Below are 115,343 nucleotides of genomic sequence, written 5' to 3' on the forward strand. Positions count from 1 at the left end.
ATAATTTGATTTACTCTACCTCGACCCCACTTCCTGGTAATGCGACTTTTAGCAACGAAAGCCGTGTATTCAGCTGGACTCCTGTAACAGGTGAAGCAGGAGAATATGATGTGACATTCTATGTAAGTGATGGTGAAGATACAGTCTCTGAAAAAGTAGTTATCACCGTAACTGAGACATCATCCACCACCAGTACTACCTCCTCCAGTTCCGGTGGTGGCGGAGGAGGTGGAGGTGGAGCTCTGACCTCCGGTGAAGAATTCGATAACATAGATTTCAAGGATTATACTTTGAAGTCTGTTGCGAGAGATGTTGAAACGACATTCTCCTTCTACAGGGAGAATAACAGTATAGTTTCCCTGAGCTTTACCTCAGACCTCAATGGTGGACAGGTCAAAGCAGTTATCGAAGTCCTGAAGGATACCTCCTCTCAGGTAAAGTCTGATGCACCCGGTGATGTTTACCAGAACATGAATATCTACATCGATTCGAACCTCGGAGATGATGTTATAGGTGACCGTGTGATCAATTTCAAGGTGGACAAGATATGGATAGAAGAGAACAATATCGATGTATCTTTCATCACACTTTGCAGATACAACAGTGGTAAATGGGATACACTTTCAACGGAAGCAACGGGAGAAGATGAGAAGTACTATTACTTCACTGCTGTGACCCCCGGATTCTCTTCATTTGCAATATCAAGTGTGGTCCCATCTACAGTTACCAAAGAGGTCACTGCCGAGGAAATAGTAGCTACACCTGTGGATATAGAACCATTGAAATCCACAGAAGAAGATGTACCACTGGAATCAGGAGCAAATCTTCCACAGAAGGAGAGTTCATCATTCCCATACATGATGGTCATTGGACTTATCGGTGTAATGGCGATTGGAGTAGTTGGTTACAGGAATAGGGATTACTACGAAAAGGTGAAGCTCCAGATTGGAAATCCGGATGGTAAGCGCTACAGGCGTATGAAGAAATAATAGCTATTTATTGATGGCAGCGGACCTGGGAAATGTCTGCTGCCAGATCAATTTGCACATCACCATTATTTATTATCAATGTTCTATATGTTTATTAGTATATTCAAATAGCTTTATCTTGATCAAGGCTAAATTAGAATCGACTATGGAGGAGATTCTATCTTTGATAGCATACGAAATACGTCTTCCCATTCAAATGGCAACGGGAAAGTAGATGGTACATCAAAAATTGGGCATTTCTCACTAAGAGTTCTGCTTATTCTCATTCTTTTCATATTCTTGCAATCAACGGCATTCGCGGCAGTAGCTGATTATCCAGTTCTGGATGTGATAGGTGACCGCTTTGTCGATGAGAATAGTTTACTCAGCTTCACATTATCTGCAGATGATTCTGAGAATGATACTCTTACATTCACCTGTCCTGATATTGATTCAATTGCGGGTGCAACACTCGATCCTTCTTCCGGTCTTTTTGAATGGACTCCCACTTATGAACAGGCTGATGAATATCTTGTTCAGTTCGTGGTTTCCGATGGTTCTAACATTGATTCTGAATACATAACGATTACAGTGAAAAACACAAATCGTGCACCTGTTTTTTCAGTCATTCCAGATTCATCAACAAATGAGAATGAAGAGATTCAATTAACACTTGATACAACTGACGAGGATTCGGACATTCTCGCCTTTTCAAAGGATGTTTCATTTGGAACCCTTGATGGCAATGTTTTCACATGGACACCTGATTATGATGATCAGGGAGAGCATGAGATTGTTTTCAGTGTGACTGACGGTTCATCTACAGTGACCCAGAGTGCTTTGATCAATGTTTCCAATGTGAACAGGGGTACGATACTGTATTCCATAAGTGATGTTTCAGTTCCTGAAAATACACCTGTTACAATTCAGTTGAATGGTTTTGATGCTGATGGAGACGAGCTTGGCTATTCTTCAAGTAGTTTACCTTCTGGATCAACATTTGATTCGGATACTGGTTTGTTCCAATGGTCAAATCCAACTTCTGGAACTTATGATTTGACTTTTCGCGTTACAGATAGTTATGCTTCAGATACAAAATATCCACAAATCGTAGTTGGTGCTACTTCTGAACATCCTCCAAACCTGAATTCTATAGATTCTAAATCAATCAATGAGGGTTCAGAAGTATCATTTGATATTACAGCATTAGATGATGATAATGACAAGATTGATATTTCACTTGTATCTCCACCTTCAGGTTCATATTTAATAGGTAGTGGTTCTTCAGTTTCATTTGTATGGATTCCTGGTTATGAGCAGGCTGGCAGCTATAAAGTAGAATTCAAGGTTTCAGAAACCAACACAAAATACAGATTTGCTACATATCAGGTAGTTGACATCATAGTTAATGATGTGAACCGTGCTCCTGTAATCAATACTGTGGCAGATTACATCGTTGCTGAAAATGATATTCTTTATGTTGATCTGAGTGCAACTGATCTTGATGGTGACACACTCACTTATTCAACAGATAGCAGCCTTGGCATTGTACGCGGTAACACTTTCATATGTACACCGGATTACAATGATGAAGGTGTGTACGATGTGCTGTACACTGTATCAGATGGAAGTCTGAAAAATAGTGCCACAGCAACTATCACAGTTACTGATTCGAATATGCCTCCAAAGATCAATTCCATAAGTCCTATGGAGGTTGCAATAAACAATACACTGGATTTCTCTCTTTCAGTATCCGATGAGGATGTAAGTGATACATTCTCTTATAAGGCACTGGACCTGCCTTCGAATGCATCATTTGACGAGTCATCAGGTTCATTTGAATGGACTCCCTCCAGTGATGACATCGGTGATTATTCAGTTAGTTTCTATGTAAGCGACAGTTCTCATGAGGACTATGAGACCGTTTCAATAACTGTCACTGAGACTTCATCTTCCTCATCCAGCACGACTTCCAGCTCAAGCAGTGGTGGTGGAGGGGGCGGTGGTTCCATGACTACTGGTGAACCTTACAAGAACGTTGCCTTCAAGGACTATGTATTGAGACCGGTCATCAGGGATACTGAAACAGTGTTCTCATTCAATAAGGATGAGAATAGTATAACTTCGATAAGTTTCACATCCATGCGCAATGCAGGTCAGATAAAAGCAATGGTAGAGATGTTAAAAGGAACCTCATCTCTGGTTGATGGTGAGGCACCAGGGACGGTTTACAGGAACCTTAACATATGGGTTGGGGACTCGAAGTTCTCTTCCGACACTCTTTCTGACATTATCATCAAATTCAAGATCGAAAGCTCCTGGTTCGATCCTGATGACCACGACCCGGAACTGATAGAGTTGTACAGGTATCATGATGGTTCATGGAACCCATTGGAAACCTCTCTTACAGGCGAGGATGATGAATACTTCTATTATGAAGCAGAAACATCAGGATTCTCATCATTTGCTATCCTCGTTCCTCCCGAGATCAAGGAGATATCGATGGCAGAAGAGGATTCAACTATCGACGGGACAATGATGTCTCTGGATGATGAGATGCCTGAGGGTGAAAGCGTTCAGCCTGCTTCACAGGATAGTAAAAGGTCCATTTTACTGCTCTTTGTGATAGCTATCATCGGCTCATTCGTATTTCTGGGATATAGATACAGATTCTACTATGATGAGCTATACAAGCAGATCGCCAATCCGGACGGTAAGCGTTACAGACGCATTAAAAGGTAACATGCTATAGTTTATACGTGATATCTTTTTTACGATAGGATAATTTTCATATTTGGGCTCAACATCCCTTACTTTTATCTATCATCGAACTGTATTGATAATAAGGGAAAATTTACAGGGAGAAATACATGCTGGAAAGAATGTTCAGTCCTAATTCAGTAGCGGTTATCGGTGCTTCCAGAAAAGAGGGTAAAGTAGGAAGGGCCGTACTTGAGAATCTCATGCAGAACAGTGAGCTCATCATTATACCAATAAATCCGGGTGCAGATGAGATACTGGGTCTGCCTTGCTATCACAACATAATGGATGTTCCGGATGATAAAAAGCCTGAAATGGCAGTTATCGTGGTTCCGGCAAAGTTCGTACCTCAGGCTATAGATGAATGCGGGCAGGCAGGTGTGAGCAATGTGATAGTGATCTCCGCCGGCTTCAAAGAGGCTGGCGTGGAGGGTGCACGTCTTGAACGTGAATGTATCTCCCTTTGTGAACAGTACGGCATCGATATGATCGGTCCTAACTGTCTTGGTATCATTGACACCGCATCAGGTATCAATGCATCATTTGCAGCCAACATGGCCTACGAGGGCAATATAGCAATGATGTCACAGTCCGGTGCAATATGCACGGTAACACTTGACTGGGCAGAGAGGATCGGTGTGGGTTTCTCGAAGTTCATAAGTCTGGGTAACAAAGCCGTCCTTGCGGAGAACGATTTCCTGAGAATGTTCGAAGAGGATGATACAACTGCTGTCATAGCAGCCTATCTTGAAGGGGTCAAGGACGGGCCTGAGTTCATAAAGATAGCACAACGTGTTTCCCGGTCAAAACCTATCATAATCGTAAAATCGGGGCGTACTTCCGTTGGTTCCAGGGCGGTATCATCTCATACCGGTACACTTGCAGGTTCGGATGCTGCCTACAACGCAGGTTTTAAGCAGGGAGGTGTCATCAGAGCTGATTCCCTTGAGGAAATGCTCGACTACAGCCGTGCTTTCTCTGTCTGTCCTTTGCCTGAGGGCAGGAATATCGCTATCGTAACAAATGCAGGTGGTCTTGGTATCCTGACAGCAGATGCGTGTTCCAATGCCGGACTCTCCATAGCCTCATTTGAAGAATCCACAGTTGAGCGTTTGAGGGAGAAATTACCTCCGGCAGCAAATTTCTATGACCCGGTGGACGTTCTCGGGGATGCCGGTGCGGACCTGTACGAGCATGCCCTTGATGTTGTCCTTGAGGATATCAATGTCAATGGTATCATTGTCCTTGTCTCGCCCCAGTCCATGACAGACGTTCCTGGAATCGCTGAAACTGTGGCAAAGAAGATACAGCAGTCGAAGAAACCCATACTCTGTAACTTTGCAGGTGGCAGCAGGATAGCTGCAGGCGAGGGAGTACTCAACAGCTATGGCATACCCAATTACTCCTCATCCGAAAGGGCAGTTGCAAGTATGAATGCCCTTTGTAACTATTTCACGATAAAGAACCGCAAACAGGAAGATCCTGAAAAACTGAAATGCAATAAGGAAGCTGCCCGTTCCTTCATAGATTCCGCCTCTGCTGGAAAAAGGAGGACGCATGGCCTTGAGTCACTTGATATACTCAAAGCATATGATATCCCGGTGGTGGATTCAAGGATCGCAAAGACACTTCCTGAAGCGATAAAGGCAGCAGAGGATATGGGATATCCTGTTGTCATGAAGATCCTGTCACCTGATATATCCCACAAGACAGATGTGGGTGGTATCCGTCTGAACCTTAAACATGCGGATGATGTTGAACGTGCCTATAATTCCATGATGTCCGATGTGAGACACTACATGCCCGATGCTGCGGTCACAGGTGTACAGCTCCAGAAGATGGTAAGCGGAGGAAAGGAGGTCATCATCGGAATGGACAGGGACCCGCAGTTCGGTCCGTTGCTCATGTTCGGTCTTGGAGGAACGTATGTTGAGTTCCTGAAGGACGTATCATTTGCTGTAGCTCCCATCAGTGCTTCAGAGGCAAGACATATGGTCTCATCGATCAAGACCTATCCACTTATCGCAGGTGTAAGAGGAGAGGCGGCATCGGATATTGATTCTATAATACAGACATTGCTGAAGGTATCACAACTTGTCACGGATTTCCCGGAGATACTGGAATTCGAGATCAATCCCTTAATGGTCATGCCTGAGGGTCAGGGTTGTGTTGCAATGGATATCAGGTTCACGCTGGATAGTTAAATGAGGATAAGGAGAGGATAGTATGGCTTCAATATTGATCAGTTCATCAGAAGAGTACTCTGGTAAGAGTTCTATTTGTATGGGTCTGGGGAAGATATTCCAGGAAAGTGGTCTGAAAGTGGGCTACATGAAACCGGTGGGAAATCTCCTCATAGATGTACATGGTTCACTTACGGATGAGGATTCTGAAGGTATCAGGAAATTACTTGGTATAGGAGATCCGGCAAAGTATATAACACCGATCCATCTCACTGACAGTCTCATAGACGATGCCCTCAAGGGTGTGGAAAAGGACCTTGATAAGAGGCTCACAGAGGCATATTCAGTGGTGTCTGAGGATAAGGATGTCCTCCTCATAGAAGGCACCGGAGGAATCGGTGGCGGTTCGATGTATGGTCTTTCTGACCCCGAGATCGCTGCAAAGCTTGACACTAAGATGCTCCTTGTTACACGTTTCGATTCAATTTCTGCAGTTGACAGGATACTGTGTGATATCCGTATCATTGGCAACGATGACATGCTCACAGGCCTGATACTCAATGAGGTTCCGTTGAGCATGGCTGACAGGGTGAACGATATAGTTGTTCCTTTCCTTGAGAAGAAGGGAATAAAGGTATTCGGCATAATACATGAGGATGACACTCTGCGTTCGGTATTTATCTCGGAGATCGTTGATGATCTTCATGCAGAGGTCCTTGTGGCACCTGACAAACTGGACCAGCTTGTAGAGCATTATCTTGTCGGTGCCATGGAGGTAGGCTCTGCGATAAAATACTTCAGACGCCAGCCTAACAGTGCAGTTATCACTGGTGGTGACAGGGCAGATCTCCAGATGGCTGCTATCGAATCACGTGTGAAATGCCTTATTCTCACTGGTAATATGCGTCCAAGCGGAGCTGTCCTTGCAAGTGCAGAGGAGGCAGGGATCCCTGTTATACTCGTTCGCGGAGATACCATGAACACCATTGAAAGGATGGAGAACCTGATCGGCCATGCTCACATAAAACAACAGGTCAAGCTTGACAGGGTGGTGGAGCTTCTGCGGAACCATCTCGATATACCTGCGATCGCAGAGAGCATTGGTATAGAATTGAAGGTATGATTCGGGTATAGAATAAAAAAATAATAGGAGGAGTTATCCTCTCCTTCCTTCTGATCATTTATCCGGACTTATGGCTGTGATTCCAGTTCTCTGGTCCTCTCTTTTAACATGTCGACCACAGCAGGGTCCTGCAGTGTGGTCACATCCCCGGGATCCTTATTGTTGGCAATAGCTTTGAGAACCCTTCTCATGATCTTGCCACTTCTGGTCTTTGGGAGATCATCAGAGAATATTATTTGTTTTGGACGTGCAAAGGGTCCAATGTTCTTCACAGCATATTGGTTGAGTTCTTTTTTGAGTTCCTCATTTTCCTCTTCACCCAGCTTTAGTGTGACATAGCAGTAGATGACCTCTCCCTTGAGTTCATCCTTCTTTCCTACTACGCCGGCTTCGGCAACAGATGGATGTGATACCATGATGCTCTCGAACTCTGCACTTCCGATACGATGTCCTGCAACTTTGATGACATCGTCAACACGACCTATGATCCAGAAATAACCATCATCATCCCTTTTTGCACCATCGCCTGCGAAATATGTCTTTTTATCCCATTTGCTCCAGTATGTTTCGATGAAACGTTCCTCGTTTCCAAATACTGTACGGACCATGCTTGGCCAGGGTTCCAGTATGGCCAGGACCCCATCTTCCCCCGGTGCAGTCTCGTTCCCGTTATCATCCAGAACGGCTGCTGTTATTCCGGGAAATGCCATTGTCGCACTTCCTGGTTTTGTGGTTGTGACTCCCGGAAGCGGTGATATCATTATCATACCGGTTTCGGTCTGCCACCATGTATCGACTATGGGGCATCTTCCCATTCCGATGTTCTTATGATACCATTTCCATGCTTCCGGATTGATTGGTTCACCTACCGAACCGAGGAGCCTGAGTGATGAGATATCATGCATCTGAGTCCACGATGTTCCCCATTTCATGAATGTCCTGATGGCTGTAGGTGCGGTGTAAAGTATCGTGACCTTGTGTCTTTCGATAATGTCCCAGTACCTGTCCTTGTCAGGATAATCAGGAGCACCTTCGTAGGTGAGAAGTGTGGCACCATTGGAAAGTGGTCCGTAGACGATGTATGAGTGTCCGGTTATCCACCCGGCATCCGCTGTACACCAGTAGATGTCATCTTCCTTAAGGTCGAATACGAACTTTGACGTGGTATGAGTGGCCACCATATAACCGCCGGTTGTGTGGACTATACCCTTTGGTGTACCTGTAGTGCCGCTGGTATACATCAGGAACAGCATATCCTCTGAGTCCATTATCTCCGGTTCACAAGAGGTAGCAGCGTCTTTCATGACATCGTGCCACCAGACATCTCTCCCCTCTTTCATGGAAATATCACTACCACTGTTCTTAACAACGATGACCCTTTCCAGAAGATCAATGGAGCTGATCCCCTCATCTACCTTGTTCTTCTGCTCAACGACCTTTCCCCTGCGTGAGTAACCGTCACAGGTTATAAGGAGTCGACTGTTGGCGTTATCGATGCGTGTGGCAAGGGAATCACCGGAGAATGCTGCAAACACTACACTATGTGGTGCTCCTATGCGGGCACATGCAAGCATTGCTATGATGACCTCAGGTATCATTGGAAGATATATGGTAACGATCTCCCCTTTTCTGACCCCGGAATCCTTCAGGACATTCGCAAGTTTACAGACCTCATCCAGCAGTTCCTGATAGGTATATTTGCGAATCTCTCCATTCTCCCCTTCCCACAGCAGGGCTATCTTGTCTGCACGCTTCTCAAGGTTTACGTCAAGACAGTTGTAACATGCATTGAGCTTACCACCGAGGAACCATTTCGAGTGAGGAGGTTCCCATTCCAGTACTTTGTCCCATTGTTTGTACCAGTGAATATTGTTCGCATTCTGCTCCCAGAATCCTTCAGGGTCTTCTTCAGCTTTCCTGTAGATATCAGGGTCATTGGCGACAGCATTTTCTGAGAACTTTTCCGATGGTTCGAATCCATCAATATCTTTTCGAGCTCCTGTTCTTTCTCCCATAGTAGCACCCGCATGAACGAAAAGGTCACTGTTATAGAATTGTATCAATTTGTTTATATCGTTTGTTATGCATCCCGGCTGCGACAGAGGAGACAGTTAACCGGTAATTAAGAGGAGAATAAAAAAGAAAGTATCAGGGATACTATATCTATACCCTGATCATCGGTAAAAATGGATTACTTATTTTTTCATCATTTCAAGGACATCACAGACCTTGTTGATGGTGTCAACTGCGGTCTTCATGCCTTCCTCATCCTCTGCAGCAGGCTTCTTGAGAATACCGCCGAAGTGTCCGCCATCTCCTACGATTATCATGCCGTGGATATGCATCCATTCGTGTATGGTCTGGATGGTCTTCTCCTGGCCGCCGTTCCTTGAACCTCCGATGGCCATTGCTGCACCGAGCTTGTTGCTGAGCTTGAATCCCTGTCTTCTGTGAACGACACTCCTGTCGCAAAGGGCTTTAAGCTGTGCTGTCATTGTTCCGAAGTACACTGGTGAGGATACTACGATCGCATCAGCCTCTACGAGTTTGTCATATACTGGCTGCATGTCGTCGTCGATAACACATGGTTCACCTTTTGCACAAACCCCGCAGGCAGTACATGGTGCTATCTTTGATGATGAGAGGAACACAGCATCGGTCTCAAAACCTCTTTTTTCTGCTATGTCCAGCAGTTCCTTTATCAATGTATCATTGTTCTGTCCGGGTTTAGGACTTCCTGATATTCCGAGTATCTTCATATGATCACCAGTCTGGAATTGTAAGCAAGGGATATTAGTTTTTGGCTTCGGCTGCCTTATGGAAAAGGTATAATAAGATTAGTTCATTATGACAAAAAATTAAACTACCTATATCATCTATATTTATATAGCATTTATATATTGATCAATGGTCATTCAGGTTAAAGAAGCGGTGATGGAATTTTGACTACCAGGGACTATCTTACTATTGATGATTTTGATATTGACGGAAAAACCATACTTGTGCGAGTGGACCTTAACACTCCAATGGACCCGGACGGAAACATTCTCGACGACATGAGAATAAAGAGTCACATACCTACTATCAAGGACCTTGATGATGCAAAGGTCGTACTTCTAGCACACCAGAGCAGGGCAGGAAAGAACGATTTTACCACAATGAAGCCCCATTCACAACGTATGTCCCAGTATCTTGGTAAGGACGTGAAGTACATTGATGATATATTCGGTACATATGCACGTAATTCAATTGCTTCCATGGAGAAAGGGGACGTTATCCTGCTTGAGAATGTCAGGTTCTACTCCGAGGAAAGTATAAAAAGACCTGCTTCCGATCATGCAGGTACTCACATGGTCCGTAAGCTGTCTCCGCTGATAGACATCTTTCTGAATGATGCATTTGCGGTCTCTCACAGAAGCCATCTTTCCATCATGGGCTTCACCGAGACACTCCCTACCGGAGCAGGCAGGGTAATGCAGAAAGAGATAACCTCTCTTGACAGGGGTATAAAGGGTGGTGAAAGACCATGCATCTTCGTTCTTGGTGGTGCAAAGGTGGATGACTCCCTCAAGGTCGCAGAGAACGTTCTGATAAACGGTGGTGCTGACAGGGTGCTGGTTACCGGTGTTGTTGCGAATGTCATGCTTGCGGCATCTGGTGTCGACATCGGAAAGGCGAATCTCGATTTCATAGAGTCACAGGGTTATACGGACCAGATCGAGAGAGGAAAACAGGTTCTTGAGAAGTTCAACGGTAAGATCGGTCTTCCTATCGATGTTGCTTTCAATGACGGTGGTAAAAGGGTTGATGGAAAGGTCAGTGAACTCCCCGGTGATAACCTTCCTATAAATGACATCGGACTTGAGACCATTGTAGCTTTTTCTGAAGAGATCAAGAATGCAAAGACCGTTGTCCTTAATGGTCCTGCAGGACTTTCTGAGGTCGATGCTTTTGCACTTGGTACGCATGAGATCATCAAGGCAGCCGTGGATTCAGAGTATTCGATAGCTGGCGGTGGACACATATCTGCTGAGGTAAGGAACCTTGGTTATGAGGACAAGTTCTCTCATTTGAGTACCGGTGGCGGTGCCTGTATCGATTATCTTGCAGGTGTGAAGCTTCCCGGTATAGAGGCCCTGAAGACCGCAGCAACACGATACAGACTTAACGGATAAGAGACTAACTTCCTGTAAGGAATAACAGGAGTTTAGTCTATGAGCGAAGGGGTAAAACTACTTTCACATACCGAAGGTCAGGCTGCTGTTCAGCTTGCAAGGGATGCCATTGAGACGTATCTGAGAACCGGTGAGATGCTGGATGGGTCAGAGATCCAGTTGCCTCCCATATTCAATGAGGTCCGCGGGGTCTTCGTGACACTGACAAAGGATGGAGACCTCAGGGGTTGCATCGGCCATCCATATGCCGATTCCCATCTGAGGAACGCAATAGCTGATTCTGCTCTTTCCGCAGCTTTGAGGGATCCGAGGTTCCCACCGGTGGACATCAAAGAGATCAATGATATAACAGTAGAGGTCACCATACTGACCAGACCGGAACTTATGGATGTTCCTCCAAAGAAGCTACCTACGTCCATCAAGATAGGAAGACATGGCCTGATAGTCAAGAGCGGTTACAGGCAGGGTCTGCTTCTGCCACAGGTTGCACCGGAGAATGACTTTGATGAGATCGAGTTCCTGAACCATACATGTATGAAGGCAGGGTTGCCCTGTGATGCATGGGCTCAGGGTGCAGAGGTCTATGCCTTTGAAGGACAGATATTCTCCGAGAAAGAGCCGAATGGTGAGGTCGTTGAAAAGGATTTCAACGACAGGGAATGTTCAGGTGAGTGAAGCACTCAATTCCTTTTTTGTTTATTTATTTCTCATCGGTCATGATATTGTCAGAGGTAGTTCTCAAGCACTTTGAGGATACTCTCTATATCCCTTTCAAGTGCTTCAATTGACATTTCCATCATGAGATTGATGATACCCTCGTCACCGAATGTCCTGAAATCGGTCTTCAGTCCGAGGACCGGAATTCCCTTTGCATAAGCATATCCCATCTCCCATGCGGTTCCTGAATCCACGTCACTGCCACCATCCAGTACCGCCAGTACTATGTCGGACCCGTCAACACCACGAACATCGTTCTCAAAGATGTTTCTCTGCCTGTCCTCCAGTCGACTGGACTCAGTGTCGGCACCATCCTCCTGTGGCAGGAATACCGAAAAGCCCATTTCCACCAACCTGTCCCTGAGCATTACGTTAAAGTCCCTTTCTGCCTGTGAAAAAAGAGGGCCTGCCAAGTAGATCTGTTTTTTTCCGTCCATTATTATTCCATCCCTTGAATTAAGAGAGATGTATATTGTCAGTCTGGTTAATAATAGTGTTGTAAGCGGGGTGAAAATAATTCAAAAAAAGTTTTGAGAAACAATATGTCAGGAACCTTATCTGGGATTGATCGGTATCTCAAAGGTAAAATTGCTACCCTTTCCAGGTTCACTCTTCACTGTTATGTTTCCACCATGAAGCTCTATGAATTTCTTTGTAAGAGCAAGTCCGATCCCGGTACCGCTATATTTGCGTGCAAAGGACCCATCTATCTGCACGAAGGGTTTGAAAATGCTTTCGATCTTATCTTTTTCGATACCGATCCCTGTATCAATGACGGATACCTGTAGTTTATCTCCAACATTCTTTGTTTCAATGACAACGGACCCTCCATGATCCGTGAATTTGAGGGCATTGTCAAGAAGATTATGCATTATCTGGGTCAGTTTATACTCATCAGCATAGAATACATCAATGGAATCTTTTCTCTTAAAGGACAATTTGATATCCCTGCTGGAAGCCCTCTTTGACATCAACATCATAGTCTCGCTGACAAAATCCCCGGTTGAGAGGCACTTGAAGGATATATTTTCCAGGTCGTCAATCTCGTACTTAGAGAGGTCCAGTAGTCGGTTGATCAGATCCAATAGGTTCTTACCACTGTTGTTTATGTACCTTACGTAGTTCTTTTGTGATTCACTCAAACCTTCCGAAGACTGGTAGAGCAATACGTCTGAGAATCCGATAACTGCTGTTAAAGGTGTCCTGAGCTCATGTGACATGTTCTTCATGAACTCGCTCTTGATGCGATTTGCATCATCTGATATGATCTTGGAATAAAGCAAAGCTTCCTCTGCTTTCACCCTTGGTGTGATATCCATCTGCGTACCAACGAAACGCTGAGGAACCCTACTTCTACCTGTCTCAAATGGCTTTCCTTTCAGTGATACCCATATCCATTCCCCTGAAGCATGCTTTATCCTGCAGTCAAGATGGAACTCATCTGCCAGTTCGATCGCTTTATCAAATTCAGACATGACTATCTTCCTGTCCTCCGGATGGATGCGGTCGAAATAGAAGTCCAGATCAGTTGAATAAGTTTCATCATCCATACCAAGTGTAGCGATCATTTGCGGACTCTGATACATTATACTTTTATTGAGGTCCAGTTCCCATAGACCCAATCCAGAGGTCTCCACTGCAAGTCCCAGCCTTTCCTCACTATCTTTCAGGTTCTTTTCGAACATCTTCCTTTCAGTGATATCCCCGTTAGTACCTATCATTTTCACAGGTACGCCCTTTTTATCATGTTTCACTATTCCATGGGCTTCTATGAACCGAACATTTCCATCAGCACAGATAATACGGAATTCCGAGTTGAACTCTTCCTTTCCTATAACAGCATTATCTATCGCATTTAAGACCTCATTCAGGTCTTCGGGATGGATCATTTCTTTCCAGGATCCAAAATCTCCGGTGAATTCAGATGGTTCCGTTCCATATATCTCATGTAGCTGCCTGTCCCATATCAGGGTACTTGTAAGCATATCCCACTCCCATATGCCTATCTTTGCTGCTCTTGTAGCAAGGGTCAATCTCTGGGTCACAGAACGCAGCATCTCTTCTGCGTTGATCCTGTCGGTGATGTCGGTGTGTATGGCCAGAAACCCATCGTCGGAAAGTTTAACAGCATCCACTGCCCAGTATCCCTTACAACCATTCTTTCTGACAAAAGGTAACTCTGCTGTAAGACTCCCTTTCTCTTTAAGCTCATCAGATAATTTTAAAATATGGTCCTTTTCTTCGGCCGGTAAGACATCAAGGACATTCATGGATAATAATTCGTTTCTGGAGTAACTGGTGATATTACAGAAAGCTCGATTCACATCAATGTAATATCCTTCTTTGTCAGTTACGATAAGGCCACTTGGTGAGTTATCGACATAGCTGCGGAACTTTCTTTCGCTTTCCCTTAATGCTTCCTCAGCTTTCCTTCTCTCCATTTCGGCTGCTGCCCTTGCAGCAAAACTGTTAAGGATGGAATGGGTACTCGTTGAATGCTCCATAGGCTTTTCATCAAGGATAACAAGCAGACCTATCATTCTTCCTTCACTATCTTTCAGAGGAGTACCCCAATAGCTTTCAGCATTCACCTTTTTGAGTATCGTATCCCCCGGGAAAAGTGTCTGGATCCCCGACGGATAGAAACAGGGTTCACCAGATGTAAGATCCTCACATGGAGTTCCAATTATATCATAAGTGAAATTGTCGGTATGATCGCTATCATCCCACACTGCAACAGTGTGTGCTGTTCTGAGTTCATCGGGGTCCATAGATGCAAGCACTACGGTACGTATATTCTGAGAAACTGCTATCTGACGAACAAGGATGCTGAATATATCCTCTTCCGGAGAAACGGCCGTTTCAGCAATTATTCTCAGTGTTTCCTCGGTACTCTTGCGCTCTGTAATATCAAGGGCTGTGAATGTAACACCATATGAATGATCAGCCTGGTCTATAGGGGTCGAAGATAGCAGGATATCTATAATGCTTCCGTCTTTTCTCTCCCATTTCGTTTCAACGGTTCCCGTGCCTTTTTCAGCTATCTGTTGATACTTTTCTTTTCCCACATACTCATATTCTTTAGAATTAGGGTACAATATGCGGGAACTGGATCCCACAAGTTCATCGTAGCTGTATCCTGTTATTTCGCATAGTCGGGAATTCACTTCTGTAAGTATACGGTTTTTCACAACGCCTATTCCAATAGGTGCTGCCCGAAAAACACTTTCCAGTTTTTCCTTACTTTTTACCATGGTAAAATCCCAAAATTTGTGCTGGAATACGATATTGATCTTTATTTTATAAAAGTATTTTTAATTATATCATTGATCTTTAATGTATTGTTCCATGTATTTCGGAGTGATCGACAATTAGTTTCTTCATAATTTCCTGAAACCTTTTTATGCTACAACTCATAACAATTAACAGGGTTGCAAATGTCACGATTATTGATAGGTCTGAGGATATGGTGGATAGCTGTTGTTTTCATAGTCATTGTCCTTCTTGTCGTGTTCTCGGCGAACTATCTCGGCCTGAGGCCAACAGTTGCAGGTCCGGATGTGGAAGGAATAGACCTGCCTCCTGGTTTTGTTATTGATGTCTATGCAGATGATCTTGGCAGTACCTTACTTTCTTTTGGTGGTCCTTCTCCGGGACCCCGTATGATGATGATAAAGGATGGCCTGCTCTTCGTCTCCATCCCCAACAAAGGTCTTGTAGCCGTGCTTCCTGACCGGAACGGGGATGACGTGGCTGATGAAGTGCAGGTATTCATCTCGGACCTGGACTATCCGCACGGTATCGACCATTATGATGGCTGGTTCTACATAGCAGAGGAAAGCAGGGTCATCAGGGTAAGGGACGATGATAATGACCTTGTTGCAGATGAAGGCAGTCTGGAAGTGATCATAGACAACCTTCCAACAGGCGGACACTATACAAGGACCGTGAAGGTCCATGATGGTGAACTTTACCTGAGTCTTGGTTCATCGTGTAATGTCTGCTATGAATCGAATGAGTTGAGGGCAGCTATCTCTAAAAGCCACCTTGACGGCAGCAACCTCACAGTTTTTGCAGAGGGTCTTCGTAATTCGGTGGGTCTGGCATTCCATCCGGTCACCGGGGAACTATATGCTACGGAGAACGGCAGGGACTGGCTCGGTGATGACCTGCCGCCGGATGAGATAAACCTGATAACGGAAGATGGGGATTATGGGTGGCCTGACTGTTATGGTAAGAACATCTATGATACCGAGTTCAATACAGGTGAGTATGCTGGTAATCCGTGTAATGATACGGGGATGATCCCGAGCTTTGTGGACCTTCAGGCACATTCGGCACCTCTTGGCCTTACTTTCTATGATGGTGACAGTTTCCCGGAAGAGTATCATGGTGACCTCTTCGTCTGTTTCCATGGTTCATGGAATCGTCAGGAACCCACCGGTTACAAAGTGGTTAGTATAGACATGGACACCCGTGAGGTCAGTGACTTCGCAACAGGATGGCTCGGTGCTGCAACGATCAGTGGCAGACCTGTGGATGTCATAGTTGCAGATGACGGCTCACTGTTCGTCAGTGATGACAATGCAGGGAAGATATACAGGATATATTACACAGGATAAGGATATGTGGCAGACCACGATGCATTGTCCGGGGACACGTGGTCTCTGTAGTTACTCTGAATCCTTATCGATATTGTCCATTTCCGTCAAAAGATCATCAACAATGTTTTCAAGTTTCAATATCTGCCTGTAGTAATGTTCAACGATGGCAAGCTCGGAAGCTGAACTTTCCAATCCTTCCGCTTCATATTTCTCAATGATCTCAGGTAATATCTTTTTAGAGGGGATGATCACATTATCGAATTTAGTCCTCAGGGATTGTGTCCCTATTGAAACAAGGTTCTTATCAAGGAAAAAGAATGCCTTTTTCGATCCAGGTTTGTTGAAACGTCTGACAACATGGAATTGTGAAAGGTTTTTCATAGCCGTGCTCACAGCCGACAGACTGTAGCCTGTTTCGATAGCTATCTCCTCAAGTGACATTTCTTCGGTTTCAATGAACAGGGTTCCGATAATTCGTGACGATATCTCATCGAAATCCTGTGCCTTCAGGTTCTGGGCTATAAGTTCGATGAAATCGTCTTTTGCATGACCTGAATCTCCGGTTATGACAGATATGTTCTCAGGTTCTCTTCCTGGTGAGAGAAGAGAGCATCGATGCCCCTTCTTGCAAACCCTTTCATCACCAGGGTGAACAGGTGTCACCCTGGCTACCTTTTTTCCCTTTTTTCCCATGGAAATGCCTCATGCATCACCGGTTACTGTAAAATACACGGATAAGCTCTAGATCTAGTGAGGAACTAAAGGGCTATAATGTTTTCTATAGAATTAAGGGATCTGTATCTTTGTTACTCATCTATCATTTTCCATGTATAGTTCAGTCCTGACCCCAGTCTGATAAGAGAGGCAACAAGTATTGCTTCCTCGATCTCCTCATCTGAAATGCCGGCATCCTTTGCACGTTTTCTATTGGTTGAAAAACATGCATCACAACCAACGGCAACAGCACTTGCAATTGTAAGGAGTTTCTTGGTTCTGCTGTCAATTGCTCCATCTTCCATGATGGCTTTTTTCATGGAATTGAAACCTATTCTCCTGTCGATCTCATCGATCCTTTCCTGTTTATTCATTATTCCTTCCCCGCTACGTTCTCAAGAAAAGCTTCACCTCTTGGTGATATCTGATACATCAGTGGATCACTGTCCTCAACTTTGTCCACATAAAGCGCATTTTCCAGCATTTCAACATGGAACTTTGCCATAGAACTATTGAGATCTAGCTTTTCCCCTATATCTTCAATACTAACCGAACTATCAAATAGTATCTTAAGGATCTGACGACGTGTGGGGTTCTGCATTGTCTGCAGTCCTATCTTATGGTCTTCAGTCGGATTTGCTTTCTTTCTTCCTTCTTTTTCCACTCTTTGGAGCCATTCTTCCTTCTTTTGGGAATACTCGCTTTTCATTGGTTCACCTTCTGTCACTATACTTATATTTTGTACTTTCAGTATTTACTGAAAATAAGAAACATTAACTTATTTATAGTTGTTGTATGGCCAAAGATCCCTTTGTAGAACAGATGTAGCGGATCATTGATGGGAACTACAGGTAATTAATTAAATATGAGAGTCGAATATCTTAATTGGATCGATATTTATATCCTACAGTCAATATATGCTACAGGGGTTACATTATCAGCATAAGTACCATCAATTCGGACATCGACCTCATTGAGGACATGACGCCGGGGAAGTATTTTTCCCTGCTGTACGAGAACACTGAAGAGTTCGTGGATATAGTGGCTGCATTCTTCGAGGCCGGGTTCAGGAACAATGAGTGTTGTCTATGGGGTGTTTCCGGTCAGCTTGATCCTGAAAATGCAAAAGATCTCCTGAAAGGTGCAGGGATCGATGTAGAGAAGTATCTGGAGAACGGTCAGCTTATGCTGACGAGCTGCAATGAATGCTACATCGCAGGAGAGGGTGCTGTCTCTGAGATGGACCTGGATAAATGGGAGGAGCTTTACAATATTGCAATAGCTGATGGCTTCGACGGTTTGAGGATAGTTGATAAGTTCACCATCGTAGGTGAAGATGCCTGGGAAAGGTTCGTGGAGTACGAAAAGAAAGCAATGGACCTTATCCGGATGAAAGGTCTGGTCGCGATATTTGCCTTTTTAATGGAAGCACGTACAAGGCAGGAGATCATCGAGATCATCGGGATGCATGATGGTACTATAATAAAGAAGAATGACAGGTGGACACTGCTCCAGAGTTCCTCATCATGTAAGACCGTCAGGAAAGAGACACAGTTGACTGATGACATGCTTGAGAATGTATGGACAGGTGTCTGGGTTGTGGATAAACATGATAATATCATCTACTTCAACAAAGGCATGGAATCCATTTCGGGTCTCAAAAAGAGCGATGTTCTCGGGAAGAAACTGGTCAGTTTCCTGCCTCCGCATTCAGAGAAAGGCGAACAGGTCTTTGTCGATATCTTCCAGGCAACTAAAGAAAGTCTGACTTCAAGGAACTATGATATCTTCCCGTTCATCAAACCTGACGGTCAGTTCATATATCACAGCGGATTCCTGCTGCCACTTACAGATGACAATGGCAGCTATGCAGGAATGCTGGGAACCGTTGGAAAACTCGTGGAACAGAGTATAGATCACAGGATCCTGAAAGACAGGTTCAGGTCCATTGAGAAACTGGAGGACATCTACAGGAACAGTCCTGTTGTCGCTTTCCTGTGGGGTGCTGAGAATGGATGGCCTGTGATATTTGTATCGGAGAACATAAAGCAGTTCGGATATGATCCTGAAGACCTCACATCCGGAGGAATGAACTACATAGATATGATCCATCCCGATGACCTGGGATATGTAAGGGAGAATGTTTCCCAGCTAGAGGTTGAAGGCAAGATGTTCTTCTCAAAGGAATACCGTATCGTCACCAGATCGGAGGAAGTGCGCTGGGTAACGGAGCGGTCCTATCTGATAAGGGATCAGAGTGGTGGTCCTGCGTATTATCAGGGCATAATCATCGATATAACTGACAGGAAAAAGGCTGAAGAGACGGCTCTGGATGCTGAGAAGAAATATCGCATGATCTTTGAGAATTCTCCGTTCGGTGTATTCCATTTCGATGAGAAAGGGATTATTACTCACTGCAATGAAAAGTTCCTAGAGATAATGCAGCTTAAGAGAAAAGAGGATGTGATAGGCTTCAACATAATTGCCTCCATCGTAGATGAGAGGATGAGAAAAGCCGTCTCTGATGTTTTCTCAAGGAAGGTCGGTCACTTTGAGGGGGCATACCACACAGTCACGACCGATATCACGATCAACATCAAGGCTGATTATAGCCCGAATATAGCGGAAGACGGGACATTTCTAGGAGGTATCGGTGTCTTTGAGGATATATCCGAGCGTATGAAGGCTGAAGAAAAACTGCAAAAGAGTGAAGCTCTTCTTGCTGAGGTCAGCAGGATCGCCAAAATAGGTGGCTGGGAATTTGATGCGTTGACAGGCAAGGGAACATGGACACCCGAGATCGCAAAGATCCATGAATTAGATCCTTCAACTCCTACTGATGTTGAACTGGGATTGAGTTTCTACTCACCCGAATCAAGGGTAATTATTGAAAAGGCTGTCAATGATGCCGTGCAAAAAGGTGAATCCTATGACCTTGAACTGGAAATGATCACAGCTAAAGGCACGCACAAATGGGTAAGAACGATCGGACATCCGATAATGGAGGATGGCAAGGTTGTGAATGTCACCGGGGCATTGCAGGATATCACCGATCGTAAAATGGCTGAAGAAGCCGTTCTTGAAGCTGAGAAGAAGTATCGCCTCATCTTTGAGAACTCTCCCCTTGGTATTTTCCATTTCAATGAAGAGGGTGTAGTTACCCATTGTAATGACAAGTTCCTGCTGATCATAGGCCTGCAGAAGAAAGAGGATGTAATTGGCTTCAATATGGTCACGGGGATAAAGGACAAACTGATGAAGAAAGCCATAGATGATGTTTTTTCCCAAAAGGTAGGGCATTATGAAGGCAAATATCATACTGTTCTAAGTGGTAAGGATGTCTATCTCAAGGCTGATTACAGTCCCAACATAGCTGATGACGGAACTTTCCTCGGTGGTATTGGTATATTTGGTGACATCTCTGTACGCAAGAAGGCTGAAGAAGGCCTGCGCCTGGATGAATCACGTCTGGAGGCTCTCTGGAAGATTAACCAGATGTCGGATATCTCATTGAAGGAGATCGCTGATTTCGTGCAGGAGGAGGCTGTCAGGCTGACCCAGAGCAAGATAGGTTATGTTGCATTCCTGAATGAGGATGGCAAGACCCTTACTGTGTACTCATGGTCGAAGAACATTATGAAGGAGTGCAGGGTAAAGGGTAAGAAACTGGAGTACTCCCTTGACGCTACAGGTGTCTGGGGAGAAGCCGTCAGGCAGAAGAAAGCTATCATTGTCAATGATTTCCAGGCTCCCAACCCGCTGAAACATGGTTATCCAGAAGGTCATATAACGATCAAACGCTACATGGGCATACCCATATTCGATGGCAAGAGAATTGTAGGTGATGCCGGGGTTGCGAACAAGGAAGAAGAATACAATGGTGCCGATGTCAGACAACTGACCTTGTTCATGGAAGGTATGTGGAGGATGATCCAGCGTAAGAGGGCGCAGGACAAGCTGCGTGAATATGCCGATGAGCTTTCAAGGGCAAATGCCGAACTATCGGCAGCTAACGAGGAACTGAAGTCCCTTGATAAGATGAAGGATGATTTCCTTTCCAATGTCAGTCATGAGTTCAAAACGCCACTGACCTCGATACAGGGATACAGCCAGTTGATATCAGATGAGACACTGGGCTCTGTGAACGAGCAGCAGAAGAAGGCTGTTGATACTGTCATCCGTAATTCGGAGAGGCTTCGCAGGCTTGTGGATTCACTTCTATATCTCAGCAGGGCACAGTCAGGCAAGTTGAACTATTCATTTGATAATATCGACATTAAAGATGTCATTGATAATTCCATCCAGGATCTAATACTTCAGGCAGAGAGCAAGAACATCGAGCTTGTGCAGGATGTTTCAGGTGAGCTTCCGTTGTTGTATGCTGATCGTGATAAGATGATGGATGTCTTTGTCAATCTGATAGACAATGCTGTGAAGTTCACAAAGGATGGTGGCAGGGTTACCGTTTCAGCTCACGCTTCCGAGGATTCCATATACATAAAGGTGGAGGATACGGGTATTGGTATCCCGGAGGATAAGATCCCGAAGCTTTTCGAACGCTTCTATCAGGTGGATTCCTCTGAGAAGAGAAGGTACGGAGGTACGGGACTTGGTCTGTATATCTGTAAGAAGATAGTTGAAGACCATAAGGGGGATATCCATGTCACAAGTGAGGAAGGAAAAGGAACGACTATGCATATTCGCCTTCCATTGCAGCAGCCGGTCACTGATTGAACGGTAATGATTATTTGTTTGTAATTCCTTTGAGGTATATATGTCTGAGACCTGCCATCCTGTCCCGGACAAGACGATCGTTATATTATCCTGTTATTCTTATATCTGCAGATAAATGGTGAAATTATGAAAGTTATAATCATAGGCGGTTTTCTTGGTAGCGGTAAAACAACTACTTTAAGGAATCTTGGCAAACATCTGATCGATAAAGGACATAAGATAGCTATAATAGTCAATGAGGTCGGCGAGGTCGGAGTCGATGGTGAGACCATCTCAAGCAGTGGTCTTGTCACAAAGGAACTTACCAGTGGTTGTATCTGCTGTTCACTGAAGGTCAGTATGGAGTTCACCCTGCAGACCATAATAGAGGACTACGAACCTGATATGGTTATCATCGAACCTACGGGAATAGCATTCCCGCTTCAGATAAAGGAACATATCGAACTGATGGACCTGGGTGAAATATCGTTCGCACCTGTGGTCTCCATTGTGGATGCAAGTCGGTTTGGTGCTGAATGGGAGCAGATCCCTAAGTTCATCGAGAACCAGATAAAGGAGTCTGAGATCGTCTGCATCAATAAGATAGACCTTGTGGACAGTGAGGCAATAGCAGCGTCAACTCAGATGGTGCTGGGGATAAACCCTGATGCGATCGTCGTGGAGTTCTCCGCAAAGAATGCTGATGAGAAGTTCGAGAGGTTCATGGACCTGCTGACAGGTGAGAGTGAGATTCACCAGCAGCGTGAGGACCTTAATTCAATGGAGGTATCAGGTGTTGGTACATATGCCGGTGAGTATTCGATCACCTCAAATGGGATCCATCCTGATAAGGTTACAACCATGCTTGTCCATCTGCTAATGGATATCAGGGGAAAGGTCAGGGAGATAAATCCTGACTTTGTGGGTCATATCAAGTTCAGCTTCAAGTTCAGTGAGGGTCTTATCAAAGGCAGTCTGACATCTTCTGATGGTGAGCCTGTGGTTGAGATACTTGATGAGATGGGCGATGGCGAAGAACACCTTAAGTTCCTGAGTGCTGTGACAAAGGTCCCCAAGGAAGAACTCGTGGATATCGTGGATGGCAGTATCCGTGGAACTCTGGAGAAAGAAGGTCTCACCTTTGAGAAGGTAAGTTCAGAGGTCTGCGATGAACCGAACATAATAAACCTTGACCTGTAATAGGCTCCATTTCATGACGGGAAATGCTCTCTATTCCTGTCCGCATCCTTTTTTTGACATTTTTTTTATCTCAATGGCTAAATATCATTGAAGCCTTTCATTTTCCATGATACAGAATGCTGAACTTGAGGTGATCACATCGCTAGCAAAGACCATCCTTGTAGCTGCAAGGACCGCACCAAAGGGTAAGGGCGTTGACGATATAGTGACATATCTTCTTCATGATGATGAAAGGATTCAACTTGCGGACAAGATGGATGAGCTTGGTGGTATCAAGAAGATGAATTTCCTGAAGCGCGATGCGAACAATGTAAGGGATGCTGACTGTCTTGTTCTTATTGGCCTGAAGTCCTCAGGTGCAACCTCGCTTAACTGTGGTGCATGTGGTTTTGAGACATGCAAGGACATGCTTGAGCAAAAGAAGGTTAAAGTGGAATTTACCGGACCGCATTGTATGATAAAGTATGTGGACCTTGGGATTGCTGTGGGTTCTGCAGTTTCGAAGGCAAAGGACCTGTGTATGGATAACAGGGTGCTGTATTCAGCAGGAGCTGCTGCCTGTTATTTTGATATGATAGATGCGGATGTTGCAATGGCGGTTCCATTGAGCGTCAAGGGGAAGAATATCTTCTTTGATAGACCACTCACTAAGTGAGTGGTCGATAGACCGGTTACGAAGTAAACGATTGGCAGGTCACTTATGAAGTGAGTGACCGTTAGACCACTATTAAGTGAGTGGTCGACAGATCATCTACAAAGTAAAGTGATCATTTGATCGCTAATGAACAGAATGGCGATAGTTGATCTAAATAGTAGGTGTATCATGTCGCTTTCAACATAATATTTTATTAAAATAGGATTTTTGAATATTTTTAATATCAAAAAACTAATATACTTGTGCAATATACTCACATATAAATTTATTATTTATTGTTTGTACTAACGGTCAGGGTTGGATGATTAATGGGTATGACACAAGGATATGAAAAAAAAGACGATAAACTGCTAGCTGAAGTATTCATGTCCCTGTCTGACAGTATTGCAGTTCTTGACGTAGATGGAACGATCATTGCTACAAATCATAAATGGAAAGACTTTACTGCAAAAGGAGATGAAAATAATCTCCGGTCCTGCAGCGAAGGCACTAATTATCTGAAAGTATGTGGAGGAAGAAGGAGCAAAAGCCCCGTACCTACTCCTGATATGGTTCAGGGAATAGCAGATGTGATCAATGGCAAGTCAAAGATATTTGAGGCAGAACATCCCTGTTGCCGTTCAAGTGATGAAAGATGGTGCATGGTCAGAGTAGTGCCTTTGAAGAACACCTTTCCTACCCCTGTTCTTGTATATCACATTGATATCACGGAAAAGAAGATAATTGAACGGGAATCCCACAGTTTCCGTGACATGATAGAACAGTCTGCTGATGGTATTATATTTGCGGATAAGGATTTCAAGATCCGATATATTAACAGGGCATGTGAGGAACTGTACGGATGGAAACTTGAAGAAGTTATAGGGATGATGCCTGATAAACTGATAGGTGGGGACCTGATATCAGTAGATAAGCAGCATGAGGTCTATTCCACGATAAGTTCGGGAAAAACATTTTCCGGTGAGAGGGTCAATTACCGTAAGGATGGAACTGCTTTTATCTGCAAGTTCATGGTATCTCCCCTCTATGCCGAAGATGGGGATATATATGGTTACCTGGGTTCACAAACAGACATCACTGATTATAAAAAGGCAAAGGAAAAGCTACAGGAAAATGATAAGATGTTCCAGGTCCTGTACGAGAACATGCCTGGTGGAACCCTTATCATAGGAAGGGATTACATCATCAAGGATGTGAACAATCGTACCTGCGAGATAACCGGATACAAAAGGGAAGAACTTGTAGGTCAGTTGTGTGATATTATATGTCCAAAGGGCTCTGCTTCCAAAAAGTGTCCCATCTGGGAAGAGGGAAAAGAAGGCTTCATGGGTATGGATACGGCTGTTAAGTGCAAAGATGGAAGAAAGAATCCCATCCTGAAGAATGCAAAGAGAACAGTTTCTGATGATGAGATCTATATTCTTGAGAATTTCCAGGACATCTCTGAATTAAAAACGATACAGGAAGAGTTGTTAAACTCTAAGATAGTAGCAGAGGAAGCAAACCGGGCCAAATCTGATTTTCTTACAACCATGAGTCATGAGTTGCGTACCCCTCTGAATTCCATAATTGGTTTTTCACAGATGCTTGGAGAAAGGAGATTCGGTGAACTGAACGGAAAGCAGGAGAGGTACGTATCTAACATAGCTACCAGTGGCAAACATCTGCTGAACCTTATTAACAATATTCTTGATATATCCAAAGTCGAGGCAGGCAAAATGGAACTGATCTGCGAGGAATTCGATGTAACTGAAGTCTTTGAAGACATCGAGAACCTCATCTATCCGTTCTCCTCAAAGAAGGACATCAATATCTCTATAAATGCACCTTCTGAAAGCCTTTTGATATATGCAGACAAAACGAAGTTCAAGCAGATAATGTACAACCTCCTGAACAATGCTGTCAAATTCACACCGTCTGGCGGCTATATCAATGTATCTGCAAATTACATCGACAGTGAACTGCATATCATGGTGGAAGACAACGGTATTGGAATATCGGAATCAAATCTGGAATTGATATTCCATCCCTTCAGGCAGATAGATTCTGCAACATCCAGGGAATTCGAGGGAACCGGGCTTGGCCTTGCTCTGGTTAAGAATTTCGTAGAACTGCACGGTGGCAGGATCCATGTAGAAAGTGAACCGGGAGAAGGTTCCACATTCAAATTTTTCATCAGTGAAGTCAATTGTGTAGACAATTGAACGTGTCTGTTTTACATCCTGTTAGATGGTTGTCGGGTTCCATGTAGATCGATCTGTGCAGGTCGGTATCACTGTCATGTTCAAGGCTTGACAGTGCCGAAAGTCCGGGATGTTGGTACTGTGCATTTCAAAGTAGCCTATATTTTCATTTGCAGGCTTCATTTTGCCGCTATACTCATCCTTATATATTCTAATCACGGTATTTCAATTATATTTGAAACATCTTGTGAAACGAAATGTTCATATCCTAATCAAAATAGAATATTCAACAGTTTATAATAGAAATTCAGTGGGGTTGATCTATGGCAAAAGCATGTATAACTAAAGAACCTCAAGGACTTGCCTTCTTTGAGAGATATCTGACCGTTTGGGTGATCCTGTGTATCGTTGCAGGTATCGTGCTCGGAAAATTCGCTCCCGGAGTAGCTCTTTATCTTGACAGCCTGTCGATATATGTCGACGGTGCACCTGTGGTCTCTATTCCTATAGCTATCTGTCTGTTCTTCATGATGTATCCTATCATGGTGAAGATCGACTTCGGTGAGGTACTCAAGGCAGGTCAGAACCTGAAACCTGTCGGTCTTACACTATTCATCAACTGGGCTATCAAGCCTTTTACCATGTACGCGATCTCTATCTTCTTCCTTGGAACACTGTTCCTCGGGTTCATCGGTCCTGAAGCAACGGACCTTGTTAAGATGCCATTCGGACTTGACCTTCCCGTTGGTGCAAGCTATGGCGAGGGTACGGTCGTATTGCAGGATGGTGTCAAGATGCTTGAGATCCCTCTCTGGAGAAGTTACCTTGCAGGATGCATCCTTCTGGGAATCGCCCCCTGTACTGCAATGGTTCTTGTGTGGGGATTCCTTGCACGTGGAAATGACTGCCACACACTTGTGATGGTTGCGATAAACTCCCTGACCATGCTCTTCCTCTATGGTCCCCTTGGAGGTTTCCTTCTTGGAGTTGGCAAACTTCCGGTTCCCTGGGAGGCACTGGCATTGTCCATAGGTGTGTATGTGGCACTTCCGCTTGCGGCGGGATACATATCAAGGAAGCTTATCATACGGACGAAAGGTGAGGAGTGGTTCAATACCAGTTTTGTTCACCTGCTGACCCCTGTTACGATAACAGCACTCCTTGTCACCCTGATACTGCTCTTCAGTTTCAAGGGTGAGACTATACTTGCACAGCCGCTTACGATACTGTGGATCGCTGTTCCACTGTTCATACAGACGGTGTTCATATTCCTGCTGGGATATGTGCTTGCAAAGTTCCTGAAACTGAGCTATGAGAATGCAGCCCCATCAGCTATGATCGGTGCTTCCAATCACTTTGAGGTCGCGATTGCAACCTCTACTATACTCTTTGGTCTGTCCTCCGGGGCAGCCCTTGCAACGGTTGTGGGTGTACTTATCGAAGTACCTGTTATGCTCATGCTGGTCAGGTTCTGTCTGCGGACAGAAGGATGGTTCAATTAACCATCCTTTCCATTTTTCTTTTTTCTTTTCGGATTCGGGTTATTTGTTACTGTAGTCATCTATTTATTGAATAGAGGCTATGGATAGTCCTACATTTGTTATATATTTCTGTTAAATTCAAAAAAGTATAACTGGGATGATGGCATACTGGTAGTAAGGGGTGCTGGATATTTCACATACTCTCTATCAATATAGCAGGGAGTATTGTCAGGATATATGAAATGGAGAATGTAGATGAAAAATATAGTTATTATTGCAGCGTTATTCCTGATGCTGCTCATGCCGGTTGCAAGTGCTGATATAGTCAGCGACCTTGAGAATGATGTAGATGCATATAATGCGAACGTGGATTCCGTTCCATCTTATCTTGTAACTCTTCTGGGTGATGAGACCATTAAGCTTGTAATAGTCGACGATGACGGGGATGAGGTCTACGTGAAAGCAATTACCGAAGATGCATACATCATGACATTTGAAGAGGTTGACGAGGACGAGGACTTCGGTGCCACCATGGTTGTCGGTGCTAATGAATTCACGGTCAGAACAGTTCTCAGGTCATCAAGTCCATTGTCAGAGTTCATTGCAGCAAAGGACAATGGTGAGATAGTTGTGGAACCTGTGGGTGTTACAAGTACGGTGAAGTACACTGTTGCCACTGTGGTAATGGAAGTCACTTCACTGTTCGGATTTTGATGAGTCTCATTAACTTTTCTTTAGAGGATGGTCCTTCAACCATCCATCTATGAACTTTTAATCTCTAACTAAAAAGTCTTAAATCAGAGATTTTAATATTTTTTTCTGATTCTAACAATAAACAAAAGGCTCAAAACCAGCAGAATTGAAGAGAAACCTGGTGATTCTTCAATACATCCCTCTGACCATGCAAAAACAACAGGTACATCACTTATTCCTTCTTCTTCTGCCTTTTCGTCTATTATCAGGTAAATCTCATCAATTAATGAATTGTTGATCTTTTCCGGTTCATATACGTTGAAATCAACTGTTATGTATCCGTTGATACTTGTGCCAAAACCAAAAATGGGTCCACCGGACTCGCTAAAATATTTATCTACTTCTTTTGCATTATGGGTGACTTTGGTGAGTTTATCAGTCCACACAATTTTTTCGCTTGTTCCTTCAATGACAGGAACTATTCCTCTGGTAGTTACCAGCCATGGTTCATTCTGTATTCTCTTAAAAGTTTCAGGTCCATATTCAGGAAAATGTAGTTCGTCCTCCTGCCACATAAAAACGACAGGAACTTCGATGATACCTTCCTGTTCTTCACAGTAGCTTTCTATTTTCTGGTAGATCTTATCAAGTCGTTCCTCATCGATCTCATCCTGATAGTCAGAACTCAAATATACATTTAGCATTCTGTCCCTTGAACCTATTCCTCTAAAGGAACTGTCAAATTCAGATGTTCCCATCCTGGTGAGATTTAACCAGCAATTCCTAATGGAATTATTCCATTCTTTGTCCATTACATCAGGAAGCTTTCCACGGCATGCAAATATGTCATTCTCATATCCTTCAAAACATGAATTCGTTCTTAACGCATCTCCGCTATTGTTTTCAACAGCATTGCCAATTGTGGATGCTAAAGTGATGATAATTAAGGCTAAAATCACTATTTTTTTGATGCTACTTCTCAATTTCATAATCTATCCCTGTAAATGTTTGATAGTAAATCACGAACATAAAATAAAAAATTTACGTAATATTAAAAATATCACTGGAATAAATTGTGCCGGATCTATCAGTAGGTTATGTTTTTTAACAGGCTCTGTATATCTTATTTGGAATGCCGACAGGCTCCATGAACGGAGAATGGATAGATGTCCATGGTAATGATGCTTCGAGGCTGATGCCATAAGGGTGTATGACTTTGTGCGTCCTGTGAGGGTATAATTAAGGATAGATGATGGCTTGTTCTTCCATCCTTTTATTTTTCTCCACTGATAAAGCGCAACCATTATACCCCTGCAACCACTTCTCTCTCACATATTCGACAAAAATGAATTATGTGGAACACTGCAACCTTATGGTAAGGTGCAAATCCTGAAATATCATAGAAAAGTAAGGTATAATCATGGACGTTAAAGATGTAATGAACACTGAAGTCATCACCTGCTCATCCGAGACCCCTATCAGGGAGGTAGCACAACTCCTGAAGCAAAATAATATCAGTGGGATCCCTGTTGTTGATGAGGGAAAGGTGCTTGGAATAGTCTCCGAGGGAGATGTCCTCAAGTTGCTTGAGGTCCCTGAACATGGCGGACTCTGGCTTCCAAGTCCTTTCGAGGTCATCGAGGTGCCTATCCGCGAGCTTCTCAACTGGGAAGAGACCAAGCAAATGCTTGAGGATTTTGGTTCAAAGCCGATCACGGAGATAATGACCAAAGAGGTTTATGCAATAGGTCCTGATGCTTCCATTGAGGACGCTTCCGCTGTCCTTACGAAACACAAGATAAACCGTCTTCCAGTTGTGGATGAGGATTACAATCTTGTAGGCATCGTCACACGTGGTGACATAATTAGCGGTCTTGGACAATTGTAAGAAGGAATATCATGAAATTCATTGAAGGCGGTATCTGTGCCGTAGAAGGCGTGCGTGCCGGTGGCATTAAACCCGGTAAGATGGGACTGGCAGTCATACAGGCAGAAGGGAACGCTGCCGGAGTCTACACCAGGAACAAGGTAATCGCAGCTCCACTGGTTGTAACAAGGGACCATATCTCAAAGACCGGAAAGCTCTCCGGTGTTATCGTGAACAGTGGCAATGCCAATGCTTTCACAGGCGTGCAGGGTCTTGCAGATGCACGGATCATGGCGTCATCCCTCGCATCGAAACTTGGTGTTGAGGAGGAACTTATAGGCGTGGCTTCCACAGGTGTCGTTGGGCGTAAACTCGACACAAGCTGGATAACCACCCATCTGAACGAGGTATTGGACTTAATGGGTGAGGATGCCGATGCAAGTATGAGTGCAGCACGCTCAATCATGACAACCGACACCGTCCCCAAGGAGATAGCCATCGAGATGGATTCCGGCATCCGCATTGCAGGTATTGCCAAGGGTTCGGGTATGATCGAGCCTAACATGGGTACCATGCTTGGTTTCGTGTACACCGATGCAGAAGTGGACCCGGATGTATTACAGTCATGTCTCACAGTTGCCGTTGACAAGAGCTTCAACATGATAGTTGTGGATGGTGATACAAGCACCAACGACATGGTACTTTTGACAGCCACAGGGCAGTCCGGCATAACTCCTGAGATCGCCGACCTTCAGGCAGGTCTTGACCTTGTGCTCACCGAGCTTGCAAAGATGATAGCCATAGATGGAGAAGGCGCCACAAAACTGATCGAATCCAAGGTCACAGGTGCAGCCACAGAAGAGGATGCCTGTCTAGTGGCCAAAGCGATAGTCCGTTCCCCTCTGGTGAAATCCGCCATCTTCGGCCAGGACCCCAACTGGGGACGTGTCGTGGTTGCAGCAGGATACTCCGGTGCCGATATGGACCAGACGAAGATCTCTCTCTCATTCTCAGCAGGGACCGAGGTCGTCGAACTGGTAAAGGACGGCGAGGTCGTTAAGAACGACGAAGATGCCCTCAAAAGTCTGAAGTCCATCATGAATCAGGATGAGATATTCATCATAACCGACCTCGGCATGGGTCATGAGAGTGCCACTGCATGGGGCTGTGACCTGACGTACGATTATGTCAGGATCAATGCTGAGTATACGACTTGATTTTTGTTTTTTAGTGGGGGGAGCAATCCCTCTGTGGTTTTTTTTTTGGTTTAGTTCTCTTTTTTCTATTCTTTGTTGGATTTGAAACTTGGTCTGAAATTTACTCCCTATGAATAAATCTAAGTACTGTGTATATACTCTGTATAAAATATTGCATCGATGATTCATTATTGAACATGGATCTGAGCACAACAATATCGACCAGGACTGGCAACGATGGAACAAAAAGTGAATATTTTTAGGTTAATCAGCACAATAATAATCTTGATAGTGCTTTTTCCAGGCGCAAAAGATGCATTCCTTGACATTACTTCCAGTGCCAAGTCATTAGAAGATTTTACTCCTGAAGAGCTACGCGGTGACTATAAATGGATACGTGAGGTGGATTTGTCTTCTGATGGTAGATATGTTGCTGTTTTATCTTTTCCTGACGAGTCCATAGTTTTGCAAGAAAAAGAAGGAAATGAGTATTTAGTAAACGATGAAACATCCGGTATGTCAGAACTAAAATTCTCATCCGGCAGCAATTATTTGTTAATAGGTTCAAACAAATATGATCCACAAAAAAAGGATTATGGCAGTACATATGTGACATTATACAATGTTACAAACAAATCCATAGTCAGAACGCATGAAATGAAAAATAACTATATATCGGATATCGATTTTTCTCCAGATGAAAGATATTATGCATCTTCTTATAGAAAAGGAGATGATTCTGGAAAATGTACTGTAAATGTGTGGAGTGTAAATTCAGGAGAGATAGTACAATCTATTACTAGTGAAAACTATCGAGCACTATCCCTTACTTTTACGCAGGATAGTAAGTATTTAGTTGTAAGTTATGATGGTTCTGGCTATTCTTCAGGTAGTACAGTGCTCTATAGCATCGATACAGGAGATGTTTACAGGACTTTAAATGAAATTTCCGCTTTCAAATTGCAGCTTTCGGATGACGGCAATATATTAGCTGAAGAAAATGCAGATGGCAAAGGGCTTTTAGTCTGGAATACAGACCCTTATAGTAAGATAGCTAGATTTACTGATATCTCCTCACCAAATGATATATCTTTATCTTCTGACGGTAAATATTTTATGGCAATAGATGACTACGCATTGATGATTTGGGATATATCGTCAAAAAAGCAGATTTTGAGGACTAAAGTTAAAGACTTAGATTATGCTAATAACTTCTATACAGCAAAATTCTCTGGTGATGGTCAACAGATCCTAATCGGACTTGAAGTTTCTGAAGATTCCATATATTCAATGAATTCAAGGGCTTATAGTGGTAGAATTTTTGCCTATAATTTTACAGAGATAGTGGAAAGCTATGATGAGGGGTAGTTTTCTTTTTAGCTCAGTAGAATTCCTCATTGAATGCAGAAGTAAAGTTTAAGGAACAGATAATTTCATTTTTTCGGATTGTGCCGGCTTTGCCGGGACCCTCCGGGATGGTTATAGTAATTCATGGGAGACAATTTGAGCAGTGTTGTTGGATGTTCAGAGCCGAAATATAGAATAACAATACAATAGTTAGGGTATCTGAGGAAGATAATGTACAAGATATACGTGGACGGTCAACACGGAACGACCGGCTTACTGGTTAATGAGCGTCTGGCAAAGCACCCGCAGGTTGAGATACTTGAGATCCCGTATGAGGAGCGTCATAACAGGGAATTGAGGACTAAGCTGCTCAACGAGGCGGACCTTGTGTTCCTGTGTCTGCCGGATGAGGCGGTCGAGGATACCGTGGGTCTGATCACCAACCCGAATACAAAGATTATCGATGCATCTACAGCCAACCGTATAAATGAGGCATGGGCTTATGGATTGCCTGAACTCTCTGCCGCACACAGGGAGAAGATAACCGGGGCCAGCAAGGTATCAAATCCGGGTTGTCATGCCACGGCTTCCATAGTTGCACTTTTTCCTCTTGTTGAGGAAGGTATCATATCAAAGGATACAGCAGTGCCACTGTTTTCCATAACCGGATATACCGGTGGCGGGAAGCAGATGATAGCGACCTATGAGACCACGGAAGAGCGTGCCTATAAGGCTCCAAGGCAGTATGCTCTGGGACTGACCCACAAGCATGTGCCTGAGGTAATGGTCCACTCCGGTCTTAACGTGAAACCAATGCTTATGCCAGTGGTTTCCAATTTCCCAAGGGGACTGGCTGTCACATTGCCATTGTCCGTGAAGGATTTGGAAAAAGCTGTGACAAAGGACAGCCTGTATGAGGTTTACCAGAGATATTATGGGGATTCCATATTCATCCGTGTTCATGAGGTTGATGAGGCAGATGATCTGGTGGATAATGCCTTCGATGTTCAGGGAAGTAACGATACCAACTATCTGGATTTGTACATATACGGCAACGAGGAACAGATACAGGTCATATCCCGTCTGGACAATCTCGGTAAAGGCGCATCAGGTGCAGCAATACAGAACATGAATATCATGCTTGGCATGGATGAGACGACCGGTCTTTTGTGAGACCGGGAATGATTCATTTTTATTTTATTTGTTTTCTTTTTTCTTCATCCATCGCGTATAAATACTGTATAAACATAATTATATCCATTGGGTGAGATAATGGAGATCTCAGATTGGGAGAAACTGTATGATGAGGCAGTCTCAACTGTCAGGGGGCAGCTTGGGAACGTGCAGGGAGTGTTCGTGGCGTACAATAGCAATGTGGATGCCATGAAACATATCAGGGAAGAAGAGATAAAGAAGCTCATTGGTATCATTGGTCCTGCTAAACTTCGGGAGAGGATGATCGAGTATCCCCGGGAGATAAAGGACCCTGTTGATTTCATGGCACGTCTTTTCATAGCCATGAGGGATGGAAAGGCGGCAGAGGTACCAACCTATACTACCGATATCCATGAATGGCTCATGGATAACCTTGTTTTCGATTCTGCACGGATGGGCGGTCAGGCAGGTATCATATCCAATCTTCTTGTAACCCTTGGCGTGAAGAACGTCATAACCTATGTACCCTGGCTCTCAAGGGAGCAGGCAGAATATTTTGCGGATTCTCCTGACCTCTGGCACCCCGCCATGGAGGATGGGAAACTTGTCCTTAAGCATCCTAAGGAAGCCTTCAACCCCGAACAGAAACCCAAGATAAACTGGATTATCGAATTCTCCAGAGGTATGAGGTTCCGGTGTGCAGGCGAGGAATTCGAGGTTCCAAGGGATAATCGTCTAATTGTCTCCTCAAGACCCAACTGGATACGTATTGACATGAGCGAAGAGATGTATGAGCAGTTATCCGAGATAAGGGAGGATATCGATGGTGCCATACTTGCCGGTTACCAGATGATAAAAGAGGAATACGAGGATGGCAGCACCTATGCTGATTATGTGAAGAAGGCCGTGGATGTAATAGAGCGACTGAAGGGATGCAACCCTCAGATGCGCATACATGTGGAATTTACATCCATACAGAACAAGGTTATCCGTAAAGCCATTCTCACAGAAATTGTGAAAAAACATGTCACATCCCTTGGTCTTGATACCGTGGAGGTCGCCAATGCCCTCAACGTGCTTGGATATGAGGAACTGGCGTATTCTGTGATAAACAAAGGTGAGGACAGTATCGTTTCACTTTATGAGGGAGCCGTCAGGCTTCTTAAGGAACTCGATCTGCAGAGGGTCCACATCCATTCACTTGGATATTATATCTGTGTGGTGTCAAAGGACCATCCACTGGATGTAAAAGAACAAAGGGAAGCCCTGCTCTTTGCCTCAGCCCTTGCAGCAACCCAGGCAACCCTTGGTTCCATCAGTAATATCGATGACATCTCAACAGGTCTTGGTGTCCCGGTCTATGACCAGGGATTCGAGGACCTGATAGAGCTTGAGAAGTATCTTGTCAGGAGGGGTGTCTGTTCTGCCGAGGATTTCGAAGACGGATGCATCGGCGCACCCGGTCATAACCTGATCATAGTTCCCTCCAAGGTTGTAAAGGATCCCGTTGCAACGGTGGGGATAGGAGATACAATATCCGCCGGTGCCTTCATTGCCCTGCTGGCAAAGATGCCAAAGGTGAATGTTTGCAAAGCAATGGAATGATGGAGCAACCTATGAACATTCTATGTGCCTACAATGCTAACATAGATTCCATCTATCACATCGATGGAGAGGAACTTTCACGGCTGCTTGCCGATCATCCGGATGTTCAGGAAAAGGTAAGTAAGCCACCAGGTTCCATATCATTGGTGTCCGATGTCCTTGCCGGTATCGTGATATGTATGCGTGATGGCACAGGTGCAGAGTGGCTGGTCCATGATAGTGAGGTATTCGACTGGCTGAAGCAGACGTTCCTTGAACGTTCCCTAATGAGGATGGGAGGTAATATGGGCATCATGTCCAACGTTCTCTCTGAACTCGGGGCTTCGAAGGTGATACCTAATGTCGGCAGCCTGACAGAACTTCAGGCTTCGTTCTTTTCTCAAAAATCCATCCTTTACCCTCATAATGGAAAGCTGTACAAAAGCAGTGAACTGGGATCGATACTTCAGGGAGATGCTTCATCCCATGAACTCATTCATTTCGTCTTCGACTTCAAAAAAGGAGATACTTTAACACTTGCAGGTGAAAGGATAGTTGTCCCAAGGGAGAATCGTTTCATAGCAACGTACGACCCTTTGAACTTCCGGCTCCATATCGATGAACATTTCCGTGACTATGCTCTGGAACATGCAAAAGAGATGGATGGTGCCATCATTTCCGGTTATCACATGCTTCAGGAGGATATGGGGGACTGTGACTACAGAGAAAGACTTGATTCTTCTCTTGAACAGTTGATAAGCTGGAAAAAGGAGAACGATAATTTCCATATCCATGCAGAGTTCGGAGATTTCTCATCGGAGAACGTAGCATCCTATGCATTCTCAATTCTCTCCCCGGTGGTGGACCGTATAGGTATGAATGAGGACGAACTTGCCACTCTTGCCCGGATGAACGGTATGGACTCCAAACCAATACTTGCAATGGACCCTGTGGAAATAGCAGAGTCTGCGATAAGCCTCTGTAACGACTTCGGGCTTTGCAGGATGCTGGTACACACAAGGGAATTCGTGCTTTCTGTCTCATGCATGAAGGATGATGACCCGGAACTCATAGTTGAGGCAATGGACTTCGGGGTGAAGTGTGCAGCTGCCTTTGCATTTTCCGGCAAACTTGCTGACAGGGAAACCCTGCTGGATATAGCATCAGGGATAAAGGAAAGTGAATTCGGAAGGGATGCTTCATCAAGACTGGGAAAGTATCTGGTGGAAAAGCGGGATTGCAGTGGTATATGTGGCCTATTCCGGTCATATCAGTTAAGCATCATCCCGACCCGGATATGTGCTGAGCCTGTTTCCACCGTAGGACTCGGAGATACTATATCAGCCGCTATTTTTTTAAGGGAGCTTGAACTCAACTCCTGATATGTACACTCTTTTCTCGGAGAATTTCAACCTGAACTACACCCTTGACTGTGGTCAGGTGTTCCGCTGGGACTTCATCGATGGCTGGTGGACAGGGGTAGTGAATGGTGATGTCGCAAGGTTGCAACAGGATCCGGAAAGCGGTGAGGTCGCTGTGGATTCAAAACTACCGAAGGGTTTCTTTGAGAACTATTTCCGTTTTGATGATGACCTTGATTCCATCCTTCGGGAGGTAAATAAGGATGGGTTCATGGACGAGGCCATTAACAAGTACATGGGACTTCGTCTTATCAGACAGGACCCATGGGAATGCCTGATATCCTATATGCTTGCAACAGCTTGGAGCATCCCGAATATCAAAAGGGCTATCTCCATGATGTGCAGCAACTATGGTGAGGAGATAGAGGATGGCTATTACAGTTTTCCCGAGCCACACTCACTTGTCCATGCATGCGATGACGACCTGCGGGCCTGCAAACTCGGTTTCAGGGGAGGTCGTGTGATAAAAGCTGCGAGGCATGTAGAAGAAGGGAATCTTGTTCTGGATGACCTCTTTGAGGTTGACTATAACGAGGCAAAACAGAGGCTGATGTTCCTTGAAGGCATCGGTGAAAAGGTCGCTGACTGCATACTTCTCTTTGCCTTCGATAAGATGGAGGCTTTCCCTGTGGACACTCATGTGGAAAAGGTCGTGAAGACTGTCTACGGTGACCATGAGTTCTTCAACGGTAATGCCACAAAGAGCAAGATCGGTAATTGGGGGCGCATGTATTTCGGGCACTACTGCGGCTATGCACAGCAGTATTTCTTCTATCAGAAAAGACTTGAAGGTCTTTGAATCCTGCTGGGAAAGTCCAGGCCGGAATAATAGGGAATAGGCAGTACTTTTACTTTCCCTGTTCCCATTTCCTGAGGAATTTCCTGAATCCGGGGTCGTTGACCCTGGCTATATCCGTGTTCTCGACAATTGAGAATCCCAGACCGATAGTTTTTCCCAGATGCTTTCCAAGGGAACAATGCTGTATCCTTCCCTCAAGTAGCTCCTTTGCTGTGGTGAACTTACGTTTTATATCTGCAACGTAGAACCCGTCCTCGATATACAGGGAGAAAAGTTCATCAGAGCCGAGGTATTTGTCCTTGAAGCCCTTTGCATGGGTGTGTGCCCATACCGGGGGTCCTCTGTGCTTTTTAACAAGCGGGAGCTGGGATGTGGCAAGTTCTATCAGTATGATCGCCTCTTCATTCACCCAGTATCCTGAATTGAGCACATAGAACTCGTATTCCTCGAAAAGTGCACGGATCGAGTGTTCCATTTTGTCAAGTTGCGGATAGAGTATATCGTCAACAAGGTCAGGAGGTCTGAAAGAGATTGCAACGAAAGAACTTCTCCTTGATGTGATCATGTCGATGATCTCATTATCTGTCATTGCTTCTTTTTGTTTTGGGAAGAAGAAATCTTCTGTCGGCTTTTCTGAATAGGCTCTGGCAGCATCTATGAACCTTGCGAACTGGTTCAGGGAAAGTGCAGCAGCCACATTCCTTTTAGGGTCTGTTGGGTCGATGACAACAAGTGGGTCATTATGCTTGATGGTCCCATGTTCCAGCATATCGATGCTGAGTCCCGGTTTCCAGTCGCAGGCGTTCCTGAGGGTGTTACGGAAAGAGCCGTAATGGACTACCAGTAGTTCGGTGAGATATCCTGAGAATCCCTGTGTACGAAGCTCTGAACCGTAGGTTCCGGTGCCTTTCATGAACTGTTTCATGATGAGCACATCATCCTCACGACCCGGAATGACCATTTTTATGAACTCATTGTGAAAGGGTGTCCTGTCTACGGCAGATATTATCTCAGATGCCGATTCCACTGAATAACAGGGGACCAGGTCCACATCAAATCCTCCGTACTGCATATTCAAATATGGGTGTTCTGCATAGCGTTCCTCTATGTTCTCTCCTTCCTTTGCCACCTTTCTTGCAATAAGGAGGCCGTTGTTCTCCAGATCCTCACGGCTGGTATCTTCAGGGAATGAGATAAAGATGTCAAGGTCATGGGTGCCGGATATCCAGGTGTCCCTTGCAGCTGATCCTACCAGTTTTGGTGTGATATCGCTGATTCCAAGGATCCTTGCTGATATGCTGACTTTTTCAAGTAGTTCTGTAGCTACTTCCTCAAGCTTCTTCTTTTCATCAGGACCGGGTTTGATCCTGTCAAGTATCTGTTCTTCCAGTGTTATTTCTGTCATGGGTCCAAATCAGGATATTATTTGCAGGTTATAAAAAAGTATTGAACGTAAAAGAGTCGGATCCCTTTGTACAGTGAAACGAATACGGTGGTCAGCAGATGCCGATGTTCTCTTTCTTTATGACGTGGTTATAGTTCTTGTAACCAAGTATATCAGCTATCATATCAGTATGCTGGCCTTTGACCCTGTCCAGTTCATCGGAGCTGTAGTCTGTGATCCCTTTTGCAAAGATACTGCCTTCGCAAGTGATCTCAACTATCTCTCCTCTGTCGAAGTTTCCTTGAACACCCGTCACGCCGGAAGGAAGCAGGCTCATGCTGCTGAGAATGGCATCCCTTGCACCGGCATCCACCTCGATGGAGCCGCATGACTTTGAGAGAAGTATCCAGCGTATCCTGTTCTTGTGCACATCCTGATTGGCAAGGAACAATGTCCCTATCTCTTCACCGGCGAGCACTTTCGTGATCACATTATCAATGGCACTGTTCGTTATTATCATGTAGCTGCCTGACATGTGGCATATTCTGGCTGCCTCTATCTTGGTTCTCATCCCGCCGACACCTTTCATGCTTGTGGGGCTTCCTCCGTAGCTCTCTATCTCAGGAGTGATCTCCTCCACAAGGTTCAGGAGTGTGGCATCATGATTACGTTTAGGGTTCTTGTCATAAAGGCCATCTATGTCAGAAAGTATTATCAGGAGGTCCGCTTCCATTTTGCTGGCAACCATTGCGGAAAGCTTGTCATTGTCGCCGAAGGTGGCTTCGATCTCATTTGCGGATGTGCTGTCGTTCTCGTTGACAATTGGTATTACACCGTAGCTCAGAAGTGTGGAAATACTGTTCCTGAGGTTTAGATAGGTCAGCCGGTTGGAGAATGATTCGTATGTAAGGAGTATCTGAGCGACTTTAAGGTTGTGTTTTGCGAAGGCGTTGCTCCATTCTTGCATAAGGACACTCTGGCCGACGGCGGCACATGCCTGTCTGACAGGTATCTCTTTTGGTCGTGTGTCAAAGTCCAGTATATCGATACCGATGCCGACGGCTCCCGAGCTTACAAGGATCACCTTCTTTCCCATTTCATGAAGTCCTGCGACCTGCGCAGCCATGTTCTCCATGAACTGGCGATTGAGGTTACCATCCTCGGTATTGATAGAAGATGTGCCTATCTTTACGACTATCTTATTCACATCGCTGAAGAGCTCTTTCCTGTCCGTCAAAGTGATGCTCCTGTTAATCCTGCTGCTTTTACCAGTCCTCTTTCCTCTCCGGCATTTCTTACTATCATTTGCCGGAAACTATGTCCGAGGCTTCCTTGTTGAGCTTTCTGTGTGTGAATTTCTTAGCGTCAGGTCCGGCATAGTCTGCGACTTTATCACCATTACCTACTAAGATGTACTTGTAGATGAGAAGTCCTTCCATTCCCACAGGACCACGTGCATGGATCTTATTGGTACTGATGCCCACTTCCGCACCTTTTCCATAGCGGAACCCATCTGCGAATCTTGTGGATGCATTGAGCATGACGCTGGATGAGTCTATGAGGTCGGTGAACTTTTTCTTTTTGAGCTCGTTCTCAGTAATGATACCATCTGTGTGATGGGAACCGTAGTGGTTGATGTGCTCGATAGCTTCTTCCATTGACTCTACTATCTTTATGGAGAGTGTCAGGTCATTGTACTCGGTCTTCCAGTCGTCCTCTGTTGCTCTCAGGATACTCTTGAGGAAGTCGATCTCTTCAAGTATCTTAAAGGACCCTTCGTCACAGCGCATCTCCACACCAGCTTCGTCGTACATCCTTGCCATCTTTGGCAGGAATTTATTGGCGATACTCCTGTTAATCAGAAGTGTCTCCATTGCATTACATACGGCAGGGTACTGTACCTTTGAGTCAAAACAGACCTCGTATGCTTTTGAGAGGTCCGCCTCATCGTCCACATATACGTGGCAGATACCGTCTGCGTGTCCGAGAACAGGAATCTTTGTGTTGTCCTGCATGTATTTGACGAATGCATTGGATCCTCTTGGGATGAGCAGGTCGATGTATGCATCCATACTGAGGATGTCGTTGACCTCTTCCCTTGTTTCCATTAACTGGAATGCACCTTTCGGCATTCCGTTTACGGATTCTGCAGCCTCGTTCAGGAGGTCGAAGATCATACGGTTGGAATTGAGTGCTTCGCTTCCTCCCTTGAATACGGTTGAATTGCCGCTTTTAAGACAGAGGGACATTACCTGTGGCACCACATCAGGACGTGCTTCAAATATGACACCGATAAGTCCGATCGGACAGCTTACCTGATAGAGCTCGAGTCCCTTATCAAGTTCAAGGGCATCTATGGTCTTACCTACAGGGTCTTCGAGATCGATGACATCACGGATACCGTCTATCATTCCGCTTATCTTGCTGTCACTGACCTTGAGCCTGTCCACAAGTGCCTGTGAGAGTTCGCCTTTCCTCTTCAGTTTCTCTGCGGTCTCAACGTCCTTCTGGTTTGCTTCGAGTATCTTATCGCGATTATTGTCAAGTGCCTGTGCCATTGCCTCAAGAGCCTTGTTCTTAGTGTCCGTGCTGACACTTGCAAGGATAATGGATGCCTTCTTGGCCTCAATGACCTTTTCTTCAATTTCAGTAACCATGAAATGAATCACCTGGGTTTCTTAAAAGAGTGATGTTGGATCAATTATATAGTATAGAGGTATTGCACATAGTTCTTTGGTTTTATATTTGTCGATTATTCTGTGAATGTCATCATATGTATCTGTTGAACCTTTATCCGGTTATGTATCTAATTCCAGATGATCATGTCATCCATCCTGTAATGTGTCCCTGCCAGGTCCTAAATTGGGACACACCTATTAATGGCATCTCATGATAATGAAAATGTATCTTGGAACAAAGGATTAGGTGAATTTTGGAAGGTGGTCTTCGAAAATGTTTCAGACACCTTGCCTGTGTAATGTATCAACAATTATTAATTTTATATAGAGATAGTGTGTATATATTTTATTATATTATTGAATTGATGGAATACTATTTCACCTTCATTCACAAACCTGCAATAAGGATGATCATAGATGGCGATGGAATAAAATGAGGGATCTTCTTCGCTGATTGAAAATATGCATAAGGGATTCCTGGTATATGAAAGGGAAGCCTTTTTGAGAGAACTCTGCATGACAGGAGCTTGCCAGGAAAGTTGTAGGGATCTTCGTTTTTCGGTTCAGGACCTTTTCTTCAATTTCCAGAACCATGAAATGAACCATTTTTTGTATCTTATGAGGTGATTCCTGATTATAAATTATGGGATGTTGCACCTTATTATTTTGTTCTATATTTGCCGACCATAGACTTTGGTATCATGATTAGATTCCAATGATTTCTTTGATCATTGTGATGTGTCTATACATGAACCGAAAGCTAGCAATTGATTTTTCCCTATTTATCAGTTTGTGCGAATAAAAGTAATCAGTAATATTGTTAAGTAATTTATTTCCGAATAGTATATTGTATTTTCTATAATTGTATATATACATTTAGAAAGGTTTATATGTTGCAATCTTCATAATTAATTTTGTATAGGTTAGTTGGAATATTTAATTCAACAAAAAAAAGTGGTGGTACTATATGAATAAAAGGGGTTTAGTAACTTTAATTGGAGCTTTGCTGATCTTCGTTGTTGCATTTGCAGGACCTGCAGCAGCGAACAGTGGTGATGTACAGGTTAATTATTCGATATCTCCTGATACATTAACGTTAAGTGGGAAGGGTAAATACATTTCTGTAGAGATATTCAACACAGATCCGCACAATTATAGTGTCAGTGATCTGAATCCGCAGTCAGTTGAACTTATGATCTGTCTGCCATCTGAATGTAATATAGGTGGAAGGTGTCAATTTATTGGATTAGGGGAACTTGGTCTTGTCAAATCTCCTGAGATCAATGAAGGACAAAGTGACAACGTAGAAGATGATAAGCTCGTATTGATGTATAACAGGACTGAATTTTACGAGAAAGAGTTCTCATATGTATGCAATGGAGAATCAACAGAGACTAATGTAAAGGCTTATCTGGAAGATGCCTGTGATGTTGATACAAACATTGGTGCGGTCAAGTTCAAGATACAAGGTAACTTCTATAATAATAATGTTTTCAAAGGGAATGCATTTTCAGTTGATGTCAGGATAAGCGGGGGTGAAGGTTCCGACGGCGGTGGTCATGACGAAGGTGGCTCCGGTGGTAACGGTGGTTCCGGTGGTGAAGGTGGCTGTGATGGAGATCATGATGACGGTGGCTGTGATTGCGACCACGATAATGATGTCCCTGAAGCAATCCCGGAATTCCCATCAATTGTTATCCCACTTGTGGCAACAATCGGTATGATGTTCGCTTTCCAGCGCAGAAAGTGATGATAACAACTTGAATAAATCTATCACATAATAGTGTCATGAACTTTTGAGAATGAAAAGCTCATGGCCTTCTTTTTTAGATATCCTTAAAGCGGTTATTTCGCTAAACAGGTTTTTTTTATTATTCGATATGAGTATTTAATAATTAGGGTAAATTCAGGCTATGTAGAAATCCCCTAGATAATATGAACCACAGATGCACACAGATAAACGCAGGTACAAGTAAAACCAATATCTGTATCATCTGTGTTTATCTGCAGTTCTGGTTCAAAACTCGTTGAGGTGTAGGATTTCCACAGAGCTGTTTTCTTTATTTAATATGCTATCTTCAATTCTAAGTTAAGGATTCTTTACTTAGAGTTACAGTTTATATTCTAAGCAAAGGTTCCTTTACTTAGAATTACCTCTGGCTTGTTAACTTATATTCTCATTCTCAAATGATTCAAGCAAATATCTGGAAGAAGCACTAAATATTAATATAATTATATTAATCATGAAAACTTAGGACTGATTTGAATATTTATTATGGTGGATAAATGGCAGATATTGGTGTCAAAAGGGGATATGAGGTCCTGCCTGACAATAGTGTAAGGTTCGGAATTAGGGTGATCAACAATAGCCCTGCCGCTATTTTAGATGTTGAGATAATTCTCGGTTATCCTGAATCTCTTTTTAAGTTGCATGATGGAAGGATCCAGAAACTTGGAAACATTCCTCCTGCAAAGGAACGTACTGCTAAATTCGTGCTCAAGCCTCTGGGCTGTGTCCATCAGGAATATATTGGAGCAACTGTTCAGTATAACGACCATACATATGAGAAGAATCTGCTTAACATGCGCCGTAAGGAGATTCACTGTGTCTGTCCTTTCCTGCGGGCAAAGTCCATGAGTAAGGTCCAGTTTCTGCAACTTTCCTCAGCAGGACATTCAACGGAAGCAGGCCTGAACTTCGAAGGTGTTAGTTCGGAGCAGGTATTATCGTTCCTGATGCAGATCTGCACCAACCGCTTATACAAAGTGGAAGAACGCTTCGTGGACGGCGGGAAGATACTCTATCTTTCAAGTGAATCCATTGGTGAGGATGCATATTACTTGCTGACCGTTCTGATAAAGGGGAATCAGGGACAAACTCTGGTGATGCTGCGGGCGGTATCCAATAAGGCCCATGGATTACAGGGTTTTTTAAATGAGACCGTTTCCGAACTCAGACATCTTGTAAACACGGTAAAGTCCTCGAGGGAGATCGGTGTCATCAAACATGAGAAGGTTATCAATATTATAGATTCAGTTGTTCAGCGCAGCAATTTTTCAGTGGATGGAAGTTCAGGTTCTGCGCATGTGCAGGAAAGCACCGTGCAGAGAAGTGAAATTACCTCTTCCTCGGCAAAGGTCAATATTCAGGATAGTGTTGTGCAGCGCACCACTATAATAATGGATAGTGGAAAGAAGGAAGAAGAGGATGAACGCAAAGCCCTTGGAACCATTCGTCTGAGATCTGCTGAGGAAGCTGAGAGTAAGAGAATGGATGAGGTTTGGTCAAGGATAGAACGTGAGGAGCAAGAGCGTTTACACAAAGAACAGGAAGAACAGCAAAGAAGGAAAGAGCAGGAACTCAAAGCCAGGATCGCTGAGAACAAAAGTAAAGAAAAGGTCCTATCAAGGGAACGTGAAGAACAGGGTAGAATGAAAAAAGCAGATTTCATCAACTCCATTGGCATACAATTCATAGCAATTCCTGCAGGTGAATTCATGATGGGTTCGAATGAATATGATGAAGAGAAACCTGTTCACAAAGTAACAATTCCAAAGCCATTCCTGCTTGGTAAATATCCTGTAACTCAGAAAGAATGGTTTGCTGTGATGGGCAGCAATCCTTCTCAATTTAAAGGTGATAACAGGCCAGTGGAGAATATTTCATGGAATGATGCACAGGAGTTTGTCAAAAGATTGAACACAAAGGAAGTTACGAATAAGTACCGTCTGCCATCAGAGGCCGAGTGGGAGTATGCCTGCAGGGCGGGTACAAATACAAATTATTCCTTCGGAGATAGTGAATCACATATTGGGGATTATGCATGGTATGAGGATAATTCAGGACACAAAACCCACCCAGTTGGTCAAAAGAAACCCAATCCTTGTAACCTTTATGATTTGCATGGGAATGTTTGGGAATGGGTGCAGGATAATTGGCTTGGTTCCTATGAGGATAGTCTGAAACACGAAAAAAAGAATAAATTGATTTCCAGGTTCTTTGGTAAGAATCGGGAAAAAGATGATCTTAGTTTGCCCCGGGTCAGACGTGGCGGCGGCTGGATCAACCACGCCAGGAACTGCCGGTCAGCGACTCGCTACAACAGTGATTCGAACAACAGGTACGGCAGCATCGGTTTCCGTCTCCTCAGGGAAATGTAGTCACTTTCGACTTACCTCTTTACAACTTTAATGAAGTATTTGTATGGGAACTCTGCATCTCATTCCGAACCAGTGCATGCGTAACGGCACAGGTTGGATGTGTAAAACGTTCAAATAATCCATTGCAAGAAAAAGGTATGCTCAGACTATTTTCTATCAAAAGTGATGAATGATCAGAGGGCTTCCTGGATGAGGTAATATGCAATTTGCTTACTGATACGGATGTCTGGTATACGTTTTCATTTTAATGAAATGATTCTGCATTTAAATGCTATCTTTAATGCTAAGTAAAGGTTCCTCTACTTAGAATGTCAAAGCGAATTCTAAATAAATCAGATTTACATTCAACATAAAAAAAGAGAATACTGTGTTTTTCCATCTCAAAAAAGTACAATGTCTGATAAACAGAATGAACGCTGGCTAAAACTGCCAGCGTTCTTGTGGGGGTTTGGGGGTGGTACTATTTGAAAAATAGTTGCATGCTCCAATATGGTTAGCAGACATATAAACACTTTCATTTCAAATAAAATTGAAGTTCAAGTGGTTATTTTCTCATGTTGATCTTTCGCTAATCACCATTCTCTGACACATGTTAGCATGTAACAGCCATCTGGATATCTTTATCAATGATCATTTTGTATGACTTGGCAGGAGATCAACATGAGCACACGCGAGTATATGCTGGGAAACGTTGCAATTGCACGCGGTATCGTTGAAGGAGGCGGGCAGGTCATATCCGGTTATCCGGGAACACCGTCATCAGAGATCATCGGTACACTGGCAGGAATGAAAGAAAGGGATTTTTACGTAGAATGGTCGGTCAATGAGAAGGTTGCACTTGAGGTGGCTGCAGGTGCTGCAATGACCGGTGTCCGGTCAGTGGTCACAATGAAGCACGTTGGCCTCAATGTAGCAGCAGATCCGTTACTCACCCTTGCCTACACAGGTGTCAAGGGCAGCATGATCATCATCGTTGCGGACGACCCGTCATGTCATTCATCACAGAACGAGCAGGACACCCGCAGATACTCACAATTCTCACTTATACCATGTCTTGACCCCTGCACTCCCCAGGAGGCAAAGGACATGATCCCATACGCCTTTGAATTCTCTAATAAGGTCCAGATGCCTGTTATCTTCAGGCCTACAACACGTATCTCACACGGGAAATCCGATGTGGAGCTCGGACCCGTGAATGAGACAAGGCCCGCAGCAGAATTCGTCAAGGAACTTGAAAGATGGGTCATGGTCCCGAAGAATGCAAGGGTACAGCATCCTCATCTTCTGGAACTGCAAAAGGATATTCTCAACGAGCTTGAGAACTCACCCTGGAACTCCCTGGAACTAAGTGATGGTGCCAAGGTTGGAGTTATTGCATCTGGCATTGCTTCTGTCTATGCAAAGGAAGCCATCATCAAACAGGGTATCAATGCATCATTCCTCAAGATAGGTACCTATCCTGTTCCTGAGAACAAGATCCGTACTCTCATGGAGAACTCAGAACGTATCATCATCTTCGAGGAGATGGAGCCTGTTGTTGAGGAACAGGTCAGGATCATAGCACAGGAGACTGGCTCGAACGTTGAGGTGATCGGCAAGCTTCAGGGTCCTGTTCCGAGAATATACGAACTGAACACTGACATCTGTTCAGACGTTCTTGCAGACGTCCTTGAACTTGAAAGGCCGGATGTTCCGGCAGAGGTTGCAGAGGACTTCGATTACGACAGGTGCAGGATCGACCTGCCCATGCGTCCGCCTGTCATGTGTCCTGGATGTTCTCACAGGTCGACTTTCCATGTCATGAAAAAGGTCTACGGTAAGGATGCTATCTTCCCGAGTGATATCGGCTGCTACACACTGGGTATCCAGAGCGGTACAGTTGACACGACACTCTGTATGGGTGGAAGTATAACCGTAGCAAGTGGGATGTATCAGGCAGGAGAAAAGAAACCGATCTGCTGTTCCATTGGTGACTCCACATTCTTCCATACGGGGATGAACGGTCTGCTCAATGCTATCTATAATAAAGCGGACATCACAGTAACTATAGTGGACAACCGCATAACCGCAATGACCGGTCATCAGCCAAATCCCGGAATGGGTAAGCTTGTAACCGGTGAGGAAACCTCAGAGGTGGATCTGGAAGCATTATGTAAGGGACTCGGTGCAGGTTTCGTTGAAACTGCTGACCCATATGACCTCAAGCAGACAGAAGAGGTCTTCAAAAGGGCAAAAGAATACAAAGGAACATCAGTTGTCATCACAGAACAACTCTGTGTTATCGATGCAAAACGTTCCGGAATTCGCAGAACACCATTCACAATCGATGCAGAGAAATGTACTGGTTGCAGGCTGTGTGTGAACCTTGGCTGTCCTGCAATTGAATTCGATACAAATACAAGAAAGGCATCCATCAATGCGATGTGCACCGGCTGCGGAGTATGTGCAGCTTTGTGCAAGTTCGATGCCATTACGGAGGTGAAGAAATGAGTTCTGAAGGAATCTCTAAATTCGATCTTGTCATCGCCGGTGTGGGTGGACAGGGTACCATCCTTGCATCGGATATCATTGGGAAGGCTGCCGTAAAGGGGAATATGTCCGTACGTGCAGCAGAGACTCACGGTATGGCGCAGCGTGGAGGCTCTGTGGTCAATCACATCAGGCTTGGCTGTGAACTGGGTTCCATGATACCAATGAAAGGTGCAGATGTATTGCTGGCGCTCGAACCAAGTGAGGCTCTCAGGTATCTTGAATTCCTTTCCGACGATGGTACTATTATAGTGAACACAGACCCGATACTTCCGGTAACTGTAACATCAGGGCTCTGTACTTATCCGGATGTCGATGCTATTATCTCAAAACTGGAAGAAACGCATAAAGTAAAAGCCTTCAATGCAACCGAACTTGCAAAAGAAGCAGGACATCCACAGTCCATGAATGTTGTCATGGTGGGTGCGGTCTCGAATTACCTGCCAATATCTGTTGATACTATGCTTGAATGTGTGAAGGAACTCGTTCCTCCTAAGACCATCGACATCAATGCAAAGGCCTTCGAGATGGGCAGGAATATTGCTCAGGAATGATCACTGATCATCCTGAGAATCGTTTTTTGTTGTTTATGTGATGTTCAGGAAAAAGACGATCACAGGTTGATGCCTGTGATATGTTCCTTTATTTGCTCTCTCATGTCCTCATTGTCCAGGGCAAAATCAATGATCGCTTTAACGTATTTTTCATCAACTGCACTATATTAATAGTATCAGTTCTATGTTATTCTTGTTGATCAGGTTTGTATCGTGCAAGAGTTCATTCCCATTTCTATTCCTTGCAAAGACTTTATATATGATCTATTCCTTTTATGGCGAAGCGTAGATTCTATAGTGATATAGTGATCTGCTTGTATTAAGATTACAGTGCGAAAAAGTCGGATTTAACATTAAGTATAATTGGGCCTCTTCAAGAATGCCCGCTTACACAGAATTGTGTTAAAATACTGGGATGTTTGGATCTTTTCGAGATGACCACTCAGTAATGCCCTTGGGCATGCTAGGGTCCGTTGATGACTGGAGGAATGTACAGGTTTGGCGTTGAATGCGTATCATGAGGGTACGTGGAGTCCGCCTTATCATGTCCACTTCATTTCAATAGCGGTTCCTGCCTGACTTTCTTGCGTAAACTGGCCTATGCAAATTGCATGGACCTGCCAGAAAAATATGTGTAAATTAGGAGAATAATAATGGCAAAAGGACACAGACCAAGACGAGGATCACTCGCTTTCAGTCCACGCGTAAGAGCAAAAAGCCACATACCAAGGTTTAACTCATGGCCGCAGGCTGCTGGAGAACCAAAGCTCCAGGACTTTGCAGGTTATAAGGTAGCTATGACCCATGTGGTAATGATAGATGATGTCAAGAACAGCCTCACAGAAGGTATGGAGATATCAGTTCCTGTAACTGTTGTAGAGACTCCTGCCGTACGTGTTGCTGCAGTTCGTGCATATGGTAACTCAACACACGGTGAGAAGGCACTTTCTGAAGCATGGGCATCAGATCTTGATGAGGCTCTTGGGAAGACCACTAACCTTCCTAAGGAATCTAACACTGAAGAGGCTCTTGCAAAGCTCGAGGCTCTTGTGGATGAAGGCAAGGTTTCAGATATCAAGGTAATCACATACACTTTACCAAAGAAGCTCACTGGTGTTCCAAAGAAGAATGCCGATATCATGGAAACAGCAGTAAGTGGCTCTGACGTAAAGGCAAAGCTCGAGTATGCAAAGTCCGTACTCGGCGCAGAGATCAAGATAACAGATGTCTTCAACGAAGGCACATTTGTCGATATTGCAGCTATCACTACTGGTAAGGGTACTCAGGGACCTGTTAAGAGATGGGGCATCAATCTGCAGAAGAACAAGCACTCCCGTCAGGGCAGTCTCAGGCAGATCGGTACACTCGGTCCATGGCATCCTGCAGTTGTCAGGTGGACAGTACCACAGATGGGCCAGATGGGTTACCACCAGAGGACAGAATACAACAAGCGTATCCTCAAGGTCGGTACAGACGGCGAAGAGATCACTCCAGAGGGCGGTTTCATCAACTACGGTCTTGTACGCGGAGATTACGTACTCATAAAGGGTAGTATCCCAGGACCTTCAAAGAGGCTTGTAAGGCTTAGAGATCCAATGAGGTCAAAAGTACCTGCTATGGGTGAACCGGAGATCGTTCACGTAAGCACACAGTCCAAGCAGGGGTGAACTGAATGGTTACAGCAAAAATTATAGATCTATCAGGAAATGCCAAGGGGGATGTCGATCTTCCAGAGGTGTTTGATGAAGTATACAGACCTGACCTTATCAAAAGAGCAGTTCTTGCAGCTCAGTCCAACAGGTACCAGCCATATGGTCCAAGGATGTACTCCGGTATGGACACATCAGCTCATTCATGGGGCTCAGGCAGAGGCGCTGCCCAGATCCCAAGGATCGCTAACGGAAGCCGTGCAGCAAGAGTTCCTCAGGCAGTAGGCGGTAGGAGAGCACATCCACCAAAGCCGGAAGCTGACAGGACTGAGAAGGTCAACAAGAAGGAAAGACGTATGGCTATCCGCTCTGCGATCGCTGCAACATCTGATGCAGAGATCGTAAAGGCACGTGGTCACAGGTTCGAAGCAGAACTTCCACTGGTTGCTGCAAGCGAATTTGAGGATGTCGAGAAGACAAAGGATGTCGTAAGCTTCCTGCAGAACGCAGGTGTCTATGACGACGTACTTCGTGCAAAGGACGGAAGGAACATCCGTGCAGGAAAGGGTAAGATACGTGGAAGGAGATTCAAGAACAGAAAGAGTATCCTTATCGTTGCAACATGTGACAGCCCGGTAATGAAGGCCGCAAGGAACCTTTCCGGTGTAGATGTCGTATCCGTTGACACACTCAATGCTGAGCTTCTTGCACCAGGTACCCACGCAGGCAGATTGACCGTATGGACAGAGTCTGCAATATCCGCACTTGGAGGGATGTTCGAATGACCGTCATTAAATATCCGTTTATCACTGAAAAAGCAATGATGCTGCTGGAAGACAACAAACTCCAATTCATTGTTGATTCCCGCGCGAACAAGATGCAGATCAAGGCCGATGTAATGAAGATGTACGGTTTCCCTGTGGAATCTGTCTGTACAATGAGCACAATGAAAGGTCTGAAGAAGGCTATCGTTACTTTCGAGGGCACAGAGGCAGCTCACGAGATAGCTACAAGGATCGGTCTGATGTGAGGTGGACTAGATGACAAAGAGAATCATATCACAGAACAGAGGTCGTGGAACCCCTACATACAGGGCTCCATCACACAAGTTCAAGGCTGCACTTAAACACCCACGTGTCGATGATGAAGGCACGGTTTATGGTACAGTTATCGAAATTACACACGATCCGGCTCGTTCAGCACCAATTGTCAAAGTTTCATTTGATAATGGTGAGGAGCGCCTGATCCTTGCACCTGAAGGTATAGCAGTAGGTGACCAGATCGCTTGCGGAATCTCAGCTGAGATCAAACCCGGTAACATCCTGCCTCTGGCAGAGATCCCGGAAGGTATCCCTGTCTGTAATGTAGAGTCCAAGCCAAACGATGGCGGACAGTTCGCACGCGCTTCAGGTGCCTATGGAACAGTCATTTCCCACGACCGTGGGAAGACAGTTGTGCAGATGCCATCAGGTGAGATGAAGTGGTTGAATCCTAAATGCCGTGCAACGATCGGTATCGTTGCTGGTGGTGGCAGGGTTGACAGGCCTTTCCTTAAGGCAGGTAAGAAATACCACAAGATGAAGACAAGAGCTGCAAAGTATCCTCGTGTATCAGGTATTGCTATGAACGCTATCGATCACCCATTCGGTGGAGGTAACCGTAAGCACCCTGGTAAGCCAACAACCGTTGGAAGGAACGCACCTCCTGGACGTAAGGTAGGTCAGATCGCAGCACGCAGGACCGGAAAGCGTTAACCGGAGGCTAATACATGGCAAAGAAATCATCATCAAGATTACCAAAACGAAAAGGTGAATATACCTACCGTGGTAAAACGGTAGCAGAACTCCAGGCTCTGGATGTTGACGAGTTCATCGCATTGTTACCTGCACGTGAACGCCGTACTCTTAAGAGGGGCTACACAGAAGGCAGGAAGAATGTCGTCCAGCAGCTAAAAGATGGTAAAGACAACTTGAGGACCCACTACAGGGATATCATAATCTTCCCTGAGATGGTCGGCAAGAACGTAGAAGTATACAATGGCAAGTCATTTGTGGCATTCGAGATCCAGCCGGAAATGATCGGACACAGGTTCGGAGAATTCTCCCCAACCAGACCTAAGGTTTCCCACGGAAGCGCTGGTGTAGGAGCAACCCGTTCAAGCAAGTTCGTGCCACTTAAGTAAGGTGAGATAGATGGCAAGAATCGGATATTCAATTGAAATGGACCCAAAGTCAAGTTCAAAGGCTATGGGTGCTGAGCTTCACATCTCCCCGAAAAAGTCACGTGAACTTGGCAGGGCGATCAAAGGTATGCGTGCCGGTACAGCCCAGAGATACCTTGAAGATGTCGTGATCATGAAACAGGCAGTTCCTTTCAAGAGGCACACCGATGGTTCAGGACACAGAAAGGGTCCAATGGCAAACGGTAGATATCCTGTGAAGGTTGCTGAAGCTTTCCTCAAGATCCTTGAGAATGCAAAGAGCAATGCCGAATACAAGGGACTTGACCCTGAGCACATGTACATTGCACATGTTGCTGCAAAGCGCGGACGTGTGATCCACGGTATGAGACCAAGGGCTCGCGGACGTGGCAGTCCTAAGAACACAGAGACTGTCAATGTTGAGATTATTTTGAATGAGGTGCGCTAATGGCAATAGAGAAGAAATTCGTCCAGGAAGGATATGTAAAGGCCTCAATGGACGAATATTTCGCAAAACAGCTTAGCAGAGCAGGTTACGGTGGAATGGAGATCAACCGTACCCCAATGGGTACCCAGATCACTGTATATGCTGAAAAGCCAGGCATGGTCATTGGTAAGGCTGGTAAGGTTATCCGCAAACTCACACGTGACATCGACAGGATGTACGATGTGGACAACCCCCAGATCGATGCTCAGGAAGTTAAAAAGCCAGAGCTCAATGCCCAGATGATGGCAAGCCGCCTTGCTTCTTCTATTGAAAGAGGCTGGTATTTCAGAAAGGCCGGTCATAATACCCTCAGGGCTATTATGAACTCAGGCGCTCTGGGCTGTGAGATAGTTATCTCAGGTAAACTTACAGGTGCAAGGTCAAGGGTTGAGAAGCTCGTTGACGGTTACATCAAACACGCCGGTAAGCCTGCTGAAGATATAGTTGATGAGGGTTTTGCAACAGCTGTCAAGAAGCTGGGAACCCTTGGATGCAAAGTTAGGATCATCCCTCCGGATGCAGTATTGCCTGATGTTTTCGACATAAGGGATGTCGTCGAGACCGAAGAGGTCGAGGCTGCAGCTCCAGAAGCTGCAAAGGCTGACATCGCAGAACTTGTTGAGAAGGAATCAGAAGGCGAGGTTGCAGACGAAGAGGAAGCAGTAGAAGTTGTTGAAGAATCTGTGGAAGCAGAGGTCGCTGAGGAAGCTCCAGCTGAGGAAGTTGAAGAAGAGACCAGTGAAGAAGCAACTGAAACTGATGATTCAGTTCAGATCGAGGACAACGGAGATGAGCAGAAAAGGCTGGTTGACGGTGTATGGCAGCATAAGCATGATGGCTATGACTACTGGCATCCGGTCGCACGCGTCCACAAGGAGGATAAGTAATGGCAATTCTTCGTTTGAACGAGATCAGGGATATGTCCCCTGAAGAAAGGATGGACGAGCTCGATAAGATGAGGGACGAACTCATCCGTGAACGTGCGCTTTCATCAGCTGGTGGTGCTCCGGATAATCCAGGCAGGATAGGAGAACTCAGGAAAACCGTCGCCAGGATAAAGACCATCCAGAGGGAAATGAAGGAGATCTGATTTGGAGATCACTCCTTCTAAACTGGTATTCCATGAACTGATAGGATTGGAAGTAACAATAACCGATGCTACTAATCCGACATATAACGATATACGCGGCAAAGTGGTTGACGAGACAAAGAACATGATAGTTGTTCAGACAAAGGAAGGGACAAGGAAAATGGTCCCGAAAAAAGGTTCATCCTTTGTGTTTCAGATACCTGCCCACTTATCCAAAAAGCATGCTGAGAGGTATGTTAAAGTAAATGGGAACCTTCTGCTCTCACAACCCGAAAGCAGAACAAAGAACATAAGAAAAATACACATGAGGTAATAATCATGGTTAGAGATATTGGATTGGATGTCCCCGCCCCTGAAAAGGAGTGTGACGATGTCAATTGTCCTTTCCACGGAACACTTCCGGTTCGCGGACAGGTCCTTGTAGGGACTGTTGTAAGCGACAAGATGGACAAGACAGTGGTCATCCAGCGCAGGCATGAGATGCTTATCAAGAAATATCAGAGATATGAGAAGAGGCAGTCAAAGGTCCACGCACACAATCCACCCTGCATTGATGCAAAGGTAGGGGATGTTGTGACAGTGGCTGAATGCAGACCTCTTAGCAAGACAAAATCCTATGTAGTCATTAAGGCGGAGGCACAGGAATGAGGGGAATAAGATCCACCGTTCCACGTGCACTCAATGCCGGTGCTAAGATCGACTGCGTGGACAATACAGGTGCACGTGTAGTTGAGATCATCTCCGTAAAGGGCTACAGAGGTGTAAAGAACAGACACCCAAGGGCTGGTATCGGTAACATGTGCGTGGTCTCCGTGAAGAAAGGAACTCCGGAGATGCGTAAGCAGATCCTTCTTGCAGTGATAGTTCGCCAGAAGCAGGAATTCCGCCGTCCAGATGGCCTGAGGGTATCCTTCGAGGACAATGCTGTTGTCATTGTCGACAAGGATGGTATCCCAAAGGGAACCGACTTTAAGGGTCCGGTTGCAAGGGAAGCAGCAGAAAGGTACCCAAAGATCGGTACAACTGCATCTATGGTAGTATGAGGTGTGAACAATGGTATCAAATCAACCAAGGAAACAGAGGAAAGCAAGATATACGGCTCCTCTTCACATCAAACAGAAGTACATGGGTGCTCCACTCTCAAAGGACCTCCGTGAGAAATATGGTTGCCGCAGTGCCAGCGTTGTCGTTGGCGACACTGTGAAATTAATGCGCGGTGACCACGCAGGGACTTCCGGAATGGTAGAAGCGGTTTCCCTCAAACACGGAACGATCGTTGTAGAAGGCGTAACTGTCTCAAAGGCAGACGGTACAGAGGTTGCAAGACCTGTATACCCTTCAAATGTGATGATCACATCCCTTGAAATGAAGGATAAACACAGAGAAGAAGTTATCAGTAACAGGTGATTTTGTGGGCAAACATCAGAAAAGAATATCTGTCCCAAACAGCTGGCAGATATCAAAGAAATCCAATAAATGGATCACAGCAACAAGACCTGGTCCACATAACAAGCAGCAGAGTATTCCTCTTGGTGTAGTCCTCAGGGATATGCTTGGTATCGTAGACACCCGTGCAGAGGCAAAACGTGTTCTTTCAGAAGGCAATGTCCTTGTAGACGGTATTGTCAGAAAGGACCTCAGATTCCCTGTAGGTCTTCTGGATGTAATTACCATCCCTCTCGAGAATGTGGCATATCGCGTGCTACTGGACCGTAAGGGAAGGCTTGAAGTTCATAAGCTTGAAGGCGTAGATGCTAACAAGCTTTGCAGGATCAATGGAAAGACCGTATTAAAGGGTGGAGTTGTACAGCTTAACCTCAACGACGGTACGAATCTCATTGCTTCCGACGATTACAAGACAAAGGATTCACTTATCCTTTCACTGCCTGGCAAGGATGTTGTCAAGCACATCAAGTATAAGGTAGGTAACCTTGCTATGATCGTTGGTGGAAAGCACACAGGTGAGATCGGTACCATTAAGGAGATCAACACTGTGAGAAGCTCCAAGCACAACACAGTCTTCATTTCCGGTGAATATGACTTCGAGACCATCGAGGATTTTGTTGTTGTCATCGGTGAGAAAGAGCCAGAGATCAATCTAGGTGGTGAGGTAGTTGAGTAATCCAATGAGGACACCTGTAGTAGAAAAGGTAGTTGTTCACATGGGTGTCGGAGAAAGTGGTCAGCACCTTGTGGATGCTGAAAACATTCTCAGCGAGATCACTGGACAGTCCGTAGTAAGGACATATTCAAAGAGGACCCTTCCGGCATTTGGTATCAAGAAGAACGAACCAATAGGCTGTAAGGTCACACTCAGGTCCGACCGTGCAGAAGAGTTCCTCAGGACATCACTTACTATTGTAGAGAGCAAGCTCAGATCATCCCAGTTCGACAAGTATGGGAACGTTGCCTTTGGTATCGAAGAGCACACTGACTTCCCTGGAATGAAGTATGATCCTAACATCGGTATCTTTGGAATGGATATCAATGTTGTCGTGAACCGTGCAGGTTACAGGATCAACAAAAGAAGGATAGTCAAGAGAAAGATCCCAACATCTCACAAGATAACAAAAGAGGATACGATTGCTTTCTTCAAAGACACATACGCAGTGGAGGTAATATAAATGGTACAAACCACAAAGAGCTTTGGAAGAGGAGCAAGCGAATGCAAGAGATGTGGAAGAAAACAGGGTCTTGTAAGGAAATATGGCATTTACCTTTGCAGGCACTGCTTCCGTGAGGTTGCCCACGACATGGGATTCGAAAAGTATGCGTGAGGTGTAAGAAATGGTATTATTAGATCCGCTTGCTGATGCTCTGTCTACAATAAAGAACGCAGAGGCAATTGGTAAAGACTCCTGTACTATCAAACCCGCATCAAAACTCATAGGTACCGTATTGAAGGTCATGCAGGACCGTGGATATGTCGGTGAATTCGAGTTTGTTGAGGATGGTAAGGCAGGTATTTACAAGGTAGAACTTATTGGTAGGATCAACAAATGTGGTGCTATCAAGCCACGTTATTCAGTGGGTGCTGCTGACTTCGAAAGATGGGAAAAGCAGTTCCTTCCAGCAAAGAACTTTGGAACATTGATACTTACAACATCAAAAGGTGTAGTATCACAGTACGAAGCTCGTGAGAATAATGTCGGTGGACAGTTACTTGCATATGTGTACTGATGGAAGTGATGTCACATGGCAAAAGAAATAAAGAAAACAATCCCTATCCCTGAAGGTGTGACCGTCACATTCCAGGGCCGGCTCCTTACGGTCTCAGGCCCGAAAGGCAAGAGCGAGAGGAGTTTCTGGTATCCAGGTATCATGATAGAGGTCATGGATTCAGAAGTGACCGTGGACTCCACGGTTATGAAGAAGACCCAGAAAGCAATGGTCGGAACCTTTGCATCACACATAAGAAACATGATCAAAGGTGTCACCGAGGGATTCGAATATCGTATGAAGGTCGTTTACTCTCACTTCCCTATGCAGCTTAAGGTTGAAGGGGACAAGTTGATGATCGGTAATTTCCTTGGAGAGAAAAAGCCAAGGTCAGCTAACATCCTCGGTGAATCCAAGGTGAAGGCTTCAGGTGACGAGGTTGTTGTAACCGGTATCAACAAAGAGGATGTCGGACAGACAGCAGCTAACATCGAGCAGGCAACAAGGATCAAGAGATTCGACCCGCGTGTATTCCAGGACGGAATATACACTGTGGAGAAGATAGTGTAGGTGATTTGAATGGATGAAAAGACTAAACGCCTTTTTAAGGTAAGGAAAGTCCAGAAAGGCAAAAAACCTGCTTTCAAGAGAACAGAAAGCCACAAGTACAAGCGTCTGGATTCTAACTGGAGACGTCCAAGAGGTCTTCAGGGTAAACAGCGCAAGGGCATCAAGGCCAAGGGTGCTGTCGCACAGGTAGGCTATGGAAGTCCAACCGCTGTAAAAGGTTTGCACCCATCCGGATATGCAGAGGTCCTTGTATACACGGTCGCACAGCTTGACGATGTCAATGCAGATGTAGAGGCTGTCAGGATAGCTGCAAAGGTCGGCGGACGAAAGAAGGCTATCATAGAGGCAAAGGCTGCAGAGCTTTCCATAAAGGTCCTCAACCCTACAAGAGGTGAATAAGATGACCGATCTGACAAACCAGAAGAGGATCGCTGCAGCAGTTATGGACTGTGGGGTCAACAGAGTATGGCTCGACCCTGAAGCAGCAGAGGACATTGCAGTGGCTATTACCAGAGCTGACATACGTGAGCTCATAGAAGCTGGCAGTATCAAGGCGATCCCTGTAAAGGGAGTAAGCCGTGGACGCGCAAGAGAAAGAGATGCCAAGCGCAAGTACGGTCACCGCAAGGGACATGGAAAGAGAAAAGGAAAGAAGGGCGCACGTAATCCCCGTAAAGAGCAGTGGATGAAGAAGATCCGTGCTCTGAGAAAGGAACTTAAACAGATGCGTGAAGATGGCTCATTGGACAGGGCAACCTATTGTAAGGTTTACCGCAAGGCAAAGGGTGGAGAATACCGTAGTGTAGCTCACCTTAAGGCACACCTTGAGTCAGCAAAGCTCATTAAGCACGAGGAATGATCATGGCAACAGGACCCAGATATAAAGTCGCATTCAGACGACGAAGAGAAGGGCGTACTGATTACCACCAGAGACTTAGATTGATCCTCTCAAAAGAGGATCGTGTGGTAGTACGCAAGAGCTCAAGGCACATGCAGGTCCAGCTTGTAGCTCCAAAACCTGAAGGGGATGTTACCCTTTCAGCTGCAATTTCAACAGAACTCAAGAAGTATGGATACGATGCACCAACAGGAAACACAACAGCAGCGTATCTCACCGGTCTGTTATTCGGTTACAGAGCACTGAGCAAGGGATTGGATTACGGCGTTCTTGATATAGGACTCCAGGCATCATCACCCGGATCACGTGTGTATGCAACCTTAAAAGGCATCATAGATGCTGGTTTCGAGATTCCTCATGACTCATCTGTCCTTCCTTCAGATGAGAGAGTAAGAGGAGAACACATAGCAGAGTATATGGAAGACTCAAATCTGCCTGAACTGTTCGATGCAGTTAAGGAAAAGATCTCTGCAGAGTTCAACTAGGTGATTACATGGCATACGAATATGAAGAGGAATGGGTTCCACAGACAAGGCTTGGAAAACTCGTTCAAGAAGGGCAGATCACTTCAATGGACGAAGTTATAGAGTCAGGTCTTCCTATCAGAGAATCCAAAATAATCGATATCCTGTTACCTGATCTTGAGGATGAGGTTCTTGATATCAACATGGTCCAGAGGATGACTGACTCCGGACGTCGTGTTAAGTTCAGAGCAACTGTAATTGTTGGTAACGGAAACGGTTTTGTCGGTCTTGGACAGGCAAAGGACGTTCAGGTCGGCCCTGCTATCAGGAAAGCCATCAGCAATGCAAAGATAAGCATCATCAAGGTAAAACGTGGATGCGGTTCATGGGAATGTGCATGCGGTCTTGAGCACACAGTACCTTCACAGGTACGTGGAAAGGCTGGCAGTGTTCTTGTAGAACTGAAACCTGCACCACGTGGACTCGGCCTTGCTGCCGGGGACACCGCAAGGAAAGTACTCGAGAAGGCAGGTATCAAGGATGTCTGGACAAGGACAGAAGGTACCACAAGGACAACCCTTAACTTCGCAAAAGCTACATTCCAGGCACTTGAGAACACAGGTGTTGTAAGAATGCCTGCAAACCTGGAGAACAAGGAGGCTTAAGATGTACGCTTTGGTAAGAGTACGTGGAGACGTGAATGTCAGGGGTACCATAAAGGATACCCTTAAGATGCTTCGTCTGCACAAAGTTAACCACTGTGTCATCCTTGCTGACAATCCTCATAATGCAGGAATGATCCAGAAGGTAAAGGACTACGTGGCATACGGAGTCATTGATGCTGACTCACTTGCAGAGATGCTCACAAACCGTGGCAGACTTGAAGGCGATGTAAGGCTTACCGAGGAATACGTGGCTGAGAATACAGACTACGATTCCATCAAGGCTCTTGCAGAAGCTGTCTGTGAGGGTAACGCAACCCTGAAAGATGTTCCAAAGCTCAAGCCGGTATTCAGGCTCCATCCTCCAAGGAAGGGTCACTCCGGTATGAAGAGAACAGTCCAGCAGGGCGGTGTACTGGGCAACCACGGTGAGGACATCAACAAACTGTTGAAGAAGATGAGGTGATCCCAATGACATCAAAGAAAACCAACACAAAGAAGTTCAGAGGTTCACGCACATGTGGTGGCGGTACAACCAAGAACAGACGTGGTGCAGGTAACCGTGGTGGAAGGGGTAGATGTGGTGAGAACAAACACCATGCAACCCGTGCTCTCCAGCTCGGATACCACCGTGGACACCAGAGAGGATTTACACGTCCATTGAAGGTCCTTAACGATGCTTCCATCGTGAACGTCGGGGAACTCGATGAACTTGCAGATCAGCTTGTTGATGACGGTTTTGCAGAACTTCAGGATGGCACTTATGTCATCGACCTTGCTGTTCTTGATATAGACAAGGTACTTGGGTCCGGTAAGGTCTCCAAGAAGCTTTCTATCACAGCAGCTGAATTCTCTGCCAGTGCAAAGGATAAGATCGAAGGTGCAGGTGGATCCTGTACTGAGATAGAAGAGTAATGCCATCTGGCATTACCTGTTTTATTTTTATTTCTATGCGAAGTAAGGCATACATATTTATTAATGTGTAGATCTATTTAGGTGTACTTTACCTAACAATTGCATGGATATTTCCATTCAAAGGGTGGAATTAATGAGTCTTAAGGATAGTTTGGAACCAATTTTTAATAAATTGCCTGCGGTTGCAAGTCCGGAGGGGCACGTCCATTTTAAAAACAAGTTAATGTGGACACTCGGGATTCTTGTGCTCTATTTCGCACTTGCTAATGTACCGCTGTTTGGATTGTCAGCGGATTCGATCGACCTGTTCGAATCCTATAGAGCATTTTTTGCCGGAGCTTCGGGTTCCCTGATGCTTCTGGGTATCGGTCCTATTGTTACCGCATCCATTGTCCTTCAGCTATTGGTCGGTGCTGATGTTATTAAGCTCGACATGTCCAATCCGTCAGACCAGGCGTTCTTCCAGGGCGCTCAGAAGTTCATGGTCTTTGTAATGATAGTACTTGAGGCTCTGCCACAGATAGCCGGTGGTTATATCCAGCCTGATGCAGCCCTTGCATCAACATTGGGTGTGGGTCTCGGAGTGATCACATTCATCATCTTTATACAGATATGCATAGGTGGCATACTGGTACTCTTCATGGATGAGGTAGTTTCAAAATGGGGTATCGGTTCAGGTGTCGGTCTTTTCATCGTAGCCGGTGTTTCTCAGCAGATCGTGACCGGTCTTTTCAACTGGACCTCTGATTCATCCGGTCTTCCAACCGGTTTCTTCCCTAAGTGGATCTACATCCTGCAGAATGTGGAAGCAGATTTCCTGTTCTCCGGTGATGGTATCATGTTCATGCTGATAAGCGGTGGAATTCTCGCACTGGTAAGTACAGTGGTAATATTCCTGCTTGTCGTCTATGTGGAAAGTACCCGTATCGAGATACCTCTGGCACACAGTGCAGTAAGGGGTGCAAGGGGTAAGTTCCCTGTAAAGCTTATCTATGCTTCAGTCCTGCCAATGATCCTTGTGAGGGCATTGCAGGCAAACATCCAGATGGTAGGTCTTCTGCTCAGCGGCAGGGGAATCACATTCCTTGGTGAGTTCAGTGGTTCGACGCCTATCAATGGGCTTATGTATTATCTGGCTCCTATTCACAGCCCATATGACTGGATACCTTCCCTTGTGAGGGAATCATTCACAAGTTATGGCGCTCCTGTGCCAGCCGTCTGGCAGATCGGGCTGCACGTATTGACCGATGCTGTGTTCCTGATAGTAGGAGGTATTGTATTTGCACTGTTCTGGATCGAAACAACAGGAATGGGTGCAAAACCAACAGCCAAGAAGATATTTAACTCCGGTATGCAGATACCGGGTTTCAGAAGGAACATTGGAAGTATTGAGAAGGTCATGTTAAGGTACATACCAAAGGTAACAATTATCGGTGGTGCTTTCATTGGTGCACTGACACTTGTCGCAAGTCTGCTTGGTACCCTTGGAGGTGCCGGTGGTACTGGACTTTTGCTTACGGTAAGTATCGTATACCGTCTCTATGAGGATATTGCATCCGAGCAGATGATGGAAATGCATCCAATGATGAGATCCTTCTTCGGACAGGAATAAGGTGTTTATCATGAATATTGCATTATTTGGCCCACCGGGTGCTGGTAAAGGCACCCAGGCAAAGGAATTATCAAAGAATTATGATATCCCTCACATATCTACAGGTGATATCCTCCGAGCAAATGTCCGTGATGGGACTGAGCTTGGATTGGAAGCAAAACAGTACATGGACAAAGGTGAACTTGTCCCTGATGAGGTCCTTATAGGTCTTATCAGGAACAGGCTTACAGAGCCGGATTGTGAGAAGGGTTATCTTCTGGATGGATATCCAAGGACCATTCCACAGGCTGATGCCCTTAAGGATATCCTTGCTGAGATCAGCAAGCCCCTCAATGCTGTCATCAATATAGAGGTGAATGATGAGGAGCTCGTCAAGAGACTTGGCGGACGTCGTAGCTGCGCATGTGGTGAAAGCTATCATGTGATGTTCAACCCTCCTGAGAAAGAAGGGGAGTGCAATGCATGTGGTGCTGAGCTCTATCAGAGGGATGACGACAAGGAAGATGTCATACGCCAGAGACTTGCCGTCTATAACGATAAGACCAAACCATTGATCGATTACTACGACAATGCAGGGCTTCTTGTAAATGTTGATGGCGCAGGCGCTGTCGATGCTGTCTTTGCTGATGTCTGTAAGATAATGGATCAGTACAAGTAAATTCCAAACAAAGAGGCTATCCCTTGGTTACAGAACAATTCAAGAAAAAGCTGGACCAGTTCCTGCTGGCTTTTGGTATTTCCCTTATGATCGGTATCATGATACTTGGTCAGGATTTCAGAGACTCTCTTGGAAGTTCCATGAGTATCATTATGGATCCACTGGTGACCCTTCTGGGGGCAAGTAATTTCCATGTTGTGCTTTTCATAATGGCATCTATTACTGCTCTTTACGCTTCACTTATCCAGAAATACACCATTGACTGGGAACTCATGCGTAATACCCAGGAAAGAATGAAGGGATTCCAGAAGGAATATCGGGAAGCCCAACTTTCTAATAACACAGCCCTTATGAAGAAGATGGATGAAGAACGCAAGGCGATGATGGATGATCAGATGGAGATGTCAAAGCAGCAGTTCAAGCCGATGGCATACATCAGTATAATATCCCTTCCATTGTTCATGTGGGCTTACTTCTATATCAAAAGCCATGAAGGTGCTTCTCTGGTGTTCCCGTTCTGGGGAGAACATATACTAACCGACCCTCTGATCGGTCCTTTCCAGTACTGGCTCTTCTGGTATTTCATCGCTTCACTGGCTGTAAGTCAGTTGATAAGAAAGGCTCTGGACGTCGGTGGCGTATAAGGTGTTACTGACTATCAGCGGTCTTCCGGGCAGTGGTACTACCACTGTTTCCCGTTTGCTTTCTGAAAAGTATGGTCTTGAGATGATCTCTGCCGGGGAGGTCTTCCGTTCCCTTGCAAAGGAATATGGTATGACCCTGGCGGAGTTCGGTGAACTGGCTGAATCTGACGATAGTATCGACATTAAGATCGATGAACGTCAGAAGGAGATCGCTAACACCCGTGACAATATCATTCTTGAAGGAAGGCTTGCAGGGCATATGGCTGAAAAGGCCCTTAAGGTCTGGATAAAAGCTTCTGTTGATGTCCGCGTGGAGCGGATAGTCAGCAGGGAAAGCGGCTCTTTTGATGATAAGCTCAATGAGACCGTCGAACGTGAAGCGTCCGAGGCTCTCCGATACAGGACAATACATGGAATTGATATCAATGACCTCTCAGTCTATGATCTTGTGATCGACTCGGAGGAATGGGACCAGTTCCAGATAACAAACATTATTTCCTGTGCGATAGATAATAGTTCTTACTTCTGATCACGGATATTTCCTTATATTTCCTGGCGGTCCCTATGAACTCCAAAAGCAAACCCGGTATTTTACCTTCTGAACAAAAACGTGAGCTTGTGCACAAAGCAGAGGCCATTACAAGTCCCCTTCATGGATGTTCTCCATACGAACGCCCCATCAGGCAATATATTGAGATGGGTGTCGTTAACCTTGACAAACCTGCAGGACCAACAAGTCACGAGGTCACTGCATGGGTCAAGGATATACTTGAGCTGAACAGGGCAGGACATTCCGGTTCACTGGATCCTGTTGTGACAGGTGTACTTCCCATAATGCTTGGGAAGGCTACAAAGACCGTTGCAGCTCTTCGTTTGTCAGGAAAGGAGTACATCTGCCTGATGACACTGCATGAACCTGTTCCTGAGAAGAAGGTACGCAGGGTCTGCAGGGATTTCACAGGTCCGCTTTTCCAGATGCCACCTATCATCTCTGCTGTTAAACGCGCAGTTCGTGTACGTAAGATCTATTATCTTGAGGTGCTTGATGTAAAGGAAAAGTCGGTCCTTATGCGGGTTGGCTGCGAAGCAGGCACTTATATGCGAAAGCTATGTCATGACATTGGTGTTGCACTGGGCTGTGGTGCCCATATGCAGGAGCTTCGCAGGACAAAGACCGGTCCGTTCAGGGAGGACACCCTTGTCACTCTCCATGACCTGAAGGATGCCTATGAGTTCTGGAAAGAGGATGGGGATGAATGCTTCCTGCGGGAGGTTGTCAGGCCAATGGAGGAAGGTCTTGCGCATCTTCCTAAGATCATCATTCGTGATAGTGCGGTGGATGCCGTGTGTCGTGGTGCGGCACTGGCAGTCCCCGGGATACTCAGTCTTGATAAGAATATCAAAAAGGATGATGAGATTTGTCTCTTTACTTTAAAAGGGGAAGCTGTTGCTCTGTGTAAAGCTATAATGGATACCGGGGAAATGCTTGAAAACACCCATGGTATTGTGTCAACAACCGAAAGAGTAATAATGGATGCTGGCACTTATGCGCAAGGCTGGCACAGCAAGCCAGAATAATCACATCAAAATACGTGTGCCGAGATAGTCTAGCGGTAGGGCGCAAGCCTGGAAAGCTTGTGGGGCATCCGCCCCTCGGGAGTTCGAATCCCCCTCTCGGCGCCACAACTTTTTTTAATCAACTTTTACATTGTCATAGTTGGCAAAAACACCGAACATTCTGTGTTCCGTGATATTCGAATAATGAGGATGAACGATGAGCGAAGTAAATGTATTCCACATAAAAGAGAACATGGATGTCAATGATGATGGCAGCACAGATGTAACATGTCCGGAATGTGAGAATGAGATAACTGTGGCATTTTCCAATGTTGCTGACGACAGCATGGCACTTATTGAGGCTATAGCATGTCCTGCATGCAACTGTACTCTGGATCAGGTACATCCTTCCGAAAGCTTGAACAAGAAGATAGCTGACCATGTAGCAAAGGAATTGTTAAAGGGTCTTGAACTTGACCTGGGTAAAGCATTGTCTGAACGCTGATGGTACTTTATGGCGGAAAGCAATTCATCCTATTGTCCCGGTCTCGTATTTAGTGATGATCTGAATGAAGTTGACTGGGAAGAAGCCTCTGTAGTCTTTGAGCGGGCTCCTCTTGGCAGGAACAAACGTGACCCTGAACAGATTCGCAAAGCCTTTGAGGCAAGTTATGCAGTAGTGACTGTCTCTGATTCAGGTAAGCTTGTGGGTATGTGTCGCTCTCTTTGCGACGGCCAATATCAGGCAGCAATCTATGACATGGTCCTGTTGCCCGAGTATCAGGGTAAAGGGATTGGAAAAGAAATGCTTGACCGGCTGTGCGATAAACTGCCTGTAGAGAATATTATCCTGTATTCCGTTCCCGGAAGGGAGGGTTTTTACAGTCGATGCGGGTTTAAGAAAATGCGTACAGCAATGGCTAAACTGAATCCTCTTATTTCTGATCCTGAAAATGGCTACCTCTGAGCACAGGAAAGTATTTATCTAATTAACCTATAGTGAGTGTCCACTTGTATTACTATCCACTTCTACACAATAGTGTTAAATACGAAAGATAGTATATATAGGCGAGTTATTCTAAAATCTTTAGAGTTGCCTGCCTCGTAGTATCAATAACGGGGTGTGTCGGGACCTTAGTTCCGAGGCTACAGGACGCTTGGCGTCCCTAAGGAGGAAAAATAATGGCAGACGAAGAAATAAGACACTTAGTCCGTATCATGAATACTGACCTTCAGGGTAGTCAGCCTGTTATGTATGCGCTGACAGGTATTCGCGGTATAGGACTCAGAACATCAAGGATCATTGTTGACAGCACGGGTATCGACCCGAAAGAGACCATAGGTTACCTTTCTGATGAAGATGTTGCAAAGCTCGATGAAGCTATTGTGAACTTTGAGAAGAACCTTCCTATATGGATGCTCAACAGGTGCCAGGACCCAATTTCAGGTGGGGACAAACACCTTCTGGGACAGGATATAATCATGACCTTCAGAGAGGATATCAACAACCTCAAGAAGGTAAGAGCATACCGCGGTCTCAGGCACGAGAGAGGTCTCAAGGTAAGAGGTCAGAGAACAAAGTCCACAGGAAGGCGTGGCTCAACCATTGGCGTAAGCAAGAAGAAGTAATTAAGGTGATCTTATGGGATATCCAGGTAAAAAGAAAAAGAGTTATGATACTCCAAAGCACCCTTGGCAGGCAGCCAGGATGGCCACTGAGGTAGAGCTTCTTAAAAAGTACGGTCTCCGTAACAAGAAGGAACTCTGGAAGGCGGTCAGTATCCTGAGAAGGTACAGGGCAGACGCACGTAGAATCTTGGCAGAATCTGCAGAGACCGAACTTGCAGGCCACCTCAAGACCGAGTCCGACCAGATTCTTGAAAGGCTTAGAAGATATTCAATTCTTCCATCCGATGCAAACATCGATGACATCCTTGCATTGCAGACAGAAGTGATCCTTGAACGCAGGTTACAGACACAGGTATTCAGACTTGGTCTTGCAAGGACACCAAAGCAGGCAAGACAGTTCATCACACACGGTCACATTGCTATAAATGGTCAGAAAGTGACAGTTCCAAGCGTACTTATCTCAAAAGAAGATGAGATGAACATCGATTACTATGGCAACTCACCACTTACCAGCGAATCACATGCTGAAAGGCCAGCACAGATCGCTTCAGCAGTAGCAGGAACGGAGGAGTAAAGCAATGGCAATAACCAATGGAATATGGGCAGTAGCTCACATTAAATGCTCATTCAACAACACCATCATTACAGTAACTGATATCACAGGTGCAGAGACCATCGCCAAGTCATCTGGTGGAATGGTTGTAAAGGCAGCACGTGATGAAAGTTCTCCATACACTGCTATGCAGATGGCATCCCAGCTTGCAGATACCCTTAAGGACAAGGGCATTGAAGGCGTTCACATAAAGGTGCGTGCACCTGGTGGGAACAAGCAGAGAAGCCCGGGACCTGGAGCACAGGCTGCTATCAGGGCTTTTGCAAGGGCAGGTATCAAGATCGGAAGGATCCAGGATGTAACTCCTGTTCCACACGATGGTACACGTCCAAAGGGCGGTAGAAGAGTATAAATAATAAATGGATATGAACTCATGACAATGGAAGTAGATATACTTGAACTGTCAGAGAGGTCTGCAAAGTTCATATTATCCGATGCAAGTGCAGCTTTTGCAAATGGTATAAGGAGGGCATGTCTCTCTGACGTACCAACTCTTGCTATAGATGATGTGAACATCTACAACAATACCTCAGTCCTCTTTGATGAGCAGTTAGCTTTAAGGCTTGGCCTTATCCCACTGGCAACAGACATTGAAGAGTTCGTACCTGAAGACGAGTGCACATGTGGCTCAGAATGCCCTGCATGCAAGGTATCTCTGACGCTTAGTGCTGAAGGTCCGAGAATGGTATATTCAGGCGACTTTGTCTCATCTGATGAGAAAGTTCGCCCAGCCGACCAGAACATCCCTATCATTGACCTGAAAGAAGGTCAGAAGGTAGTGCTTGAGGCCATTGCCCATATGGGGTATGGCCACAAACATGCTAAATGGCAGGCAGGTATTGCCTGTGGCTACAAGAATATGCCAGTTGTCAAGTTCGAGAACTGTGACCAGTGTGGTGCATGTGTGAAGGAATGTCCTCAGAACATAATCCAGATCGGTCCGAACGGTGCAGAGATATCCGGCGATGATATCCTTAAATGCATACTTTGTAAATTGTGTGTATTGTCCTGTGACATTGATGCGATCACTGTATCTGAAGATGAGAATTCTTTCATTTTCACTATGGAATCCGATGGTTCCTACACGATCCAACAGTTAATTATAAATGCAGGAACAACTATTAAGGAGAAAGCCAGCCAGATGGGACAAATATTAGAGTCCCTCTGATGTTGTTTAGGGGATTTACTCTCCTAAAATTTATATTTAGTAATAGAAAGACCAACATGATGCGGGGGTTGCCCAGCCAGGCCAAAGGCGCTAGGTTGAGGGCCTAGTCTCGTAGGAGTTCGTGTGTTCGAATCACACCTCCCGCACCATATACCTTATCTATTGCTCACTTCGAACCTTTACGGTTCAATACTTAACTTACATTTAACTCGCTATTCACGTGCGGGGGTTGCCCAGCCAGGCCAAAGGCGCTAGGTTGAGGGCCTAGTCTCGTAGGAGTTCGTGTGTTCGAATCACACCTCCCGCACCATATATCTTTTTTAAAAGGGTTATGATCACTTAGTTTGAACTATTGTTCTTATTCTTGGCAGGGTCTTGTGAAAAGCAGAGTATTCACTTAACCATTGAAAATAGGAGTTATCCAATGGATAAGATGAGTATTATCATTCAAATGAGGTTTATTTTTTGCTCTTTGAGTGTTGCCTTACTTCCTCTATTTCGGCCTTTCCAAGGGCTTTGAGGAAATGTGCTGCACGGATGGTCACACTATGATGTTTTTCCCTCATACGGGACTGATAGACGCGTATAGAGCGAAGGAAATCGATCTTCCTGAACTCCGGCCAGAAAGGTGCACAGAAATACGCTGCACATTCGCTTCCATTGGCCTGCCATGGGAGGAAGTTAGATACTCTTTCATCTCCTCCGGTGCGTATGATGAGGTCCACATCAGGGAGTGCTGCACTTCCTGAAGGGTAAAGGTGGTTGGATATAGTGTCCTCTTCGATGTCTTCAGGTTCAAGTTCCCCGGCTTCCACCTTTGTGGCTATCTCTTGTACAGCCTTGATGATCTCCTGTCTCCCACCATATGCTATTGCAACATTGAGGTTGAACCTGTCATAGGCTGCTGTCATAAGTTCTACATTATCGATAGATTCACGAAGGGGTTCCGGCAACTTTTCTATATCGCCGATTGCATGGACTCTCATCTTTCTTTCATGCGTCCTTTCATCAACCACTATCTCGTCGAACTTGAGCTTGATGAGGTCAAAGAGCTTATCCTTCTCTTCATCGCCCCGGTTGAAATTCTCAGTGGAAAAAGCATATATGGTGAGATATTCCACACCAATCTCACAGGCCCATTCCATAACGTTCTCAGTGACCTCTGCTCCGCGCCTGTGTCCGTAGGATGTCATCTGCCCCAGTTTGCGTGCAAACCTGCGGTTCCCATCCATAATTATGGCAACATGCCGTGGTACCTTCTCACTTTGAACTTCCTGTGTCAGCAGGCGTTCATATCCTTTGTATACTATTCGGGATATACTTCCTGATATGAATGACACTCCCGTGGTCTAAGTAATGGAATATCTATCTTTGAGATTTGAAAATAAAGGATAGGGGAATCAGTAGTTGTCAAGGACAGACCTTACAATTTCCCTGTAGTCTTCCTTCAAAAGGTATATGTTGTGATCTCCAGTTACGTCGATGCTCAGGATGCCAAGTCTTGTATTCATCAGGCCTACCATAGCTGAAACTCCTCTGTAGCTCACATCAAAATCTGTATTATGCAGATGCTCGTACACGTCACCAGTAGTGAATTTATCACCGTTCAGGAACAATTTCAGTACCACTTTGCGTATGCCAGTATCATCGCGACTAAGATATTTTATCAGTCTCTCTCTTACTCGCTCTTCAATCGTTTCCAGTACAAACACCTCTCTCTTCAATATGTTATTTTATCTTATAAAACTATTTATTTGCAATAGTTCTAAAACCCTTATTGGATATGAAAATTGTACCATCTATATCATCCTAACATATATATTTTAGCATTTAAAGGGGTATCTTTTCAACAATTAGTCCCTCTTTAAAAGGATATCTTTCGATAATATACAATTTTCTTTTATCATTTCCAATGGATCCTGCGATATCCTCAAGGATCCACCATGCGATATCTATCCCGTTTTCAACGGTTTCCAGCATTTCCTGTGGCACTTCCATATCTGAGAGTTCCCTGAGGGCAGTATCGATATCACTTTCATCATCGAATTCCATATGCCCGTAGAAAATGGTTCCATCCTCACTGATCTCGTCAAAGGGTCTGGAAATATTCTCAGCAATGCGAATAAGCCTTTTCCTGAGCTGTACGGCATCCTTGTAGCTGGATGAACAGAAATGCATCCTCTTACAATGATCATATATTCCGGTGGCGTATTCTTCTGAACCTGATACTGCATTCGACACATCGTCAATTAACTGGTAACCAAGTTCTTTCATGGCCTCTGCATTCGTATCTGAGAATTCCAGTTCATTGAGATTGATGAAACAGCCGTTCCTCTCTGCAAAAAGAGCTACCCTGTCAGCTCCTTCGATAGAAGGTATCTCTATCCCGGTTTCAATTCCCAGTTCCTTCGCATACCTGATCGAGGCTGCATAGCCGGTATCGTCCAGCTCGTTCCAGAGTTTTACAGGCGGATGGAATCTTATCTCATCGAGTCCTGCATCTGCGAGTTCGGCCATCGATTCCCTGTCAGGTGCCATGGATGTATACATATGGATGTGATGCTCTGGTCCAAATTCCTTCTTAAGCAATCTGATATAGTGAAGCACCTTCTCCTTTCTCAGAAGTGGCTCACCGCCGGTTATTCCGGTTCCAAGGGCATCCATTTGCCTTGCTTCTTCAAGAACGTCATCATCAGAAAGAACCTTTCTCTCATTGGCATAAGTATCGTCAGTGCGCCTCTCCTCTGACACAGGACAGTAGAAACAATCCCTGGGGCATAGGCCTGTTATGAAAAGGACCATCTTTGCTCCCTGTTTACAGAGTTTGCAGCCTTCTGAAAGAAAAGAATGGAAAGAACCTGCTTCTCCCTGGACGATATCGCTCATTGTGGCAACCTATAACCTGCAGGTATATAAGGATATTTTAAGCGGAAAGGTCCTAAGGCTTATGTAACATTCGTACAATACTCACTTCCGTGGACGAACAGGACGGCTTCATTGTAGCGATGGGATGCAGGAAATGCGGCAGATGTGAGAATATCTGTCCAAATGGTGCACTTTACAGGATAAACGGTTTTGTGAACGTCGATCACGAGAAATGTGACCTGTGCATGAAATGTGTGAAGGTATGTCCTAACAAGGCCCTGCTGTATATGGAATGATCAGAGCCCTGTATCAACAGATCATTTTCAATGATCCTTCTATTTCTCCCTGGACCTGCCCTTTTACTTATCGATTCCAATTGAGAATGCCTTTCCAAGTGGTTTACCTACTCCATAATATTCCCTTTGTGGTGAGTAGATTATCGGTTTTATCTTCTCTATGTCTGGGTTTCCATTCTCATCAAGGACCGATCCCTCTGCCTTGACATCGATAATCTCTCCTATGAACTGTGTATGAAGTCCCAGCTCGAAGCTGTGTATAAGCTTGCATTCAAGGACCACAGGGAATTCATCTACATATGGCGCGTACACAAGGTCACTTTTCACAGGCGTGAGTCCCATTTTCTCGAACTTGTCCGTATCCTTCCCGCTTGCGATCCCAAAATAATCTGTCTCCTTCACATAGTCCTCTGAGGGAATGCTGATGGTAAAGGCTTCCTTTTCCATGATGTTGGCGTAACTATAGGTTGCCTTTCTCAGGGATACGCTGATACATGGCGGGTCCGAGCAGCAGATGCCTCCCCATGCGGCAGTCATAGCATTCGCTTTTCCGAACATGTCATAGGTCCCGACAAGCCATGCGGGTGTCGGGTAGGCCAGAGTCTTTGCACCGATCGATCTTTTCATAAAAGCACCTTTACAAAAAAAGGAATTGAGGGAGCTTTAATCTTGCGGCATAGGTTACATCATTCGGTCATGGGATTATATCATTCCCCTGAAAATTATCCTTGAGAGGATCGTCGAGACAGTGAATACGATAATAGTGACCGGAAGGGTCTGACCGATCTCATAACGCAGCTGTGCTCTGTCCCCGCCATATTCTATCGTTCCGGAGAAACGTATGAGTATCACCGTTATCAGGATAATGTAGATCCCAATGGCGAACATGAAAAGGTCAGAGGGAATCGATTGATTCAGATTCTCAGGCGAGATCTGCGCAGGTCCCGGGAATGCATTATCGGGAAGACGGTCGATGCTTTTCGATATATTCTGCAGTATCTTTGCGATCACCTCGGACAGCGCAATGGTGACTCCTGCGATGAGAGGTGCAAAGACCGCGGCCGTAGAACGCATGGTGGATGTCATGTCGTAGAGCGACTGTTTTATCTTGATCTCGACATCCTGTAGCTCTTTGAGATGGTCCGCAAGTTTGACGATTGCAACACCGGCTACCAGATGGCTCTTGCTTACACTTTCCACAAGGAGCAGCATCGTTGTCCTTATCCTTTCGGAGTAGATGTCCCTGAATGCTCCGAAATCCTCGTCGAATATGGCTGAACGGATATCCGTTCTCATATTCATGAGGTTGAGGGATATCCTCTCGAATGCATTCGATATATCAGAGCCTTCCATGGCCCTTGCAGTGTGGATGAAAGCCTCTTCAGCGGACCTGCCCTCGGATATCCTCCTGCCGAGGACGAACAGTGCATCCGAGAACTCGTTCTCCATCCTGCGTATCTCATCCCTTATCCTCTTGTAAGGCGCATAGCTGATATTCAGGTAGATCGCAACAGCGAAGACGATTCCCCAGATGATGAACAGTGTCGGAGGTATTATCCCGTCAAGTGTTCTCGTCGAGACTATGTTCCATGGATTTCCTTTGTATATCAGGATGTATCCCAGGGATGATATGACAACTCCGATGGCTGAAGAGAGGAGCAAAGACAACTGCTTTCTCTTTTTGATCCCTTCAAGTTCCGGGTGGCTTTCGGGTATGTCCTGTGGGATGAATGCCGCAGGTCTTTGCATCAGTATATATTCAGCATAGGTGAAGGTCAGCAGTGGAAGCATTACGTCATAGATAATGACCAGTGTACCAATGCCAAAGCGTATCCCTACAACTGTTATTGCAGGCATGAGCGCAACCAGTGCGAGAGGTATCAGTATGAATACAGAGTAGAGTACGTAGGTAGGTGTCTTCAGTTTTGACGCGAAGGTATCCATCAGGTTACGTGTACTTTCAAGTACAAGGTCCAGTGACCTGTTCAATGTGATGATCCTCTGTGCCTCATCAGGCTCACTTGTGGAGCTTTTGATAAGGTGCAGCGCCCTTTTGAAGTACTCGCTGTCCTTCCCCCAGATATTCGAGAACTCAAGTATCGCGTCATCTATGCCTTTGTATTCCCTTACATGCAGGTTCCATATCATCTTCTTCAGGTCCTTTGCAAGGGGCCTGCTGGAATTGCCGGCAGCAAAACGGATGGCAACCTCCATGTTAGGGACAAGTTTCATTGACATAACTATGTAGCTGATTATCTCAGGGATGTCACCCAGGGAACTTACCTTCATCCATTTAGCGTGTATCTTGATATACTCGCTCAGGTATAGCAGCACAGCAAGAGGGAACAACAGGCTCAACAGTATCACTGCTGTGACGGTCGATCCTTCAAAGGCTGTCATCCTGAAAAGGAAGAAGTCGAAGATGAGTATGCCTATAAGTGCAAGGGCTGCGGCGACATATGAAAAGAGAACTGTCTCATGAGGTTCCAGTGTGAAGCCTGTGTAGACCATTGCATTACGATAGTTCTCGCTGATGGCATTATCAGCTCTCTTACGGAACGAATCGAAGTCCTTTACAAGCCATCTGAAATTGGCAGAGGTGAACTTGCAGCCATTGTAGTACCAGTTCTCATTGTACAGTCTGACCACCTGCACGGGTGCATTGCTCCTCCTGTCCGAAGGGCGGCTGTCCTTCACCTATCATGAGTTGGTCTGTGTAACTTCTACCTGCAAACCCATCGAACCATTCAAGCCACCTGTCACAGATCCTCTGATAATTTGTCCCGTCAGGTTCTGATATCTCCCTATCCATCAGCAACCAGAACATATTGTTTGCAATAGCTACGCTTCTGGCCTCCAGCAGATGCTCATCCTCTTTACCATACTCTGCTATCTTTTCCTTGATCATGGCCCTCATGCGTATGTTACGGGATGCCTCATCCATTGAGATCCCCCACTTATCAGCTATTTTTCCTATCAGGGCCGATCGTCCCCTGTCCATGATGTCAGATGGCTTCAGGCAGTCCTCGTAAGCATCATAGCTGAGTATGTCCGAGAAAACCTTCCCTGAGTCCTCATCCCATTTGTCGTTGACCTCGGCAACCTGCATGACACGTCGTTTCATTGTCATGCTTCCTGAGAGCCTTGTATTGGCACAGATAATGACTGCATCCGTAGCCTTGAAGGATGCAGGCGGTACTCCTAATGTGTTCACCACCCTCTCATATACCGCATCCGTGGAAGAACCATGTATCGTACCGATGACAGAGTTACCTGCTGCTCCCACCTGCATGGCCTCATACAGCACTGCTACCTCAGGACCCCTGACCTCTCCCATTATCAGGGAAGAGCTTCCAAGTCTCAGGGATGCACGCAGCGCCACGGATGGCTCGATCTCGACCCCGTACTTCATGATAGCAGATTGTGAGTTGAGTCCCTGCACCTTCCATCCCATCTCCTGCAATTCCTCAACAGGTATCTCGGATGTGTCCTCTATGGTTATCATGCGGTACTTCTGAGGTATTTCCAGAAGCAGGGCGCACAGTAGGGATGTCTTACCAGCCCCTACTCCACCCGCAACAAGCACGGATGCCTGCCCATCCATTATGAAACTGAGAAGGCCTGCGGTGAGCGGTGAGATGGATCCGTTGTTGATGAGCTTTGGCAGGGTCCAGGGGTCCTTTGCATGTTTCCTGAACGCATAGGCAATACCTTTGGCACTCAACGGGTCACCGATCACCGAGACACGAACCCCATACTCTCTCAGGAACATCTCAAGTACGGGTGTTGCCTCGCCGAATGGTCGGCCACTTATGGAGCGCAGCCGTGAGACCATGGATTCCATATCCTCCTGGGACAGGTATATGTTGGTGATGCATTCCTCACCGTCAAGCACCACATGTACAGGATTCTGGTCTGCAGGGGCATTCACGTAGACATCGGTTACACGCTCGTCGGACATGAGGTCTTCCAGTATGCCCAGTCCGGTGGTATATTTGGTTAGCAGGTCACAGTATAGCTTCACCTTCTCCGGGTCAGATGTGATGTCCTCCACATTCTCCTCTTCCAGCAGAAGCTGCTTGCTGAGCCTGCGGAAGTATTCCCTTGAGTTCACAGGGTCTGAGAAATGCAGGTCTGCAGGCCGGTGCATTATCATCTTCTTCCTGACCCTTTCCACCAGCTTGAGTTCTCTTTCCCCAAGGGCGTACTCGACGGGGTTGATGATGTACATCTTCTCAGGGCGGTCGGTCAACTGGTAGATGTTCACAGGAAGCTTTCTCTCATCCTGATAGCTGATGTCATAACATTCAAGGAATATGGTATTGTCAGGGGGTTCTGTGTATATCCTTGAGGTTGAGAATGGTGGCCTGACATAGGAACGGAGATGCTCTTCGTATTCTGAGCTGAATTCGGTAGTTTGTCCTGCATGTCCGTTGGGGTTGATCCTATCTGAAAGCTTCTTTGATATGGAGTTCATTTCATGAAGGATCTCCACGAACCTGTTCCTGCACCCGGTGCATTCTGGCCGAATTCCTGTTTTCAGGTCTTCGATCCTGTTGTATTCTAACAGTTCAACTATCATGTTACAGGTCTTCAGTGGGTCGGTCCCTGACATGTCCAGTAATGCTTCCATTATCCCTGCATGCTCTTTACTGCAATCCGGGGAAATTTTACATGAACTCTCTACAAGCTTTGTGTTCCTGTATGGTGTGAGTCTGTCCCTCAGGCCTGCCATCAGGTATATCGTTTCAAGTGACCTTCCTTCGTAATCCCTCTCGTAGAGCTTTGAAAGGGTTAGTCGCTCAGCCACTGGTTCTTTCAGGAGGATGTTGAATATGTTCCTCCTGCAATCCTCCTCATCAAAACTGGAAGCAAGGTCACATTCCCTGCAATCGATCGTTATGGTCCTGCTGTTCTTTGAGACCTTTGACCTGTAGGAGCAGATGTCGTCCTTATCTTCTTTCTTTCCGGTGAGTGAGGATATGCACGATATGAGCTTTTCCATTAATCTGCTGGCATCTGCTTTTCTGTCAGTTGATGTTCCTCTTACAGGGTTCTGTTCTAAAAGGATCAGTTGCATTTCCTGATAATGCGTGATACTGACATTCTCATTGTCAGCTATCTGTCCATGATCGCTTATCTCATGCTCTGCGGTTCTTTTTGATTTCACGTTTTTGTCCAACCAACCAATTTATTTGAACAGAACACGGATCTCTATTAAAAGTTTTCCAAATTAATTTAGAATAATTTCTTTTTTTATGATGTAATATTTTTGATAATGGCATTCTGCTTGCTAAGACCGGCAACAATCGTTAATATAATACTTTCACATAACTTTCCTCTGGACTTTATACTCTCAAAGCGTAATTCACTTCAAAGGCCGGAGGTCCTGCATGGGCATATACACCGTTTCACAATTGAATGAGTACATCAAACAGGTTCTGACAAACGACCCGCAGCTTGGACAGGTGTGGGTGCGTGGTGAGATATCGAACCTGACCAAACATAGCTCCGGCCATTATTATTTCACTCTGAAAGATAAGGGCGCCCAGATAAGTTGTGTGAGCTTCAGGATGACGAACCGGACGCTCAAGTTCGAACCAGAGGTTTCCATGAAGGTGCTTGTGTTCGGAACTGTGGATGTCTACACAGTCCGTGGTCAGTACCAGCTAAGGGTACTCGATATGCGGCCTGATGGCATCGGTGAACTATACAAGGCATACGAACAGCTCAGGAACAGGTTGCAGGAAGAAGGTCTGTTCGAGGTGGTCCATAAGAAAAGGATCCCACGTTATCCTTCAAAGGTGGGTGTTGTCACATCTCCTACAGGTGCGGCGATACACGACATCCTTCATGTGCTTAAGCGCAGGTTCCCTGTGGATGTACTTCTGAGCCCTGCTCTGGTACAGGGTGAGAACTCTGCTGAGAGCATCGTAAGGGCCATAGAGCAGCTTAACGAGATGGATGTGGATGTGATGATTGTTGGCAGGGGAGGTGGCTCTCTTGAGGATCTCTGGTCCTTCAATGAGGAGGTCGTTGCCAGGGCGATATTCGATTCAAAGGTGCCAGTGATATCTGCCGTAGGGCACGAGACTGACTACACCATTGCAGATTTTGTGGCTGATGTGAGGGCTCCGACACCATCAGCTGCTGCGGAGATCGCTGTCCCCGAGAGGTCAGACCTGAAAAAACATGTGCTTTCGCTTTCAGCCCGTATGGAGCAGGCTGCAATACATATATTATCTGATAACAGGAGGCAACTTGAGCATCTTTCTTCGAGGATCGAGCCTGAAAGGTTCGCTGAGATCATCCGGCGCGACATGCAAAGAGTGGACGAACTGAGTTCCAGAATGGAGTTCGGTCTCAGAAAGGTGATAGATTCAAAGGCATCATCCCTCTCGGGACTTGCAGGTCGCCTGAATGCCGTGAGCCCCCTGAACACACTGGAAAGGGGATATAGTATCACTTTAAGGAGCATTGACCACAGTGTTGTCAGGAGTATAGATGATGTTGATACGGATGAATCCCTTGACATCAGGATCATGGATGGTACTGTGGAGTGCAGGGTCACCGGTGTCAGAACAGAGGATGGGAACATTGTGGATAGTGGGGAGAAAAGGAGTTGAACTTATGGAAGTTAGGGATGAAGAGAAGAACGGGTCAGAAGAGATTGAAGTACCGGACGATATCAGCTTCGAGGGTTCCCTTGAGGAACTGGAATCACTTGTAGAGAAGCTTGAAAGGGGTCAGCTTACCCTTGATGAGAGTCTCGGACTCTTTGAGCGCGGGATGAAGCTCGCACGTGTGTGCAACCAGAAACTGTCAAAGGCTGAAAGGAAGATAGAGATCCTAATTGAAGAGAATGGGAAGTTGAAAACTGAAAAATTTATAGATGAGTAAATACCTTCTGTGGTGAAGGTAGATATGAATGGAAAAGGATTTTGATGGTAAGAAATATGAGAAGTTCTCCCAGCCGCAGAGGGACTGGGGCAGTAAAGTAATGGAGGAACTTGAACTTCGTGGAGATGAACATATCCTTGATCTGGGCTGTGGCAATGGTCTCCTCACGGCGAAGCTGGCTGAGAGAGTCCCTGATGGCAGGGTTGTAGGTGTTGACAGCTCTGCTTCCATGCTGAAGCAGGCAGAAGAACACAGGGCTGAAAACATGGAGTTCATGCTGATGGATATGGAAACCATGGTCCTTGAGGAAAAGTTCGATGTGGTTTTCTCTAATGCAGCTCTTCATTGGGTCAAAGATCATTCCCATCTCCTGAAGACTATATACGAGAATCTTAGAACAGGTGGGTTCATGAGGGTACAGTTTGCAGGGGAGGGAAATTGCAGGAATCTATATGATGTGCTCATGAAGACTATATCCTCTTCTGAATTTGAAAAGGAGTTCAGTTCACTGGAATGGCCCTGGTACATGCCGGGAACTTCGGAATATGAAGAACAACTCTTATCAGCAGGCTTTGAACAACGAAAGGTCTGGATGGAAGATGCCGACCGCAATTTCCCGGATGAGGCGTCCTTTGTAGGATGGATAGAGCAACCCGGTCTGGTTCCTTTTATGCCTTACCTTGAGGAAGAGAGAACTAAGCTTTTCAGGGATACTGTAGTTGAAGATACTAAAAAAAGAGCTGCTCAGCCGGACGGGACATATTTCGAGTATTTCAGAAGGATGAACGTTTACGCAGTAAAAAAATAAAAATAAAAGGCAGGACAGGGCATATACAAACCCTGCCTTCTGTCAATTCTCTTCTTTCTCATCTTCCAGGTATCTTTTACCAAGCAGGAAGATGCTGCTTCCTGTGAGTATCACAAGGAATGTGGCAATGACAGCTCCTTCTGTTGTGAAATCCTGCCATGAGTGCACAGAGGCCCATATCCCGCTCCTTGTGACGAAGGTTGCGAATATCACAAGTACGAACGAGGCGACTGCAAGCAGTGGTGCCAGGAATCCATATTCTCCATGTCTTGTGCGTGTCTGTGCATGCAGGTAAGCGGTGGAAGTTATCCATGGTATAAGTGATGATGTTTCCACAGGGTCCCAGGTCCAGTACCAAGCACCCCAACCCAGAACCTCATATGCCCAGAATCCTCCCAGGCCTATTCCAAGTGTCAGGAAAAGCCATGCCAGTCTCATCCAGTCCCTTGCTACAAGTGTCCAGCGTCCGTCCTTTGTGATCAGGTTGGCAATTGCTGCTGCAAAGGGTATGGTGAATGCGGCGTATCCGAGGAAAAGTATGGGCGGATGGACCGCCATCCATGGATTACGCAGGAGCGGGTTCATTCCCTGTCCATATGGTACGTCATAAAGTGCAGCAAAAGGGTTCCAGTTGGTGGCCTCGATGGTACCCGACGAGAGTACGCGGAATGCAGAGAAAGGACTGTCGATCACAAGCAGTATCATGAACACGGATACAATTGCCATGGTAACCATGGTAGTGATGTCCATCATCCTTGTCTCGGAGAGTTCCTTCGTGTATCCTGTGTAGCGTACAAGCATCAGCATGACAAGTGTTGCCCAGGTCCAGAGCAGGAGCGATCCTTCCTGTCCTGCCCAGAAGGCTGAGAGGCGGTAGAACCACGAGAGATCCGTACTGGAGTGATTGTAAACGTATTCGTAGGAAGCGTTCACGATCAACAGGTGCAACATGAGTATGAGTGCCGAGAGTGTGATGCTGGCGGTACACAATATCTCCAGTTTCTTAGAGCGTATCCTTGCCATGTGGTCGGATGCCGTATAATAGCGAATTGAATAGAATGTTGCTGCCCATCCGAAGATAAAGGCCAGCCATATGAGTATCATGCCTAAGTTCAAGTCATCATCTCCTGTCCTTTGTCCTCTTATCCCTGCGTTTCTTTATTTCCTGTTCGAGCATCCGGTCATATCTTTCATCTACGCCGGAGCTGACAGCATTGTTGTTGCCGGAAGGCCCTGCATTCTTTGGCCCTGACCCTGATCCGGTTATCTGTTCTGATCTGCGGTCTGTGAACAACAGGGCTATGATGCCTATCACCATGAGGTACATGCCTCCCCAGAGGCAGTTGATGAAGGGTACTGTTCGCATGTACAGGTCTATCTCACCATCTGATTCGCTGATCGCTCTTGGTGCGATGAAAAGTTCCTCGGTAAGTCCGCGGTTGATGAAGGTGGTGGTGTAGGTCTGTCCCCACTTGAAATCGGTTATATATTCGACTTTTCCACTCTTGAAATAGTTCCCATCTTTGTATATGTCGAAAATGACCTCAGTGGTATAGGATGAGCCAGGATACGTTCTGAAAGCCTCTCCACTGTAGTATGAGTTCATACTGTTGACGATAAGCTGGTAATGCTGGCCTTCGAAGGCTGTCATCTCATTTGTCCCGAGCACAGCGGAACTTTCCACTTTCATGTTGGAACTGAGGACGATCCCGAGAAGGATGAGTATGATCCCTATGTGGATAACATGTGCGCTGAGCTTCCTTATCTTTGTGCGGGTATCCATGCTCCTGCTTTTCATATAGATGCCGAATATCCTGTAAAGGGTTGCAAGAAGCGTCACGGTAAGTATTGGTAATGATATGTCTATTGGAGTGTTACCAAAAGGTGAGACAACTGCAAAGATAACAGATACCAATGAAGATGCTCCGACTATGGGGAGTATGTATCTTCTTTCTGCATAGCCCACCAGCATACATGTACTCAGAAGCAGCATTAGGACAGCTACGGGAATGGCGGTTCTGTTATTGAAGTATGAGGCTTCGAGGCTGAGCTCGACCCCGGTGGTGAGTTTTGCGATAAGAGGGGTCAGCATTCCCATTGTAATGATAGTTGCCAGCAGAAGAAAAGTGACAACAGTTGCAAGCATCGTATTGCTTGTTGTCAGTTGTGGTATCTTGTTTTTCATTATGGACTGAATTCTATGTATACACTGTATTTATAGTTAGACCTGAAGGCAAAGTATATTCATACCATGCATTTTTATTTTATCCACTGTATTTCGATATATTAAATAATGATGTTGTATATCAGAACAGAGCAACCGATGAGAATATAGTATTGCTGTTATTGCAGGAATGAGTTGCTAAAAGAGTTACTAAGGGGATCGATACTTACGATAGAGATACTGATAACTGCTGTATGGCTTATGCTTCCAGCTTATTTGCCTAACTCAATGGCTGCCGTTTTCGGTGGCGGCCCTGCTATAGATGGCGGCAGGACGATGTCTGACGGACGGCGTATACTGGGTGACGGTAAAACCTGGCGCGGACTTGTTGCAGGGACCATTTGCGGAATGTTGCTGGGTCTTTCACAAATGTATTATCTTAGCAGGAGCAGCAGCATATTTGGTGTTGAACTGCCCTCCTTTGGTGAAGGTTCTGGTGCCCTGCTTGTGATATTCACCCTTGCTTTCGGCTCACTTCTGGGTGATATGTCCATGAGTTTTGTCAAACGCAGGATAGGATACAAGAGAGGTGCTGCCCTGCCCGGTGTCGATCAGCTTGATTTTGTCATGGGTGCATGGCTGCTGACGCTTATCACATCACCTGCATGGTTTTTGGGCAACTTCACTTTCAGTATCGCCCTTGCTGTACTGCTCTTCACGCCTCTGTTGCATTTTGTGACCAACGTTATTGGATACTACATCGGGGTAAAGAACGAACCCTGGTGAATTCTATGAATTACTATATTTGATATTGCGACCTAAATATTGTCATTGATCGCAAATCTCGAACACTTATACTAATCAGGTGATATTATGTCTGAAGGGAATGGAAAACTTGCATTGATAGATGCCCTTAAAGCATGTGGTGCTGTAAAGTTCGGTGACTTCACACTTGCTTCCGGGAAGAAAAGTACGTACTATATTGATATCAAGAAGGCAAGCACTGATCCTGCTACGCTCAGGGTTATAGCAAGGGAAACAGGAAAGGTTGTAAGCGGCCTTGAACTGGATGCTGTGGGTGGTGTCGCGCTCGGTGGTGTTCCCCTTGCAACGGCCTTATCTCTTGAGACCGACCTTCCGCTTATACTGATACGTAAATCTGAGAAGGATTATGGTACCGGCGGACGCTTTGTAGGCGACTTCAGGGAAGGTTCCAGAATAGTGCTCATTGAAGATGTTACCACAAGTGGCGGTTCTGTCATGGATGCCATAAAGGCCATACGTGAAGCAGGTGCCGTTGTTGACCGTGTCATAACAGTAGTGGACCGTGAGTCCGGGGCTGAGAAGGGTCTGGCTGATATGGGCGTGAAACTCGTCCCTCTTGTCAGGGCAAGCGACCTCATCTAGGCCGACATGGTCGTATCCCGGTGGATCAAGGCAGTTAAGGGAAGCTAAGGCAAGTTATTTATTGCAGGAATTAGAGTTTTAGTATTCTGATACCTGATAAAATAACAAGAAATGATATGATATTGGATAGTACAGGACAGGACCTATCCGCATATCGCATTTTTATGATAACGAGGTTTGATATATGAATATTCTAGTAGTTGGTGGCGGCGGAAGAGAGCATGCTATCACAGCAGCAATAGCACGCAGCAGGAAGGATCCGTCCATCTATGCAGTGATGTCAAAGAAGAATCCTGGCATTGCAGCATTATGTGAGGATTTCCTCCTTGAGAAAGAGACAGATGTGGAAAAGGTTGTCGAGTTCGCGGTATCAAAGAACATCGAACTCGTTGTAGTAGGTCCCGAGGCACCTCTTGCAGTGGGTCTTGCAGATTCCCTTGAGGAGAAGGGCATCAGTGTTGCAAGTCCTAAGAAGAAGGTTGCACAGCTTGAGTTCGATAAGGCATGGGCACGCAATTTCATGAGGAACAACAACATTGCAGGTTGTCCTGTGTTCGATGTCTTCACAGATAAGGATGCAATGGATGCTTTCATCGATGAGCTTGGAAATGTCGCTATCAAGCCATCCGGTCTTACAGGTGGTAAGGGTGTCAAGGTAATGGGCGACCAGCTTCCTGACCTTGAAGCAGCAAAGAAATATGCAGCAGGTCTTCTGGACCAGGGCAGTGTTGTGGTTGAGGAGAACCTCGTTGGTGAGGAGTTCACCCTTCAGGCTTTCGTTGATGGTAAGCATCTTGCTTTCATGCCAACGGTCCAGGACCACAAGAGGGCTTTCGAGAACGACCTCGGACCTAACACCGGTGGAATGGGTTCCTACAATGCGGCTGGCGAGATCCTTCCTTTCCTGACGGAAGAGGATGTTGAAAGCTCAAAGCAGATCATGAAGGATACCGTTACTGCACTTTACAAGGAGACCGGTCAGGAGTACAAGGGTACGCTGTACGGTCAGTTCATGATAACAAAGGACGGTCCAAAGGTCATCGAGTTCAATGCACGTTTCGGAGATCCCGAGGCAATGAATGTACTGCCTTTACTTGAGAGCGATTATGTGGATATCCTGGCTGCAATGGCAAGCGGTACACTTGATAAGGTCGATGTTAAGTTCAGTGGCAAGGCAACTGTATGTAAGTATGCTGTACCTGCCGGTTATCCTGACCATCCTACAAAGGACAGGGAGGTCGTTGTTGGTGACATCGGCGATGCGGTACTCTTCTATTCAAGTGTCTATGAGAAGGACGGAAAGGTCTGTACAACCGGCTCAAGGGCTGTTGCGGTAGTAGGAATTGCGGATTCCATTGAAGAGGCGGAGAAGATAGCCCAGAATGCACTGGAGAACCTTTCCGGCGACCTGCACTACAGGAACGACATTGGTAAGGACTTCCTCATTCAGAGGCGTATCGACCATATGAATGAGATACGAGGGAACTGATAATAATTTGAATCTAGGTAATTGCGAAGGCTGATAGTATGAAACACCTGATATCAATGGCTGACCTGACCCACGATGAGATAGTTGAGATACTCGATATGGCGGAGGACCTTAAGGAGAAACGCCTGAGGGGCAAGGTCACGGACCTGCTGAAGAACAAGAGTCTTGGTATGATATTCGAGAAATCGTCCACTCGTACCAGGGTGTCTTTCGAGGTTGCCATGTGCGACCTTGGGGGACATGGACTCTACCTGAACCCCAGGGATATGCAGCTTGGCAGAGGCGAGACGGTCGGGGACACTTCCGAGGTGCTCTCAAGATACCTCTATGGTATCATTGCCAGGGTCTACAGCCATGAAACGGTGAAACAGCTTGCTGAGCATTCCTCTATCCCTGTGATCAATGCGCTTTCCGATAAGGAACACCCATGCCAGATACTTGCCGACCTGCTCACGATCCGTGAGTACAAGACCAAACTGGCAGGTCTGAAATACACATGGGTGGGCGATGGTAACAATGTGTGTAATTCAGCTATCATCGGCGGTGCCCTCATGGGCATGGAGGTCGCTGTTGCATGTCCTCCGGGATACGAGCCTGATGAGGATATCGTTGAGCTTGCAAGGGAGCTTGGCGGAGTTGTCACTATCACCAACGACCCTTCAGAGGCTGTAAAGGATGCTGACATCCTCTATGCCGACGTATGGGTATCCATGGGCGATGAGGATGAACGCGAGAAACGCCTGAAGGACCTCGCACCATACCAGATCAACTCAGAACTGGTAGAGCAGGCCAAACCTGATGTTATCGTGATGCACTGCCTCCCTGCACACCGCGGCGAGGAGATCAGTGCCGAGGTAATGGACGGTCCTCACTCGGTGGTCTTCGACCAGGCCGAAAACCGCCTGCACGCCCAGAAAGCACTCTTACTGAAACTGCTGGCATGATGCCACCGGTTTCAACAAACATTTTTTAACTTTTCAAACACAAGGTTTAATTAGAAAAAGCCGCTACTAACCAACATTCACAATGCGGGAGTTGCCCAGCCTGGCCAAAGGCGCTAGGTTCAGAGCCTAGTCTCGTAGGAGTTCATGCGTTCGAATCGCATCTCCCGCACCATGTTTTTATGTTTTCTATCTCTTCTGAAAAATGGATCTTCTGAATTTCAGGATATCTATGTGTTAATTAATGATATAATATTTCTACGGCTATTTTGTGTAGTTTTTTATTTTGTCTTCTTCATATAGTTAATATCTTCTATTTAATATAAATAATTAAATGCAAATTTGAAAAAATATTTATTCCTGAATCAGTATCTTTTTACAAAAGACATAAATTTGAATGTGTTCACTTTGATTATTTAGTCATGCTTTGTTTTCTTCTCTAATTGAAAACTAAGGATGCACTTTTAGATGGTGGTTTTTTAAAATGAATGTTAATTGCGGGATTATGATTTGGTTGGGGATGATTTTGATCATTCTGAGTATGGGAACTGCAACAGCAGAAACTATCACAGTTGATGACGATATTGGCAGTGCAGAATATACCTCTATCCAGGCAGCTATCAACGCTTCAAGCCCCGGTGATACAATTCTCGTATATCCAGGGAATTACATCGAAAATGTAGATGTCAATAAACAGTTAACTATAACATCAACTGATGGCGCTTCAGTTACTAATATTTCCGGTCCCATCTACTATGATGGTATTTTACCCTACGATGATCATGTTATTGACATTACTGCAGACCAGGTAACAATCAGTGGCTTCACTGTAAGCATGGTAGGGCTTCAAAAATCATGTATTTTCCTGAACGGTTCTAGCTACAGTACCATAGAAAACAACGAAATAATAATTTCAAACTACTACTACGCTGGCGGCTATGGTATTAATTTGGAATCTTCAAGCAACAACGAGTTAGTAGGTAACACAATAACGGCCAGTGGTCTTCGTATGGGGTGGGAGGATCCCTATTCCACCGGTATCCGCCTATACACATCTAATGATAGTATCATTATCAGTAATACTATAATGGACTGTACTTATGCAGGCTTCGAATTATATAATTCTGGCAACAACAAGTTAACCGACAACACAATAGTGAATAATGTATGCGGTATTTATTTCTACGAGTACGTCTACAACAACAAAATCTACAACAATTTTTTTAATAATTCAGACAACTTGGCAAATGTAGATTATTTAGATACCAATTTATGGGACACTGAAATAATAGATGGACCCAACATCATAGGTGGCCCTTATATTGCAGGAAATTACTGGGCAAAACTTGACGGAACAGGATTCAGCCAAACACATACAACAGATGCTAATGGAGATGGCATATGCGATAATCCATATGTCATTAATGAAAAAAACATTGATCACTTCCCACTCATTTTGCAGACAAACCAAGCACCTGTAGCAAATGAAGATGAGATTTACTTTGAATTTACAAGTAATTTAGATCTTGAAACTGCAAATGGTGTTACTGTAGTCGACAATTATGCTTACCTAGCTGCGAACAATGGACTTGTAATAGTCAACGTAAATGATCAAACGGAACCAACAATAGTTGGTACTTGTATAACTGGTGGAGAAACAACGGATGTTGAAGTCATCGGAAATTATGCCTACGTAACCGACCTTTATGAGGGTCTGTTTATCATCAATGTAAATGATCCCACTACACCAACAATTGTAGGTACTTGTTATACTGATGGTTATGCAAGTGATATTGCTATAGTTGACAATTCTGCTTACATATGCAATGTCTATGGCCTTGTGATTGTTGATATAAGTAATCCTGAAAATCCTTTGTTAATAGATTATTGTGAAACTGAAGGACTGGCAGGAGATGTTGTAATATCTGGGAATTATGCTTTTTTAGCTGATGGTTTGACATGCTTAGAAAGTTTCAAAATTATAGATATAAGTAATCCTCCTTCATTTCCATATACAGGTCTTTACTTGGTAAATCCTGGTGTATGGTCTTTTGGTGCAATAGAACTTGCTAAATCCGGTGATTATGTCTACCTTGTTGATTGGGTTAATAATAAATTAATTGTTGTCAATGTAAGTGACCCAACAGCACCAATAATGGAAGGGCTTTATAATGCTAGCGGGAACGATATAGTAGTAAAAGATAATTACATATATTTAGTAACTAAAGAAGCAAATCTCATAGTCTTAAATATTGATGATCCAATAGCACCGACTTTTGCCGGCAGTTATAGCTATCCTACCAGTTTAGAATATGATTCTGGACAGAGTGTTTGTATTTATGGAAATTATGCATATATGACCTGTGAATATGATGGACTTATTATTCTTAGAATTAATCCACCATTAGTACCAAATAACTCACCATCAGCTATAATCTCTCCAATAGACCTTGATTATGAAGGTTCGCCTGTAACCTTTAATGCTTCCGAATCATATGACCCTGATGATAATCCACTCACATACAAATGGGACTTTGATAATGATGGAACATGTGATTTTGAATCAGAATCTCCTTATGCAACACACACCTGGGATGATGACTATAGTGGTGATGTCAAGTTGGAAGTTAGTGATGGTATTTTAACCAGCACTGATACGATTACTGTTACCGTGGGTAATGTTGCACCAAACATTACATCCTTTGAAGTACAACAAACCGAGCCTGTAGAGATAGGTACAGAAATCGATCTTAGTTGCACTTTCACAGATATGGGTTTAGGTGATACTCACGACTGTATCATTGACTGGGGCGATGGAACAGCAACAGAACTACTCTCAGTTACCAGCCCCGTGAGCAGTTCCCACGTATATTCTACATCCGGTGTTTATACAGTTAACCTCACCATAGAGGATGATGATACTGGATATGATACAGAGAAGTACCAGTATGTTGTTGTCTACGACCCCGAAGAAGGATTTGTATCAGGGGAATTAAACTGTCCAGCTCATCTATATGCTTATGATTTAGAAGAAAGATATACCGGATTTTATGGTTCAGTAATTTTGGAAGAAATACCCAATTCATTCTATAACGGTCCAGAATATGATCCTGAAAAGATAATCATTCTAGGTCAGTCAGATACTATTGTGTATGTTGTTGATTCTTATGATGAAGGAACATTTGACCTTAAATTAAAGCAAAGCAATCCAGAAGGTTTGATTGAAGTTGAATATCTAAATGTTGAGCTTGATGAAGACACAACTGCTACAATATCTGTGAACTCAGAAACCAATGATTTCTCGATGCTGATCGATATGGACAACAATGGTGAAATTGATATTATCAAAGAACTGGACTCTGTTGCAATAAATGGTAATATTGTTAATGCACCTACAGCTGTAATCTCATCATTTGAACCTGATACTGCATATGAAGGTTCGCCTGTGACCTTTAATGCTTCCGAATCATATGACCCTGATGATGATCCACTCACATACAAATGGGACTTTAATAATAATGGAACATGGGATTTTGAATCTGAATCTCCTTATGCAACACACACCTGGGATGATGACTATACTGGTGATGTCAAGCTGGAAGTTAGTGATGGTATTTTAACCAGCACAGATACAATTACTGTTACCGTAGGCAATGTTGCACCAGTCGTTGGTTTTATCGATGTACCAATTAATCCGGTTGTGTTAGGCACTGATGTCACAGTTTCAGCTTCATTTGAGGATGATGGGACAGAGGATACACACATGCCAGTTTGGAACTGGGGGGACGGCAATTATTCATCAGATGAGGTATTCAAAGACAGGTCAGGTGAAGTCTCAGATACCTATACTTATGATCAACCAGGTGTCTACACCATAACACTGGAAGTGGAAGATGACGATGGTGGTTCTGGCACGAGGATTTCTGAACAATATGTTGTTGTGTACGATCCAGATGGTGGATTCGTAACTGGTGGTGGATGGCTTAGCTCACCAGAAGGTGCCTATGTAACAGACCCAACCCTGACCGGCAAGGCAACCTTTGGATTTGTATCCAAATTTAAAAAAGGAGCAACTATACCAACCGGCTCAACTGAGTTCCAGTTCCGCGTTGCTGATCTGAACTTCAAGTCAACAACTTATGATTGGCTTGTAATTGCAAGTTCAAAAGCCATGTACAAAGGTACTGGAACCATCAATGATGAAGGAAATTATGGTTTCATGATATCTGCTGTTGACGCTGAACTCACATCAAGCACCGGTATTGATCTTTTCAGGATGAAGATATGGGATATTGATGATGATGGTACTATAGTTTATGACAATATGGTTGCATATGAAGAAAATGTAGATCTAACATCACTAATTGAAAAACCAGAGATTGGGGGGGGATCGATCAAGATACATAACGGAGAGTGAATGGGAGGAATTAATCTTCCTCTTTATTTTTCCCTTGTATGATTAAATAGCATAAATGGATTGTCAGTTTCATTCACACAAATCACAATATTGCTATAAATTAGACAACGCTTATTATCTCTAATTTCCATTAATAAATAATTAAAAACTATTATAATAATGTATAAGCGAGTTTAAAAGTACCATTTGACTTACGATTGGCACTTTTGGAGACTTTTTGATAAATAATATGTAGACTGTATAGTTAATCCTTAAATTTTTATTGACAAAAATTGAGATTAGTTTTCTCCATCAATTTTTAAATTTTTTAATTACTCATAGATTTATTGACTTTATGAACCGTTGCCAGGTGTTCCCCAAAGAACATGTATTTCTAAGAATGATGTTCTTCATCACTATATCGGGATTAACTCAACTTGAAGAACTTGATTGAATGATTAATCAAGTATAATGTGCCCTTAACAAACCTCACAGAACTCCACAGTTGAGATAAATTGAATAGTTTTAACTTATCCTGCTATACATGTGATATGAACCTTAAAACCTATTTTGCTTCAGTTCAAATTATACTTTTCATAAAGTATAAGATAGATACAACTTTTCGGTATTTTGTTATCTATAATTATAATTCATTGTTATATAAATTCTCACCAATAATACAAAAATCCATATTTCATTTTAAATATGGTTTATGTATATTTCTTCACAAATAATTAAATCTCAATTTTCACAATATTTCTAATACATTTCATAAGTTTTTTATATTAATAAATTTATATTTATTAATAGAAGGAATTTGACATTATCCTTTGGATAATTAGTAGTGTTTATTTTTCTTCTTTAATCAAGCAAAACTGTACTATTTAGCACTCTAAGTGTCGTAGTGCTGGGTACAAAAAGAGATCATTAAACTTATACAGAATATTCAATACTAGCAGAACGATCTCTTTTTGTTCAGTGGTACAAAAGGGATATGTGGTGATATGGTAAATAATTTCAGAAAGATACTTTGTATTGGTATTACTCTTATAGTAATAATATTAAGCATGAATGGTACAGCAAGTGCAGATGAAGTAAATATAAATTTTCAATCTGGAATTGGGATTTATGTACAGGCTCTTGCAATATCTGAAAATTATGCATATGCAGCGGGAAGTGGGGCTTTTTATGTAATCGATATAACTGACCCTGAGAACATATTCGTGGTCGGAACATTAAATCGAATATGTGGTATGTCAATGATATTCGATGTTACACTATCTGACAACTACGCCTATGTAGCGGATTATGAAAATGGCATTGAGATTATGGACATAAGTGATCCATTATCACCGCAACTTGTTTCTAGATATGGTATCCCTTGTAGTGGTCGTCTTTCTGCAAGTGAAGTAGTTATATCAGACAATTACGCTTACGTGGCTGAGGACAACATAGGCCTTTTGATAATAGATATCAGTGATATATCGTCTCCAACACTCATAGGCACTTATGAAACTGGTGACAATGGAGATTGGAAAAAAGGTGTCGATGTAAAAGGAAACTATGCCTACCTAGCTGATGAAACCAATGGTCTGGTAATTATTAATGTTACTACTCCTACTTCCCCTACAATTGTAGGCACTTATGATACTGCTGGTTCTGCATGGGATGTCAAAGTCTCTGGAAATTATGCTTATGTAGCTGATGGTCCTAATGGTCTTGTAATTGTTGATATTACTGACCCCACATCTCCTTCATTAGTAGGTACTTGTGATACTGATGATTGGGCCTGGGATGTTGTTATTTCCGGTGATTATGCCTACATAGCAGATGAAATGAATGGTCTTGTAATTGTTGATATCAGTAATCCTGAATCACCGACTTTTGCAGGTGGGTACGATGCTTGTCGTGCATACAATGTTGCCGTTTCTGGTAATGATGTCTATGTAGCTGGTAATAATGTCTATGTAGCCGGTACAGGCATAATTGCCCTTCAGACTGATATATCATTAGTACCAAACAATCCACCAATTGCTGCAATATCTCCAATAGATTACGCCTCCGAAGGTTCGCCTATAACCTTTAATGCTTCCGAATCATATGACCCTGATGATAATCTGCTCACATACAAATGGGACTTTGATAATGATGGAAAATGTGATTTTGAATCAGAATCTCCTTATGCAACACACACCTGGGATGATGATTATACTGGTGATGTCAAACTGGAAGTTAGTGATGGTATTTTAACCAGCACTGACACGATTGCTGTTACTGTGGGCAATATTGCACCAACCATAACATCCTTTGGAGTACAACAAACCGACCCTGTAGAGATAGGTACTGAAATTGGTCTTAGTTGTACTTTTACAGATCCGGGTTTAGGTGATACTCACGACTGTATCATTGACTGGGGTGATGGAACAGCAACAGAACTACTTTCAATTACCAACCCAGTGAGCAGTTCTCACGTATATTCTATGTCCGGTGTTTATACAGTTAACCTCATCATAGAGGATGATGATACTGGATATGATACAGAGGAGTACCAGTATGTTGTTGTGTACGATTCCGATGAAGGATTTGTATCAGGGGAATTAAACTGTCCAGCTCATCTATATGCTTATGATTTTGATGGAATAGAAATAAGATACACTGGATCAGTGGGATCAGATATTTTTAGAGATATACCCAATTCTTTCTATAACGGCCCAGAATATGATCCTGAAAAGATAATCATTCTAGGTCAGTCCGATACTATTGTGTATGTTGTTGATTCTTATGATGAAGGAACATTTGACCTTAAATTAAAGCAAAGCAATCCAGAAGGTTTGATTGAAGTTGAATATCTAAATGTTGATCTTGATAAGGACACAACTGCTACCATATCGGTGAATTCAGAAACCAATGATTTCTCGATGCATATCGACATGGACAACAATGGTGAAATTGATATTATCAAAGAACTGGACTCTGTTGCAATAAATGGTAATATTGTTAATGCACCCACAGCTGTAATCTCATCATTTGAACCGGATACTGCATCTGAAGGTTCACCTGTAACTTTTAATGCTTCCGAATCATATGACCCTGATGATGATGAACTTCAATATAGATGGGACTTTAATAATGATGGAACATGGGATAGCAAGTGGTCGAGTAATTACACTGCAACACACACCTGGGATGATGACTATAGTGGTGATGTAAAACTGGAAGTTAGTGATGGGATTTTAACCAGCACAGATACAATTACTGTTACCGTAGGCAATGTTGCACCAGTTGTTGGCCTTATCGATTCACCAATTTATCCGGTATTGTTAGGCACTGATATCGCAGTTTCAGCTTCATTTGAGGATGATGGGAAAGAGGATACACACATGCCAGTTTGGAACTGGGGGGACGGCAATTATTCATCAGATGGGGCATTTAAGGACAGGTCAGGTGAAGTCTCAGGAACCTATACTTATGGTCAACCAGGTGTCTACACCATAACACTGGAAGTGGAAGATGACGATGGTGGTTCTGGCACGAGGATTTCTGAACAGTATGTTGTTGTCTACGATTCAGATGGTGGATTTGTAACTGGTGGTGGATGGATTAGCTCACCAGAAGGTGCGTATGTAACAGACCCAACCCTGACCGGTAAGACAACCTTTGGATTTGTATCCAAATTTAAAAAAGGAGCAACTGTACCAACCGGTTCAACTGAGTTCCAGTTCCATGTTGCTGATCTGAACTTCAAGTCAACAACCTATGATTGGCTCGTAATTGCAAGTTCAAAAGCCATGTACAAAGGTACTGGAACTATCAATGATGAAGGAAATTATGGCTTCATGATATCGGCTGTTGACGCTGAACTCACACCAAGCATCGACATTGATCTCTTCAGGATGAAGATATGGGATATTGATGATGGTGAGATAATTTACGACAATATGCTGGGTGCTGATGAGACCGCAGATCCAACGACTGCAATTCAGGGCGGGTCAATCAAAATCCACAACGAAAAGTAGGTAGTAAATTGTGGATGTGTTTAATTCTCCACATCCTTTTTTTAGTTGGGTTAATACCCTCAGTTTTCTTCTATATGACTGGAAGTCAAAACAACTTATAGATAATTTCATATTTTTTCTAGTTTCATTTATGTTAAAGAAAAAACCACCACAAAAACAGCCACAATAAACAGAAGCCCACTTAAAAAAAGAAAAAAGCAATCATGCGAATAGATCTGCATGATCACTATTGCCCGAACATCTACGACACGGGTCGATAGTTGTATTGAATTCAATAATCTATAGGCCTGTAATACCAGGAATTAGTCATAATAGGTGGGTTGTATGCATCATAGACCAATGATTCTATGGTATTGTTTTCAGGTATCAGGTAGACAATCTGGGTTTCAGTCTGCATTCCGGGCTCAACATCGATAGAATTAGAGGATATTTCGTCTGAGTATGTCACCATATCATGATCGTAGCTTACTCCGCTGGCGATCAGTTTCCAGTTATTCGGGTCTGTTGAGATGGATCTTACTTCACGATTGTTGAGAAAGATATTACACACCACAAAATTGTACCCATCCGGTGCAGTATTATTACCTATTTGCTTTGAGAGTGCGGGCATCCAGTCCCACCATGTGGAGCGGCTGTTGCCTTCACTATAGTACCAGGTGCTATGTATTGGTGGTATATTATCTGCGGTGCAACTTATTCCTTCTATAGTAATATCTTCCTGTATCAGGTATACTATCTGGGTTTCAGCCTCCATTCCATTCTCAACATCGATAATATTACAGGATATTTCATTCGAGTACGTTGCCATATCGTGTTCATGGCTCACTCCGCCAGCGACCAGTTCCCAGTTATCCGGGTCAGTTGAGATCGCCTCATTATCGTTGTTCTGGAAATAGAGGTCACACACTACGAAATCGTACCCATATGGTGCGAGATCATTACCCACTCGATCAGTGAGTTCGTATTTCCAGTCAAAATTAAGTGTGAATGCTGAAGGGTCCAGATAGCTATGATAATGCCAATCACGTGACAGGTAGTAGGGGTAATCTACGGCGCAGTTCAGTTCCTGGATACTACGATTTGTCTGTACCAGATAGACAATTTGAGTTTCCATCTCTTCTCCATCCCAATAATCCTCTCCTCCTTCAGACCAATTATCAATGTATTCATCAAGCTTTTCTTGAGTCCAATCATCGACCTCTTCTCCAGTCCAACCATCGATTTCTTCTTCATACCAAGTATCGAGCACTTGTCCTGGCCAATCATGCATCGAATGATAGGATATTTCATCCGAGTATGTTGCTATATCATGGTTATGGCTTACTCCTCCAGCGGTAAGTTTCCAGTTACCCGGCTCTGTAAAAATAGGTCCAAATTCATTATTCTGTAGATGGATCGTACACACTACAAAATTGTAACCTTCAGGTGCTGTATAATTGCCTACCTGCTCTGAGAATTCGTATTTCCAGTCCCAGAAACATGTGCGATCTATGATGTCCTGTGCATAAGCTTCAGCCATCATATTGGCTTCTTCCTGTAAAAAGTCAGTCTCGATTTCCCAATATGCTAATAGTAGTAAGAAAAGCAGCACAATTGCCAATACCATATATATTATGTATTTCCCGAATTTCATGTTATTTCACTCTGTTTGATAGGAAATATTCATTCTATTAAAAACATTTGAAATTGTATGCTGCTAAAAATCTTTCGAAATATCATCGCAAATCCGAGAGATTTAAAATAATAGTTTGTTTTTCAATCATTCCAACTCATTTATCACTCTTCATTTTCATATATCACATCTGGAATTACGAATTCATATCAACAAGAGGAAACCACCATGAAAGTCATCGCAATAAACGGAAGCCCACGTAAAGAAGGAAACACCGCACACCTCCTGAAAGAACTAACCAACAAGCTCGAGGCAGAAGGTATCGAGACCGAGACCATCAACATTGGCGGGAAGAAAGTTCGTGGCTGCACTGCATGCATGAAATGCTTTGAGAATAAGGACAGCAAGTGTGTCTTTGATGATGATGTCATCAATGAGTGCATTGCTAAGATGAAGGATGCCGATGGTATTGTCATTGGTTCGCCGACCTATTTCGCTGATGTGAACACAGAGACCAAGGCACTAATTGACCGTGCGGGTTTCGTGGCTATTGCTAATGGTGGGCTCTTTTCAAGGAAGGTCGGTGCTGCTGTTATTGCGGTTCGAAGGGCAGGTGCTGTTCATGCTTATGACTCCATCAATCATCTCTTCGGGATAACCAATATGGTTACCGTGGGTTCATCCTACTGGAACCTTGGTGTTGGCCTTAACCCCGGGGATGTCAATGAGGATGCTGAGGGTATGCAGACCATGGCTAACCTTGCCTCTAATATGGCATGGTTGCTGAAGAAGATAAATGCGGAATAAGTGTAAGCTTCCAGCTTACGTTTTTTACTTTTCTACATATGTGAAGTTCCGTTTTTGGCTCTGTATGGATCCTTCTTTGGATAGTTCATGCCTATTAAGATATGGAAAAATAATGATTTTTAGTTGCCGTTATGCAGAAAAAAGTTCAAGCAGCAAATTATTCTTCACTTTTTCGGATTGTGCCGGCTTCGCCGGGTCCCTTCGGGATGGTTGAAGTTATCCATGACTTCGGTTTGCAAAACTTGTTGTATAATGTATCGTTGTGTTTCTGGTAGTTCTGCAAAAGGTTATTTGGAAATAAAGAACAGTACGACCACCCGCCGCAGGCGGCACGTTCCATTGCTACTAATTGAAAAAATTGACTTTATTCGATAATTGATAGCTGTTGACTTCAAAGCTCAATTAACATGGTCTCTACAGAGCTGAAATATAGATTATATGCCTAAGGCAGGCCAGGTGGCATTGCCTTAGTCATCAATAGATTCCATCGCCAGCGACCATAGATCCCTCTGCTGTGATCCAGCCGTCCTGTGGTCCGTTCATCCGGACGGCAACCCTGTCCTGGAAAGAGTTATGTCTCCATCCACCGGTCCTCCATTCATTTGCGCCGTTCACCTCAACGCGGATATAGACATCTGTCTGGTTCGAGGAGTTGTATTGTGCAAATATCCTGCTTTCATACTCATAGTATTCAGGTTCGATGTATTCCGGGGTCGGTATGTCGTATGGTGATCCTGAGCTGATAATATCGTATTTAGGGAGCAGGATCGATGCATTATCAAGAGGATCTTTTGTGTCGATGCTCTGGTTCACCCTTGTCATTACTGAGAACTCAACAGGCCACAACACGGGTGTTTCCTCTGAGTATTCATTCGATTCTGTAGCTACAGAAACTTCGTTCTCTGTATCTTCATCTTCTTCAATGGCAATCGGCAATGACTGATACCTGGGGATTATCCTGTCGTTTGTTATCGATAACATAGTTCCGTGCTCGGTTTCCACAATACTGAAGTTCCAGTCAGGAGCGTTATTATAGAAACCTCTGGAGAGCATATCCTCTCCAACAACAGATGTATTATTAAAGATGGGCAGTGGAACGTACAGTGTTACATTGTGCAGGGGCTTGTTAGCTTCGATAGAAATATCATAGTTGTAACTGCTCATGTACGACTCTTCCCTATGGCTGCCAGTCTCTACATACAACACTATCCCTGCAATGGAAATGATTACCAGTGCAGCAATTAATAGTGAGATTATCTTTAATATCCTGACTAGTTTCTTCACTGTCTCTCAACCTATAAGTTCTTTAGAATGTCATACTGTTGCATATTATTTAAATCTGTCATTCATCTGTCCGTAGGGGCAGTTGCTTTATGCGAATAGCAAGGTATTCATACTTATTTATCCTTTAAAGGTCATTATCTATCAATTACACTAATCCATATCAACTTTAATTCCTGATCAAAATGAAACTCTACAGCACAAATCTTAACGCGCCGGAAGTCAGCTTTGAGGAAGCCCTTATCACAGGACTTGCACCTGACAGGGGGCTTTACATGCCTCGCAGCCTTCCGAAATTCTCAAAGGAGGAGATCGATTCCTTTAAAGATGCACCGTATCCTGAGATAGCTTACAGGGTACTGAGCAAAGTACTCGAAGGCGAGGTAGATGACGAGTCACTGAGATCCCTCGTATATGATGCTTACAACTATGACGTCCCTCTTGAGGAGGTTGACGAGAATACCTACATCATGAGGCTTGACAGGGGGCCAACTGCATCATTCAAGGATTTTGCAGCCCGCATGATGGCAAGGCTCATGCAGTACTATCTCAGCAAGGAGAACAGGAGCCTCACTATACTCACAGCCACATCCGGTGATACCGGCAGCGCGGTTGCAGATGCCTTCTACGGTCTTGACAACATCAAGGTCATCGTACTCTTCCCGACAGACGAGGTATCCGACCGCCAGCGCAAGCAGATGACAACCCTTGGCAAGAACATCACCGCCATCTCTGTGGATGGCAAGTTCGATGACTGTCAGGCAATGGTGAAGCAGGCATTCGCAGATGAGGACCTTAAAGGTTTCAACCTCTCCTCGGCAAACTCCATCAACATTGGTCGCCTTGTGCCACAATCTATCTATTACGTCTACTCTTACGCAAAGCTCAGGAACTATCCTGAGGATATCATATTCTCTATTCCCTCAGGTAACTTCGGTAACATGATGGGCTGTGTCCTGGCAAGGACCATGGGAATCCCTGTGAAAAAGATAATAGCATCCGTCAATGAGAATGACGAGGTGCCAGCCTTCCTGAACACAGGCGAGTACAGCAAGATCGAACCTTCAAGGAACTGTCTCTCCAATGCTATGAATGTGGGACACCCAAGCAACCTTGCAAGGCTCATCGCTGTCTATGATGGTGTCATGGACGAGACCGGTCATATCAGTAAAGAACCTGATATGGCAAAGCTCAGGAATGACATCTACTCCGGCTCCGTAACAGATGATGAGACAAAGGCAACCATCAAAGAGATCTACGAGAAATACGGCATCCTTATAGAACCACACGGTGCAGTTGGAATAAAGGGACTTCTTGACTTCAGGGCCAGTACCGGCGACAACACTCTTGCTGTCACTCTGGAAACAGCAGACCCTGCCAAGTTCCCTGAGCATGTAAAGGCTGAGACTGGTGTTGAGCCTGAACTTCCTGAAAGCCTCAAAAAGATCGAGGCAAAGGAAGAGTTCATGGATTATCTCGGTACGGACTACGCAGGTTTCAAGAAATATCTTCAGGAAAAGCTCGGTTGAGCTTTCCTTCTTTTTCTTTTCTTTTCTTTCTTTCTTTTCCATTTTACCATTCCTTTATCATAGTGACTGAACATGACCGATGATAGAAACTGTTTCTCCGAAGGACGTGGCAAATACTTTGGTATCTGTACATCCTACCATCATTCCAAGGGTTGCAATTGTCCACAGTGTCCTTCCTATTCTGAAAAAGGAGTCTTTATGTTCTGTTCGAAAGGCCCTCGTCCGGATGTGAGTAAAAAGGGATGCCTCTGTTCAGGGTGTATAATACGCAGAAAATTCGGTCTTGAAGGAGATTACTTCTGTTCGGAGTGATCTCTATGTGGTCTATTGACACATTATTTATCTGAATATTCGCCTCATCATTATGATAATCATTATATATTATAATATAGATATATTAATATAGTAGAAAAAGATATTCTTAATTGTGGCAGGAACTTCCCTCAGTGACTGCCCGCAAAGAAATAAACCATAAGGTGTTACGATATGGTTTTTCCTCCCAGAATTACCCGGTAAAAAAACGTAAAGAACGGAATTGGATTGCACGGAAATGCGAGCACGATGTCTCTCCCCTCTGCATCATAAAAACGAAATGCTCACATTTCCAATAACCGGGATAAAAAGGAAAGGAGTATGAGCGGCTAAGGAACGGGGTGAGATCGTCCGAAAGGACAAATGGAGTATGAGCAGATCCGGGGCGTCATCCAGATTGTCAGGATGACGATGGGTTATTGTCGAACGGATCCTTAAAATTGCAATAAGGGGTTATTGTCAATTTCTTTTTCTATTTTTTATAATGAATAGACGGTTCTATCACTTCATTTTCTGCTGATGATCATAGCAATACAAATAACAATGAACACAGGAATCGCGATGAAGGGGAATTCTGGTATCTCCTCAACTTCGTTCTTATCATTGTTGGTGGCTCCTTCACCGGAGCTGCCACTTCCCTGATCATCGTTCGAATGGGATACCGAACTATGGCCTGTATGCTTCCACCATCCTTTCTTTTCCTCGGTGGATGGATTATCAGGTGATGACATCAAAGATGTTCCTTCATTTTCGTCCTCTTTTGTCGTATTTGTGGAATTATCTGGCATATCAGCTCCGGATAGTTCCATTGGCATCCTTGCCACCAGAACAAGGAACATGAATATGATGATGCCTGCAAATACATGCATTCTGTTTATTTTCAAGGATGTTGCCTCTTGTATTGGGATATCTTTTGAATTCCCGAGAATGCATTTATATCTTTCGTACTAGATATGCATTTTTTTTACACATAAAGTAACAATTAGCTCAATGAAAAAGAAAAACTACTTTACCCAGTTCTTCTAAAGATACATGAGTCTGGTGATCCAACTGTTAGATCCTCGGTGGTGGTAAATAAATGATAATTAAATACATAAACATGTTTCAGACCGTGGTCATCAAAGCAATTATCGTAATGATGGCATTAGTTATTCTGAGTGCTACACTGGAGATCGGATGGATCGTAGTTCTTGATATGGTCACTCCGCCTTACTTTGTGATTGGTGTGGAACAGATACTGGATGTATTCGGGCTTTTCTTCCTTGTTATCATCGGTATTGAGCTGCTCGAGACGGTCAAGATGATAATCATGGAATCATCCATGAATGTTGATGTGATCATCCTTGTAGGTATCACTGCAGTTGTAAGGAAAGTAATGATCATCGATATCAAAAGTACCGATCCAATCTTTCTGATGGGTATGGGTGTACTGATAGTTGCACTTGCAGCAACATACTATCTTGTGACCTCATCTGAAAAGGAGTTCAAGTGTACTCTTGACTGAGTGATGATGTGAATCAGAGCTTAAATGGCTGCTTGATTATTTTTTATTTTCATTTTTCATTTTCATTTTTCATGTATCCTCTGATTCCTGGTGGAAGTATTTCCAGTCAGTATACCCAAAAAGGTATATGTTCAAAACCCCCTTTCGAACCTGAATACTATGAATATACACTGTCTGGTACATCTGGAATTCGAAACACTCGGTAACATCAGGGAGTGGGCATGCAATAATGGTTATTCCATATCTGTGACCATGCCATACGTGAACTCTATCTATCCACAGCCTGATGAATTCGATCTCCTGATCATCATGGGTGGTCTTATGAGCGTCTATCAGGAGGATGAACATCCGTGGCTCATACAGGAAAAGGAGTTCGTAAAGGGAATCATCGATTCCGGAAAAGCTGTCTATGGAATATGTTTTGGTGCCCAGATGCTCTCGGAGCTGCTGGGAGGAAAGGTTTCCAGAAATGAGTTCCGTGAGATCGGCTGGCACAGTATAAGGTCACTCGATACTTTCAATGAGGACGAAGTGTTATTCAGCATTCCTTCAGAGTTGACCGTACTTCAGTGGCATGGTGATACTTTCACTCTCCCGGATGGGGCCAGGAGGCTCTTTGAAAGTGAGGCCTGCCCTGAGCAGGGATTCATATATGGCGATAATGTTCTGGCAGTACAGTTCCATCCGGAGGCCGATGAAAGCTGTATTGACAGTCTTATTTCAGAGTGCAGTTCTGATCTTGTGGAAGGGAAGTACATCCAGTCTGAAAAGGAGATCACTGGAAGGGATGACCTGTTAGCTTCATCTTCTGCACTTATGTCTGCGATACTGGACTGGTTCGAGGATGGCATAAAGGCAAGCACTCAGGAATAAAAAGGAGTTCTTAATTATGGATTGCAGAGATGACGGGGAAGTAAGACTTGGCTTGATGAGGGAATTGTGCAGGACTCGTCCTTTGAAGTACTCGGACCTTGATCATCTCAAAAAGGGCTCCACGAAGTTCCTCCATGAAAATGGATATTCACTTGAAGGCATTGCAGAGGCTCTTGAACTGGGTCTCAGGGATGTTGAGAACAACCTGAAAGGGACAGGTTATGAACTTGATTACAGGAAGATCGCTCCTTTTGAGGATAAGCTGCCGGATAACATTGGTGATGTGATCACAATAAAAGTTCCCACATGGGGAAAAGAAGATGTTGATGCATCTTTTAAGGCAAAGGTCCGGCAATGTATTCCCAGAGGTGGAGGATGTGGTCTCTCTGTTATCCTCCTCGAGGATGCAGGGGTTGAGATCCCACTTTTCGGAAAATGCAAAAAAGGTGATGAGATTGTCGTCCCTCTGGAATGGTATATCTAATGAGGGTGCTTCAGAGTTGCCTTAGTCTTATGCTGGTCATATATCTGGGCTCATATATTGGATAAGTATTGAGATCTCAAGGCTGGCAATGTTCTTTCCGCTTTGTTCAGTGGAAGTAATGTATTGTTCTCTGTAAACATGCAGTAGGAATTGTGGGAAGCCGGTCGGATGACCGACCGCACTAAGAAAAAAGAAGTGGATGTGGGATAACTCCCAACATCACTTAGATACTATCTCTTCATCATTCCTGATGGCGGCTACGATCTCGATAGGAGAGACAAAGATCTTACCATCGCCGAACTTTCCCGTTCTGGCGCTCTTCCTGATGATCTCGATGATAGGTCTGACATCCTCATCACCGACTACCATTTCGACCTGTGTCTTAGGGATCATATCTACCTTGATCTGGGTACCTCTATACTGGAGACAGATACCTTTCTGTGCACCACGACCTTTGACCTGACTCACGGTCATGGCAAAATAACCCTTCTCTTCCAGTGCTGCCTTTACATCTTCCAGTTTTTCCGGGCGAATTACTGCTTTTACTGTCTTCATTCATATCACCTCAGGCTATTGTAGATTCTCCATGCTGGGATATGTCAAGTCCAACATATTCTTCTTCGTCGGTCACGCGCAGTCCTATTGTCTTGTCTATAACTACTGCAAGTATGTATGTCATAACGAATGCATATAACATTGCAACGGTTGCGTCAAGCAATTGTACAAGGAACTGATGTGTGTTTCCGTAGAGGAGTCCATCCACTCCGCCGATAGCTGCGGTTGCGAATATTCCTGTTGCGATCGCGCCCCAGAATCCACCTACTCCATGTACTGCCCAGGCATCAAGACTCTCATCAAGTCCCTTGCGTACACGGAAGAGAAGTGCGCTGTAACAAAGTATACCTGCAGATCCACCGATCACAATTGCGGACATAGGTCCTACAAATCCTGATGCTGGCGTGATAGCTACAAGACCGGCTACAGCTCCACTGATAAGACCAAGGGAACTTGGTTTGCCCTTGATCCATGATGCTGCCATCCAGGTAATAGCTCCTGCTGCTGCTGAGATGTTGGTAACTACAAGGGCGTTGACAGCAAGTCCGTCTGCTGCAAGTGCGCTTCCTGCATTGAAACCGAACCATCCGAACCAGAGAAGTGCTCCACCTACCAGTGTCATGGTGATGTTCTCAGCTTCCATGCTGTATTTGCCGAAACCTGAACGGTTGCCTATAACAAGTGCCAGTGCAAGTGCACCGAATCCGGAGCTGATGTGAACAACAGTTCCACCTGCAAAGTCAAGTGCTCCCAGTTCGCCGGCCCAGCCGCCTCCCCATGCCCAGTGGGCAAGAGGGTCATACACAATGGTTGTCCAGAGGACTCCAAGTACTATAAATGAGCTTAATTTTATACGTCCGGCAACACCTGATGTGAGGATTGCCAGTGTTATTCCTGCGAAAACAAGCTGGAATACCATGAACAGCATATCAGGGATTCCTTCACCGTCTAGGCCTACGCCTTTCAGGAAGAGATAGTCAAGTCCTCCGATGAATCCGGATATGTCCGATCCAAAGGAGAGTGTGTAACCGATCGTTACCCACTGAATACTTACAACGGCAAATGAGATGAAAGCCATTGCGATCATGGAAATTACATTCTTGCTACGTACCATTCCGCCGTAAAAGAGCCCGACTCCGGGTGTCATCAACATTACAAGGGCGGTACAGATGATGATAAATGCTGTGTCTCCTGTGTCAAGAGGCATTTAGACCACCATCTCTGTTCTTTTTGATCTGATAATATTCTCCATAGTTCCACCTATTTTATATATCATTAATCGGATGTCTGCAGTGTCCTTCTTCCTTCCTATGCCTATATATTTAAAACTTTTGCTTAATCTTTAATGATAAACATTTTCAAAAACGACACAAAGGATCTTTTATATTTGTAACACCCATAGTACATCTGGAGTTTGAGTATGAGTGATAATGAAACATCTATTGAGGTCAGTAAAGACGGCCCTTATCTGGTAAAGAATCTCAATACCCTTGTGAATTCAAAGGGAGAGTCTCTTGAGACACAAGCTGTTGTAGCACTTTGCAGGTGTGGCTCTTCAAAGAACAAGCCGTTCTGCGATGGTTCCCATATTGAGGTCGGCTTCAAGGACGATAAGAACTGATCCATCCGGGCTTAACTGTCTATCTTTTTCTTATTGACCTATACAAAGCCTATTTATTGGTAGATCAACTATAGCAGAGGCATACTGTTAATTTGAATGATCTCTATATGTTGATATATCTACTATCTATTGAGATCATGATCATGGAGATTCAATAAATGGCAATCCATCCTATAGAATACCGTTATGGAACGGACGAGATGAAATTCGTCTGGAGCGAAGCAAACCGCCTTGAAAAGATAATGAAAGCCGAGGCTGCACTTGCCAGGGCTGAGGCAGATATAGGACTTATCCCTAAAGAAGCTGCAGATATAATAGAGAACAGTATCGGTTCTGTTGAGCTTGAAAGGGTAAAGGCGATAGAAGATGAGATCCACCACGATATGATGGCAGTGGTGCTCGCTATCTCTGAGAAGTGCGAGGAGAATGCTGACAAATGGGTCCACTTCGGTGCAACATCCAACGACATGCTTGATACAGCAACAGGCCTTCAGTTAAAGGAAGCCGTGCAGATCCTTGAGGCGAAGATCCACAAGTTACTTGATGTACTTCTTCTTCAGGCAGACACCCACAAGAATCTCGTATGTGCCGGAAGGACACACGGCCAGATCGGTGTCCCTACAACATACGGTCTCAGGTTCGCTATCTGGGCATCAGAGGTCGCAAGACACATCGAGCGTCTTGAGCAGCTCAAACCACGTCTTATCGTAGGTCAGATGACAGGTGCGGTTGGTACCCAGGCCGCATTCGGCAAGGATGGTATTGAGATCCAGAAGCGTGTAATGGAATATCTGGAGATCGGTTCTGTGGATGTTTCCAACCAGATCATCCAGAGGGACCGTCATGCAGAGTTCGTCATGTGGATGGCAAACACAGTAACAACCCTTGACAAGATCGCTGTTGAGTTCCGCTCTTTGCAGAGGAGTGAGATCGCTGAGGTCGAGGAGAGCTTCAGGAAGAAGCAGGTAGGTTCTTCCACAATGCCTCACAAGCGTAACCCTATCAAGTCCGAGCAGATATGCGGTCTTGCAAGGATCGTGCGTGCAATGATCGAACCTGAACTCCAGAACAACACACTCTGGGATGAAAGGGATCTTACCAATTCCTCGTGTGAAAGGATCGTTTTCCCAGAGGCATGTGTGCTCACCGATCATATCATCAAACTGGGAATAGGTGTCATCGAGAACCTCAGGTTCTATCCTGAGAACATCCGCCGCAACCTTGACCTTCTCAAGGGTCTGAACATGGGAGAGGCTGTGATGATCGAGCTTGCAATGCGTGGTGTCGGTCGCCAGGAAGCTCATGAGATCGTGCGTTCCAGTGCAATGGAAGCCCACGAGACCGGAGCACATTTCAAGGATGTCCTGCTGGAAAACAAGGAAGTTGCGAACTACCTGAGTGAAGAGGATATCATCAACCTTGTTGACCCTGACAAATACATCGGCACAGCAGTCGAGCAGGTCGAGATGGTAGTTGCTAAGTTGAAGAGGAACTGAGGTTCCCTTCATTTTTAATTTAATCTTTCTGAAGTTCCTGTTTTATTAGTTCTATTTCTTCCTCTATTCTTTCACGCAGGCAAAATACATTTTTTGTTATTTCCTGAACGAAATCCCATAATTTCATCCGGCTTGGGATTTATGGAATTAAAGGGTATGACTATAAATCTCTAGTATCAAATATCCATGAAAATTATCTCGGAATTTGCACATTAAAAAAGATGGATGCTTCATTTCCATTGTTTGTCATGACCATCCCGGCATCTGTGAGGGATTTGGAAATAATTCTCAGGGAGATATCCATACTGATCTTATTTGTTCTCTGCAATGGGTATCGAAAACCTGTTTACATTCTCATCTTTCTCAATATCCTGGCAGTTGTCCTCTTGAGTTCTTATGATGACTGTTTCATTGTTTTCAATAGGTGTTCTTACTGTGAAATAGAACGTACTACCTTTGTTTGTCTCACTATCAAGCTCAAGTTTTGAACCCATAAGTTTCAGGAGTTTGTTGGATATTGTTAATCCAAGGCCAGTTCCTCCGTATTTTCGGTTGATCGACCCATCTGCCTGTGAGAATGACTCGAATATCCTTTTCTTATTATTCTCCTCGATACCTATGCCTGTATCGATAACAGAGAACGCGACCTCTATCTCATTTTCATTATCCTGGATTGCCGGGGTTTCGACCTTTAGTTCGACCTTACCTTCTTCAGTGAATTTTATAGCATTGCTCAACAGATTGATCAATACCTGCCTCAATCTTAACTGATCCACGAGAATAAATGCAGGAACCCTGTCATTGATGGTGAATTTGAGTTCCAGTCCCTTCTCATGGGCTTTGAACTTGATGATATCCATTATAAGTTCCAGCAGGTGTCTGAGATCTGTCCTTTCAGGGGCCAGTTCAAGTCTTCCAGCCTCTATCTTTGAAAAATCGAGTATTTCATTGACAAGGTCAAGTAATGTGTTTGCTGATGTGTATACTGTTTTCATGTAATGGGCCTGGGAATCTGTCAGCTTTGTATCCATCAGGATATCTGAGAAACCGATAATACCGTTAAGTGGGGTGCGGATCTCGTGGCTCATATTCGCAAGGAACTCACTTTTGGCACGATTCGCCATCTCTGCACGGGCGGTCGCATCTTCAAGTTCCCTGTTAGTTTCCAGTAGTTTTTCTTCAGATTCTTTACTCTCAGTGATATTCATGAGAATGATCATTTGTCCCATCAGTTCCCCATTCTCATTGGAGAGTGGAAGGGAAGTTATCTTCAACCAGAAATTAGTTCCATTGATGTCTTTTTTTACTTCAATGCTATTGTTCTGCACTGTTTCTCTTCCGCAGGTTGTCAGTTCCGGCCAGTGATCCGTAAATTCCGCTACGTTCTTTCCAATATCATGTGGTCTAAGTCCAATGTAGTTTGCTGCAGATCTGTTGCAATCAACAATCCTTTTTGTTCCGTCAAGGACAATAACACCATCCGGTAGCTTCTCAAAAAGGGTGCTTCTTGCAATTGGTGCAACATCAAGTAATCTGTAATGTGTAAGCCCGACATAGATCATCAGGCCGGTAAATGGCAGTGAATAAGGTATCGGGTCGAGTCCCAGTGGGAACATACCAGCTATATACAGGAGCAGTACCATGAAAGGGAACAGTGCACCCGCGGTTACAATACTTACCTGCCTGCGGAACGCAGGAGTTATTTCCATCCACATGTTGATAAGAAGGACCATGCTGAAAAGAAGACAGAGCACATTGTAGAAATCCTGTACTGCGTACCATATCCCGGGTTCGAACACCAATGAGGGAAAGATGGTCGCAGAACTCATAATGATCGATCTGTGGTAAAGTGTATGCTGCTCAGTAGTAAACACAAGTATCATGGTTACCAGGGGAATGGAGAACAATGCAACGATGGTCGGGGTTTGCAACCAGTGTTTCTTACCTGTGTATTTGATCGCAAAAGTAAGGAAAAAAGCAGGTATGAATGGAATTCCAATATACTCCAGTTTATAGAATGTCAAAGCATTCTCAAATGTTGTTGAAGATATCTCCATTGCGTAGAAGAATACATATATGATAGTGGAGATGAGCAGAAATGTAAAACATGTAGTACCAACTGCATCTTTGTGTCTTCGAATACTGAATAACAGTGATCCAAGTATTAACGTCAGAACTAACAACGGGATTGCATAATAATTGAGGTACATGTTCAGTTTTTCCTGTATTCAGCAAGTTCTATAGCAGGATGCTGTCCAATCCCTTCGAATTATAGCCAATGATATATTCGTTCAATGAAGAGTCAATATTATGACTTTCTGGCAAAAATATCTGCTTCTTTCATACTGCTGTACTCGTCCATACTCCGTTTTCCAGAAACCATTATTTCTGAAAGGTCCTTGCTCTTCCTATCACAGGATATGAACTCAAATAAAAGCCATATCTCTACAAGTACGGATGTATGATATTCTAAATATATAACAGTTGTCTTGATCTTTCGATGGGAATAGTAATTTTTTTAAAAATAATGACTTAAAATGCCTGTATGGTGATCGGTCGGGTGACCTGATCATTCAAGCATCTTCTTCAAAAACTTACCAGTATAGGATATATCACTTTTAGCTACTTCTTCAGGAGTTCCCTGTGCGATAATCTCTCCGCCTCTGTCTCCCCCTTCGGGTCCCAGATCGATCAACCAGTCTCCGGTCTTGATCACATCGAGGTTGTGCTCAATGACTATCACGGTGTTTCCTGCATCAACAAGTCTTTGAAGCACCTCTAGCAGCTTTTTCACATCATCGAAGTGAAGACCTGTTGTAGGTTCGTCAAGTATGTAAACGGTCTTGCCGGTTGAGCGCTTGCTCAGCTCCGTTGCAAGTTTTACCCTCTGGGCTTCTCCTCCAGAGAGTGTAGTTGAGGATTGTCCAAGTTTAATGTACCCCAGTCCTACATCGTTGAGGGTCTGTAGCTTGCGGCTGATCTTCGGTACGTTCTCGAAGAAATCCAGTGCTTCCTCTACTGTCATATCAAGGACCTCAGCAATGTTCCTGTCCTTGTAGTTGACTTCCAGTGTCTCCCTGTTATAGCGCTTGCCGTGGCACACTTCACATGGAACATAAACATCAGGCAGGAAATGCATCTCAATGGTGATCGTTCCGTCACCTGAACATGCCTCGCACCTGCCGCCGCGAACATTGAAACTGAAACGTCCGGGCTTGTATCCTCTCGCACGTGCCATCTTTGTCTGTGCGAAGAGTTCCCTGATAGGTGTGAAAAGGTTAGTGTAAGTGGCCGGATTTGACCTTGGTGTACGTCCGATAGGTGACTGGTCAATGGTTATGACCTTATCAACGTTCTCCAGACCTTCAATGGAACTGAACTTGCCCGGCCTTTCCCTTGCCCGGTTCAACTCTTTTGCCAGTACTTTGTTGAGTGTCTCGTTGATCAGTGTGCTTTTACCTGATCCGGAAACACCGGTGACACATACAAGCACTCCCAATGGGAATTCCACATCAACTGATTTCAGGTTATTCTGGCTTGCACCGTACAATGTCATGGTGCCTGTAGGTTCCCTTCTTACTTCCGGTACTTCTATCTTGAGCTTTCCACTGAGGTACTTCCCGGTTGTGGAGTTCTTGTTCTTCATGATCTCCTTCGGGGTTCCTTCGGCAACTATCTCCCCGCCGTGGATTCCTGCACCAGGTCCCATGTCGACAACGTAGTCTGCATCGGAGATAGTCTCCTCGTCATGTTCCACTACAAGCACGGTATTACCGATATCCCTGAGGTGTTTCAGGGTGGTGATCAGTCTGAGATTGTCCCTCTGGTGAAGGCCGATGCTTGGCTCGTCAAGGATGTAGAGCACACCCATAAGACTTGATCCGATCTGTGTTGCCAGCCTGATACGCTGTGCCTCTCCACCTGAAAGTGTGGCAGCGGACCTGCTCAGTGTCAGGTAGTCCAGTCCAACATCCACAAGGAAACCAAGCCTTGCCTTTATCTCTTTGAGTATGAGGCGGGCAATGGTGTATTCCCTTTCATTGAGCTTTGGTTCAAGTTCTTTGAAGAACTCCAGAGCTTCCTCTACTGACATCTCCGTAGTATCGATGATGTTCTTCCCATCGATGGTAACTGCAAGTGTTACAGGTTTGAGCCTCTTCCCATGGCATGTAAGGCATGGTTTTGTGCTGATGTACCTGCTCATCCTTTCCTTACTGTTCTCGGACTCGGATCCCTCATATATCCTTGAGAGATTGGCGACAACTCCCTTGAAGCGTCCTTTATGTTTCCACATTCCACCATTCTTTCCGACATGGACGAAAGGAATGAGTTCCTCGCTGCCGTAGAATATGATATTCTGTATCTCAGGGTCCAGTTCCTCAAAGGGAGTGTCCATTGAGAATCCTTTGTGGTTCGCAAGTGACTGGAGGGACTGCATGTAGTAACCGTCCTTCTTCTTGCTGTACCAGGGTTCTACTGCTCCTTCATTCAGTGAGAGTGTTCTGTCAGGGACTATGAGTTCAGGGTCGAACTCCATCGTTGTCCCGAGTCCGTGACATTCGGCACATGCACCCTGCGGGCTGTTGAAAGAGAACGCTGCTGGTTCCATTTCCTCAAAACCTATTCCACATTCAGTACATGCCAGCTTCTCGCTGAACGTAAGCTCCTCTCCGTCAAGAATCTGAACTGCTATCGTCCCTCCGCTTTTTTCAAGTGCGGTTTCCACGGAGTCTGACAGTCTTTCCCTGATACCTTCCTTGATGACGAGTCTGTCAACCACGATGTCAATATTATGTTTGAAGTAACGTCCGAGCTCTATATCTTCAGCATCATCCAGTGAGTGTATCTCTCCGTCCACACGTACACGTGTAAAACCTTCAGCACGCAGGTCAAGGAGGAGTTTCTTGTACTCGCCTTTTCTTTCCCTCACCAGAGGGGCAAGTACGTGTATCTTTGTCCCCTCCCGCAGGTTCATGATACTGTCAACTATCTGGTCGACGCTCTGTGTCTCGATTATCCTGCCACAGTCTGGACAGTGCCTGATGCCGATGCGGGCGAAGAGCAGTCTCAGGTAGTCGTAGATCTCGGTGACGGTTCCTACGGTGGAACGGGGGTTCTTGCTAGTGGTCTTCTGCTCTATGGATATGGCAGGGGACAAACCTTCGATGTACTCCACATCCGGTTTTTCCATAAGGCCGAGGAACTGTCTTGCATACGCAGAGAGTGATTCCACATACCTGCGCTGTCCTTCGGCGTAGATGGTGTCAAAAGCAAGTGATGATTTGCCAGATCCGCTGAGCCCGGTGATAACTATAAGTTTGTCACGGGGCAGGGTCAGGTCTATATTCTTGAGGTTGTGCTCCTTAGCACCTTTTATCCTGATGCTGCTCAAAGACATTGTCTACTCTGATGCCTGATTAATAATTATAGTTTGTGGTATAACGAACAAATATTCAATACATCTCAGTTAAACGCCTGACCATTCTCCTTCTTTCTGGCAACGGCATTCTTTTTCTGTATGCTTCTGATCGTGGTGATCATCTTAACCCTTCTCTCGAATTCTGTCATGTATGGATAATTGAAAAATAGTGTATATATGGAATACGTAAGCGGGGTGAAAGTGTTTTAGGAGAGCCCGGGTCATTTTTTTGTATCGCAGGAAAGTTGCTACATTTTCCTGACGCTTATCTATATAAATCTATAGCAGATACACTATTTATCCAAATATAGAGGTATCTAAAATGAAAACACTTGTAACATACATGACCCAGACAGGGAACACACAGAAGATCGCAGAAGCCATCTTTGGCGAACTCGAGGGCGAGAAAGATATCAAACCTATAGGTGAAGTTGCAGACCTTGAAGGATATGACCTTGCTTTCATAGGTTTCCCTGTACTGCAGTTCGATGTGCCTGCAAACGTAAAGACATTCATCTCCGAGAAGACAGCAGGTAAGAACATTGCCATCTTCATGACCCATGCAGTCCCGGAAGGCACTGAGGTCATCCACTCATGGACAGGTTCAGCAACTGATGCTGCTGCAGATGCTAATGTACTCGGTTCATTCGATTGTCAGGGAGAGCTTGCACAGCCGGTCATCGATATGCTTCTGAAGATGGATGACCCACAGATGAAAGCATTCGGTGAAATGGGTCCATCCACAAAGGGACAGCCTGATGAATCCCGTGTCCAGAAGGCAAAGGAATTCGCAAAGGAAGTACAGGCAAAATTATAATTATCTGTCTGACTTATCTTTATCTGGAAAAACAGAAAAATGTTCGAACAACTGAGAAACAAGCGGAGGGGATAATAAATGACAGACCAGAAGAAGGCTCCAGTATTCTGTGAGAACTACTGTCTCGTATGCAGAGGCGCACGTGCCGGAAATGGCTTTTTCAAGGCCATCCAGAACCTTGAACTTAAGATATTCGGCAAGAATGGCTGCCCATGGGGCAAGGCAAGAACAGAATACTATGGTGTCACGCCTGACAAGCCAATTAAAAAATAAGTTTTTAGTTAAAATGAATCATGATGGGTCTTTATGATCCATCTCATTCTCTGTTTTCCTGGTTTTTGAGCTGATATGATCTGCTTCAAAGCCTTTCTTCGACTATTTTGGCAATTCTCATAGCTTCATCCAGGTCTTTACCCGGCTCATCTCTTACATTTATAGTTACCAATTCATTATTAGAGGTCATGAATATTAGCTCGGTCCGTGAAGTATCTGGATCATCGGCAGGAGAACTGGATGAATAGATACCATTAGTGCCAATGTTGCAAGTGTCAGTATCGTATTCTGCTCCCTGTGTTTCTATACTCTGCTGTTCTGTTGCATTTCTAAACATTTCGATCCATTCATAACTTCGTTCAAACATTGCTTCCAGTCCTTCATCTGAATCATATCTTTCAATCTCAACAGCTACCGCACGCTGCCCCGATTCATCCATCCAATAGGATTTCTCCCCAACATTGCGAGTACCCAATGGCAAAGCGTCTGTATATTTACTAGCATTGTATAGTCTCCTGGTGTAATGATCATTTTCAGGGACTGCATAGAAGAAATAACTGTTTAAAGTACGTCCTGGTATATCTTCCTGATCAACTATTATATCAGGGATTTGAATTGATCCTACTCCTGTTTCCGAAGAATATGATGTTTCTGATGTACTTCCATCTTCATCATTAACACAGCCTGAAAAGAGTATACAGACTATTAACATAAAATGTATCAATAATTTTTTTATATCAACCCACTCCATAACTTTACATATTTACTTTATTATAGTTTAATTTATTGTACTATGTATATTTTTATTTGATTTTCTGATATTTTTCTCTCGAACTTTTTTAATGGTTAATTAGGAGTGCGAGATGTTTGATTGATTTTACTTCCAATTTCGCCAAATAAAGGAAAAATGAATATGAGCGGATGGGTACTATATTCGATTAATTCTTTGCCGAAATTATTTACAAGAAAGAGCCATTAATTTGTTACTTCAAAATTAGCATAGTAAATCTTTTTATCATAATTTCCTGCACTTCTGAAATCATAAATCTCTTTACCTATTCTGTAATTACCTTCAGGTAGCTCACCATATATCCATTCCCAAGAAAATGCCCATTGTACAGTGTCATTCATTGGAATAAGCCAAGCCTCATCTGTCCAAGCTCTTTCATATTCTGATGGTGTCATTTCTACAGGTAACCATTGTTCATTTATTGATTCTTCTAATACAAGATAGCTACCAGTAAATAATTCTCCAGTTGGTTCTCCACCTGACTGTTTACATAGCAACGTCATTCCAGTAGGAGTAACTTTAGTTGCAGTTAATTGAATACCCCAAGGATCATCTATTTCTTCTTCAACGCATCCTGCAACTGCAAGAGCAGTTAGTAATACTAGTAAAATCATTAATTTCTTCATTTACGCCACCAATAACACAAGCTAGATACACCTATTTAATAAATTACACGTGCGTCCTATTTTCTTATGAAGTATATTGCATACAAAGTATATTTAACTGTTATCATTTTAAATTGAACTAGATATAACTGTAGAAAGGTGGGTAAAGATGTTTTTGTTTGTTCCATTATGCCCTAATAAAGGAAAATCTTCCAATAGCTTTATACAAATCCCTTTGTCCTTTAAAACAATCCTGGTTTTATTGCAAGCCAGCAGAGGCGAAGGAGATTTATTCCTATTATGCCAACTAATCGGAAATTATTAGGAATGAAAAAATTGAACATTAAGGTATAATGCCTGATCCGCCAAACTCAAAATTGAAATTACTAAAAAAGTACCAAGAATAAGAAGACTGAAAGTGCTTCTTATTCCTTGCATGTTATGTTCAGTTCGCCTTAATATACTCTATCATCTTCGGCGTCAGCAATGGTGCTATCTGCGGAAGCATATTAGGCAGCAGGTTACCCATTGCAGCAGGCATGAGGTCAGGCATCTGTTCCTTCATGTGATCTGGCATCGGGACTCTCTTCTCCACGGCCTTGAGCATCTTCGGCATGACCTTTGGCATCAGGGATGGCATGAGCAGAGGCATCATCTTCGGCATCATTGGCTTCATGAGTGCATCCATGCCCGGTACGTACTTCACCGTCTTCATCATGGCCTGCATGGGTGCAGGCATGGCTGCGATCATATCAGGCAGCAGTTCCACCATCATCTCGGTCATGTTCTCCGGTTCCATGAGTTCGATCATCTTGTCGAAGGTTGACCAGGCAACAAGTGCTTCATTCGTGGAATCGGGGATGTCATATCCGAGACTGCGGGCTGCAAGGGCTCCAAGGTCCTGTATCTCCATGTTGACATTGTTCTCCTTGGCAGCTATCCTGAACTGTACCATACAACATGGACATAGTGCAGCCATAATGTCAGCATCCTGGTCCACAGCTTCCTGCAGACGTACATTTCCGATCTTACTGGCCACTTTCGGCTCATCGATAAGTGTCACAACAGAACCACAGCAAAGGGCATTTTCACGATTATGTTCCATTTCTTTGAACTTGACCCCTGGGATTGCTTTCAGCAGTTCCCTTGGAGGCTCGTAGACACCTGCACCGGCTCTGCCGAGGTGACATGAGTCATGCCATGCAATGGTCTTGTTCAAAGGTACCTTGAACTTAGGCTTAAGCACATCCAGTTTATCCATGAG

At 44.4% G+C, this 115,343-nt stretch carries 107 protein-coding genes and 4 tRNA genes (2 of these 111 only partly in view); 82 read left to right on the plus strand and 29 right to left on the minus strand.

Translation table 11 applies throughout. The annotated features are described in order from the left end of the window. From V7O63_RS05460 to V7O63_RS05475, 4 genes are all read left to right on the plus strand, one after another. On the plus strand, positions 1-989 hold the end of the coding sequence (locus V7O63_RS05460) for a putative Ig domain-containing protein (RefSeq protein ID WP_340820499.1). Its footprint begins 6,709 nt before the window's first position; the window shows 989 of its 7,698 coding nt (coding positions 6,710-7,698); its start codon lies beyond the left edge, outside the window; it ends in the stop codon at positions 987-989. Positions 990-1,268: 279 nt separating this feature from the next. After that, complete coding sequence (locus V7O63_RS05465; RefSeq protein ID WP_340820500.1) at positions 1,269-3,710, plus strand: PGF-pre-PGF domain-containing protein; 2,442 nt, start codon at positions 1,269-1,271, stop codon at positions 3,708-3,710. A gap of 128 nt (positions 3,711-3,838) precedes the next feature. Next, positions 3,839-5,932 (plus strand): acetate--CoA ligase family protein, encoded by a 2,094-nt coding sequence (locus V7O63_RS05470; RefSeq protein ID WP_340820501.1) that lies wholly within the window; start codon positions 3,839-3,841, stop codon positions 5,930-5,932. Positions 5,933-5,954: 22 nt separating this feature from the next. Further along, positions 5,955-7,034, plus strand: coding sequence for a phosphotransacetylase family protein (locus tag V7O63_RS05475; RefSeq protein ID WP_340820502.1), 1,080 nt, complete (start codon positions 5,955-5,957; stop codon positions 7,032-7,034). A gap of 68 nt (positions 7,035-7,102) precedes the next feature. On the opposite strand, the gene acs is transcribed toward V7O63_RS05475, so the two are convergent. Together acs and V7O63_RS05485 are read right to left on the minus strand one after the other, a co-directional pair. Further along, positions 7,103-9,049: an acetate--CoA ligase gene (acs, locus tag V7O63_RS05480; RefSeq protein ID WP_340820503.1), complete on the minus strand. Its 1,947-nt coding sequence runs from the start codon at positions 9,047-9,049 to the stop codon at positions 7,103-7,105. A gap of 180 nt (positions 9,050-9,229) precedes the next feature. Next, on the minus strand, positions 9,230-9,793 hold the full coding sequence (locus V7O63_RS05485) for a flavodoxin family protein (protein WP_340820504.1): 564 nt from the start codon (positions 9,791-9,793) through the stop codon (positions 9,230-9,232). Positions 9,794-9,973: 180 nt separating this feature from the next. Here V7O63_RS05485 and V7O63_RS05490 point away from each other — a divergent pair, with 180 nt between their 5' ends. Then, on the plus strand, positions 9,974-11,209 hold the full coding sequence (locus V7O63_RS05490) for a phosphoglycerate kinase (RefSeq protein WP_340820802.1): 1,236 nt from the start codon (positions 9,974-9,976) through the stop codon (positions 11,207-11,209). Between the two features lie 39 nt (positions 11,210-11,248). Further along, on the plus strand, positions 11,249-11,884 hold the full coding sequence (locus V7O63_RS05495) for a TIGR00296 family protein (protein ID WP_340820505.1): 636 nt from the start codon (positions 11,249-11,251) through the stop codon (positions 11,882-11,884). Positions 11,885-11,934: 50 nt separating this feature from the next. Here the strand turns inward: V7O63_RS05495 and V7O63_RS05500 are convergent, their stop codons facing one another. Further along, complete coding sequence (locus V7O63_RS05500; protein WP_340820506.1) at positions 11,935-12,363, minus strand: nucleoside 2-deoxyribosyltransferase; 429 nt, start codon at positions 12,361-12,363, stop codon at positions 11,935-11,937. Between the two features lie 117 nt (positions 12,364-12,480). Further along, on the minus strand, positions 12,481-15,180 hold the full coding sequence (locus tag V7O63_RS05505) for a PAS domain S-box protein (protein WP_340820507.1): 2,700 nt from the start codon (positions 15,178-15,180) through the stop codon (positions 12,481-12,483). Between the two features lie 183 nt (positions 15,181-15,363). On the opposite strand from V7O63_RS05505, the gene V7O63_RS05510 reads away from it, so the two are divergent. Then, the gene (locus tag V7O63_RS05510) at positions 15,364-16,548 is read left to right on the plus strand and encodes a PQQ-dependent sugar dehydrogenase (RefSeq protein ID WP_340820508.1); all 1,185 of its coding nucleotides are present in this window, start codon (positions 15,364-15,366) and stop codon (positions 16,546-16,548) included. Between the two features lie 51 nt (positions 16,549-16,599). On the opposite strand, the gene V7O63_RS05515 is transcribed toward V7O63_RS05510, so the two are convergent. The 3 genes from V7O63_RS05515 to V7O63_RS05525 all read right to left on the minus strand — a co-directional run bounded on the left by V7O63_RS05515 (position 16,600) and on the right by V7O63_RS05525 (position 17,953). Further along, complete coding sequence (locus tag V7O63_RS05515; RefSeq protein ID WP_340820509.1) at positions 16,600-17,223, minus strand: hypothetical protein; 624 nt, start codon at positions 17,221-17,223, stop codon at positions 16,600-16,602. A 113-nt stretch (positions 17,224-17,336) separates the two neighbouring features. Continuing rightward, positions 17,337-17,618 carry a carboxymuconolactone decarboxylase family protein gene (locus V7O63_RS05520; RefSeq protein ID WP_340820510.1) on the minus strand — a complete coding sequence of 94 codons (282 nt, stop codon included), beginning with the start codon at positions 17,616-17,618 and terminating at the stop codon, positions 17,337-17,339. Next, positions 17,618-17,953: a winged helix-turn-helix domain-containing protein gene (locus tag V7O63_RS05525; RefSeq protein ID WP_340820511.1), complete on the minus strand. Its 336-nt coding sequence runs from the start codon at positions 17,951-17,953 to the stop codon at positions 17,618-17,620. Before V7O63_RS05525 ends, V7O63_RS05520 begins: the two co-directional genes overlap by 1 nt. Before the next feature lie 176 nt (positions 17,954-18,129). Here V7O63_RS05525 and V7O63_RS05530 point away from each other — a divergent pair, with 176 nt between their 5' ends. From V7O63_RS05530 to V7O63_RS05555, 6 genes are all read left to right on the plus strand, one after another. Further along, positions 18,130-21,978: a PAS domain S-box protein gene (locus V7O63_RS05530; protein ID WP_340820512.1), complete on the plus strand. Its 3,849-nt coding sequence runs from the start codon at positions 18,130-18,132 to the stop codon at positions 21,976-21,978. Positions 21,979-22,104: 126 nt separating this feature from the next. Further along, a complete protein-coding gene (locus tag V7O63_RS05535; RefSeq protein WP_340820513.1) occupies positions 22,105-23,157 on the plus strand; it encodes a GTP-binding protein in 1,053 nt (350 codons plus the stop codon). Between the two features lie 106 nt (positions 23,158-23,263). Next, complete coding sequence (locus V7O63_RS05540; protein WP_340820514.1) at positions 23,264-23,812, plus strand: DUF2148 domain-containing protein; 549 nt, start codon at positions 23,264-23,266, stop codon at positions 23,810-23,812. Between the two features lie 308 nt (positions 23,813-24,120). Then, positions 24,121-26,016, plus strand: coding sequence for a PAS domain-containing sensor histidine kinase (locus V7O63_RS05545; protein WP_340820515.1), 1,896 nt, complete (start codon positions 24,121-24,123; stop codon positions 26,014-26,016). Positions 26,017-26,318: 302 nt separating this feature from the next. Then, positions 26,319-27,497, plus strand: a complete 1,179-nt coding sequence (arsB, locus tag V7O63_RS05550) for an ACR3 family arsenite efflux transporter (RefSeq protein WP_340820516.1) — start codon at positions 26,319-26,321, stop codon at positions 27,495-27,497. Between the two features lie 234 nt (positions 27,498-27,731). Further along, positions 27,732-28,190: a hypothetical protein gene (locus V7O63_RS05555; protein ID WP_340820517.1), complete on the plus strand. Its 459-nt coding sequence runs from the start codon at positions 27,732-27,734 to the stop codon at positions 28,188-28,190. Positions 28,191-28,282: 92 nt separating this feature from the next. Here V7O63_RS05555 and V7O63_RS05560 read toward each other — a convergent pair whose 3' ends face one another. Continuing rightward, positions 28,283-29,158 carry a hypothetical protein gene (locus V7O63_RS05560; protein ID WP_340820518.1) on the minus strand — a complete coding sequence of 292 codons (876 nt, stop codon included), beginning with the start codon at positions 29,156-29,158 and terminating at the stop codon, positions 28,283-28,285. A gap of 431 nt (positions 29,159-29,589) precedes the next feature. Here V7O63_RS05560 and V7O63_RS05565 point away from each other — a divergent pair, with 431 nt between their 5' ends. From V7O63_RS05565 to V7O63_RS05595, 7 genes are all read left to right on the plus strand, one after another. Further along, a complete protein-coding gene (locus tag V7O63_RS05565) occupies positions 29,590-30,057 on the plus strand; it encodes a CBS domain-containing protein (RefSeq protein ID WP_340820519.1) in 468 nt (155 codons plus the stop codon). Positions 30,058-30,068: 11 nt separating this feature from the next. Next, complete coding sequence (gene argJ, locus V7O63_RS05570) at positions 30,069-31,253, plus strand: bifunctional ornithine acetyltransferase/N-acetylglutamate synthase (RefSeq protein WP_340820521.1); 1,185 nt, start codon at positions 30,069-30,071, stop codon at positions 31,251-31,253. A 216-nt stretch (positions 31,254-31,469) separates the two neighbouring features. Then, a complete protein-coding gene (locus V7O63_RS05575) occupies positions 31,470-32,600 on the plus strand; it encodes a hypothetical protein (protein WP_340820522.1) in 1,131 nt (376 codons plus the stop codon). Between the two features lie 210 nt (positions 32,601-32,810). Further along, the gene (gene argC, locus V7O63_RS05580; protein WP_340820523.1) at positions 32,811-33,752 is read left to right on the plus strand and encodes an N-acetyl-gamma-glutamyl-phosphate reductase; all 942 of its coding nucleotides are present in this window, start codon (positions 32,811-32,813) and stop codon (positions 33,750-33,752) included. A gap of 99 nt (positions 33,753-33,851) precedes the next feature. Continuing rightward, positions 33,852-35,339 (plus strand): ADP-specific phosphofructokinase, encoded by a 1,488-nt coding sequence (gene pfkC, locus V7O63_RS05585; RefSeq protein WP_340820524.1) that lies wholly within the window; start codon positions 33,852-33,854, stop codon positions 35,337-35,339. Positions 35,340-35,350: 11 nt separating this feature from the next. Further along, positions 35,351-36,700 carry an ADP-dependent glucokinase/phosphofructokinase gene (locus V7O63_RS05590; protein ID WP_340820525.1) on the plus strand — a complete coding sequence of 450 codons (1,350 nt, stop codon included), beginning with the start codon at positions 35,351-35,353 and terminating at the stop codon, positions 36,698-36,700. A 1-nt stretch (position 36,701) separates the two neighbouring features. Further along, positions 36,702-37,538 carry a DNA glycosylase gene (locus tag V7O63_RS05595; protein WP_340820803.1) on the plus strand — a complete coding sequence of 279 codons (837 nt, stop codon included), beginning with the start codon at positions 36,702-36,704 and terminating at the stop codon, positions 37,536-37,538. A 49-nt stretch (positions 37,539-37,587) separates the two neighbouring features. Here the strand turns inward: V7O63_RS05595 and cca are convergent, their stop codons facing one another. From cca to V7O63_RS05610, 3 genes are all read right to left on the minus strand, one after another. Beyond that, a complete protein-coding gene (gene cca, locus V7O63_RS05600) occupies positions 37,588-38,943 on the minus strand; it encodes a CCA tRNA nucleotidyltransferase (protein ID WP_340820526.1) in 1,356 nt (451 codons plus the stop codon). Positions 38,944-39,034: 91 nt separating this feature from the next. Beyond that, the gene (gene proB, locus V7O63_RS05605; protein ID WP_340820527.1) at positions 39,035-40,159 is read right to left on the minus strand and encodes a glutamate 5-kinase; all 1,125 of its coding nucleotides are present in this window, start codon (positions 40,157-40,159) and stop codon (positions 39,035-39,037) included. A 64-nt stretch (positions 40,160-40,223) separates the two neighbouring features. Continuing rightward, a complete protein-coding gene (locus tag V7O63_RS05610) occupies positions 40,224-41,579 on the minus strand; it encodes a glutamate-5-semialdehyde dehydrogenase (protein WP_340820528.1) in 1,356 nt (451 codons plus the stop codon). 988 nt (positions 41,580-42,567) lie between these two features. Between V7O63_RS05610 and V7O63_RS05615 the strand changes: the two genes are divergently transcribed. The 41 genes from V7O63_RS05615 to V7O63_RS05815 all read left to right on the plus strand — a co-directional run bounded on the left by V7O63_RS05615 (position 42,568) and on the right by V7O63_RS05815 (position 69,129). After that, positions 42,568-43,350: a PEF-CTERM sorting domain-containing protein gene (locus V7O63_RS05615; RefSeq protein WP_340820529.1), complete on the plus strand. Its 783-nt coding sequence runs from the start codon at positions 42,568-42,570 to the stop codon at positions 43,348-43,350. 536 nt (positions 43,351-43,886) lie between these two features. Continuing rightward, positions 43,887-45,761, plus strand: coding sequence for an SUMF1/EgtB/PvdO family nonheme iron enzyme (locus tag V7O63_RS05620; protein WP_340820530.1), 1,875 nt, complete (start codon positions 43,887-43,889; stop codon positions 45,759-45,761). A gap of 660 nt (positions 45,762-46,421) precedes the next feature. Next, entirely contained in the window at positions 46,422-48,251 is a 1,830-nt protein-coding gene (iorA, locus tag V7O63_RS05625) for an indolepyruvate ferredoxin oxidoreductase subunit alpha (RefSeq protein WP_340820531.1), read from the plus strand. Next, positions 48,248-48,844: an indolepyruvate oxidoreductase subunit beta gene (locus V7O63_RS05630; RefSeq protein ID WP_340820532.1), complete on the plus strand. Its 597-nt coding sequence runs from the start codon at positions 48,248-48,250 to the stop codon at positions 48,842-48,844. Before iorA ends, V7O63_RS05630 begins: the two co-directional genes overlap by 4 nt. A 653-nt stretch (positions 48,845-49,497) precedes the next feature. After that, positions 49,498-50,511 carry a 50S ribosomal protein L3 gene (rpl3p, locus tag V7O63_RS05635; RefSeq protein ID WP_340820533.1) on the plus strand — a complete coding sequence of 338 codons (1,014 nt, stop codon included), beginning with the start codon at positions 49,498-49,500 and terminating at the stop codon, positions 50,509-50,511. A 5-nt stretch (positions 50,512-50,516) separates the two neighbouring features. Then, complete coding sequence (gene rpl4p / locus V7O63_RS05640; protein WP_340820534.1) at positions 50,517-51,278, plus strand: 50S ribosomal protein L4; 762 nt, start codon at positions 50,517-50,519, stop codon at positions 51,276-51,278. After that, the gene (locus tag V7O63_RS05645; protein ID WP_340820535.1) at positions 51,275-51,523 is read left to right on the plus strand and encodes a 50S ribosomal protein L23; all 249 of its coding nucleotides are present in this window, start codon (positions 51,275-51,277) and stop codon (positions 51,521-51,523) included. Before rpl4p ends, V7O63_RS05645 begins: the two co-directional genes overlap by 4 nt. Before the next feature lie 10 nt (positions 51,524-51,533). Next, complete coding sequence (locus V7O63_RS05650; RefSeq protein ID WP_340820536.1) at positions 51,534-52,247, plus strand: 50S ribosomal protein L2; 714 nt, start codon at positions 51,534-51,536, stop codon at positions 52,245-52,247. 14 nt (positions 52,248-52,261) lie between these two features. Further along, positions 52,262-52,675: a 30S ribosomal protein S19 gene (locus V7O63_RS05655; RefSeq protein ID WP_340820537.1), complete on the plus strand. Its 414-nt coding sequence runs from the start codon at positions 52,262-52,264 to the stop codon at positions 52,673-52,675. A gap of 10 nt (positions 52,676-52,685) precedes the next feature. Further along, positions 52,686-53,141, plus strand: a complete 456-nt coding sequence (locus V7O63_RS05660) for a 50S ribosomal protein L22 (RefSeq protein ID WP_340820538.1) — start codon at positions 52,686-52,688, stop codon at positions 53,139-53,141. After that, positions 53,141-54,067 (plus strand): 30S ribosomal protein S3, encoded by a 927-nt coding sequence (locus tag V7O63_RS05665; protein ID WP_340820539.1) that lies wholly within the window; start codon positions 53,141-53,143, stop codon positions 54,065-54,067. The genes V7O63_RS05660 and V7O63_RS05665 overlap by 1 nt, the downstream gene beginning before the upstream one ends. Next, entirely contained in the window at positions 54,067-54,270 is a 204-nt protein-coding gene (rpmC, locus tag V7O63_RS05670) for a 50S ribosomal protein L29 (RefSeq protein ID WP_340820540.1), read from the plus strand. The genes V7O63_RS05665 and rpmC overlap by 1 nt, the downstream gene beginning before the upstream one ends. A gap of 1 nt (position 54,271) precedes the next feature. After that, positions 54,272-54,583 carry a ribonuclease P protein component 1 gene (locus tag V7O63_RS05675; protein WP_340820541.1) on the plus strand — a complete coding sequence of 104 codons (312 nt, stop codon included), beginning with the start codon at positions 54,272-54,274 and terminating at the stop codon, positions 54,581-54,583. Positions 54,584-54,588: 5 nt separating this feature from the next. After that, positions 54,589-54,918, plus strand: coding sequence for a 30S ribosomal protein S17 (locus tag V7O63_RS05680; protein ID WP_340820542.1), 330 nt, complete (start codon positions 54,589-54,591; stop codon positions 54,916-54,918). Continuing rightward, entirely contained in the window at positions 54,915-55,313 is a 399-nt protein-coding gene (locus V7O63_RS05685; RefSeq protein ID WP_340820543.1) for a 50S ribosomal protein L14, read from the plus strand. The genes V7O63_RS05680 and V7O63_RS05685 overlap by 4 nt, the downstream gene beginning before the upstream one ends. Before the next feature lie 10 nt (positions 55,314-55,323). Further along, entirely contained in the window at positions 55,324-55,677 is a 354-nt protein-coding gene (gene rplX, locus V7O63_RS05690; RefSeq protein ID WP_340820544.1) for a 50S ribosomal protein L24, read from the plus strand. Between the two features lie 4 nt (positions 55,678-55,681). Next, on the plus strand, positions 55,682-56,392 hold the full coding sequence (locus tag V7O63_RS05695) for a 30S ribosomal protein S4e (RefSeq protein ID WP_340820545.1): 711 nt from the start codon (positions 55,682-55,684) through the stop codon (positions 56,390-56,392). Between the two features lie 4 nt (positions 56,393-56,396). Further along, a complete protein-coding gene (locus V7O63_RS05700) occupies positions 56,397-56,894 on the plus strand; it encodes a 50S ribosomal protein L5 (protein WP_340820804.1) in 498 nt (165 codons plus the stop codon). Next, positions 56,895-57,047 carry a 30S ribosomal protein S14 gene (locus tag V7O63_RS05705; RefSeq protein ID WP_340820546.1) on the plus strand — a complete coding sequence of 51 codons (153 nt, stop codon included), beginning with the start codon at positions 56,895-56,897 and terminating at the stop codon, positions 57,045-57,047. A gap of 10 nt (positions 57,048-57,057) precedes the next feature. Beyond that, complete coding sequence (locus V7O63_RS05710) at positions 57,058-57,450, plus strand: 30S ribosomal protein S8 (RefSeq protein WP_340820547.1); 393 nt, start codon at positions 57,058-57,060, stop codon at positions 57,448-57,450. 15 nt (positions 57,451-57,465) lie between these two features. Then, a complete protein-coding gene (locus V7O63_RS05715) occupies positions 57,466-57,999 on the plus strand; it encodes a 50S ribosomal protein L6 (protein WP_340820548.1) in 534 nt (177 codons plus the stop codon). A 9-nt stretch (positions 58,000-58,008) separates the two neighbouring features. Beyond that, entirely contained in the window at positions 58,009-58,398 is a 390-nt protein-coding gene (locus V7O63_RS05720; protein ID WP_340820549.1) for a 50S ribosomal protein L32e, read from the plus strand. A 1-nt stretch (position 58,399) separates the two neighbouring features. Then, complete coding sequence (locus V7O63_RS05725; RefSeq protein ID WP_340820550.1) at positions 58,400-58,858, plus strand: 50S ribosomal protein L19e; 459 nt, start codon at positions 58,400-58,402, stop codon at positions 58,856-58,858. A 2-nt stretch (positions 58,859-58,860) separates the two neighbouring features. Then, on the plus strand, positions 58,861-59,382 hold the full coding sequence (locus V7O63_RS05730; protein WP_340820551.1) for a 50S ribosomal protein L18: 522 nt from the start codon (positions 58,861-58,863) through the stop codon (positions 59,380-59,382). Positions 59,383-59,390: 8 nt separating this feature from the next. Next, on the plus strand, positions 59,391-60,026 hold the full coding sequence (locus V7O63_RS05735; protein ID WP_340820552.1) for a 30S ribosomal protein S5: 636 nt from the start codon (positions 59,391-59,393) through the stop codon (positions 60,024-60,026). Position 60,027: 1 nt separating this feature from the next. Beyond that, a complete protein-coding gene (locus V7O63_RS05740) occupies positions 60,028-60,489 on the plus strand; it encodes a 50S ribosomal protein L30 (protein ID WP_340820553.1) in 462 nt (153 codons plus the stop codon). Positions 60,490-60,494: 5 nt separating this feature from the next. Continuing rightward, positions 60,495-60,938, plus strand: a complete 444-nt coding sequence (locus tag V7O63_RS05745; protein ID WP_340820554.1) for an uL15 family ribosomal protein — start codon at positions 60,495-60,497, stop codon at positions 60,936-60,938. Positions 60,939-61,071: 133 nt separating this feature from the next. After that, complete coding sequence (gene secY / locus V7O63_RS05750; RefSeq protein WP_340820555.1) at positions 61,072-62,550, plus strand: preprotein translocase subunit SecY; 1,479 nt, start codon at positions 61,072-61,074, stop codon at positions 62,548-62,550. A 10-nt stretch (positions 62,551-62,560) separates the two neighbouring features. Continuing rightward, positions 62,561-63,208 (plus strand): adenylate kinase, encoded by a 648-nt coding sequence (locus tag V7O63_RS05755; RefSeq protein WP_340820556.1) that lies wholly within the window; start codon positions 62,561-62,563, stop codon positions 63,206-63,208. A gap of 23 nt (positions 63,209-63,231) precedes the next feature. After that, positions 63,232-63,852 (plus strand): DUF106 domain-containing protein, encoded by a 621-nt coding sequence (locus tag V7O63_RS05760; protein WP_340820557.1) that lies wholly within the window; start codon positions 63,232-63,234, stop codon positions 63,850-63,852. Between the two features lies 1 nt (position 63,853). Beyond that, on the plus strand, positions 63,854-64,381 hold the full coding sequence (gene cmk, locus V7O63_RS05765) for a (d)CMP kinase (RefSeq protein WP_340820558.1): 528 nt from the start codon (positions 63,854-63,856) through the stop codon (positions 64,379-64,381). Positions 64,382-64,416: 35 nt separating this feature from the next. Then, positions 64,417-65,430 (plus strand): RNA-guided pseudouridylation complex pseudouridine synthase subunit Cbf5, encoded by a 1,014-nt coding sequence (locus V7O63_RS05770; RefSeq protein WP_340820559.1) that lies wholly within the window; start codon positions 64,417-64,419, stop codon positions 65,428-65,430. An 18-nt stretch (positions 65,431-65,448) separates the two neighbouring features. Continuing rightward, positions 65,449-65,535: transfer RNA gene (locus V7O63_RS05775), tRNA-Ser, on the plus strand. A gap of 91 nt (positions 65,536-65,626) precedes the next feature. Beyond that, positions 65,627-65,914 (plus strand): hypothetical protein, encoded by a 288-nt coding sequence (locus tag V7O63_RS05780; protein WP_340820560.1) that lies wholly within the window; start codon positions 65,627-65,629, stop codon positions 65,912-65,914. 9 nt (positions 65,915-65,923) lie between these two features. Further along, on the plus strand, positions 65,924-66,376 hold the full coding sequence (locus V7O63_RS05785) for a GNAT family N-acetyltransferase (protein ID WP_340820561.1): 453 nt from the start codon (positions 65,924-65,926) through the stop codon (positions 66,374-66,376). Positions 66,377-66,591: 215 nt separating this feature from the next. Beyond that, entirely contained in the window at positions 66,592-67,038 is a 447-nt protein-coding gene (locus V7O63_RS05790; protein WP_340820562.1) for a 30S ribosomal protein S13, read from the plus strand. A gap of 13 nt (positions 67,039-67,051) precedes the next feature. Continuing rightward, positions 67,052-67,612 carry a 30S ribosomal protein S4 gene (locus tag V7O63_RS05795; protein WP_340820563.1) on the plus strand — a complete coding sequence of 187 codons (561 nt, stop codon included), beginning with the start codon at positions 67,052-67,054 and terminating at the stop codon, positions 67,610-67,612. 10 nt (positions 67,613-67,622) lie between these two features. Beyond that, positions 67,623-68,003, plus strand: a complete 381-nt coding sequence (locus V7O63_RS05800; RefSeq protein WP_340820805.1) for a 30S ribosomal protein S11 — start codon at positions 67,623-67,625, stop codon at positions 68,001-68,003. 21 nt (positions 68,004-68,024) lie between these two features. Further along, a complete protein-coding gene (locus V7O63_RS05805) occupies positions 68,025-68,819 on the plus strand; it encodes a DNA-directed RNA polymerase subunit D (protein ID WP_340820565.1) in 795 nt (264 codons plus the stop codon). Between the two features lie 61 nt (positions 68,820-68,880). Then, positions 68,881-68,968, plus strand: a tRNA-Leu gene (locus V7O63_RS05810). 73 nt (positions 68,969-69,041) lie between these two features. Next, positions 69,042-69,129 (plus strand) — tRNA-Leu (locus V7O63_RS05815). A 148-nt stretch (positions 69,130-69,277) separates the two neighbouring features. Here the strand turns inward: V7O63_RS05815 and uppS are convergent. From uppS to V7O63_RS05830, 3 genes are all read right to left on the minus strand, one after another. After that, entirely contained in the window at positions 69,278-70,159 is an 882-nt protein-coding gene (gene uppS, locus V7O63_RS05820) for a polyprenyl diphosphate synthase (protein ID WP_340820566.1), read from the minus strand. 60 nt (positions 70,160-70,219) lie between these two features. Further along, positions 70,220-70,489, minus strand: a complete 270-nt coding sequence (locus V7O63_RS05825) for a DUF2551 domain-containing protein (protein ID WP_340820806.1) — start codon at positions 70,487-70,489, stop codon at positions 70,220-70,222. A 160-nt stretch (positions 70,490-70,649) separates the two neighbouring features. Beyond that, positions 70,650-71,705, minus strand: coding sequence for a radical SAM protein (locus tag V7O63_RS05830; protein ID WP_340820567.1), 1,056 nt, complete (start codon positions 71,703-71,705; stop codon positions 70,650-70,652). Between the two features lie 89 nt (positions 71,706-71,794). Between V7O63_RS05830 and V7O63_RS05835 the strand changes: the two genes are divergently transcribed. Further along, positions 71,795-71,980: a 4Fe-4S binding protein gene (locus tag V7O63_RS05835; protein ID WP_340820568.1), complete on the plus strand. Its 186-nt coding sequence runs from the start codon at positions 71,795-71,797 to the stop codon at positions 71,978-71,980. A gap of 63 nt (positions 71,981-72,043) precedes the next feature. On the opposite strand, the gene V7O63_RS05840 is transcribed toward V7O63_RS05835, so the two are convergent. From V7O63_RS05840 to V7O63_RS05850, 3 genes are all read right to left on the minus strand, one after another. Further along, positions 72,044-72,607 (minus strand): flavin reductase family protein, encoded by a 564-nt coding sequence (locus tag V7O63_RS05840; protein ID WP_340820569.1) that lies wholly within the window; start codon positions 72,605-72,607, stop codon positions 72,044-72,046. A gap of 75 nt (positions 72,608-72,682) precedes the next feature. Beyond that, a complete protein-coding gene (locus V7O63_RS05845) occupies positions 72,683-74,635 on the minus strand; it encodes a hypothetical protein (protein WP_340820570.1) in 1,953 nt (650 codons plus the stop codon). Further along, positions 74,610-77,150: a type II/IV secretion system ATPase subunit gene (locus tag V7O63_RS05850; protein ID WP_340820571.1), complete on the minus strand. Its 2,541-nt coding sequence runs from the start codon at positions 77,148-77,150 to the stop codon at positions 74,610-74,612. The genes V7O63_RS05845 and V7O63_RS05850 overlap by 26 nt, the downstream gene beginning before the upstream one ends. Positions 77,151-77,373: 223 nt before the next feature. Here V7O63_RS05850 and xseA point away from each other — a divergent pair, with 223 nt between their 5' ends. Genes xseA through V7O63_RS05865 form a run of 3 tightly spaced genes read left to right on the plus strand, consistent with a single transcriptional unit; the run spans position 77,374 to position 79,688 of the window. Continuing rightward, on the plus strand, positions 77,374-78,606 hold the full coding sequence (gene xseA / locus V7O63_RS05855; RefSeq protein ID WP_340820572.1) for an exodeoxyribonuclease VII large subunit: 1,233 nt from the start codon (positions 77,374-77,376) through the stop codon (positions 78,604-78,606). A gap of 4 nt (positions 78,607-78,610) precedes the next feature. Next, on the plus strand, positions 78,611-78,880 hold the full coding sequence (locus V7O63_RS05860) for an exodeoxyribonuclease VII small subunit (RefSeq protein ID WP_340820573.1): 270 nt from the start codon (positions 78,611-78,613) through the stop codon (positions 78,878-78,880). A 28-nt stretch (positions 78,881-78,908) separates the two neighbouring features. Beyond that, positions 78,909-79,688: a methyltransferase domain-containing protein gene (locus V7O63_RS05865; protein ID WP_340820574.1), complete on the plus strand. Its 780-nt coding sequence runs from the start codon at positions 78,909-78,911 to the stop codon at positions 79,686-79,688. A 42-nt stretch (positions 79,689-79,730) separates the two neighbouring features. Here the strand turns inward: V7O63_RS05865 and ccsA are convergent, their stop codons facing one another. After that, positions 79,731-80,804, minus strand: a complete 1,074-nt coding sequence (gene ccsA / locus V7O63_RS05870) for a cytochrome c biogenesis protein CcsA (RefSeq protein WP_340820575.1) — start codon at positions 80,802-80,804, stop codon at positions 79,731-79,733. A 4-nt stretch (positions 80,805-80,808) separates the two neighbouring features. Next, positions 80,809-81,873, minus strand: coding sequence for a cytochrome c-type biogenesis CcmF C-terminal domain-containing protein (locus V7O63_RS05875; protein WP_340820576.1), 1,065 nt, complete (start codon positions 81,871-81,873; stop codon positions 80,809-80,811). A 222-nt stretch (positions 81,874-82,095) separates the two neighbouring features. Between V7O63_RS05875 and V7O63_RS05880 the strand changes: the two genes are divergently transcribed. The 7 genes from V7O63_RS05880 to V7O63_RS05910 all read left to right on the plus strand — a co-directional run bounded on the left by V7O63_RS05880 (position 82,096) and on the right by V7O63_RS05910 (position 94,101). Further along, on the plus strand, positions 82,096-82,638 hold the full coding sequence (locus V7O63_RS05880) for a CDP-2,3-bis-(O-geranylgeranyl)-sn-glycerol synthase (protein WP_340820807.1): 543 nt from the start codon (positions 82,096-82,098) through the stop codon (positions 82,636-82,638). Positions 82,639-82,725: 87 nt separating this feature from the next. Further along, entirely contained in the window at positions 82,726-83,259 is a 534-nt protein-coding gene (gene pyrE / locus V7O63_RS05885) for an orotate phosphoribosyltransferase (protein ID WP_340820577.1), read from the plus strand. A gap of 184 nt (positions 83,260-83,443) precedes the next feature. Continuing rightward, positions 83,444-84,748, plus strand: a complete 1,305-nt coding sequence (purD, locus tag V7O63_RS05890) for a phosphoribosylamine--glycine ligase (protein WP_340820578.1) — start codon at positions 83,444-83,446, stop codon at positions 84,746-84,748. Positions 84,749-84,786: 38 nt separating this feature from the next. After that, positions 84,787-85,692, plus strand: a complete 906-nt coding sequence (argF, locus tag V7O63_RS05895) for an ornithine carbamoyltransferase (protein WP_340820579.1) — start codon at positions 84,787-84,789, stop codon at positions 85,690-85,692. Positions 85,693-85,776: 84 nt separating this feature from the next. Then, positions 85,777-85,864 (plus strand) — tRNA-Leu (locus V7O63_RS05900). A gap of 366 nt (positions 85,865-86,230) precedes the next feature. After that, on the plus strand, positions 86,231-90,106 hold the full coding sequence (locus V7O63_RS05905; protein ID WP_340820580.1) for a PKD domain-containing protein: 3,876 nt from the start codon (positions 86,231-86,233) through the stop codon (positions 90,104-90,106). 983 nt (positions 90,107-91,089) lie between these two features. Next, complete coding sequence (locus V7O63_RS05910; protein WP_340820581.1) at positions 91,090-94,101, plus strand: PKD domain-containing protein; 3,012 nt, start codon at positions 91,090-91,092, stop codon at positions 94,099-94,101. 271 nt (positions 94,102-94,372) lie between these two features. On the opposite strand, the gene V7O63_RS05915 is transcribed toward V7O63_RS05910, so the two are convergent. Beyond that, entirely contained in the window at positions 94,373-95,623 is a 1,251-nt protein-coding gene (locus V7O63_RS05915) for a DUF4352 domain-containing protein (RefSeq protein WP_340820582.1), read from the minus strand. Positions 95,624-95,941: 318 nt separating this feature from the next. On the opposite strand from V7O63_RS05915, the gene V7O63_RS05920 reads away from it, so the two are divergent. Continuing rightward, a complete protein-coding gene (locus tag V7O63_RS05920; protein ID WP_340820583.1) occupies positions 95,942-96,520 on the plus strand; it encodes a flavodoxin family protein in 579 nt (192 codons plus the stop codon). Between the two features lie 474 nt (positions 96,521-96,994). Here the strand turns inward: V7O63_RS05920 and V7O63_RS05925 are convergent, their stop codons facing one another. Beyond that, positions 96,995-97,804 (minus strand): hypothetical protein, encoded by an 810-nt coding sequence (locus tag V7O63_RS05925; RefSeq protein WP_340820584.1) that lies wholly within the window; start codon positions 97,802-97,804, stop codon positions 96,995-96,997. Positions 97,805-97,986: 182 nt separating this feature from the next. Here V7O63_RS05925 and thrC point away from each other — a divergent pair, with 182 nt between their 5' ends. Together thrC and V7O63_RS05935 are read left to right on the plus strand one after the other, a co-directional pair. Next, entirely contained in the window at positions 97,987-99,330 is a 1,344-nt protein-coding gene (gene thrC / locus V7O63_RS05930; RefSeq protein ID WP_340820585.1) for a threonine synthase, read from the plus strand. 72 nt (positions 99,331-99,402) lie between these two features. Next, entirely contained in the window at positions 99,403-99,642 is a 240-nt protein-coding gene (locus tag V7O63_RS05935) for a DUF2769 domain-containing protein (RefSeq protein WP_340820586.1), read from the plus strand. Positions 99,643-100,148: 506 nt separating this feature from the next. Here V7O63_RS05935 and V7O63_RS05940 read toward each other — a convergent pair. Further along, positions 100,149-100,526, minus strand: a complete 378-nt coding sequence (locus V7O63_RS05940) for a hypothetical protein (protein ID WP_340820587.1) — start codon at positions 100,524-100,526, stop codon at positions 100,149-100,151. Between the two features lie 194 nt (positions 100,527-100,720). Between V7O63_RS05940 and V7O63_RS05945 the strand changes: the two genes are divergently transcribed. From V7O63_RS05945 to V7O63_RS05955, 3 genes are all read left to right on the plus strand, one after another. Continuing rightward, a complete protein-coding gene (locus V7O63_RS05945; RefSeq protein ID WP_340820588.1) occupies positions 100,721-101,146 on the plus strand; it encodes a phosphate-starvation-inducible PsiE family protein in 426 nt (141 codons plus the stop codon). A 159-nt stretch (positions 101,147-101,305) separates the two neighbouring features. After that, complete coding sequence (locus tag V7O63_RS05950) at positions 101,306-102,019, plus strand: type 1 glutamine amidotransferase (protein WP_340820589.1); 714 nt, start codon at positions 101,306-101,308, stop codon at positions 102,017-102,019. A gap of 16 nt (positions 102,020-102,035) precedes the next feature. Continuing rightward, positions 102,036-102,503: a hypothetical protein gene (locus tag V7O63_RS05955; RefSeq protein WP_340820590.1), complete on the plus strand. Its 468-nt coding sequence runs from the start codon at positions 102,036-102,038 to the stop codon at positions 102,501-102,503. Between the two features lie 219 nt (positions 102,504-102,722). Here V7O63_RS05955 and V7O63_RS05960 read toward each other — a convergent pair whose 3' ends face one another. Together V7O63_RS05960 and V7O63_RS05965 are read right to left on the minus strand one after the other, a co-directional pair. After that, positions 102,723-103,058 (minus strand): P-II family nitrogen regulator, encoded by a 336-nt coding sequence (locus tag V7O63_RS05960; RefSeq protein ID WP_340820591.1) that lies wholly within the window; start codon positions 103,056-103,058, stop codon positions 102,723-102,725. Positions 103,059-103,068: 10 nt separating this feature from the next. Next, complete coding sequence (locus V7O63_RS05965; RefSeq protein ID WP_340820592.1) at positions 103,069-104,265, minus strand: ammonium transporter; 1,197 nt, start codon at positions 104,263-104,265, stop codon at positions 103,069-103,071. Between the two features lie 213 nt (positions 104,266-104,478). On the opposite strand from V7O63_RS05965, the gene V7O63_RS05970 reads away from it, so the two are divergent. Together V7O63_RS05970 and purB are read left to right on the plus strand one after the other, a co-directional pair. Next, positions 104,479-104,679 (plus strand): CDGSH iron-sulfur domain-containing protein, encoded by a 201-nt coding sequence (locus V7O63_RS05970; RefSeq protein WP_340820593.1) that lies wholly within the window; start codon positions 104,479-104,481, stop codon positions 104,677-104,679. Between the two features lie 158 nt (positions 104,680-104,837). After that, positions 104,838-106,175, plus strand: coding sequence for an adenylosuccinate lyase (purB, locus tag V7O63_RS05975; RefSeq protein ID WP_340820594.1), 1,338 nt, complete (start codon positions 104,838-104,840; stop codon positions 106,173-106,175). 311 nt (positions 106,176-106,486) lie between these two features. Here purB and V7O63_RS05980 read toward each other — a convergent pair whose 3' ends face one another. Both V7O63_RS05980 and uvrA read right to left on the minus strand, forming a co-directional pair. Further along, positions 106,487-108,385, minus strand: a complete 1,899-nt coding sequence (locus tag V7O63_RS05980; RefSeq protein ID WP_340820595.1) for a histidine kinase N-terminal 7TM domain-containing protein — start codon at positions 108,383-108,385, stop codon at positions 106,487-106,489. A 359-nt stretch (positions 108,386-108,744) separates the two neighbouring features. Continuing rightward, positions 108,745-111,573, minus strand: coding sequence for an excinuclease ABC subunit UvrA (gene uvrA, locus V7O63_RS05985; protein ID WP_340820596.1), 2,829 nt, complete (start codon positions 111,571-111,573; stop codon positions 108,745-108,747). A 343-nt stretch (positions 111,574-111,916) separates the two neighbouring features. Here uvrA and V7O63_RS05990 point away from each other — a divergent pair, with 343 nt between their 5' ends. Continuing rightward, positions 111,917-112,411 (plus strand): flavodoxin family protein, encoded by a 495-nt coding sequence (locus V7O63_RS05990; RefSeq protein ID WP_340820597.1) that lies wholly within the window; start codon positions 111,917-111,919, stop codon positions 112,409-112,411. 78 nt (positions 112,412-112,489) lie between these two features. Continuing rightward, positions 112,490-112,684 carry a hypothetical protein gene (locus V7O63_RS05995; RefSeq protein ID WP_340820598.1) on the plus strand — a complete coding sequence of 65 codons (195 nt, stop codon included), beginning with the start codon at positions 112,490-112,492 and terminating at the stop codon, positions 112,682-112,684. 85 nt (positions 112,685-112,769) lie between these two features. On the opposite strand, the gene V7O63_RS06000 is transcribed toward V7O63_RS05995, so the two are convergent. The 3 genes from V7O63_RS06000 to V7O63_RS06010 all read right to left on the minus strand — a co-directional run. Beyond that, positions 112,770-113,435 carry a hypothetical protein gene (locus V7O63_RS06000; protein WP_340820599.1) on the minus strand — a complete coding sequence of 222 codons (666 nt, stop codon included), beginning with the start codon at positions 113,433-113,435 and terminating at the stop codon, positions 112,770-112,772. A gap of 224 nt (positions 113,436-113,659) precedes the next feature. Then, complete coding sequence (locus V7O63_RS06005; protein ID WP_340820600.1) at positions 113,660-114,100, minus strand: immunoglobulin-like domain-containing protein; 441 nt, start codon at positions 114,098-114,100, stop codon at positions 113,660-113,662. A 424-nt stretch (positions 114,101-114,524) separates the two neighbouring features. After that, positions 114,525-115,343, minus strand: the 3' portion of a protein-coding gene (locus V7O63_RS06010) for an FAD-binding and (Fe-S)-binding domain-containing protein (protein WP_340820601.1). It continues 2,229 nt past the right edge of the window; 819 of the gene's 3,048 nt are visible here — the last part of the coding sequence; its start codon lies off the right edge, out of view — the gene reads right to left on this strand; it ends in the stop codon at positions 114,525-114,527.

This window comes from Methanolobus sp. WCC4 (genome assembly GCF_038022665.1).
Taxonomy (GTDB): Archaea; Halobacteriota; Methanosarcinia; order Methanosarcinales; family Methanosarcinaceae; genus Methanolobus.

Bases quoted from the DNA above. Each gene is read 5' to 3' on its own strand.
- rplX (WP_340820544.1), top strand. From the start codon at position 55,324: ATGGTATCAAATCAACCAAGGAAACAGAGGAAAGCAAGATATACGGCT.
- V7O63_RS05755 (WP_340820556.1), top strand. From the start codon at position 62,561: ATGAATATTGCATTATTTGGCCCACCGGGTGCTGGTAAAGGCACCCAG.
- V7O63_RS05720 (WP_340820549.1), top strand. From the start codon at position 58,009: ATGGATGAAAAGACTAAACGCCTTTTTAAGGTAAGGAAAGTCCAGAAA.
- V7O63_RS05650 (WP_340820536.1), top strand. From the start codon at position 51,534: ATGACAAAGAGAATCATATCACAGAACAGAGGTCGTGGAACCCCTACA.
- V7O63_RS05680 (WP_340820542.1), top strand. From the start codon at position 54,589: ATGGTTAGAGATATTGGATTGGATGTCCCCGCCCCTGAAAAGGAGTGT.
- V7O63_RS05525 (WP_340820511.1), bottom strand. From the start codon at position 17,953: ATGAAAAGCGAGTATTCCCAAAAGAAGGAAGAATGGCTCCAAAGAGTG.
- V7O63_RS05980 (WP_340820595.1), bottom strand. From the start codon at position 108,385: ATGTACCTCAATTATTATGCAATCCCGTTGTTAGTTCTGACGTTAATA.
- V7O63_RS05700 (WP_340820804.1), top strand. From the start codon at position 56,397: ATGAGGACACCTGTAGTAGAAAAGGTAGTTGTTCACATGGGTGTCGGA.
- pfkC (WP_340820524.1), top strand. From the start codon at position 33,852: ATGGAGATCTCAGATTGGGAGAAACTGTATGATGAGGCAGTCTCAACT.
- V7O63_RS05590 (WP_340820525.1), top strand. From the start codon at position 35,351: ATGAACATTCTATGTGCCTACAATGCTAACATAGATTCCATCTATCAC.
- V7O63_RS05935 (WP_340820586.1), top strand. From the start codon at position 99,403: ATGACCGATGATAGAAACTGTTTCTCCGAAGGACGTGGCAAATACTTT.
- V7O63_RS05715 (WP_340820548.1), top strand. From the start codon at position 57,466: ATGGCAAAAGAAATAAAGAAAACAATCCCTATCCCTGAAGGTGTGACC.
- V7O63_RS05735 (WP_340820552.1), top strand. From the start codon at position 59,391: ATGGCATACGAATATGAAGAGGAATGGGTTCCACAGACAAGGCTTGGA.
- V7O63_RS05920 (WP_340820583.1), top strand. From the start codon at position 95,942: ATGAAAGTCATCGCAATAAACGGAAGCCCACGTAAAGAAGGAAACACC.
- V7O63_RS05945 (WP_340820588.1), top strand. From the start codon at position 100,721: ATGATAATTAAATACATAAACATGTTTCAGACCGTGGTCATCAAAGCA.
- V7O63_RS05510 (WP_340820508.1), top strand. From the start codon at position 15,364: ATGTCACGATTATTGATAGGTCTGAGGATATGGTGGATAGCTGTTGTT.
- V7O63_RS05965 (WP_340820592.1), bottom strand. From the start codon at position 104,265: ATGCCTCTTGACACAGGAGACACAGCATTTATCATCATCTGTACCGCC.
- V7O63_RS05785 (WP_340820561.1), top strand. From the start codon at position 65,924: ATGGCGGAAAGCAATTCATCCTATTGTCCCGGTCTCGTATTTAGTGAT.
- V7O63_RS05915 (WP_340820582.1), bottom strand. From the start codon at position 95,623: ATGATGGCTGAAGCTTATGCACAGGACATCATAGATCGCACATGTTTC.
- V7O63_RS05725 (WP_340820550.1), top strand. From the start codon at position 58,400: ATGACCGATCTGACAAACCAGAAGAGGATCGCTGCAGCAGTTATGGAC.
- rpmC (WP_340820540.1), top strand. From the start codon at position 54,067: ATGGCAATTCTTCGTTTGAACGAGATCAGGGATATGTCCCCTGAAGAA.
- V7O63_RS05520 (WP_340820510.1), bottom strand. From the start codon at position 17,618: ATGAATAAACAGGAAAGGATCGATGAGATCGACAGGAGAATAGGTTTC.
- V7O63_RS05795 (WP_340820563.1), top strand. From the start codon at position 67,052: ATGGGATATCCAGGTAAAAAGAAAAAGAGTTATGATACTCCAAAGCAC.
- V7O63_RS05685 (WP_340820543.1), top strand. From the start codon at position 54,915: ATGAGGGGAATAAGATCCACCGTTCCACGTGCACTCAATGCCGGTGCT.
- V7O63_RS05535 (WP_340820513.1), top strand. From the start codon at position 22,105: ATGAAAGTTATAATCATAGGCGGTTTTCTTGGTAGCGGTAAAACAACT.
- xseA (WP_340820572.1), top strand. From the start codon at position 77,374: ATGGGCATATACACCGTTTCACAATTGAATGAGTACATCAAACAGGTT.
- V7O63_RS05710 (WP_340820547.1), top strand. From the start codon at position 57,058: ATGGTATTATTAGATCCGCTTGCTGATGCTCTGTCTACAATAAAGAAC.
- V7O63_RS05780 (WP_340820560.1), top strand. From the start codon at position 65,627: ATGAGCGAAGTAAATGTATTCCACATAAAAGAGAACATGGATGTCAAT.
- V7O63_RS05595 (WP_340820803.1), top strand. From the start codon at position 36,702: ATGTACACTCTTTTCTCGGAGAATTTCAACCTGAACTACACCCTTGAC.
- purB (WP_340820594.1), top strand. From the start codon at position 104,838: ATGGCAATCCATCCTATAGAATACCGTTATGGAACGGACGAGATGAAA.
- V7O63_RS05740 (WP_340820553.1), top strand. From the start codon at position 60,028: ATGTACGCTTTGGTAAGAGTACGTGGAGACGTGAATGTCAGGGGTACC.
- V7O63_RS05955 (WP_340820590.1), top strand. From the start codon at position 102,036: ATGGATTGCAGAGATGACGGGGAAGTAAGACTTGGCTTGATGAGGGAA.
- arsB (WP_340820516.1), top strand. From the start codon at position 26,319: ATGGCAAAAGCATGTATAACTAAAGAACCTCAAGGACTTGCCTTCTTT.
- V7O63_RS06005 (WP_340820600.1), bottom strand. From the start codon at position 114,100: ATGAAGAAATTAATGATTTTACTAGTATTACTAACTGCTCTTGCAGTT.
- V7O63_RS05865 (WP_340820574.1), top strand. From the start codon at position 78,909: ATGGAAAAGGATTTTGATGGTAAGAAATATGAGAAGTTCTCCCAGCCG.
- cca (WP_340820526.1), bottom strand. From the start codon at position 38,943: ATGACAGAAATAACACTGGAAGAACAGATACTTGACAGGATCAAACCC.
- V7O63_RS05565 (WP_340820519.1), top strand. From the start codon at position 29,590: ATGGACGTTAAAGATGTAATGAACACTGAAGTCATCACCTGCTCATCC.
- V7O63_RS05610 (WP_340820528.1), bottom strand. From the start codon at position 41,579: ATGGTTACTGAAATTGAAGAAAAGGTCATTGAGGCCAAGAAGGCATCC.
- argC (WP_340820523.1), top strand. From the start codon at position 32,811: ATGTACAAGATATACGTGGACGGTCAACACGGAACGACCGGCTTACTG.
- rpl3p (WP_340820533.1), top strand. From the start codon at position 49,498: ATGGCAAAAGGACACAGACCAAGACGAGGATCACTCGCTTTCAGTCCA.
- V7O63_RS05770 (WP_340820559.1), top strand. From the start codon at position 64,417: ATGAACTCCAAAAGCAAACCCGGTATTTTACCTTCTGAACAAAAACGT.
- V7O63_RS05660 (WP_340820538.1), top strand. From the start codon at position 52,686: ATGGCAAGAATCGGATATTCAATTGAAATGGACCCAAAGTCAAGTTCA.
- V7O63_RS05830 (WP_340820567.1), bottom strand. From the start codon at position 71,705: ATGAGCGATATCGTCCAGGGAGAAGCAGGTTCTTTCCATTCTTTTCTT.
- V7O63_RS05500 (WP_340820506.1), bottom strand. From the start codon at position 12,363: ATGGACGGAAAAAAACAGATCTACTTGGCAGGCCCTCTTTTTTCACAG.
- V7O63_RS05515 (WP_340820509.1), bottom strand. From the start codon at position 17,223: ATGGGAAAAAAGGGAAAAAAGGTAGCCAGGGTGACACCTGTTCACCCT.
- V7O63_RS05485 (WP_340820504.1), bottom strand. From the start codon at position 9,793: ATGAAGATACTCGGAATATCAGGAAGTCCTAAACCCGGACAGAACAAT.
- V7O63_RS05805 (WP_340820565.1), top strand. From the start codon at position 68,025: ATGACAATGGAAGTAGATATACTTGAACTGTCAGAGAGGTCTGCAAAG.
- V7O63_RS05875 (WP_340820576.1), bottom strand. From the start codon at position 81,873: ATGAAAAACAAGATACCACAACTGACAACAAGCAATACGATGCTTGCA.
- V7O63_RS05470 (WP_340820501.1), top strand. From the start codon at position 3,839: ATGCTGGAAAGAATGTTCAGTCCTAATTCAGTAGCGGTTATCGGTGCT.
- acs (WP_340820503.1), bottom strand. From the start codon at position 9,049: ATGGGAGAAAGAACAGGAGCTCGAAAAGATATTGATGGATTCGAACCA.
- V7O63_RS05840 (WP_340820569.1), bottom strand. From the start codon at position 72,607: ATGAAAAGATCGATCGGTGCAAAGACTCTGGCCTACCCGACACCCGCA.
- argJ (WP_340820521.1), top strand. From the start codon at position 30,069: ATGAAATTCATTGAAGGCGGTATCTGTGCCGTAGAAGGCGTGCGTGCC.
- V7O63_RS05655 (WP_340820537.1), top strand. From the start codon at position 52,262: ATGGCAAAGAAATCATCATCAAGATTACCAAAACGAAAAGGTGAATAT.
- V7O63_RS06000 (WP_340820599.1), bottom strand. From the start codon at position 113,435: ATGGAGTGGGTTGATATAAAAAAATTATTGATACATTTTATGTTAATA.
- V7O63_RS05745 (WP_340820554.1), top strand. From the start codon at position 60,495: ATGACATCAAAGAAAACCAACACAAAGAAGTTCAGAGGTTCACGCACA.
- V7O63_RS05540 (WP_340820514.1), top strand. From the start codon at position 23,264: ATGATACAGAATGCTGAACTTGAGGTGATCACATCGCTAGCAAAGACC.
- V7O63_RS05960 (WP_340820591.1), bottom strand. From the start codon at position 103,058: ATGAAGACAGTAAAAGCAGTAATTCGCCCGGAAAAACTGGAAGATGTA.
- pyrE (WP_340820577.1), top strand. From the start codon at position 82,726: ATGTCTGAAGGGAATGGAAAACTTGCATTGATAGATGCCCTTAAAGCA.
- V7O63_RS05475 (WP_340820502.1), top strand. From the start codon at position 5,955: ATGGCTTCAATATTGATCAGTTCATCAGAAGAGTACTCTGGTAAGAGT.
- V7O63_RS05505 (WP_340820507.1), bottom strand. From the start codon at position 15,180: ATGGTAAAAAGTAAGGAAAAACTGGAAAGTGTTTTTCGGGCAGCACCT.
- secY (WP_340820555.1), top strand. From the start codon at position 61,072: ATGAGTCTTAAGGATAGTTTGGAACCAATTTTTAATAAATTGCCTGCG.
- V7O63_RS05560 (WP_340820518.1), bottom strand. From the start codon at position 29,158: ATGAAATTGAGAAGTAGCATCAAAAAAATAGTGATTTTAGCCTTAATT.
- V7O63_RS05730 (WP_340820551.1), top strand. From the start codon at position 58,861: ATGGCAACAGGACCCAGATATAAAGTCGCATTCAGACGACGAAGAGAA.
- V7O63_RS05495 (WP_340820505.1), top strand. From the start codon at position 11,249: ATGAGCGAAGGGGTAAAACTACTTTCACATACCGAAGGTCAGGCTGCT.
- V7O63_RS05910 (WP_340820581.1), top strand. From the start codon at position 91,090: ATGGTAAATAATTTCAGAAAGATACTTTGTATTGGTATTACTCTTATA.
- V7O63_RS05545 (WP_340820515.1), top strand. From the start codon at position 24,121: ATGGGTATGACACAAGGATATGAAAAAAAAGACGATAAACTGCTAGCT.
- V7O63_RS05665 (WP_340820539.1), top strand. From the start codon at position 53,141: ATGGCAATAGAGAAGAAATTCGTCCAGGAAGGATATGTAAAGGCCTCA.
- uvrA (WP_340820596.1), bottom strand. From the start codon at position 111,573: ATGTCTTTGAGCAGCATCAGGATAAAAGGTGCTAAGGAGCACAACCTC.
- V7O63_RS05970 (WP_340820593.1), top strand. From the start codon at position 104,479: ATGAGTGATAATGAAACATCTATTGAGGTCAGTAAAGACGGCCCTTAT.
- V7O63_RS05620 (WP_340820530.1), top strand. From the start codon at position 43,887: ATGGCAGATATTGGTGTCAAAAGGGGATATGAGGTCCTGCCTGACAAT.
- V7O63_RS05630 (WP_340820532.1), top strand. From the start codon at position 48,248: ATGAGTTCTGAAGGAATCTCTAAATTCGATCTTGTCATCGCCGGTGTG.
- V7O63_RS05645 (WP_340820535.1), top strand. From the start codon at position 51,275: ATGACCGTCATTAAATATCCGTTTATCACTGAAAAAGCAATGATGCTG.
- V7O63_RS05905 (WP_340820580.1), top strand. From the start codon at position 86,231: ATGGGAACTGCAACAGCAGAAACTATCACAGTTGATGACGATATTGGC.
- thrC (WP_340820585.1), top strand. From the start codon at position 97,987: ATGAAACTCTACAGCACAAATCTTAACGCGCCGGAAGTCAGCTTTGAG.
- purD (WP_340820578.1), top strand. From the start codon at position 83,444: ATGAATATTCTAGTAGTTGGTGGCGGCGGAAGAGAGCATGCTATCACA.
- V7O63_RS05615 (WP_340820529.1), top strand. From the start codon at position 42,568: ATGAATAAAAGGGGTTTAGTAACTTTAATTGGAGCTTTGCTGATCTTC.
- argF (WP_340820579.1), top strand. From the start codon at position 84,787: ATGAAACACCTGATATCAATGGCTGACCTGACCCACGATGAGATAGTT.
- V7O63_RS05860 (WP_340820573.1), top strand. From the start codon at position 78,611: ATGGAAGTTAGGGATGAAGAGAAGAACGGGTCAGAAGAGATTGAAGTA.
- rpl4p (WP_340820534.1), top strand. From the start codon at position 50,517: ATGGTTACAGCAAAAATTATAGATCTATCAGGAAATGCCAAGGGGGAT.
- V7O63_RS05555 (WP_340820517.1), top strand. From the start codon at position 27,732: ATGAAAAATATAGTTATTATTGCAGCGTTATTCCTGATGCTGCTCATG.
- V7O63_RS05950 (WP_340820589.1), top strand. From the start codon at position 101,306: ATGAATATACACTGTCTGGTACATCTGGAATTCGAAACACTCGGTAAC.
- V7O63_RS05790 (WP_340820562.1), top strand. From the start codon at position 66,592: ATGGCAGACGAAGAAATAAGACACTTAGTCCGTATCATGAATACTGAC.
- iorA (WP_340820531.1), top strand. From the start codon at position 46,422: ATGAGCACACGCGAGTATATGCTGGGAAACGTTGCAATTGCACGCGGT.
- V7O63_RS05575 (WP_340820522.1), top strand. From the start codon at position 31,470: ATGGAACAAAAAGTGAATATTTTTAGGTTAATCAGCACAATAATAATC.
- V7O63_RS05705 (WP_340820546.1), top strand. From the start codon at position 56,895: ATGGTACAAACCACAAAGAGCTTTGGAAGAGGAGCAAGCGAATGCAAG.
- V7O63_RS05995 (WP_340820598.1), top strand. From the start codon at position 112,490: ATGACAGACCAGAAGAAGGCTCCAGTATTCTGTGAGAACTACTGTCTC.
- V7O63_RS05990 (WP_340820597.1), top strand. From the start codon at position 111,917: ATGAAAACACTTGTAACATACATGACCCAGACAGGGAACACACAGAAG.